Below are 99,815 nucleotides of genomic sequence, written 5' to 3' on the forward strand. Positions count from 1 at the left end.
AACGCGGCCGAGAACGCCATCCGTCCCGTGGCCCTAGGCCGTAAGAACTGGCTCTTTGCCGGAGCACCCAAGGGTGCCGACGCCAGCGCCATGCTCTTTTCCTTGGTGGAAACCGCCAAAGCCAACGAGATCGAGCCCCAAGCCTACCTGAAATTCCTTTTCGAACGATTCCCCGCCGCGCAGACCACGGAAGAAATAAAGGCACTCATGCCCCAGCACGTGGACAAATCCCTTCTCCCAAGCCTCCCCAAGCCCAAGCCGCGCAAAAAGTAAAGGCTCCTGCTTCTATCGCAGATCAGGGACGTCCGTGGAAGATGCGGTCGCCTGAGCGCTTACTGATCTGCGACAAAATTGATATTGATGTGTGGGAACTCATTCATCTGGCCAACCGCCATCCTCGTGTGAATATTCTGCAGCCAGGGGCAGGGGTTGGTGGTCACTGTATCGCGGTGGATCCATGGTTCATTGTTGACACTGCGCCCGACGAGGCTCGGATTATTCGGATGGCTCGTGAGGTGAACGACTATAAGCCGGAATGGGTCTTGGAGAAAGTCAAGGCTGCCATTGCAGAGACTTTGGCTGGCAAACCAGGCGATTGCATGGCCGATGTCAAAGTCGCTTGTCTTGGTTTGACCTTCAAACCGGATATCGATGATCTGCGCGAAAGCCCGGCCGTGGAAATCACCCGGCAGATCGCTGAACTGGGCTGTCAAGTATTAGCAGTAGAACCAAATATCGAGAGTTTGCCACAGAATCTTGCCTTGTCCAATATTGTCCTCAGGTCTCTTGAAGATGCTATTGAGTGTGCTGCAGTGCTGTGCATAATGGTCAAACATCGATCTTTTGTTGAATCCGCATGCGATATTTTGTGTCATTCATGCAAAATTAATGCTGCTGGACTTGCTGAAGAATAATTCTTATTCTAATCATTCAAAATAATGAAAATATCTCAAGTTCAATTAGCATTTTCTGCGTATTCTACAGGTAATTATGCTGAAGCTTTAAGAATTTACAGTCTGCTTGCTCAAAAGCTTGGTTTGCACCTCTTCAAAGCCAATATTGAGCTTTGCAATCGGCGGATGGGCAAAAAGTCTGACATACTACAGAACGGGATAGATGTCTGCTACACGGTCGAAATTCAGGATGCCATAATAAGCGAACATGAAGACTTTACAAGTTTTGAGTTTTTTGTGCTTGGAGAACGCTTGGTTTGTGAGTTCAATGTGTTATCAGAAAACCCGTATGCTCATAATCAGATGATTTTTGGAATTGATTTTTTGGATGCGCAAAGACGTTCATTGGAGTCAGAAAGCTATGAGTTGCTAAATTACAGCGAGTCGAAAACTTATGGAAGATATAGATATTTGTCAGCAACATGCGACGGGCTCAAGTATCTGTTTTCATTATTGATTCCAGTATGTGCGGTGCGATGTGTCGTCAAAATAGGGAACAGGAAATTTGCTAAAACTAAACTTGTAGGCAATCCCTCTTTTAATTTTTATAACGGTAAATCAGGGTGTGATATTGTTAATGTTTTGACAAGTGATTTGTGTGGTGGATGTATTGAGGATGTACATCAAGTTCTGGACTCTGTTGGTTTTAATGTCTCTTATGTCAGTGATGTGGTGAGGGCAATAATATCCTTGCCTGCAACTGAAGTTTTTTCGGCAACTGTTTTCTGGTATTTGTGGAGGCTTAGTAATGATAATTATTTATTTGAATTAGCAAGACAACGTCTTGTCTTCAATGGTAGAATGTATGAGACAAGACAATTGCTTAACGAATGGGATGCAAGCGTTAGGTATAGAAATAGTAAATATTCTTCTAGGCGAGTAGATGATGAAATTAGACTTTTAGAAAATGGAATTTCGCTTCCACAAAGAGTAAAAAAACAAGCTTATGAGCCGAGTAAAAATGTACTATATCTGCTACATAATCGTTTGCCTTATAATTCAGGAGGATATGCAACACGGACGCATGGACTGCTAACTGGTATTGAAAAAAACAGTCATTACAAAATGCAAGGTGTGTCACGCCCTGGATATCCTACAGACCATGCAAAGTATATCAGCAAGCTTCTACCCTCTCCGATACCTAGTGTCGATGTAGTTGATGGAATAGAATATTTTGCGCTGAATCAGAACGTGCGTCGCTCCTCCATGACGATTACGGAGTATGTTGAAAAATATGCTCAGGAAGTCGAGGCTTTGGCTCGAAGGAAAAAAACAGGAATTATTCACGCGGCGGCAAATTTTCCGAATGGATTAGCCGCAAGTTTGGCCGCAAGGCGTCTTGGAATAAAGTCTGTATATGAAGTGCGAGGTCTTTGGGAAATTACCCGACTTTCGCGTCAGGAAGGTTGGAATGAAACAGATCAGTTTCGTTTTATGGCAAGAATGGAAGCAGAGGCTTGTAAAGCTGCAGATGAAGTGATTACGATCACTGAGGCATTGAAGGATATGATGGTCGCACGTGGCGTTGATTCTTCTAAGATAACAGTAGTGCCGAATTGTGTGCATACCAACATTTTCTCTCCATTGGAGAAAGATCAGTCATTAGCAAAAGAGTTAGGATTAGCAGATGAAGATGTTGTCATTGGATACATAGGCTCAATGGTAAACTATGAGGGTCTTGACGACTTATTAGATACCCTCAAACTATTGCTCCTAGATGGCATCCAGAATTTTAAAGTCCTGCTGGTCGGCGATGGCTGTGTGTTGAATGACCTCCAGCATCAGGTTGTTAACCTGTGCTTGGAGAAGCATGTCATCATCACAGGTCGAGTACCGCATGACGATGTACAGCGCTATTACTCTTTGGTCGACATAACCCCCTTCCCGCGTAAACCATACTTGGTGTGTGAAGCCGTTTCTCCACTTAAGCCTTTTGAGGCCATGGCCTCCCAAAAGGCAGTCATTGTGTCAAGCTGTGCTGCCCTTACCGAAATTATTAAGGATGGATACAACGGTTTGGTTTTTGAAAAGGGAAGTGTTGCTTCCTTTAAGGATACACTGAAGAAGTTGATTGTCGACAATAATCTCAGGAAGCAGCTCGCAATTAATGGTCGTGAATGGGTGGTGCAGAAGAGAGACTGGTCAACTTCTTCAAAAAAATTAATAACAGTATACGATAGCCTTGTGTAAGGTAGGGTAGAGTGAAAAGTTTAGAGCTAATTCCTGTTCACTGTTTTTTGCACAGAATATTTCCTATTGAATTTTATGAAGACACAGAAAAACTTGTCAATGATAGAGTTTTTAAGCCTAGAAAAGACAGTGAACCACTGCTTTTAACATTTCCACTTGATTGGGAGTCTAAGGAGAGGGTTGTAGACAGAAATTGGAGGATGCAACTGCAAGGGTGGACATTTCTTCACCCAATTATGAATATATTTGATAATTATAAAAAGAAGGATGATATTCTCGATTTTTTCTTTGATGCCATAACCGATTGGTGGCGGTTTTATGGGCAGGATCCAGAGGATATAGTAACAACGAGAATGCCAAAAAGTTATGCTTGGTATGATATGTCTGTTGGTTTCAGAGCCTTGGCAATCACATTTTTTATAAATCGAATTACATGCTGGCAAATGAAGATATCTAAAGAGCGAAGTAAGTTGCTTGAAGAGGTGGCGGTTAAACATATAAGGCATTTACTTAAGCCAATAGTTTTTAGCATGAATAATCATGGATTGTTCCAAAGCCATGGATTGGTAGGCCTTCTAAAAACATCTCCTCATTTATCAGAATCTCTTGATTCAGATTTGGAATATGCAATTGGCTTGGTTGAACAGTTGATTATCTCACAGTTTAGTGATTTAGGTGTTCATCTTGAACATAGCCCTCATTATCATTTTTATGCTTTAAATACATTGCAGGCTCAAATCGACTCAGGTTGGTATCATGATCGACCGCGAATTATAACGATTGCTGCCAATGCAAATAATAACAGTAAATGGCTACTTGACCCATTTAAGAGGCCAGTATGTGTAGGTGATTCGATTCTTACCGTTCAGAAAGATATTGAGTTTCCAAACACACATCATGGAAAATATATTCATAGTAAAATTTCCCATTCTGGATACTCAGTGGTTAGGTCTGGTTGGGGAGAATGTCCCGAGATTAGTTCTATGTTATTTTTTACAGGAGCATACCATAGTAAGAGTCATAAGCACCGTGACTGTTTAAGCTTTGATTGGTTTGATCGTGGTGCACGTATAATATGTGACAGCGGAAAATATGGGTATAAAAGTGATGTTTATAGGAATTATTTTTTATCAACTCGCGCGCACAACTCCGTAGAAATTGAAGGATTTGATATTCTAACTATTAAGCCTTATGGCTCAATAGTGGAAAATCCAAAAGAAATAAAACAAGGTTTGTTTTATTTAAAAGGAACTCTTGATTATCCGGCAGTTAAGCATTGTAGAGAGATTTACTTTAAACCAGGTAATTGGGTTTTGATTAAAGATTCATTATCTTTTGCTAGAGCAAGAGGCTTTAAGCAATGGTTTCATTTAAATAAGGGGTATTGTCTCGAAAACATAATGAAGAATTTTGCTTGTTTTAGGGATGGTAATGGCACAAAATTTTTAATTGAATGCTTAGATAAAGAACTGAATGTTGAGTTGCACTATGGTGACTCTGATAATATGCAAGGTTTCATTTGTGAAAAAGACTATCAATTTATGCCATCTTTTGCCGTTGGTTTTTCCGGGCAAGGAAAGAAAAAAGAGGTATTTACAATATTGTCTTTGAGTAAGAACGCTCACGATAATGCAAAAAAATTTTTATCTAGTAATTTAAGTATTAATGTTGGCGAATCTACAGATTCTTCCAACGAGCATAAAAAAGAAATCATTCTTGGAGTAGAAAATAAATTCTTTGAAGATTGTTCGGCTATAATATGTTCTGATGTAGAGTTGTCTGGTGAAAAGACTTTCCAAGTCTTTTCTAACGATATTCTTTTTTCATTTTATGGATCTTTTAAAGAAAATTCTAAAAAAATGGCTGTATTTTTACCTGGTGCTACTAGCAGGAAGCATGGGGAATATGATTTCCAAAGATACTCTTGGGGAAGACAACTTGTGGATTTTGACTGCATTTTTTTCTCAGATCCAAGTATAAAGATTGATAATGATTTAACGCTTGGATGGTTTCAATACGCAGAAGATAACTATGGAATTGAAGCTCTGAAAAACGTTTTAGATGCATTGCTAAAAGCAAAGAAATTCAGGCAGGATGAGTTGCTAATTTTTGGCTCGTCAGGTGGTGGCTTCGTCTCTTTAAAACTTTCTGAATACTTTGATCACGCTTTAGTGGTAGCTATCAATCCTCAGTTGTATCTTTATAATTATACATATTCGTTCTATAAAAATATGTTAAAATTTTGCTACGAAGGAAGATCGCCCTCTTTCATTGAGTTGAGCTACTCTAATAGAATTTCTTTTTGTTCAAGTGCTAAGAACAGGATGAATCCTGTATTAATATTACAAAATATCGCTGATGAAAAGCATTTAAATAGGCATTTTCTTCCTCTGTCTAAAAGTTGTAACATTGAGCCCGTTGAAGTGCATAAAATGGACACAGACTTGAGAAGTAAGTCTTTGCATCTTTTTTTGTATTGTGATGATAAGCTCAAACATGCTCCACCAAATAAAGAAGATACTATTCATTATCTGAGAATGTTTTGTGAAGCTACTTTTTTTGTATAGGATCAGCATGTTGTGTGAATGTGCTGGAAATTCTGCTGCGAGGTTAGTATTGCCTCTAAACGAATTTTGTTCGCACTGATTTATGAATCAGTACTTTGCTGCATTAAAATGCAGAATAGAAAATTGATATACCTGGTGTTGATTTTTTTTTTAATTAATTTTGTTCTCTCAATTTACTTACTCGAATTGTGGAATCCTAAATGCTAAACAAAAGCACGTGCACTTTGAATGCGCTACCTCCTTTATATGAACGTGGGTTTTTTGTTTCGAACTGTAAAAATCAAGAAAACCTTCCTGATAATTTTGTACCCGTGCAAATATATATAGATGGTATCTATATATTCAGAGATAAGAAAACTGAGTGCGTTCAAGATTCGAAAAATGACTGTCATGTTGTAATATTAGGCTTCGTTGTAGACTCTCAAGACGTATCTAGCACGCCTGAATCTATTGTCACAGCGCTGCTTATAGCTTTAACACGTGGTCGCCAAGTTTTCTTGCGCGCACTGGAAAGCATTGGCGGGAGGTATGCTATTGTTGCTAGAGACTATACTGGGACTTTTATTGTCGGTGATGCGGGCGGAATAAGGTCAATTTTTTATACATTTCCGAGAGGAGAAGTTCTTGTCAGTTCACACGCTGCGCTCCTCGCGGAGATTACTGGTGTGTCGATCGTTGAGTTCGTGGACAGTCTCCAGTCATTCGGCTCTGGGTCTCGTGCGCGAAATTGGCCAGGTCGGTTTTCAAAATTTGCCGGAGTGTTTACCCTGACGCCCAATACTTTTCTTGATTTCGATGCAAAACGACCTCATCGATTCTTCACGTTGGAACCGCCGTCGGAGCGAACTGTAGAAGAGGCTTCAGATCTTGTTGCTTACTACCTAAGCACCGCAGCGAAAAACTTTGTTCGCAATTATCTTGACCACGATCGGTCTAAAGCTGTTCTGTTTCTTACGGGGGGGGTTGACAGTCGTCTAGTCCTTTCAGCTTTCCATGGGCTTGAAGACCATCTTAAGGCTTTCAGCTATGATATTAACAATGCGCATGCCAAAGATATAGAACTTGCACGGCGAATTGCTGGCGATCTTGGTATTCATCACGTTGTCGACTATGGAGATGATCGAGCGACCACTCCATTAGTTCAAATTGCAGCCAAGAACGCTTGTAATCCTTATACAGGCTCTAAGTCAGTTATTAATTTCTGTGGGGGGGGGGCTTTTTCCGATTGCGCCTTCTCAATGCGTGGCAATCTTGGTGAAATTTCGAGAGGTGTTTTTAGTGCACGTTCAGCTTTTCTTAATGACCCACCTAGATACATGGCAAGAATATGGCGCCGTGGTTCTGAGAATATCAAAATTATCTTTGATGCCTTTACGGATTACGTCTCTGCCACTGAGGTTGAAAAATCTCAGTGGCCAATCAGAATCATATATTACTGGGAGCATAGACATGCTACATGGCATGCTGCGACTATCAATGAACTTGATACATGTTTTGATACATTCAATATTATGAATAGTAGGAATATTATCGAGGCAATGTGTAGCGTACCTTTAGATGCTCAAAAGACTTCTTCTGTTCATGGGAAGGCTATAGCCAAGCTAAACCCAAAACTTTTAAACTATTCGTTAAATTATAAGGGATTTTAAAGTTAAATAGGTTTTTTATTTGCCATATGTCAGACTTAATTTATTGCATATTATTAGTTAGTTTTGAAAAATACGACAATTTTTATGAAATAAATTAAAATTTAATCGGAGGCGATGTATTTCAAATAGCCTGTAATGCCGGGTAAATGCATTTTTTCTGGTCGAAATCACTTTGAGGTTACCAATTCTGCCCAAAAAAACGGACTGTCAGCACTGCTTTCTCTGCCCAGATCTGATCGATCAGCTTGGTCCTCGAAACCAACGTTTGGGGGTTGGCCAAGGTCATCGCATGGCATATTTTCGGGGACAGCCTCAAGAATTGAGTGGTTCTAAGTTTCCCGGCAGGTCCCGTGGCTTTTTATCCTCAAGCAGTTCGATAATTTGAGCGATAAAAGCGCTGTTGGTATTTGGGTTCACTATCCAATTTCCAGATCTTCTGCTATCAGCAGCAGTTCATTTAGAATTTATCCTGTATTATCTGTGTGCCGTGAGGAGTGGAACTAAGTGAAAAGGTTAAGTCGGCGATGATGGGTAAGAATCGTTATGTGATGCTCTCTGTTGATACGGAAGCTTTGCCCAAGCGTGCTTCCGAGCAGCACGTCAAGAGGTTGATCTGGGGCGAGCATTTCAGCGGAACGGCCGGTGTTCGTGAGATGGTAGCAATTGCCCGCGAGTGTGGGGTTAAGCATGTTTTCTTCGTTGATGTCTGCGGCGCACATACTTACGAGGATGAAGTCCGGGACGTGATTCGGTGGTTTGATGCGGCGGGGCAGGATGTACAACTGCATGCTCACGCGGAGTATCTTCCCGAGGGGTTCTGGAAGTCCTTCGGTTTTAAGTATCGGCCACGTTTCATGAATCAGTACGAACGCGAAAAGGCTGAATTCATTATCCGCTATTTCAGTAAATTCATTACGGATATAACCGGCAAGCCGATTCAAGCATTTCGCGCAGGTTCTTTTCGCTGGAATGCAAATACGATTTATGCGCTCAAGGCGGCGGGTATTCCGCTTTCGTTCAATGATTCGATGAACGCATTCGTGAATGGGCAGAGTACTTATGGCGAACCGACGTTGCTTCCCTATCGCTGGTCCAACGGGGTTATCGAGGTGCCGGCGACGGAGAGGCTGTTTGACCCCGTGGTGGGGCAGAAATGGTGGGGACGCCTGCAGTTTCCAGTGTCTCATCGGTTTCGAAATCCCCCGTGGCGGATTTTGTGGCCGCAAACTTTGGGAAGGGACAGCTCTTTTCTGGTGTTGCTGCTCCATTCCTGGTCGCTATTGTATTGGGATGAGAACGGTTACGGTGTTTACCGGGACGACAAACGATTGGAAGATTATCGGAAATTGGTTCGGTGGCTGGCCAAAGATTATGACATCATCACGACAGCTGATTTTCTCGACCTGCATGCACGCGGCAAGATTGAAGTAACGCGTACTGTGGATCTTGCCTTGGCAGAATTGCAAAAGTGATCACTTTTAGACTCCAGTGATTTTAATTCCTTCCGGTCGAAATATAAGAATTCCCATCTTGGTAGGAATGATCTGCGGCGCCCATTGGCGTAATGCAAAATTTTTTCTTAACAAGGTATAAGGATTTACAAGCACAGATGTTTTTTAAAAAAGGTGAACTCTTTTTTGCGTCGGACCGATGCGTAACAATCTGGGGCATGCGCTGGTTGCTCAGGCAATTTCCCAAGGCGGCAAAGTCCGCTTATGAACCCGTCCCGAAAAGCCTCCTGTATGTTCCGGCAAGCTCCCTGCCGTATCACATCAGCGGCTACACCACGCGCACCCATGCCGTGATACGTGCCCTGCGTGATGCTGGCGCTAATGTGCATGTGCTGACTCGCCCCGGCTATCCCTGGGACAGGAGGGACCGGGTTGCAGAGCCTGGCGGAAGCGAGACCACTGTTGATGGAATCGTCTACACTCATGCTCAGCACCCCGCCAACAACCGCCACGTGTTGCAGTTTGCCGTACAGGCCTCCAAAGTCATCGCCGAAGCGGCCCAAAAAAACCGCGTGGCCGCCATCCATGCCGCCTCCAACCACACCAACGCCTTGCCCGCCTTGTTTGCCGCCCGGGAGCTGGGTATCCCGTTTCACTATGAAATGCGCGGGTTGTGGGAGCTGACGCGTGCATCGCGCATGGCGTGGTTCGAGAATACGGCGCGTTACAAGCAGGGGCTTGAGCTGGAAGCGCTGGTTGCTCGCAACGCGGACAGACTGTTCGTGATTTCCAAGGAGCTTGGCCGGTATGCACAGGAAAACTGGGGCGTGCGGCCCGAGCGCATGGCTCTGCTCCCCAACTGCGTCGATCCAGAGGCGATTCTGCCGGTTGACCCTGCCAGGGCCGAGCCGAACACGATTGGATATGCCGGGTCGATCATGCCGTACGAGGGTCTTGATACCCTGATCGAGGCCGTGGCGATGCTGGCGGACCGGGGCCTGGAGGTTCGGGTCAAGATTGTTGGCGACGGTGAGGCCAAAAGCGGTTTGGAAGAGCTTTCCAACCGACTGGGACAAAACGGACGTGTTGAATTTTTAGGGCGGGTTCATCCTGCCAGAGCTCTTGAAATCATGGAGCGTTGCGCCATTGTCTGTCTTCCGCGCAAGCCCTTTCAGGTCTGCGAGATCGTGCCGCCCATCAAGCTGGTGGAGGCCTTGGCCATGGCCAAGCCCGTCATTGTGCCGGATCTGCCCGTTTTTCGCGACGAGCTTGGAACTGATCCTGCGGGTTGGTTTTTCCGGGCCGGGGATGCGGTCAATCTGGCGGAGGCCGTTGAACAGGCGTTTAGCAACCCCGCCAGGCTGAGCGAACTTGGCGCGAAGGCCAGGGAATATGTTCTGGCACACAGAACCTGGGGTCGGTTTGTGGGGAATGTGATCAAACCGCACGAACACGATGAGGCCAGAGCATGCTCGGCCTGATCGCCCGCAAATTCAGTTCGACGTTCTACAGATACCCCCAGGCTCCGGTCGTGACCGAACGGCAGGGGGAGTTCGCCAAGCTGAAGGTGGCCCTTATCACCGACCACCTGACTGAAACCTGCCTGACCTTCGAATGCCGGATCAAGAACGTCACGCCCAGGAACTACCGCGAGGTACTGCGCACATGGCGCCCGGACATCCTGCTCGTGGAATCCGCCTTTCACGGTTCAAACGGCTGCTGGCGGTACGAGCTGGCCAAACAGTCCCGCTTGATGCGGCTCATGAAGCCTACGGCCATTTTTCGCGTGCTTGAATGCGCCCGCGCCCTTGGCATTCCCTCGGTGTTCTGGAACAAGGACGATGGCGCATATTTCGAGCATTTTATCGATATCGCCAAAGGTTTCGACCATGTGTTCACCACGGACGAGACCTGCATCCCGCGCTACCGTGCGGTTGTGCCCGCAAGCACGACAGTGAACACCCTCATGATCCCCTATCAGCCAGCCTTCCATTCTTTCGAAGGTTTTGATTTCTCGACCCGGACGGCCTGCTTCACGGGCAGCTATTACCGCAAGATCCTGAACTATCGCCGTCTCTATTTGGACATGCTCTTTCAGGCAGCGCAGGAGTCAGGGGCGTGCATAGATGTTTTCGACCGCAATCACGACCGTTTGTCCAGGCGGTTTGAATTCAGCTTTCCGGAGACGAGCGCTGTCAGAGTGCACCCTCGGGTGTCGCATTGGGAAACCGGCCGTCTGTACAAGAGCCATGCCCTGTCCATCAACGTGAACTCCGTCACGGATTCCGAAACCATGTGTTCCCGCCGCCTGCTCGAAATCCTTGCCTGCGGCGGCATCGCCATGACCAACCCCAGCAAGTGCGTGATGAAGTATTTCGCCCCGTATTGCCAGATGGTCTCAACCCCGGAGGAGGCACGGGAGGTCTTTGCCCGTCTGCACCGCGGCCCTGACAAAAGCGCTCTGGAGCGGGCGGCCGAGGGGGCGCGATATGTGCGTTCCGCCCACACGTGGGCCCATCGAGTGAAAGATATCTGTGAAGTGGCCGGAATCTGAGGGGTGTGATGCAGTTTTTCGCCTTGCTGATGGAACTTGTTTTCTATGCCTTGATCGCCTGTTTCGCGGTCTACGTGCTGCTGGAACTGCGCATGGTCAGGGTGTCCAGCAAGGCCGAGCGACGCAAGTTGGCGGAGATTTCCCTGCGTCCCGAAGGGGAGGAGGATTTTTTTCCTCGGGTGGGCGTTTTTCTGCCTGTCTGCAATGAATCTGGCGTGATCAGACGCCTCATCGATGCGGCCTGTCAGCTTAAGTATCCAGCGGGAAAACTGGAAATTGCGGTGCTGGATGATTCCTCGGACATCACCAGTGACCTGGCGAAATCCCTGGTGGAAGACTACGCCGCGCTGGGCGTGAACATCCGCTACCTGAAACGGCGCTCGCGCCGCTGCTCCAAGGCGGGCAACCTGAGCTACGGCGTGGCTCAGATCGACGCCGAATTCCTGGCCATTTTCGACGCGGATTTTGTTCCGCCGCCTGATTTTCTGCTCAAAACCATCCCCTGTTTCAAGGACCCCGATCTTGGCTTCCTGCAGACCGGCATCGACTACGAGAACCGGAACGCGTCTTTCCTGACGCAGTTCCAGGCTATGGAGATGGGGCATCAGCAGTTCATTACCGTGGGCCTGAGCGAAGAGGGCAACATGGCCTCTTTGAGCGGCAGCTCCTGCGTCTGGCGCCGGGCCTGCATGGAGGCCATGGGCGGCTGGAAGGCGGCCACGGCCACCGAGGATGTGGACATCGGCTACAAGGCTCAGCTTGGCGACTGGAAGTATGCGTACCTCAAAGACGTGGTCTCCATGTCCATCCTGCCCGAAACGGTCAGCGCCTTCCGTGTTCAGCGCGAGCGCTGGGGGCGCGGACTGATTCACAGCGCCTTCAGGCACGTGGGCAGCATGTTCAAGAAGAAAATGCCCCTGCTGAAGCGCATGCACGCCGTGTCCATGATGTTTTCGTCGCTTCTGCTGGCGTCCATCTATTGTCTGTTCCTGCTCAGTCTGCCCCTGACACTTTTCATGCAGTTCGAGGGCGTGGGCTTCGTGCTTGCGGCCCTGGCTTTTTTTGCGCTTGTGGCCGTCTGGGGTTTTGCCAACATCGTCGGATCCCCTCTTTGGGAGGATTTCGCGGGAGGCAGGGGGTTCCTGCGGACCTTTCCTTACGTTTATGTCTACGTCAGCCTTTTCCTGCCCATGGCCCTGTACTATTTCGTGGGTGGAATACGCGCCGCACGGGGGGTGTTCGAGGAATTCAACCGCACGCCCAAGTGCGAGGACGAGGACTGCTCAGAGCGCCCGAAGATTGACGCCTGGCTGTATTGGGGCGAAATTTTTTCTTTTGTCTATGCGGTTCTGACGACGGTTGCGGGCATGATCACGGGAAATGTCATTCTGCTGCCCATCAGCGTTACGGCCATTCTGGGTTTTGGGATGGTCCTGCATTGGGGCAGGCGGGACGGGAGGGCGCGAGATGGCTCGAAATGACGCGACCGCGCGGCGCATCCTGATCACGGGCGCCACGGGCGCCATCGGGACGGCTCTGGCGGAGCTTTATGCGCAAGCGGGCGTTGTCCTCTACCTGCATGGCAGAAACGTCGGGTTGCTTGAAAACGTGGCGACCTCCTGCCGGTCCGCCGGCGCCACGGTCTTCACCCATGCCTGCGACGTGCGCGACGCGGCGGCCATGCGACTCTGGGTGGAGGAAGTATCCGCAGCTGGCGCTCCTGACCTGGCGATCCTGGCGGCAGGCATGAACACCAACGTCGGCCCCGCAGGCGAGCCCGAACCCTGGGCCGAGGCCGAGGCCCTCATAGACGTCAACGTCAAGGGAACCATGGCAGTCATCGACGCCCTGTTGCCGGGCATGGTTGCGCGCGGAGCAGGGCAGATAGCAATTTTGAGTTCCCTGGCCGGGTATTTCGGCCTGCCGCTGACGCCTTCCTACAGCGCCGGCAAGGCGGCCCTGAAGGCTTACGGCGAGGCCTTGCGGGGCTGGCTCAGGCCAAGGGGTATTCGGGTCAACGTGATCATGCCGGGCTATGTCAAATCGCCCATGTGCGACCACATGCCCGGCCCAAAGCCCTTTCTCTGGCCTCCCGGAAGAGCTGCGAAGTACATCCGCCGGGGCCTGGAGCAGGACCGGGCGCGCATTAGCTTCCCCTTTCCCCTGAACTGGGGGACCTGGTGGCTGGCGGTGCTGCCCGCCGCCGTTTCGATCCGCATTGTGCGCTGGCTGGGCTATGCACGCTGAGCACGCGGTGTTTGCCCCGGTGCTGGCAGCGATCTTGGCCATGGTCGCGACCGCGGCATTGGAACTGCTGCTCAGGCCAAGGCCCTCATTCTCGCGCCCGGCCAGAGCTTGGGCCCTTCACGCGGGGGTGGTCTGCGCCATGACCGGGGTGCTGACGGCCCTGCTGGGCAACTCCTGGCTGTCTGTGGGCTGCCTAGTGGTGCTTTTCCTCATTCTTGTGCTGGTCAATAACGCCAAGGTCGCATCGCTTGGCGAGCCTTTCGTCTTTCAGGACTACGAATATTTCACGGACATGGTCCGCTACCCGAGGCTTTATATCCCCTTTTTCGGCTGGCGGAATTTTTTGGTTTCGGTGGCAGGCGGCCTTGCGCTGCTGTATTTTGCAGTCAGCGAAGTTGGTCACTTGCTTCACTATAATTGGGGAGTCGCCATTCTTGCCGGGATGGCCGCCGTGGTATTGGGCGCGGTTTGCGTGTGGGCTGCCGAAAGGCGTCCATTGCGTGTCAGCTTTGATCCGCTCGGAGACCTCAGGGTTTTGGGATTCGTAGCCAGCCTCTGGCGGTATTGGGCGTTGAGCCGTAAGTTTCCTGAGGTGTCATCGCCTTTCGAAAGCCTTGATTCCAGGCCTGTCCGGCCGCTCCGGACAACACAGAAGGCTTTGCCTCACATGGTGGCGGTCCAGAGCGAATCGTTTTTCGACCCCAGACGATTGTTTCCCGCTATTCGCCCTTCCGTGCTGGCGGAATATGACAGACTCAAGGCGCAGTCCCGGGCATGGGGAGCGCTGCGCGTTCCCGCCTGGGGCGCCAACACCGTCCGCTCGGAGTTCTCGTTTTTGTCCGGAATCGACGCCTCACTGCTGGGGGCACATCGTTTCAATCCTTACAGGGCCTTGGCGCGAGGCTGGAAGGTCGCGACGCTGGCTGCGTTTCTGCGCTCGCTCGGCTATCGTACCATTTGCATCCATCCGTATTTCAGAAGTTTTTACCTGCGCGACAAGGTTATGCCGCGCATGGGGTTTGACGCATTCCGGGGGATCGAAAGCTTCACGGGTGCCCGATGCTACGGGCCGTACATAAGCGACATGGCTGTCGCCGACATGATTCTTGAAACCCTCAAAACCGCCTCGGCGCCGACGTTCGTCTTCGCCATCACCATGGAAAATCATGGTCCGCTGCATCTGGAGACGGTCGGTCAGGCCGATGAAGCGGAGTTGTACAGTTCTGCGACGCCAGAGAACTTCGAGGATCTGACGGTGTTCCTGCGCCATGTCCGAAGCGCCGACGCCATGATCGGGACCCTCGCCGCCGGGGCGGCCGCATGCAACCGGCCCATGGAGCTGTGCTGGTACGGCGACCACGTGCCCATCATGCCGAAGGTCTATGACACCCTGGGTGCGCCCTGCGGGGATGTGGAGTACGTGTTGTGGAACGGTACCCGGGAGGGCATCGCGACGCACCAGGACGCAGGGGTGGAGCAGTTGGCCATGAAATGGCTCGCCAGTGCGGGATTGATCGGTTGAGGGCTACGAACAGCGCGACAGGAGGGGACTTTATGCCAAGGCCAGGACAGGTCTCGTCAAGGGCGTCACGGGCATCGACGATCCTTACATCCCTCCGGTGAATCCGGAGGTGACCATCGACACCACCGAGATGACGCCCGTCGAAGCCGCGCAGGTCATCCTGCTCTTTCTGGAGGAGCAGGGGTATATTCGTTGAGAGGCTTGAAAATCTGAGCGATGAACGCGTTCTTGAAATCTGAATTCGGAATTCCTCTTTCCGGGCATTATACTGTCAGAAGCGGTTCGGTTGGAAGTTGCCCTGCGACCTGTCCGAACTGACTTATTTTGGGTGTCGTACTCCCTGCTCCGGAATCAGACCAGTCGTACCACCTTTTCAAGGGCATCCAATTCTTCCATGAGGCGTCGTTTGGGCTTGTGGCGTTTGCGTAGGTCGGCCAGCAGGGCTTTCCATTCAGGCATGCGTTTTGTGGCCTGGAAAATCTTGCGCATACGGATCAGGTATTCGGCCGCCTCCTCGTAGGCCTTGGGCTTGACCTGGGCAATGAGGCTCTCGGCTTTCCTGCGCCAGCTGTCCAGGGCCACCTGCGGATGGCTTGCGGGGAAACGGCATGGGCCACGGTCAGGTCCAGGCTCATGGAGGAATACGCGTCCCGGGGGCGTTCGATGTTGAGGCGGATGGCGTCTTCAAGACGGTTTTCCTGAATGGCGATTTCGATCAGCAGGGAAAAATCGGGAAATTGTCTTCGCCAGTTTCGGTTTTTGACGAGCGGCCAGCTGACTTCGGGCTGGGGCAGGGGCCAGAGCGATGCGGTGTCCTTGCCCGGGATGTCGGGTCTGTTCCCGGTGGTCAGGTGGTCAAGCAGACACATGCGAACGGTTTCCCAGTATCCGAGCTTTTCCGTTGCCGCCCGCAATTCAGCGAATTTTCTCGCGTTGGGTTGTTCAAAGAACGTGTCGGCCAGATACCAAAATGACACGCCGCCTCCATCGTGACACCGTCTCTTCGTGTAGGGATTGAGATGTAAATCCTGATGAGGGGGTACCAGTTGCCCTGAAGAGTGTCGCAGGAAAAAGTGGTGTTGTTTCAGGCTGATCGCTGGCGTATGGCCTGTGGGATGAACCCGGTCAATAACGTCCATGACACACTCTTCCGTCAAACCATGAGCCACAAGGACGTGGCTGCGGACTTTCTTCGCAACTACCTGCCCGAAAGCGTGACCAGGCATTTGCTTCTCGACACTCTGTCCATAGGCAAGGACACCTTTGTAGGCGGGGATCAACGAGAGCATTATTCAGACATGCTTTACTCGGTTCGGCTTGCGAGCGGGAAATCTGCGTACGTGTACCTGCTTTTTGAACACAAAAGCAGTCCCGACCGTTTTGTCGCGCTGCAACTGTTGCGCTACATGCTCGAAATCTGGGAGCTTCATCGCAAGCAGAACAAGGGCGCAAAGACCTTGCCGCTCATCCTTCCCATAGTTGTCTATCACGGCAGGACCCGCAGGCAGGCCGTCAGACTTCTGGAACTCATGGACCTGCCGGATTCGGATCTTGGTCGATACGTGCCGGATTTCGATCAGGCCTTTTATGATTTTTCTCCGGACTCGGAGGAAGAGATCAAAGGGGCCATCCTCTTGCGCCTGGCGCTGACCTGCCTGAGGGCCAAGAACAATCCGACCGTTGAGCGACATGTGCGTGAGATCTTCCGGATGTTGCGCGAACTTGGAGATGACGCACCTTCGCTGCAATGGTTGACGACCATTGCAGGATACGTGTTTCAGACCATGGACATCGACCGTGACGTCATGCACACTATCGTCAGAGAAACTCTCGGACCGGGAAAGGAGGATGCAGTCATGACACTCGCGGAACGTTTACGCAGTGAAGGTCGGATGGAAGGGCGAATGCAGGGACAGACGGAAGGACGGATGGAAGGGCGGATGGAAGGACGGGTGGAAGGCGAGGTTCTGGGACGGTCCGCGGTTCTCCAGCGCCAACTCGCCAAGCGTTTCGGCCGGGGCATCCTGGACTTCCGCACCCAGGAGCGTCTGCGCACCGCCACGGCCGGTCAACTCGATCTCTGGGCCGAGCGCATCCTGGACGCAAGGACAATCGAGGATGTGTTCCGCGAATCCTGAAGAAACGGGGCTTTTCCGCGCACAACTGATTGTCATTGAATGATTTGTCTATCTCCAATCAGGATCTTTCATGACGTATTGCAGTGTACTCTGACATTGCGATCAATATTTTATTTACCCTTCATTCATCAGATTTAATCTGACTCTAGTATCTTTTAACTTTTCCGCTCGCAGTGTGAAGAATTTCTGACACAGGGATAATTTTAAGGGGAAGTTTGTACGGTTGTAAATATTTTTTGCAATGATTTATTATTAAAAATCTGTCAATTTCTTTATTTGATTTAAAGATTACTTCAGCTACAATAATATGTCCGATTCGTGATTCTGGAATTCCGTAAACTCGTGATTTTAAAATTTCTGGATGAGATTCAAGCACGGATTCAATTTCTTCTGGAAAAACTTTCAAGCCGGCCACATTTATTTGAGATGCTTTCCTTCCAACAAGCCTTAAACATTTTTTTTCTATAATTCCAAGATCTCCACTGGAAAAGAACTTGTCCTTGTCAAGGGTTGCTGGACTTCGCTGCGGATAAATATATCCAGAAAATACGGATTCACTTTTGATGCACACTTCTCCAATTTGTCCGTCAGCGACATTGTTTCCTTCTTCGTTGCAAATTCGGATATCGAATCCTGGCGCTGCTGGACCTACGGTCAATGGATTTGAATCATCTTGAGTGCTGATGCAGACGAGGCCTGCTTCGATTATTCCATAAGCTTGTCTGAGCGGATGGCCGAAACGATGTTGAAAAGAGACGGCTATGGATTCCGGGAGGGGTTGCCCTGTGGAGATTGCCCAGCGTAGGTGTGGAAGTTTTTCCATGCCTGAATCGGCGGCCAGCAGTCGAAACTGCCAAGGGCCGCCATAGAGCAGGGTTGCTTGGTGTTTCTTAGCCAATGAGACAACCGTTTCTGGTTGCGTGTCGGGAGCGAGGATAACCGCTGTCCCGGCCATGAGATAAGCAAGTATCGAAGATGCGAAATGCAAGCTTGCAGACATTGTCCATATTATTCTGTCTTCAATCCCAAGTTTAAGAGCCTTGACTACTGAATCAGTCCTTGCTTCAATACACTGATGTGAAAGGATGACGCCCTTGCTTGATCCGGTTGTTCCAGATGTTGGACGAATAAAAGCTGTTGATTCTTGTTCTGGATAAAAACATCTAGAACTGTCCAGTACTTTTGTTTCAAATTTGTTTTCGCTTCGTTCCAATACGGCATCTGCATCGCAACAACGAAGGTGGTTGTTTTTTTCCTGGTCAGACGCATTGGGAGACAGCGCAATGAGTGCATGACCTTTCAACATCACGGCTAGCGCAAGGATAATGTCGTCAATGGAGTTGGCCAAAGACATGGCAACGCGAGCGTTGCGGTTGTTCGCAAACTTCAGGGCATCGGCCTGCTTTCGGACTTCACGGTCGAGATCCGAAAAATTCAGGTATTTGGGGCCCTGAATGAGAGCGGGTTTGTTTCCGTATGTGACGGCACGGGACAGAATCGATTCAATGATGTTCATGTTGCTGCTGTAGCCTGTTTCAATACGAGCCTGCTTGATGCCGAGCGGCGTGCATCCTGCGCCGCCAGTTCTCCCGCGCGATGCCCTGTTTCAATGCAGACGCCGGCAACTCTGGCTGCTGCCTGGCCCAGGGAGGAAGAACTTAGACTCATGCCGGCCGTGTAGATTGAAGGGGAACGTGATGCCCGGAGACATTCGTCGGGTATGGCAAACCCCTTCGGATGCGGATAAATGTAGCGTGGGCCACGCAGATCGCGCCACCATTCAGCCGGCCAATAGCCTCGGATACCGGGATATGCCGTGCAGTCCTTTCGAAGCATCTCTTCATCAAGGCGCAAAAAACCGGCAAACACTCTGCCGCTTCGCAATCCCACTTTTTTTCCTGACCATTCAAGGCGCGCCGATTTGAAGGCGGCGCATGTCTGTCGTAAATCAGCGAGCATTATGCCTAGGCATTCTTGAGCATGTTCCGCCAGTCTCACAGGTTTTTCCGCATGAAATTCAGGCGGAAGATTGAGAATACCTTGGACTTCTCTGCTTTTTTTGTCCCAAGGCAGAAACGAGGGCAGGAATCTTCGACTTGCCTGGGCGAGTTGCCGCAACACCTGAAGAGAACTCCAGGCCTCGCCGTGATCAATCCCCCCAATGGAAAAACCGACACCGGGGCAGGTTGGTTCTGTGGCCGTTGTTGGCAGGTCTGCCATGCTCAGGATACTGGCCTGCCCGGTGGCGTCGATGAGAGACCGGAACACAAGATGATCGCGGGGTTGCAGACGCGTATTGAATGAGGCTTGGATCGTTGGTTGCGTCTCCAGCATCTTCGACGCTGTCTGTGAAAATTGTCCGGGATCGATAGGGAGCACATGCACCCGGCCTATACGCCGTGGTTTGTTGCCGACTGCCTGAGCCCACATCCGCGCCCTGTCCGAAACGTAGGTCGCTTTGCTCCTGTCGGGCAGGTAGAGCCCACAGATGGTGTGAAGCCCTGCATGGTCCAGGGTGCCGCCAGGTTTTGAGTGTTCGTCCACCAAGAGAACCTGCGCTCCGGCCTTGGCGGCTGCCAGGGCCGCGGAAACGCCCGAAGGACCGGCGCCAACGACAATGACGTCGGCCGTGAACGTCAAGGGCTGGCGGTTCCGATGATCCATATTTTCATCGACCATATATCATGGGCTTGCGCTTTCCGTAGCCCCGAACGTTTTTCCAGATCGGACGCTGTTGAAACAGGCCCAGCAGTTTCATGATCATGTTCAGGGACGATTTGTTCCAATCCGTTGGCGTGGACCATGTCGGGCGATGCATGGAGAGTTCGTCAATACCGGCCACTGGGGCTGGTCCCAGGTCCGGCGAACAAAAATAAAAAGGCTCCAGCAAGGTGTTTTGGGCATCAAGAAGCCCTTCATCCAGACAATATTTCCATACGCCGGTGTTTCGGTAAACACGGATTCCGATGCTTGGAAAGATTGCATTGGCGTGAACATGCTGATCAAGAAATTCCGCTGAATCCCGTATCGTGCGCCATGTTTCTCCCGGACCTCCGAAAAGAAGGTGCGCGGCAAAGGGAATGTCCGCTTTTTGTAGCGCCTTGGATGCTTTGGCAATCTCGGATAGAGAAAAATTCTTGCCCATGGATTCGAGCATGGGTTCGCTGGCTGCGTCCAACCCCAGTTCGGCGCCGATACATCCTGACGCCTTCATGGATCGTGCAAGCGTCTCGTCGAGGCCGGAGGGATTGATATATGCCTGCCAAGTGATATCAAGGTTCGCCCGGGCCAATGCGTCGCAAATGGCCAGAGCGTGTTCGCGCGGGTGGTTGAAAGCCGAATCCACAAAGTAGAAATGGCGGCATCCGGACCGGCGAATGTCCGCGATTTCCTGGACGACGCTTTGCGCGGAACGCAGGCGCATCCTGCGACCCTCAAGATGCGGGTACACGCAATATGAGCAGGTCAGGTTACACCCTCTGCGGGTTTGAATGCCTGCGAATCCTCCCCATCGCACGTAGGTTTTGAGAGGAATCTGCCTGTGCTCCTGCCTTGGCAATGCATCCAGATCGATGATGTTTTCACGGGAGCGCATTTCCCCATGGCGTCCTGCCACGCCGGGGATGTCGGCCGGGTTATTCCCTGAGAGCAAACGCTCGACTAAATCGACGCACGTGCGTTCTCCTTCTCCGACAACTCCCCATTCAAGCCCAAGAGCATTCAAAATTTCAAGCGGAGCAAGAGAAAAGGCCGCACCTCCGATGATCAGGGGCACGTTTGTGGCCTGACGGACAATGCCGACCACCTTTTTTACTTCCGGAAGAAACGATTCCGGGGATGTCATGATGCAGGAGTCCAGGTTGCGCATGGAAAACCCGATCAAATCCGGTGAAAAATTCTCAATGGTGCGATGCAAGGTGCTCTTGACGTGCAAAGCAGGTCCGAGGTCAAGCAGTCGCGCGTTGTGCTGGGCTTTGTTCAACGCACCAACTATCATGGCTGCGCCGATCGGAGCGGCTGGGTATGGCAGGCGTTGTCTATTGACGGCGATGATAAGTATATTGGCCATGTTTGATCCGAAAAGGTTACAGGGTCAGCAGGTCGTGCAGCGTGCGCTGCCCCAGTTGTGTTGGGTCCTGCCCTGTGCTGCAGATTGAAAGATGGAGTCTTGCGCCATGCCTGCATGCAAAAAAACCCAGGCCTGGCGGATGACAGATCATGGGTTGGTGGAAAACATGCTCGACTCGCGCGCCATGAAAATCAAAATCCGCGAGCGTATCAAACATGGTTCGACCCGTGTGAGCGAAAAAACAGGAGGCGATCCGCCCCTGGGTTAGATGACGCAGAAACCGGGAGCCTGCGGCGCGAGGCAGGAATCCCGACAGGTCGAGTTGCTTTTCAATGGCTTCGACATGTCCGTTTCTGAGCGCATCCATGAATTGTTCAGCCACATGACGGGCCAGTGTGTCGGGCGTTGAGTCTTCCATTTGGGCTGCTTGCGCCAGGATATAGACGATACTGATCGGATTCCCGAGAAGCGGGCTCAGGTTGCCTGGACTGCGCCGCGTTACGGTGACGGGTATCATGTAACCGGACGGATTGTTTTTGACCTCAGTGCACAGGGCGTGCGTTCGTCGTAGAGCTCCCGCAAGCAGGATGGCTGTTTCGCCGACAATGGGATGGATTCGCTTGCCCCGATCGGCGATCTCCGTGCTTTGCGCCTCGTCAAGAACAAGATGACCCACATTCAGCCGGTGATGGATGTTTGGCATTTCGGGCGCAGCCACGCCCTGCCCAATGCGCTTGAAGACTGGGTGGAGAGACCTTGTGGCCTTGAGTCGCTGCAATCCGCTGAGAGGCGAGACGGGTTTCCAGGTGGTCGCGTTCTCTTGGTGTCGTCCGGCAAGGCGAACAAGCAGGAATTCGCCGCCGCGAGCATCCATGAGCAAATGATCCCAGGTGAGGCCCAGAGTCGTCCCCTCGGGGCCTTCAATGAGATCTATCGCCAAAGGTGGATGCGCAGGTCTGGGAATGGGCGTGTTCAGGCGCCAGTTCAAAACGTCATGGGCGCGAATGTTTTGGTGCCTGCGGAATTCGGGACGTTTCCCCGATGAGTATATGACCCGTCGTGTTCGGGCCAAGCCGTCAAGAAGGGCGACTCGGCATGCGGGTTCCTCCGAGGCCCAGGCGTGGAAGCGTTCCTCGAATTGGTGCGGGTCGGGCGGGGCAGACAGATGCAGCTGGAGCTGTGCGGTGTTGCCGGGCAAACCGTGACGACGCATGTCATGATCAAGAATGTCCAGGAAATGATCCGGACCTTGAAGACGGGCAGGATTCATGGGCACTGGTTGCGATACGTGTCGATGGTCGCGGACAATGTTTCCAGGCTGTGCAGATTGATCTGGGTCAGTGCCGAGTCGGGAATGCTTGCGCCTAATTCATTTTCAGCCATGACGATGAGCTGCAGCTGGGCCAATGAATCGATGCCAAGATCTGCCAAAGTGGAAGCAGGGCTCAATTTCTCGGGCGGGACGCCGAGAAGATCCTGCATGTTTTTTTTGAGCCAGTTGAAAGTTGAGTCTGGAGAAATTTCTTCGAGCGTCATGGAACTATCCTTAATCAAGCTGTGTTCAAGAAAGAAATCATGAGGAGCGTTCAATCCCAGTCAGCATCCTTGCCCATGTCGTTGGTGGGCAGCGCGGTCCCGAAAGTCAGGGATTTGGGAATCTCGCTCGCGGACAGTCTCTGGACCAACCACGTCCGGATGTCGCGGCGAAAGGCGTCGATGCGGCTCTCATCCTTGAGGACGACAAATGCCTTGAGCCGTTGCCCTTCATCCGGGCGCATGAGACGCACCGCGCACGAGCGTACCATGGCATGGCTGCGGATGCAGTCGACCACTTTTTCCGGATACACGTTGACACCTGCCACTTGGACACATTTGTCCTGACGCTTCAGAGGCCGGAAGGTTCGGGCTGTCTCCCAATGGATGAGATCGGGCAGTTTGAAGGAGCCCGCAGTTTCTCCGTTCGGAAGTCGACGCGTGAGTGTCGCTTGATGGTCTGGCTGAATGGCCAGCGGCTCCCAAAACGGAAGCAGCGTGTAATCATGATCCGGATGGTGACGCGTACCGATGCCTCCGGTTTCCGAGGAACCATAAATTTCCGTTATGCGGCATAGTCCCAGGTTCAGCAGACTATGGATGACATCCGCCGGGCAGGGGCCCGTCGATGTCACGCCGCAGACTCCGGGCGGAAAAGTGGGGGCAAGCACTGCCAAGGATTTCCAGAACATGGGAAAGGCCACGACCAGGTCGCCAGGTCGCAATTGTTCCATCTGGTTCCGCGAAGGGACAAGGGGGAGTTCAAGGACCGGAGTTCCCAAGGCCTTGGGCAGGAGAATGGAAAAAAGGAATCCATAGATATGATGCCTGGGAACCAGAGTGACGATGCGCGTATGCTCCTTGAAAATTTCCGCCTGAGCCTGAATTTCCTGTTCCAAGAGGGCAAAAGATTGCTTGCAGGCGTTGGGCGTGCCTGTGCTGCCGGATGTCTTGAAAACAAGTTCGGCAGGATTGGCGCGCCAGAACTCGAGCGCGCATTGGGCCCACTCGTCCATGGTCGAACAACTCATGAGCTGGTCTACGGCAGTGCCTGGAATGCACAGCATTTCAGTAAAGGCGAGAGCCACGCTGCGCAGTTCGGATTCCTGCAGACCTGATTGCGATGGTTGGATCGACGCGAGAGCGTCCATGTCCAGGCTGCTGGCCAGGAGGTAATGCGCCTTGCTGGCGTGTAACCCGGAGCCGCGTATCAGACTGGCCAGTAACGCCCGCAGGTCGGGCGCGGTGAGTTCGAGGGCCGGTTTCATGCGTATTCTCCGGATGTTACGAGAATGCTGCCAGTCATGCCGAATCGATTTCTGCTCAGACAATGCACGGCAGGGCATTCATCCATGACCGGCCCCAGTCGTCCCTGCACTGCGAGCAGGGCCACGGCCGCATCGAAGGCCATACCGATGGGCATGTTGCCGTAAAGCGGGGAGAAATTATGCATCGGAGGAAGAGTGTTTCGTTGTGCGGGGCTTGCGGACCCGGAGAAAAAGATCGGGGCATCAAGACACGTTTTTGAGAGGGGCGCACTTTCGATGAAGCCGTGGCGTGCATGGTCTGGATCGGCGTGCAGGCAGAAAAAGACGGCCCCCTCTCCGGGGACAAGCCTGCGCCGTCCACCAGAACTTTCGGCAGGCAGATTTTCGGCAATTCGCCGGGCATTTATTTCGAGCAGGGCGGTATGCTCATCCACGGCTCCGAGCAGAACGCGCGTCACGCGTTTTTCAGCCAGCCACGTTTGGGCTGTCAGGGTCGCCGCCGCTACGGCCGTGTCGAGTTGACAGATACTGAAACAAGGGCCGCGCAAACTCATCATCAGCGCGATGGTGGCGGCGGGAATGTTGTGGACGGAATGCGCGAACGCCTGAGGCGAGGCCATTTCCGGGCCGAAGTCGATGATGGAGTCAAGGAAGTCGAAGGTCAGTTTGACCGGTCCGTAGCCCGTGGCCAGAACAATCCCGGTGTGTTCGAGTTCTGTGGCATCAAGCCCCGCATCTTCAAGCGCTGAATATGCAGCCAGGAGCGCCATGCGGGTGAAGTGATCGACTCTGCGCAATGCCCGGGAGGACGCACGCCGGACGAGATCGCTTGTATCGATCTTCGAGAACGCGATGGTCCGGCTTTCTTCCCGCAATATATGCAGTGCGGCCTGGGCCAGATCCTGGGGACCATTGCCCACGGCGCTTACGATGCCCATTCCTTCTACGGCCATGCGCATCAGATCGCCCTCCCTTTGCCGATGACAAGCACCGAATTGTTGCCGCCAAAGGCCAGGGATTGAGATATGGCCGCCTTTCCATGTACGGGGGTGTGCAATCGGGCAGGGCTGGCATTCAGGGTCGGATCTTCTTCGGAAAATCCCGCGCTGGCTGGAATGCCTCCAGTCGCCAGGTGGGCCATGGTGAAGATTGCCTCCATGGCTCCTGCCGCTCCAAGAGTGTGTCCGGTCATGCCTTTCGTGGAGATGAACGGAGTTTGCGGAAAAAGTTCATTGAGCACGGCAGCCTCGACAGTGTCGTTGTTAGCGGTTCCCGTGCCGTGGGCATTGATGAAGGAGATGTCCGCAGCCGCCAGACCTGCCGCGTCGAGCGCGTCCGATATGGCCAGCTTGAGTCCCACTCCCTGCGGATGCGGTGCGGTCAGGTGATGGGCGTCGGCAGCTGTACCGTAGCCGAGGATTGTCGCAAGCTCATGGCCATTTCGCTGTTCACGGCTGGCTGAGGCTTCCAGGATGACGATCCCCGCCCCCTCGCCCAGGTTCAGCCCGCTTCGTGACTTGTCGAATGGGCGGCAGGGATATTGATCCGAGATCATCAGCCGGATGAATCCATTGTAGGTCACTTCGGACATTTCATCCGCGCCGCCTGCGATAACGATATCGCATGTTCCCTGGGCTATCCAGGATGCGGCCAAGCCGATGGCGTCGGCCCCGGACGAACACGCGTTGACGACGGTCTGGACCGGGCCGGTGGTGCCCAGGGCATGGGCCAAAGCCACGGCCGGATTGGAGTTGAGATATCGGTGCACGGGTTCAAGGTCGGGTGTCTGCCCCGCTCGGGTGCCTCGATAGAAGTCCAGCAGGTTGAGAGATGCCCCCACGGAAGTACCGATACAGACTCCAACCCTGCTCGCATCAAGTTCGGAAATTGCAAGACCGGCCTGCAGGAGAGCCTCTTTTACGGCATGCAGTGCAAAATGTGCGGTCATGGACAGATCAGGACCGTTTTTTTGTTCGCAACGGCCGTGTTCAGGCACTTCGAAGACAGGGTAGGTTCTGGTGTGTCCACTTTTGAAACGTGATGGGGGGAGGGGAGCGCGTTGTCCGGCCTCCAGAGCACGCAGGATATCTTTCAGATTCGTGCCGGCGGCGCAGACGCAACCCATTCCGGTAACGCTGACAGGTTCCATGCGCAGCATGCTAACTCCGGCGCTCTGTAATGAACTCGGCCAAGGCGTTGATGGATTGGAAAGCTCTTCGGCCTTCGTCCATGTCCTTGATTTCCACCCCGTAAAGGCGTTGCACAAGAACTACGATCTCCACTGCGTCAAGGGAGTCAAGACCGAGGCCGTCGCCAAACAGCGGTGCACCGTCGTCGATATCATCCTGGACCAGGTCTTCGAGGTTGAGTTCATTTATCAGGGTCTGCTTGAGTTGTTTCTTGATATCCATGTATAAATCCTAATTTTCCCACATGTCGTAAAAGTTGAAGAATTGATAAGGGTTTGCTTTGACCATTTCTTCCAAGGCGAGCGCGAATTGCCGTGCATAAGGAAGATAATTTTCCCTGGTGCGTCCCAGGCCTCGCGGAACGCGGATAATTCGGGCGACTTCGTGTCTGGCCTGGCCGGGACCGATCCTGCTGGAAAAGAAGACGAGAATCGGAGCGCCCGTGACCGAGGCCAGCCTGTAGGCGCTGAAAGGCAGACGCACGTCGCCACCGAGAAAGGGGACACTCACCGTGTTGCGATCATTGCCGAAGGTACGGTCGCCCATGATTCCGAGAATATGCCCTTTAGCAAGCGCATCGAGCATTTCAATGCTCCCGCCCAAATACCCGCAAGGGTCGATGATGCGAAAAGGCGCGTCGGTTCCCGCGTGTTCGAAATGCTGTCGGTCAATATCGTCGGGCGCGCGGTGCATGAGCACGTGCACGGGAGTTTTGACACCATCAAGACCGGCGCTTGATGTCTGCCAGCAGCCAAAGTGTCCGGTCAGCAGGATGAGTCCGTGTCCTTCGCCGAGCAGCGTTTTGAGGGCCTGTTCATCGCCCTGGCTGGCCGTGATGGAAATTTGACCGAGAATCCCGGAGGCCGCTCGGTCGACCAGGGTGAGCCCAAAATTCCAGTTCAGCAGGAAACAATGCCGCAGTCTTTGCAGTCTTCCCGCTTTAGGAAAGCGACGCGCCAGGTAAGGCGCGGAGCGTGCCCTGGTCATGGGGCGCAGGGTGTACCAGAGCACGACAAAAAAGAGCAGGACATAGGCGGGCCTTCTGCCCAACGTCCGGAGCAGCAGGTAAAAGGTGCCGTGTTGAAGGCGTGACCCAATACTTCGGCTTGTCCAGCGTTGATGTGTCATGGTCTGACCTGCGGTTCGTTTTCTGAACGGCCGTTGAGGCCCATTGAAATCCCCTTGGCCATGACAAAGACGATACCACCGATGAGAAGCGACAGTATCGGAGCTAGCAGGAGCGATCCCAGAAGCCATTCCCAGATTCGTTGTAGTGCTTCGTAGCCAAGGGTCTGCAAGGATATTTCAGTCAGAAAACTTCCATGGCGCATGAAGTGTCCGGCTTCAATGCACAGGGCCGGCACAAATGGAGGCATGCAGAGTTGGCTGACGGCAAGACCGACAATTTTGTTCATTCGAAACCACCCGGCTACCAGGAGGATGGTAATGCTGTGCAGTCCGATAAGTGGGATGGTCCCGAGAAACATGCCCATGGCCGCAGCCATGGCCAGCTCTCTTGGCGTGGCCTCGTTGGCCAGAAGAATGCGCAGGGATTTCAGCGGATGAATGGCCGAGATGGCGCCTGTTTCGTCCTGGCTGAAGGTTCGATGCGGAATGGGTACGATGGCCCTTACGGTCAGCCTGGTATTCAGGAGGGAGAGACGCAGATTGTCCATGAAGGCTTTGAAATGCGACACCCGCTCGCCTTTGGGCGGATAATACACGGCGATATCGACCTCGGACAATCGGAAGCCGGCCCAGGCGGCACGAACCAGAATTTCGACCTCGAAGCTGTAGTGATTTTCAGTAAATCGCAGCTTTTCAAGAACGGCCAGTGGATAGGCCCGAAAACCGCTTTGCACATCGGAAATGGCGATTCCGGTCTGGACTCTGAGCCAGAAATTGGAAAATTTCCGCCCGAAGCGCGAAGAACCGGGCACATTCGCGGTATTGAAATCACGGGCCCCAACGATGACGGCATTTTCGTCCCGGGCGATGGCGTCCAGGAACAACGGCAGATCGGCCGGATCATGCTGCCCGTCCGCGTCAATGGTGATGATGTGGGACATACCCAGGGAGCGCGCCACATTCGCACCTGTTCGGATGGCCGCGCCTTTGCCACGGTTTTGCTCATGGCGGACAATCCTTACAGGCAGATCGTCCAGGGCGTGCGGCGGAATGTCGTCGCTGCCGTCATCCACGACCAGGACGTGCGCATGCCTGCTCAGCACCCCCTCCACCACGGAGCGTAGCGTCGCTCCGTGATTGTAGACCGGGATGACCACCATTACGCGATTACCCAGGGCCATGTCAGGCATATCTCGACGACCTCTTTTCGTTGGATGCGGGATAACGGATAAGAGAGTCCCAAAGAATGCCCCGGTAGCCGAATTTGCGCATGACGGCCATCTGCTCCTGCCCTTTGGAAGGAGGGAAGAGCCGATCCCGTCGACCCTTGAAGGCTTGGGTGAGATCGGCTTCAACCTGTGCGGGGTCAATGTGCGGTGAAAAATAGTAGGTGGGCTCCAAGCAGGATGCTGCCGGATCAAGAGAGCCCTCGTCGATGGCGTGCCGCACCAGTGCTGTGTTCGGGTAGATGCGGATTCCAAGGAACGCGCAGACCACGCAATGCTGCAGCCGAGCTATGTTTTCAATACCTTCCCTCACGGTCAGTTCGGTTTCTCCCGGACCACCGAAGATGATGAAGTGGGCACATGGGATCCGCTCTTCCACACACAAGGCATTGATTTTTTCAACCGTCTTGAAATCAAAACCTTTGCGCAATCCTTGCAGGGTGGCGTCCGATGCCGCGTCCGTGCCAAGCTCCATGGCCTTGAGCCCGGCTCGGCGGCAGAGGCGCAATGAGTCCTGGGTAATGCCGATTGGCTGGAAAAATCCGCTCCAGGAGATGTTCACCTCGCGCCGGATCATCTCTTCGGCCAGTTCCAACCAATGGCCCAGACCGTCGTTGAAGACCGAGTCCGTGAAAAAAAGTTCGGAAATACTGTAGTCGCGTTTCAGTCGTATGATTTCGTCAACCACGTCGCCGGGCTCTCGCGCTCGAATTTTTGTCCCTTCAAGGGCGGGGTAGGTGCAGTAGATACATCTATGCGGGCATCCGCGTTTGGTCTGGATGCTGGCTACCCCACTTTCCCGCAGATAGAAGTCCATGATCTCGGGGTAAGGCGACGCGCCGTGCATTTCCTTGTCCTGCAACCGTTTTGTTCCTTTGGTGATTCGCGGGGGGGTCTGACCCCGCGCGAGTTGTTCAAGAACAGTGCGACAGGCCTCCTCGCCTTCGCCGACAATGCCAAAGTCGGCGCCCGTGTAATCCAGGATTTGCTCAGGCATGAGCGAAAAGCCAGGGCCTCCCATCATCAGTGGAGCATCGTAAAAAGAGCGGATAAAGGCGATCAGTTCCCGCACGTCGCGTAGCGCCCAATGCGTGTGCGATGTCAGCGAGTCCACGTTGTCTACGTTGCGAAGGGAAAAACCGATGACCTGTGGACGATATTCGCTGCAGACGCTTCGGATTATCTCTTTGTTGCCGCCGAGAGCCAGGCAGTCGAGCTGACGAACGTCATGCCCGGAGGACAAAAGCGCGCTCGCAAGGACGGCCATTCCCAAGGGAAAGACAGGATACGGCTCGATTTCAGTATTCGTGGCGATGAGCAGAATCCGCATCTTTTAGAGTTCTCCCTTTTTCCACGATGTAAGGAAATTTTGATAAAATTCGGGTGGATATGTAAGGATACTTCCGTCGCTGTCCAGGAAGAGCTGCACCGTGAAGCCTGTGGTTGCCAGGGTTCCGGCCTGGTTGCGGATTTCAAATTCAAAATTGATGCGGGCGGCTTCTGCCCAGTGCAAGATGGCGGTGATCATGCAGGCTTCACCGAAACGCAGCGGCGCGATATAATCGATCCAGAGTTGTTTGATGGGCGTGATGACATTTTCCCGGTGGAAATCGAGGTAGCCGACACCGTGACGATTGCCCAAAGCCACGCGCGCGTCTTCGAAATAACTGGGATAGTGCCCGTGCCAGACAATGCCCAGCGTATCTACTTCCTGGAACCGAATGCGGCGTTCAACATCAATGCGCAACGGGGCGGGGCTGCCGGGTGCTGTTTTGAAATATGGCTTTTTCATTCCGCGAATTCCGTTGGAAGCAGTGCCAGAGCAATGGTCGCGGCCGTGTCCCCGCCAACGCTGATGATTATGGTCGCCAGAATGTTGCCGTCTTTTTTTTGGGTCTCTGCCCTGACGAGCATGAGTTCTCCTGGGTTGATTACACGTGAGAATTTAGCCTTGGCGACTTTCTGAAGCTTCATGGAATCGCCCGCTGTGAGCATGCCGGCCAGGATTTGAACGATGCCGGGCAGGATGGGGCGATCAGGAAAGTGGCCGTCAAATCCCACAAAAGTGGGCGGGAAGATGAACTCCATTGTCCGGAATCCGTGCTCATCGCTGTGGGCGGGGCGAATTGCACAGGATCGGACCTCTTGAAGAAGTCTGCTCATGATGATGTCATCCTTTGTTCGATGAGGCGCACGTCGACTGAATAGCGCCTGTGGCTGTCTTTAAATATGATGCGAGACGGTTCCTGTGTATCGGTCATGCGTTCTAAATATTGAATTTCCCAGTATTCGTCTGGACCGAGGGATCGGATCGCCGTGAGTGTTTCTTTGAGATACTCGTGCTCAATGCGTTGGCCGTCGTGAATTCCGTATATGTAAGTGGTATCTTCAATCCGGCGGAACCCGTTGCCAATTTCTGGCTGGGGGGCCAGCCAGATCCGCCGCGCGCAGAAGGCGATATGCTCCGGCAAATTGTTGATGCGGCTTAAACCCGGTGAAATGAAATGTGTTTCAACGGCTTCCTGACTGATGCTCAGATCAAAAAGCTTCATGCCAAAACCGGCCATGCCCACAAGTCGTATCGAGTCTCCGTTATGATCGAACCGCATGATTCCGCTGAAAGTCTGGTCCAAGCCGCGCCCAGGGATTCGCAGTCGCACTGAATGTCGCAGCAGTAGACCGTTTCGAGCGGGATCTCGGTATTGCGACAGGGTAGCGGCCAGAGGCGAGGTCGGCAGCTCCGATCGAGGCTGCTGATTTGCCATGCCCGCACACCCCAGGTTGACCAGAAGTACAGCGGTCACGATCCATTTCATCGCCGGTCTCCGTTCAATGCGGGTACCACCCAAAGGGCCGTGATCATTGCCGCGCCCACTCCGGTCAAGACCGTTATGCCTATGGAGTGCAACGCCGGATGCCGAGCCAGTACGAGCACCCCAAATCCGCAAAGTGTGGTCAAACCGGAAAAGAGTACGGCGCGCGCGGTCTGATGCTGCGCGGATTGTTCCGGCCGGCAAACCATGAATATTCCGTAGTCTGCTCCAAGACCGATGATGAGCGGGAGGGAGACGATGTGAAAGAGGTTCAAGGCTTGGCCGAAGCTGTACATGACCGCGAGCACCGTGGTCACGCCCATGCCTATGGGCAAAAGGGCGAGCAGCGTTTTACGCGGGTTGCGGAAAAGTATCGCATTGAGCAGCACCACACCGGCCAGGGCCGAGCCGCTGAAGCGCAAGACGTCAATACGCATTGCGTCCCCCAGCAGTTCCCGAAATCGAGACCCGGAAACGAATTGGGCTCCCAGTTCCCGCTCGGCGTAATCGCTTAGCAAAGCGGCATTTTTTGTCGTGTCCGGAAGCAGGGTGAGGGCTAGGAAGTCATCGCCATCGCGCATGGCCAGCACATCCACAAATTCCTGGATACCAAGTTCATGCAGCGACTCGCTTGAAAAAGTTTCGGGCGAGGCGCTGATGAATTCGACAAACGGGCTGAATGCGGAATGGGAAAATCCCAAGGCTTTTTGCTCGGTTTCAATAAGGGTACGTGTTGATTGTCCGTTGTCCTGCCAAAAGGCGTTCCAGCGCGAAATGTTTTGCAGTTGTGTCTGCATGGCGGGAAGAAGTGGGGCCAGGCTGATTATGGGGCTTGTGGCATTATGAGCCTGCAGAAAACTCCAAACGCGGTCGTTTTTTTCGAGAGCGCCGTCGAATGTCCGATCGCGAACGAAGATCAGGGCGAGATCACGCATGCTTCCCCAGATTGTTCTGGTGGCATCTTCTTCCGCCTGAATCTCTGTGGGAGTAAAGCTCATCTCCCGCAGGTCGCCGTTTATGCGCGTGTGCTGGCCGAACCAGATTCCGGCACTCAGGACGGCGATCCAAAGGGTTATGAGAGGCGCTACGCCAAAAGATTTACGAGTGCGGCGATGAGTGGTGGATGTCAGGCTGCCTGTCTTTGCGGTGATGAAGTGCGGCAGGATGAGCAGCGACATGAAAAAGGACGTAATAATGCCGAAAAGGGAAAAAACGGCCAGCTGACGGATGCCTGGGATGTCCGACACAAGAAGGGCGGCGAGGGCGGTGCATGAGGTCAAGGCGCCAAAGGTAATGGCAGGGGATATTTGTGTAAGCGTATGCGCGGGGGTGAGGTTTTCATCGGTGCTTGAATTCTGCAACGCAAAGTAGACGTGCAAGGCGTAGTCAACGGAGATACCCAGGAGCACGGCGCCAAATCCAAGGACAATGCCGGAAATGGAGCCGTGGACAAGAGCGGTGGCTGTCCCGGCGACACCGACCACGCAGACCGGAACCAGGAAAACATAAAGGCTTTGCCGATTGCGCATGAAAAGCAGAAAAATCAGAGCCAGCAGGATGAAGGCGGACGGCAGAATGATTGTCAGGTCATCCTTGATGGCTTGCGCGTTGGCATGGGTATGGCGGTGTCCGCCGACAAGCATGGCCTGCGCGCCTTGGGGCAGAGCTGCGACCGCTTTTTCATAGCTGCTCATGACCTTGGCCGCGCCGAGCGAGTCGGTCATCGGGATGTCCGTGTCAACCAGGATCAAGGCGTACTTGCCGTCACGGCTTACGAAATGGCCGTTTTCAATCCTTACATCGGCCAGGCGCGACGGCGCTGCCAGTTTGGGCAGAACGATATTCCGTATTCCCAGGGGATCTTGGCGGATGACGTTTTTCAGGGCCACGGCGCCAGGTGAAAGCAGGTCGCGCCTGTTTTGTTCCAGTGCGCTTTGCACATGCTCCGAGTCGGTCAATGCGTAGAGTGTTTTCGCGTCCTGTTCGTTCAGCAGGGCCGGAGCCAGAGGTAACAGCTTGGTGAGAAAAGCCAGCGAAATGTTGCTCGGGGGACCGGTCAGTATGCGAGTGAAAACGGGCTCCCGGCGCAAGGCGGTTGCCAGGGTTTCGGCGGCCTGGGCGGGATTCGCGCCGGGATGACTGACGGTAATGGTAAGTCGCTGGGCAAATGGGGCCAAGCGCAACAGGGCAAAGTCGGATGCAATTCGGCCGGAGTCGTCCGGAAGCATGGTGCTGATATCTTCACGCACAACCAGCCTTGAAACGAAGAGAGAGCAGGCGAAACAGGCAAGTACGCAGAATACCAACAGGAAACCCCGTCGAGGAGCGAGAAAAGCATAGGCGCGGCCAAACAGGTGAAACATGCGGCCTTACCTGAACATTCCGTCGTCGAGAGGGGTGTTCACTTGTGGATTTTTAAAAAGAATACGCGTGAGATCACCGCTTTGATCGTGAAGTTCCACTCTTTGGATTGTATTCGCCGACGAAGAAAATTCGATGAGAAGATGTTTTAGCACGTGTGCGGTGTCAGAACCCTTGGGAACAAGTTTCAGTAAAACAGGAGAATCCGCTTCCAACGTGATGTCGTATTCAGCGGAAAGCCAGGCAAGATCAAAGGTGGCCCAGGCCAATAATTGTCTGGCGACAACGTTCATGAGCGGGTCGTTGCGCAAGGAAAAAGACGTCCTGGTCGTTTCCGTCCAGCGCACCCCTTGATTTCCTTGCAGAGCAAAGCCTTCCGTAATGGGACTCAGGTATTCCCAGCGGAGGTTGTCAGGTTTGCGGAAAAGAAAGCGACCTTTCGAAATGATGGTTTCTTCGAAAACCGAGAGCCGATTTTCCTGTGAAAACTCGCTCGAAATACTCTCGACGGCAGTCGCCTGGGCTCGAAGTTTTTGGAGAACAGCATCAATGTCCCGGAGTTCGGCCAAAGCATGGCCGCAAAAAATGATGCCAAGACCGACGGTCAGGATGAAATGAAGAGCAAGGGTGCGGCAACGGCCCATTATTCATCTGCTCCCGGATCCTGAATTTCGGACGCAGGCACATAAAGTTTGATCTTACCCCCGGCGATAGTTTCTCCGCCACGGTTGATCGTGGCACGCACCACAGTATATCCGTCGAAGCCACCGAGTTCGATGGTTTCGATCTGCAGCAGGTCGCCAATTCTTGCATCATCCAGACATTCAAAAGCCTGAACTCCAACCAGAAAACCACTGGAAAAAAGCGCCCCTTGGCAGGCGAGTTTCCAGCCCTTCACAGCGGCAAAACTCTGGGCTGCGATTTCCACATAACACGTCCGGTCCATGCGCCCTTCGGCATCCACAAAAATATGCCCGGAAGTAAGTTGAAGTTCGCACAGCCCGCGTTCACCATCAGCTTCCAGCAGGCGGTCGATAAAGACCATCGGAAAATCATGCGGAAGGAAATGAACCGCTTTCGCAGGCAGGGATAAGGTGTTCATGATTTGTTCTCCCTAGGCATGGTACGTTTTATTGCGCCAACAGAGAGGATCGGCGGCGAGGTAGTCTCCGGTGGCCTGGTAAGCCATTCCCCGGCAGCCATAGCACTGCGCCTTCAGATCGCATTGGGCGCACGTGCCTTTGATGTTGGTGCGGATGTTGCGCAAATCATGAATGAGCGGACTTGTGCGCAGAATTTCCGAGAGAGGAGCGTGTCGGATGTTTCCTGCGGGAATGTCCACTCCCGGACAGGGGTAGATGTCTCCGGTTACGCTTACGGTGCATGAGTATTCGTGCCTGTCGCAGCAAAAGGCGGCCACGGAGGGGTGTGGCTCCCAAAAGTTACCGAACTTTTTGGCGTCGATGTCGGCAAGTGTTTCGAAGATGCGTTCAAGTTCTTCGGGGCTCAGTTCAAGATCGGGATGGCGCTTGGCTCTGCCTTGCAGAGTCAGCATCTCGAAATATGGAATTATTCCGCGCTCTCTAAGCCAGATCCACATCGCAGGCAGTTCTTCCAGATTGTGCCGACAGATCACGGTTTGTGCGCCGAGGGGCAGGTCCTTGGTGGGATATCCGGCCTCCATGAGTAGCGTAAGTCCGTTGCGTATTGCCGTGAATGCACCCTTTTGACCTGCCAGAATGTCTTGTACTTCAGGGCGAAAGCTGTTCATTTTGATTACTGGTTTGACACCTAGGCGTATAAATGTCTGCGCAGCATCTTTGGTGATGAGCATCCCGTTGGTAAATAGCTCTATTTCAACGTTTTTGGCGTGTATATAATTTAGTACGTCAAATATTCCAGGGTAGCAGAGTGGCTCTCCACCGCCAAGAACGACTATTTTTTGAGCCCCAAGTTCCACTGCCTGGTCTATGGCAGAGAGAATTTCTTCATATGAAAGCTCGTCGGTAATCGGATCTCCTGATTCTGCATAGCAATAAATACAGCGAAGATTGCACTCTCTTGAAAGTTCAAGCTCCATGGAGAGTAATCCATTTTCATTCTTGCAATTCTCAATTTCTTCTTGGCTGAAAGAGGCACCCCATCTTAGGCGAGTCATTATAGATATTGTCCTTTGATAATTTCAATATTTAATTTAAAATCGTAGATTGGTTTCGCCTATTGAATGCTTACAATTTCGCGCTGTATCGCAACGTCGAGATTTTTAACCCAGTTGTTGTATTGTCTGTGAATTGTAGATTTTTCTGGATTATATTTAAGATTACTGCTGTTATCGTAAATAATATTGTAATTTTTGTGGTTATAAATAATTTTGACCTCGGCTCTGTGGGTGCGAACATAGAGTTTCCCTGTGATCTGTCCGGCCTCTTTTTGGGACATTTTCCAGCCAAGATTTGTTCCGGCTTTGATTATGGCGTCACCAATTTTTTGCATATCTGGGTGGGCTTGGCTTGTTGTTACGATGGGCGCGTTTTCAATATTGCGAACGGGGACTGTGCGGCATCCCGAAATCAACAGCATGGCAAACGCCAGAAGCATAAGGCTCAAGATGCGCAGGAAGGCTGAATTCTTTTTCATTGTGTTTCCCTCAGGCTACAGGTTTGTGCGTATAAAGTGGAGTCATAATGCGAAAATGACTGTTCAAGCTCTTTTAAGAACATCCTTTTGACCTTTTTTCTCAGTTCTATGTGAGCTTTTTGCCCAAATTTCTCAAATTCAATTGGGTCAATGGTGGGTAGTGTTCTAATTGAGATCGGATTTGCCGTGATTAGCAATTTTCCTTTGGGTAGAAACTTTCCGGTGCCCTCGATACAAACAGGCACTATGGGATGTTTGGATTCCATGGCCAGTTTGAAGGCTCCAGAATAGAATCGGCCCAGCTGGCCATTTTTGCTGCGAGTTCCTTCAGGAAAGATTATTATCGATATTCCCTGGTTCAACTTTTCTCTGGCTTCGGAAACAAATTCTTCACAGGACATATTCTCACTGTTGATATATTTTGCTTTTCGCATGTAATGACCATAAAATGGAATTCTAAATGGCCATGATCGAACTAAAAATACTATGTCATAAATCGGAAGAGTTCCCATGCAAAAAGCATCAAAAAAAGATTGATGATTGACAAGAATAATGCTTGGTTTAGGATAATCTGTAACTTTTTTTGTATCTATTTTTACTTTTACAAACAAAGATGTCAGTATTATCCACATTCTCCCGTAAATCCATATTATACGACGAACTGCTTGTCCTTGACTGTCTTTGTTTACTGTTCGAAGTATTAAATATAAAGGTAGAGAAATTATAAATATAAGTAAATTTAATATTATAAATCCACAATAAAATCCAATATTTCTTAAAATAGATCTTAGAGTATATGGATTTTGTGACGTATCCATATACGCTCAGTTTAAGAAAGCATTTTTTTTGTCGATCACATAAGAATGCAAGTCGCTAAGCTGTCTGATCCGCAATATCTTGGGATCTTTCCCTATTTTTATTCCGAACTCTTGCTCCAAAACTATGACCATGTCGACGGCATCCAGACTGTCGAGTCCCAAATCTTCCTTGAATGAGGCCGAGGGTACCAAATCGTTCATGTCCAGTTCGAATTCTTCTGCAATTGCGGCATTGGTACGCTCAATGATTTCATCATTCGTCATTCGAAAAATCTCCTTAGCACGATAGCGCAATTTACTCCGCCCAGTGCAAAGTTGTTTTTTATGATTGTTTGTAACACCTTGTTTTCTATCTTGCGTGGCAGCGCGACGGCAGAACATTCCACGGCAGGGTTGTCAAGATTGCGGGTCGGGATGACTTGGCCGGTGCCCAACATTTTTACGCAGGCGATGAGTTCAAGCGCGCCACTGGCGGCCATGGCGTGTCCCATGTGTCCCTTCAGGCTTGAAACGGGCGTGTGCGTCCCAAAAAGATCTCCGATGGCACGGCTCTCGGCTTCGTCTCCCTGTACAGTGCCCGTGGCATGGGCGTTGACATAGTCGATCTCGGCAGCGTTGAGGCCTGCTTCCGCAAGCGCCAATTCCATGCAACGCCTAACGGGTTCAGGGTCTGGATTGGCGATGCTTGACGTGTCGGAAGTGGAAGCAAAGCCTGAAATTTCAGCCAGAATATTCGCCCCCCGAGCGTGAGCGGAATCCAAGGATTCCAGCAGGAGAAGTCCAGCGCCTTCGGAGCACACAATGCCGTCACGATCCCGGTCAAATGGTCTTGGCGTGCATTGCGGTCGGTCGTTGTATTGTGTTGAAGCCGCCTGGATGATGTCGAATGTTGCGGCTGTCAACGGATGGAATTCGTCAGCACCTCCGCAAAGCATGAGGTCTTGCTTACCCAAGGCTATCGCTTCATAACCCAGGCCCACTGCCTGACAACCGGTAGCGCAGGCGGCAGTCGGTGCAAGCGTGCGGCCAGCGATGCCAAGGGTCTGGGCAACGTTTGCCGCGCAGGAGTGTCCCATGATCTTGAAAAAGAGCATGGACTTGATGCCTTCGATGCTTCTGTCCTTCAAAAAGTTGTCAAAAAACTCTTCCATGACGTCCACGCTTCCAACCGTGGAGCCCAAAGCGATCCCCAATCGTCCTCCAGTGCGGAGATCTTGGTCAACATGGGCTTGATCCAGGGCCTCCTGCGAGGCGAGCAAAGCATACACCGACATGGGCGACATGGTGCGTCGAATTTTACGTGGGATATCCTTGATGTCCATGCCTTGAACCAGCCCGGCGACATGCGGGCCGAGTCCCTGGATTTTTTCCAGTTCGGCACTGTATCGGATGGCACTTTCTCCATCCACCAGAGCCTGGAAGAGTCGCTCGGCACCTTGTCCGAAGGGGGAGACCGCGCCCAAGCCCGTGATTACGACCCGTCTCAATTGCATGCTCTCAATTCCTTGCGAAGTTTGTTGTGGCCGATGATAAATCCGCAGGTGAGAAATGCGGAGATCACTGCCCCAAGAAGCCCAGGGGCGACAATGGATTGTCCTGCGAGCAAGAGGCCCGGAATTTTTGTGGCGGGGGCAGGATTGAACTGATTAACTGTGTGGCGAATCCCATACAGGCTGCCGGTGGGCGTGTTCATGTAGTCACGAAGCGTAAGTGGAGTCGCCCCCTCGACAAATCGAACAGATTCAAGTTCAGGAACATGTTTAAGAAGAGCGGTCCGCATATGGTCAAGGCGCTTTTGCTTGTGTTCGCGGTACTCAATGGAACGTTTCCCGAGTTTTGATGATTTCCAGGCGGCCACGTCCTGTATTGAGCCAGGCGCTATGACGACAACGCCCCGTTTTTCATTGTTTTGCCTGGTGGACGCCAGGTACCAGGGGCCCTGCTCAGGCAGACGGTCTGGTTGGAAAAAATTGTCGACATCTGTTTCCGGACATACGAAAAGATTGCTTTGCTCAAGTATTGGCAGGGGGTTTTCGGAAATTCCGAAAAGCATATAGGCAGAAGGAGTGTCGACAAGTTCGCGAAGGCGACGGGTAAATGTAGGGCGAAAGGCGCCATCCGGGACCAGTTCAAGGAGTTTGGCGGGATGAATCGTGCTCAGAATTTGGTCTGTTTCGATGACTTCGTCGTCATCAAGGATTAACCCGCATATTTTTCCTGCGGGAGTCAGTTGCACCTGTTTTGCGCCATTCCCGTAACGGACGTCTATCCTTGAATTTTCAAGAGCGGCTTCAAAAGCTCGTATTACGCTCAGACCACCACCGACGATGCCATGAACTGATTGGTAATAGGAGCCGGCGATTTTTGCATGGTCTGAAAAGGCGATTTCCTGCGGAGGTACGCCGTAAAGCAGGGCGTGTATGCCAAGAATTGATTTAAGGAGTCCGTCATTGGTCAATTCGTTGAGATAGGTTTTCAGCGTGACAGGACTTTCAAGAGTATCGACAGAAACTTTGTGCTCCAGATTCAGGAATGGTGACTGCTCGAAATTTTTGCGGACATCCGCAAGGTAAGTATGAATTGCTTTTGCTTCCCGAGGGAAATTTTCGCAAAGTCTGGCTCGAATCTGATCGTAACCGACAGGAATTTGGAATTCCATCTTATGGTTGGGATACCGCAATCTGTCGAAACAATGAGGATCGAAAGGGGCGCGCACAATGCCCTTGAGGCCAAGATATTTGAAATATACGTCCAGGATTTCACCTGGTGCAAAGCTTCCAGTATAATGCAGGCCAGTGTCGAAATAAACGCCTTGTCTAGAAAAACCACGCATCGTAGGAGATGCAGACTGAGATTTTTCTACCAAGGTGACTTTAAATCCTTGACGCGCAAGAAGCAGTGCTGCCGTCATGCCAGAAATGCCGGAGCCGATGATTACAAAATCTTGTCGCATTACGTGTAACGCAGGATGAGTGAAGAGTTGGTTCCTCCGAATCCCGCTGCGTTGCAGAGGACCATGCGGGGAGGGCGATGAATCGTTTCGGTGGCGATGTTGAGCTTTGATGTGGCTTCATCAGGCTCCTCAAAATTGATGTTCGGGGCTATGTAGCCATCCCTGGCCATGAGCGTTGAATAAACAACCTGTGATGCTCCGGACATCCAGAGTTCATGACCGGTCATGGATTTTGTCGACGTTGTCGTGGGGCGACAATCTTTAAAAACAGTAGCGATATTTTTCGCTTCGACACCATCTCCGGCAGGAGTGGAAGTCGCGTGCGCACAAATGTAATCGATGTCGCCAGGGGTAGCGCCCGCGGCTGTCAGTGCGCCATTCATGGACCGGGCCAACCCGTCGGCACTTGGAACAGAGAGGTTGCTGCCATCGGAGGAAAAGCCATAGCCGGCAAGCTCTCCAAGGATATTGGCGCCACGCGCGACAGCCATGTCCCAATTTTCCAGAAGAATGGCCGCAGCGCCTCCGCTGGGAACAAGTCCGTCGCGATTACGATCAAAGGGCCTGCTGGCGGATTCTGGCGCTGTGACGCGTGTGGAGAAAGCACCCAGGCCATCAAAACTGCAGATGGATTGCCAGTTGATCTCCTGCGCTCCGCCGCAAATCATTCGGTCTTGACGGCCAAGGGCGATCAGATCCGCGGCTTGGCCAATGGCATGGCCTGAACTGGAGCAGGCCGCGCTCAGAGTCCAACAAGCTCCCTTGGTTCCAAGGAGTGTGTTCAGGTTCATGGTAATGCAAGACGTCATGGATCTGAAGACAAGACCGCTTCCAATGAGAGCTGTTTCGCCACGTTTTTGGAGCAGTTCAACCTGCTCAAGCGCTGCGATACAGCTTGAATCGCAACCAAATATAATGCCGGTTTTCTCATTTTTGAGATCGACGGGATCCAGACCCGAAAGCCTAATTGCCTCCATCACCGCAGCATATGCCCAAACAGCAAAATCTGGCATGGTTTTTAGTTGTTTTCGATTAAGTAAATCTTTGGCGCTAAATCCTTTGATGGATCCGGTGATAGGTGAGGAGAAACCTAGTGCTGATCGTTCAGGATCTAAAGTGATTCCAGATTTTCCCAGATAAAGAGCATTGGAAACTGTTTCGTTATTATTTCCCAATGTGGAGATGATTCCAATCCCGGTAATTGCAACTTTATTCATTTTTATAAATTTAAAATCAAGGTTTTAAGTGTATATTCCGCCGTTAACGGAGATTACCTGTCCCGTTATGTAGGAAGAACCGGGAGAACAAAGAAAAGCAACAACTTCCGCGACCTCTTGAGCCGTTCCAATTCGGCCTAATGGAATTTTCTTGGATACTTCTTCAATTGGGAGTTCCTTAAGCATGTCAGTATCGATGAAGCCTGGGGAAACTGCATTGACGAGAATATTTCGTTTGGCAACTTCTACAGCAAGTGAGCGTGTTGCACCAATGAGTCCCGACTTGGCGGCAGAATAATTTACTTGCCCTGCAACTCCGGTTTCTCCAGATGTTGATGAAATATTTATTATTCGTCCTTTTCTTTTTCTGAGCATGAAGGGAAGTACTGTGCGTGTGATATTAAAAAATCCGGATAAATGTACGTTGATGACTTTGTTCCAGTCGTCTTCGTCCATCCATATAAGAAGAGAATCTTTTGTGATTCCAGCGTTGTTTACTATTGAAAATGGAGTGTCTTTCTCTAAAAGTGGCGTAAGCGTTTTCTGACATTCTTTAAAGTCACTAACATCAAATGGAACAAGTGTGCATTTCTTTCCTAATTCTTCAATTTGCCCTTGTATTCGACGAGCGTTTTCATGATCGCTTAGATAGTTAAGCCAAATGTCAAACCCTGCTTCGGCCAAACGGATAGCGACAGCTTCGCCAATTCCTTTGCTGGCGCCTGTGACAAGAGATATTCCTTGAGGATTCACGACTAGCCCTTTAAAAAATGAAAAAAGTTGCAGCTATTTATGCACAGCTAGAAATTCAAGTTCCTTTTCCGCGCTTTTTTGGTAGCTATGGAGAATGCTATCTATTGTTTCTTTCCATGCTGAGTCTGTTGCGGCCATCACTCGATTGGATGTCTGTGCCGAAATTGATTTAGTTTTGCTGTCAGTGTATGTGATGGTAATATTGGTATCAATTTCTGCTTCGATCCCTATGCTCCAAAAATCTATATCAAGCCACGACCAAAATTTATTAATTGTAACATCAATAAAAACTGTTTCTGGTGAATAGTTTGAATTAATATCGTAGATTTTGTATCCATGCTTGTTAAGTACATTTGTTAATGCATTTTTGATCAGGTTCTGAACGGAATTTGTTTCGTCTAGAAAAACATCTCCGAGGGCTTTTCCGTATCCATTTCTCTTTCTTCCAATGGCTCTGGATCGTAATTCTGAGCTATGCTTTGAAATCCCTCCTTGCCCTAATGACGGAATGTCTGGCGTGGGAGGTTTGTCCATGAACTCTCGAGCATCAGTAACTGACCTGATAATTGCGGCTCTATTAAGAGGCTTTGAAGAAATATTTTTATCTGGATCAATATTTAGTATACTTTTGTTTGTAGCGCAGGAAGAAAGGGTGAGAATAAGAAGTAAAACAAGAATGGTGTGAGATTTTTTTTAAATATTCCCATGTGTATATACGCTTTATCTTGTATTGGCTTGTTATCGAAGACATCGAAAAATATACAGAATGTTGAAAAAAATCAATATAGAAGAAGGATTGGTTAATTGTAATTATAACTATTATTTTTTCGTATTGTTAATGGAGTTTTCACGTATTTTTAATAGACTTTTTTCTAATTAATTTTTAATTAATTGTGATAATGTTTTAAACATTTATGTGTACATTTTGTTTTGTACTCTTAAAAAATAAGTACTTGTACACATGGGATAATTTAGAGAATAAAGATATAAGAATTTTTTTTTAAATCATTATTATATGGAGGAATTATGGTTCGCAATTTTGTTTTTATCTTGGTGTGTTCATGTCTACTTGCATCTGGGTGCGAATGGGCAGGAAGGTCTGTCGGCAAGGCGCAGGCCAAGATTGAAAGAAAGACTGATGCCGTCATAGATGGATACAATGAAGGCTACTCTTCAGAAAAAAATAAAAACAATATGAATAATTAGCTCCGCAGTGCATTCTTTTTTATCATAACTTCCAAATACAAGACATTTTCTTAAAGCAAGATATGGTAATTTTTGACATGAACAATTTATGTTTCTTTTATAAAAGTCAATTATTTTAAAGTGTATGACGATGCAGGAGACGAGTTCTTTTTTTGGGGATTGTCATACGTTTTTGGATTGCCAAGATAATTTGGGCTGAGTCACATTGAGCATATCGGCTTCACGGGCATAGGTAACGTCTTCAAACTGGCCTCGGGTACAGCTCGTGCCCGCCGCAGAAACAAAAAAAGCCCGGAAATCCGGGCTGTTTTTATTTGAATGGTGGGCCAACCAGGGGTCGAACTAGTGAATATTATTTTAAATTTTAGTATATTATAATCGATCAAAAATAAATACCCCTGATTAGTGCCCCACTTCCTTGAATCCGTCCCCCTGCGCAAATATTCGTTTGTGGGAAACGAGGACAGTAGGTCAAGGTTATCTCAATGGGTCGTCTCTCTGGGGCTTTCGGAGCTAAAGGCCATAAATTCGATTCTTGCATTGTGCACTCAAGAAATCAAGGGCTTGTCGGATATCCAACCGGTAAGCCCTTTTTCTTTTCCCGCACCATTTCCCGCGCGCAAATCCTCGCCCCGCAAGGTTTAGTGAGAATTCGCCTGCATGCCATTTTTTTTCGCACGCTTCCCCGCACCGCCGTTGGCCCTTTACTATGAGGATACACCGACTCCGCTCGTTTTGGCATGCCGACTCTCATTGCTTTGATCCTGCCAAGCGTTAAGATTATCCAAGGATTGAGGATTGTCCATTAGACGGACTCGGTACGTCAAAAGGTCGCCTGTGGTCTCCGTCGGAATTTTTGTATGTCTGTAAGCGCTCAGACATCCGTATCTTCCAAGACGTGCATGATCTGCGATAGTAGCAGGTGTCTTTTTTTTGCGCGGCTTGGGCTTGGAGAAAGGATTTGTAAATGTGCTGGGGTATGAGTGCCGGTCAAGGAAGGATGTCTCAAGTTTAACGTGACCTGTTTTCGAAATAGAAGGCACGTTTATTGGTATTTTATAAAAAAAAATGATACGATTAATATTTGTAAATATAAAATCAGTATTATTACTTTTATAAATTTTTGAATTACAATTGAAAAATTCTATGTATTATTTTTTTTGTATTACCTTGTACTTGATGCATCCGAAAGGATTTATTGTTATGATATTAGTCATTGGGCAAAAAATATTGCCTATTGCATTTGTGTCAATTGATTGATTATCGTTATATAAGGTTCCAAGTGAGATATGTGTTAGTTGAAATAAAACTCCATTTGTCGTAATGCATTGTACATCAATTGTTTCTATTTTAGAGAAAAATTCTAAAATGAATGGAGTGTGTATGAGTTCAACATCGAAAATTCCGAATATATTATTCAATTCATGTTCTGAATTTATATTTTGAAAACCTACTGATTTAGCCCATTCTATTGTCTTAAATAGATTCATTTCTGTAAACATTCCAAATGAGCATTTCATGTTTATTCCTTCCTATGCTTTGTGAAATCAAAAATGATTCATTTTAAGTCGAGTGTTGGATTTATTTTTCCAAGTCTGCAAGAAATATGAAAATGAGTTTTTTTGGGGGGGGTAATGTCAATCCGCAGATTGCCGACAGTCAGGTGCCCGTGAAGTTCGACAGCTATCGCATCAAAGTCGGTAAGTCCATACTGAGACAATCCAAATCATGTGCTCACGGATTATAACAGCGCTTAATAATTTGCTTTGTTATCTGCTTCGGTGCTTTGAGAAGTCAGCAGAATTTTGGGCGTGCGAACTGAAGGGCTGTCAGGGAGGTTTGTTAAGCAGTGCTTTTGCCTAAGTGTTGAGAAGGAAATGCAAGGGGTGGCGCAGACTTGAGGCTTCAATCCTCTCCTGCAGTAACTTCTGTCAGCAGGCCTCGCTTGACAAGAGCCGCTTTCACTTCCGGGCACGGCGTGTATCTTCCCTTCAGGTACAGGTCGAAGAGCAGGTCGCCTGCGGTTTTGTCTCCTGTCACGGCATTGCGTTCCAGTGTGTTCAGTTGAACGTCATTATGATCGCATGGCGTGGACGTTGGTTCAGTTGTAGTCATCTCCTCTTCCTGGTTTTCCAGGTTTTGGCCGGTCTCATGCCCCTCCCTGGTCTGATGGCACGGCACTGTGATTCCTCCCAACTTGGCCCAGTATTCGGCGCGCTCCATATCCTTGGGCACTCCATCGCTCCCCCTTGCGTACACGCTATAGAGGGCTGCAATGGCCGTCTTGTCTCCATTTCGGGCTGCGTATTCGAGCGTCGTCAGTCCATGTTCCTTGTCGAGTATACCACCGAGGACGAGGAGCATGCCGCAGGAAAACTGTCCTCCAGACGTGCCGGTACACGCTTTTGCAAGTGATTTAGCAGGTGGAATCTGGACCCCAACCTGTTGGAGTCCATTTTTTTCCGCAAAAGCCCCTACAGGAAAAGTCAGGATGAGCAGAAGCAGCAGGATGTTTCTTAAGATCGTCATGAAATTTCCCCTTGGTCTGGGCATACTGGAATGTGCTTTTTACGGAAAAGGATTCGAAGTCCAAGATAACCGGTTGGGAAGCTCGCGGCTTGATACATGGTCACGCCAGATGCGTTCACGGCGCCAGTTTCAGGTGGATGTTGGTCTGGCCGCGCAGGCTCCAGCAGTCGGTTTGGGGGTTGTAGTTACCGCCCAAGACAATAACGCTCCCAGTGTTCGCGTTGCCGTCGTCGATCATTTTGTCCAGGGCACAGCAGACACGCTTGTCCGCTTGGGTTCCACCCGGTAGATCCAACCAGTTTAGATTCTTACCCAGCATTCCACTTGAACTCATGAACACAGTCCTAGGTTGACCATATAACGACTCCCGGTCCGAGGACTCGAGGATACCGGTCACGTCGATGAGAAGATGCCAGAACGCTCCAAGTTCCTTTCCACTCAGATATCCATTTTTCGGTTCCGTGCATGCCGCAGGGCTTGCCGGGGTCGCGTCAGGGCAGCCGTCTCCCGGAAAAGCTCCATAGCGGTCATAATAGGTGTTGCTGGCTCCGATGATTTTTGAATACTGGGCGGCAAGGCTCTTGACCCGGCCCTGGTCGATGAGTTCGCGACCCTTGAAGACCATGCCGAGGATGAGGCCGATGACCACGAGCACGACGGCCAGTTCGATGAGGGTGAATCCGGTCGCTTGAGTCTTGCAGAAACGGTTTTCGGGCATGGTGCAGGGTTTCATGAGCTCCTCGGCGGGCTGGGCGCCCCGGACTGAACCCGGGGCGCCCAAAGTGTTTGAATGGAGTTAGGGCAGAACCTTGAGCAGCACGCTGGCTGTGCCTTCCTTGCTCCAGCAGTCCGCTCCAGCTTGGTAGCCATCGTTATCAGTGGACTGGGCGGCACCGCCAAAGGTATCCTCAGGACTATCTTCGCCGGCACGGATGATACCGGTGTCGGGATTGCCATCGTCGGCCACACGGTCCAGATCGCAGACCAGGCGCAAGTCAGCGGCCTCAACGTAGACCCAGGTCGCGTTGGAGTTGCCACCGACTCTCCATTCGTCACCGAGGGCGCTCTTGGTATCGGCGGTGGTCAGGATGCCCGAATTTTTGAGAAGGGTGAAGAAGGCGGCAATTTCATTGGCGTCTGAGACGATACCGTCGTACGCTCCAACACCTTTGCCAAGGCAAGCCTGGGGAGTTGTGTCAGCAGCTCCACACCCATCACCAGGATATACCCCATAACGGTCCAGATAGATGTTCGTGCCGGCGACAACCTTGTTGTAGGCGGCGTTGGCGCTCTTGACCTTGGCGCTGGCGATGAGCTCGCGGCCCTTGAAGACCATGCCGAGGATGAGGCCGATGATCACCAGCACGATGGCCATTTCGATGAGGGTAAAACCCTGCTGTCCTTTCTTTTGCATTCAGATTCTCCTTTTTTGTTATTGGTTGGTCGATAATGTTTGAGTTCTTCCGGCACGTGCGCGGCTTTCGCTGCGCTGGCCGTGCCTGCGGTTCCCGAGGTGCAGTTCGAGAAAAAATGTCCGACCGACCTGTGTTACCATGTTGAACTTGGGGCCGTTTCTCCCTGCGCGTCATGCGCGGCCAAGCGTTGACGCCTGCGGAAGAGCGGGGTCCGGTGCCTCTTTAAGTCGCGAATCACGATGGGGTCGATGCATTCATTTCTGGTCGCCTTTTCACCTCCTCTGGGATGATTTTTCCCAGATCACGTATTTTCTGATCTTGCGGAAAGTCTTCCTGCAGGCGCTTCCAGGTTTGACGGGCAGCCTCGTTTTTCTGCTGCCCGAGCAGCGCCAGCACCAGGTTGACACGGACCGTAGCGTCGGCCCGGTGATCCCGGGTCAGGTTGACGAACATTTTTTCGGCTTCGGCATGGTCACCGCGTTTCAGGGCCACAGTCCCTGCCCATTTCCGGTACAGGACACTGTCCTGCCCAGCCTCGCGCAAAAGTTTCTCCAGGAGGGGGCTCATGGCCTGCAGGTCGTCCCGAATCCAGGCCGAAGCCAGTTGCCGATCAAGCTCCATGACTACACGGTTGCGGCGCGCCCTGCGCTGAAAGAGCTCCTCCAGTTCCTTTGATGGCTGGAGCTGCTGGGCGGTATCCGGCTCCGGGGCGGGCAGCGTTTTTTGCACCGGGGGAGCTTCGTCGCGCGCGTCCAGGGACGCCGTCAGCGTCTCCAGTTTTGCGAGGGGCGTGGGCAGCGATTCCTCTTCCCAAGGGATGATCTCCACAGTGCCGGGTCCCTCAATTACTCGCGCAGTCTGCTCAATAGGCAGCCAGAGCCGGACCTCCTTCTGGGCCCAGACCACCAGGCCGTAGCCCGTCATGCAGAACACGGACAGAATCAGGAGCAAGAAGACCACCCGTTTGGACATATCGCGCCCCTGGGAGCGTCGCTGCTGCATGGCCGGGCGGAAAGCCTCTCCTGTCGCCCCGCCGGCAGTGGCCTGCTGCAGGCTCTGGTAGATGAGACTCACCCAACCACCCTGATATGCATGACAACGACCAGTTCGCGGACCTGCTCCGCATCCTCCCGATTGTTGAAGGCCCATCCCAGCCCGGGAATGTCGGCCAGTCCGGGCACGGCGCTGTCGGTTTTGCGGGCATCCTTGTAGATCAGACCGCCGAGAATGACCGTGTCCCCGGAGTGGGCGCGCACACTGGTGTTGATGTTGCGCACGTCGACCACGGGCAGAGTGACGCCAGAGCCGTCGACAAAGGTCATCCCCTGGCTGAGGTCGACCTTGCTCGTGATGGGGAAGACCTGCAGATCGATGCTGCCGTCGTTGGTGATGAAGGGGATGACGCCGAGCATGACGCCCTCGAAGGCCGAAGCCGTGGTCGTGCTGATGTTGACGACGTCGCTGTCCGTGTTGGTCTCCCGGGTGATCTCCTTGACGTAGTTCTTGGTTGTCCCCGATGTGACCAGCGCCGGCATGCCATGCCGGGTGCGCACATGCGGGTTGGAGACGACCCGCACTCCGCCGAAGGTCTGCAAAGCGTTGACCGTGGCCTGGAAGATGGTGTCCACGGTGTTGCTGACCGTCGTCAGCGTCGGGTCACCAAGGACGATGGCACTCAGCGCCGAGCCGGTGTTGCCTCGCGTGCCGAGACCCGTATCGGCGTTGGCACCGAGTCCGTAAGCATAACCCCGTCCGTCGTGGACGCGCTTCTGGACGAAGTTCCAGTCGATCCCGAGATCGAAACCGTCGCTCAGGGCCACTTCCAGGATCTGCGCGTCAATGATGACCTGGCGGCTGAGTTTTTCCCTCAATTGCGTGATCATGGCAGAGATGGTGCTCATGCGCCTGGGAGTGGTCTGTACGTATATGCTGCCGGACATGGGGTTCAGCGTGCTCGCGCCCTGCCGGCCATCGGCGCCACCGAGGATGGATTCGATGTTCTTCTGCAGGCCCGCATAGAGCGACCCGTCTTCCATCGTGAACGACTGGGAGGAGGAGAGCTGAAAGGTGCCGCTAAGGTTGTTGCCTGATCCTTCCCCGTCGGAGCTTCCGAAGATGTTTCCGCCGGACTGGGAGATAACCTGGGATTTGGCGTTCATGAACTCAAGGTTGAACGTCCTCTCCTCGAAGCGCTCCACTGTCAGCACGTTGTCCCGCACGCTCCAGTGCACGTCGTAGGCACCGAGCAGGGACCTGACCACATCCGAGGACAGGGCGTCCTGAAAGCTGATGGTGACGCGGTTGTCCAAGGAGATTTCCGGGTCGATGACCAGGTCGAGGCCGGCGTTTCGGACCACCACGAAGAGGACATCGTTGAGTGGTTCATTGCGCACGGAGATGGAGATGCGCGTCTCATCCAGGGGGTTGTAGCGGGGCAATTCGGGCACAAGGACTGGACGATCCTGTACGGTGGAGGATTCAAATTCCCGGATGCCTTCATCGCGTGTGTGCAGGAGGTCGCGCTGCTCCTGCGCCATGGCCTGTCGGAGTGCCTCGTAGTTTTTGGGGCCGTCCAGGCGTGAACGGTCTTGATTGGGTGCGCAGGAGCAGAGCATTATCAGCAACGCTGTCGCCAAGAAAACTCCTGCATTTTTGCGATTCAATGTATGCAAAATTGTGCTGTATTGAGATGAATTCATTTTATGATATTATTTGTAATAAAAATATTTATTTACTTTTATTTTTATCATTATTATTTTTTTCAAAAATGTAATTGATTTCTTGTTGATAAGAGTAGTCATTTTTTATTCCTCGATAAAATGATTATTTTTATTTTGATATAAAGAAAAGAAAATCAGATACGTAAAAAATGCGTATTTTTGTGTATATAGCTATTTCTGTACGGGTAAAATTCGTAGATTCTGATTCGGTGATGTTTTTCACAAAGGAATTCTTGGGGCGATGTTACTTTGCTGAAAGGTTGCAAAATGGTTCTGAAGCGCGGGTTTCCGAAAGTGTTCGCGCTTCAAGATGAACTGGTCGGGGTCAGTTCGTCGGATTCGGGCTTGCGAATTGACGCAGGAGTTGCATGACCTGCCCGGGTTTCACTTCCAGACTATCCAGGTCCGGGTCGAGAGTCGCACCGGCAGCTCGCTTATCCGCGCTGGCCTTTGGCCCCCCTTGGGAGGGTTTCTCGAGTCGGACCTCCAGGGGCGGCGTCCAGACCACGAGCTCCGCCTTGTCGGGTGTCAGCAGGATAACTCCATGGGCCGTTATGTCCTGGACGATGCGACCATCGGGGAGAACTTCGCCCTTGCGCACGACGCGTCCATCGATCATGGCCACGGGGGTCTGGGTGTTGTGTAGAATCATGCCCAGTCTGGTCTGGTCCCGCTGGCCTCCGCGTGTGCCCAGCAGCGTCGGATCGACCTGCCTGACAGCGGGTTTTGAAGCCTTGCCATTCGTCCAACTGGCGGCATCGAGTAGACTGGTCATAGCCTCCGGTTCCGGCAGGCTGGCGGGTTGGATGTCCTGAATCTGGGGGCGCAGGGCCCTGCCCTGATTCACCGTGTCCACGACCGACCAGGCCGCAACCACCGTGAGTGCGCAACAGACAAGAGCAAAGAGCGCCAGACGTCCTGTCAGCGAGAAGAGGTGTGGGTGCATGTCATTGTGCCGCAGTGTGTTTAAGGGTCAGGGTGAAGTAGTTTGTGTCCATATCAAGCTGAAGTTCCTGACGAACGATTTGAAAGCCAGATTGGTTCAGGCGTGACAGAAATTCGGAATACAGGGACCTGGCCTGATTGAGGCCTGCGTCAACGGTGCCCTCCAGGCCGATCATGGCTGTTTTGCCTTCATAATTGATTTCAATGGACTGGATGGTGCATGATTGCGGCCGCATCTGGCTGATCAGGTTCCACAAGTCCGCAAGTGGTGTTGCGGAGCGGGCGTTTTTGAGTGTTTGCGCCATCGACACACCCCGTTCGATGGTTTCGCGATCCTCATCGGAGAGCGTGTTTGCAGCGCCAAGTTCAGTCTGCACGGACTCCAGTTCGGCCTTTTCGAGCACCAGGCCCTGAAGCCTGGCTTCCATACGGTCGGCTAGGCCGTGTCCCCACCATCCGGCAGCGCCGGTCATCAGGGCGAGCGCCAGGGACGTAGCCCAGATCCATTTTTCCAGTGGCTGAAGCCGTGCTGCCAGGCGATCGGGGAGCGCCGTCAGCGAGGTTTTGCCGCTTGCCCGTCCGACCAGGCCTGGAAGGGCCGAATACCAGGTGGTCTCGCCGCATTGCAGCGCCGTGACCGGCATGAATTCAAAGGATTCTGCAGCGGCGGGAGGAAGCAGAGGCCGCCTGCTCCAACCTTCTATCCAGATGTTGCGTTGTATCTCAAAACCGCCATCGCGGGCGGCCTGTTTCATGTCGGCCATTACCGCGTCGACACTGATCTGGAAATCGTCCCCATGGTCCTCGCTCAAGGTGTAGCGTCTGGACCACAGCAGCCCGCCATTACGCCCGCACAGCAGTACAAGGCTTTTTGGAAGATGCAGGGTCAGGGTCGTTGTGGTGTCCTTGGGCTGGCAGTACAGCAGTCCGAAGAGAAGAGTCACGGTGTCGTGCAGCAGAAATCCGCGCGCAGAGCCCGTAAACTGGGTCTTCAACCGATTGAGATGCTGTGAAGGCATGAGCTGGTAAGTCAGCATGACCTGCCCGGGGGCGATGGCCTTGCGGACGAGCGGGTGCAGTTCCATGTCCTGGGTCAATTCTCCGTTGCGCAGCAACGTGCGTTTGGCCAGAACATGAGCGTATTTCGGGGAAGCGGATTCGACGAGGACGTTTCCGGGCCCCGGAGCTGTGAAGAAATCCACTACCAGAGTGTGCCAGTGCGACAGAACTTCGTCGGGGGACATGAGCCGGGCGCGGTTCGAGGACAGCTCGAACCTGCCTTCGCTGCACTCGAGGACAAAGGGGGAATAGCGGGGGGCTTCGTGCATGACCGGGATCCAGGCTTCCTCACGACGCTCGGAATCACTGACCGTCGTGTGCAGCGCGGAATCAAGGGTCCATTCATCCTGAACCTGCCCTTCGTCTGTGGGAAATGTCAGGGTGGTGTCCGCATATGGTGCGGCCATTTCGTTAGCGCCACTGTCTGTCTGGTTTTTGTCATCCGGTGCTTCGGTTGTGGCTTCAAGAACGAATTTTTCTGCGGTCATAGATGGTCTCATCAGCGCTGATTGCGATTCGGGGTGAGAAAGTGTCCCTGAAAATTGAGGTGATAGCGCTCCGTGTCAGCGGCGAGGGGCTGCTTTTCGGTATTTTCTCCATCAAGTGACGAGGGCCGGGGAACGTCGGCGCGGGCTACCCGCATGGAAAGGGGCTGAAACCAGTATTCCCCTGGTCTCGGCAGGGCATTGGACGCGATCAGAAGAGATTGGGCGACTTCTTCCCACGGCAGGTCCCGGGAGATGAACACCGGATAGGAATGCCAGCCCTCTGGTTCCAGCCTCACTCGTCGGCAGAGGCTTGCTATGTCGCGCCACATCTGGATTTGCGGAGCCTCCTGCCGCAGCCTGGCGATGCTTTGTTCCAGCGTGTCCAGTTCCTTGAGCACGACGGCGGTGCGGGCATGCGAGTGAGCGATGCGTCCGATGGCCTGGGCCAGAGCTATCGAGCCGACGGCCAGGGCCGAGAGGGTGAGAATTGTCATGGTCCAGCGCTGTCTGTTTGTCATTTTTTAGTTACCTATGGCTGTCATGAGGTCGTAGACGGGCATCAGCAGTCCGATCATGATGATGGCAAAGAGGCCGCCGAGTACCATCATGATCAGTGGTTCCAGGGTCTTGGAGAGCACTTGGACGAGGCCGTTGAGCTTTTCGCGGTACAGGTCGGCGACATAGGTCGCCTGGCTGTCCAGACGGCCGGTCATCTCGCCGACGGAGAGCATCCTGATGGCGAAGGGGTCGAGGGCTTGGTGCTGTTTCAGGGCCTCGGAGAGCAGGTTGCCGGCCTGGAGCGAGTTTTGCGCCCCGAGCAGGCGTTTTTTATAGATTTCGTTGCCCGTCGCCTCTGTGATCATGGTCATGGCGCGCAGGACACTGATGCTCGTGCCGAGCATGATGCCTAGATATTCAGTCGCCCTGGCCACCAGGGAGGTGTGTACAATGCGGGATATGACAGGCGCGCGCAGGCTGAGGTAGCTCAGTGCGTAGCGCACCGCGTATACCTTGCGGCGCAGGATCGAGAGAAGGATGACGAGGCCCGTGGCGAGGATGGCGACGATGCCGAACCATTCCTGGAACCAGTCGGACGCGGCGATGAGCATCCGGGTCGGCAGGGGGAGTTCGACGCCCAGGTCCTTGAACAGGCTTACCAGCTGCGGCACGACATACCAGAGCCAGAAGACGACCGCCCCGAGGACAACCACGAGCAGGATGGCCGGATACGTCATGGCGCGTTTCGTGGCGCTCACGATCTCGTGCAGATGCAGGAGATGGTCCCCGCATTTCTTGAGCATCTGGTCGAGCCTGCCGGCCTCTTCGCCAATGGCGACCATGTGCTGCACCACGAAAGGAGCCAGTCGCGGGTGCTTGATAAGCGCCTCGGAGAATGTCTGGCCCGCCTGAATATCGGCGCGGATGCAGCGCAGCGCGGCCTTGAGGTGCCTGTTGGCGGCATATTCCTGGATTTTGTCCAGCCCATCCAGAACGGTTACGCCCGCACCCAGGAGCATGCCCAGGTTGTGATAGAATTCGGCCAGTTCCAGTCTGGAGAAGGACCCAAGGCCGACCCCGAAGAACTGCGCCAGCATGTTGACTGGTCCTGGCAGCGGTCTGACTTCGAGGGCGATGCCGCCGTCATGCTCGACATAACGCACTGCCGCCGTGAGGTCGGCGATGGGCAGTTCTATGACGCCGGAGACGATCTTTCCGGTCTCCGAGATGAGCTTGTAGCGAAAGAGATGCATTGCCCGACTTCCCTTCAGCCCGACGTCGCCGAGGAATAGCGCGAGGCGCCCAGAACACGCTGTAACTCTTCGACGCTTGTCTCTCCGCTTGCCACCTTGTTTACGCCGATGTCGAACATGGTCGTGAATCCCTGCTTCAGGGCCAGTTCTTCGAGCTGGTACAAGGCCGCATCCTGTTCGATCAGGACCCGCATCTCGTGGGTGATGGTCAGAATTTCATAAAGAAGGGTGCGGCCGCGATATCCTGTTCCGCCGCATGCCGAGCAGCCCTTGGCCCTGTAAAGGGTCCGAATCCGTTTGCCCAGGTAGGCCAGGTCACTGGCCGCCGGCTCGTATTCTTCCATGCAGTTCCTGCACAGGGAGCGGGCCAGGCGCTGGCTGACGACGCTGACCAGCGATTCGGCGATGGACAGGTTGTCCAGTTCGAGTCCTTTGAGTCGCGGGATGGATCCCAGGGCCGTGTTGCTGTGCAGGGTGGAGAGCACCATGTGACCTGTGGTGGCAGCGGTGATGGCAGTCTCGGCGGTCAGTTTGTCGCGCATTTCGCCGATGAGGATGATGTCGGGGTCATGCCGCAGAAAATATCGCATCGCATTGGCGAAGTCGTATCCTGCCTCTTCGTTGACCTGCGTCTGCCTGGCCAGGGGCACGACATGTTCGATGGGGTTTTCGACCGTCAGCACGTTTTTTCCCAGCAGATCCAGCGAAGAGAGTCCGGCGACCAGGGTCGTCGATTTGCCCGAGCCTGTCGGCCCAGTCAGCAGGATGATGCCAAAAGGTTCGCGAAAGGCCGAGGCGAGTCGCTCCAGGTCTTCGGGCAGAAAACCGAGAGCCTTGAGGCTCAGGCTGCCGCGCTCCATGTGCAGCAGGCGCAGGACAATGTTTTCGCCGTACGGCGTCACCAGCGAGGAGGCGCGGATGTTTATCGTGCGGTGCAGCAGCGTCACGCTCCAGCGTCCGTCCTGCGGCAGGCGCTGCTCTGAGATGTCCATGCCGGCCGTGAGCTTGATGGTGGTCAAGGCGCGTTTGAGCGTCGGCGGAAAGAAGCGCACGCTGCGCAGGACCCCGTCCACGCGGAATGCGACATTGATGCCGTGCTCCATGGGGCGGATATGGATGTCCGAGGCGCGCTCCCGAATGGCGAGCAGAAGAAGGTACTCCACAAAGCGATCGGGCCGGGTGGTCAGGGTGGTATCGTCGGCCAGGATTCGCGCTTCACGGTCAAGCATGACTTCCACGGGATTTTCCAGGAAGAAGAAGTATTCGTAAATAGCCGAAACTATTTTTGTTTCTTCGGTCAGCACGAACTTTGGCCGTTTTCCCGTAAAGCGCAGACAGGCCTGTTCCATGGCCGTATCGGGCAGGCTTGAAGTGGCCATGGTCACGAATTGTGCATCATCGCCCAAGGGGAAGATGCGCAGGTTGAGGCATGTGCCGCGGTTGAAGCGGGCGAGCAGGGTCTGGTCCGGAGTTTCCTTTTCAAGATCGATGTGTGGGAGGCCGAGCTGGACGCTTAAGGCCCTGGTGATGTCGAATTCGGAGACGATGCCAATGCCGCTGAGCACCTGCCCGAGTTTCTGACCCGTGACGTTCTGCTCTTGCAGGGAGTATTCGATATGCCTGTCGGAGATGAGACCTTTATCTTTGAGCAGATCTCCGATGCGAATGGATTGAGTCATGATTTTGGGGTGTTGGATTGACGAAAATGGCGGAGCCAGAAGACCGTGCCCGGATCCAGGGCGCCGGTGGCGGGCAATCCTACGGAGCGCTGAAACTGACTGCAGGCATACCAGGTGGCGCTGTTGAGCTGCCCGTTGGCGGGTTTGGAAAGAAATCCCAAAGCCTTCAATCGGCTCTGGGCCTCTTCTACCAGGCGCCCAGACTCGCCGGGCGCCGGGGTTTCAACCGGATACTCCGAATGCCAGATAATCAGCCACTCTGGCGGCGTCTGCGAAAGTTTCTGCCACGGCAGGGCCCTCCAGGAGGGTGAAGACTCATTTGTGTCCGGCAGCGTATCGAGAAGGGCCACGGCGAGGCCCGGGGGCAGGTTTTGTCTCAAGGCCGTGATCTTTTTTTCGGCGATGGCCATCTTGACCCAGGGTGTCAGTGATTGGGCTTGCGGCTTGCCAAGAAAACCTTCCAGTTCAACGAGAGCGGAGGTCACGTCTGTGCGGTAAATGTTTTCTTCACCGCTTGGGGCCGCTTCGACATCCCGAATCACGTTCTGTCGGAACATCCCCGCCGGGACAATCTGTTCCATGGGTCTGCCCGTGAAGCTGAAGACGCTCAGGCCCAGAAGCGTCAGCATGACCAGGCCCGCGATGAGGGGCAGCGGTGACCGCGCGGGGTGTATGACTCCGCTCATTTCTGAGATGCCGTTCAGTTCACGGATGGCCAGGTGCATGATGCGTGGGGATATGGCCTGCCTGTTGTAGGCAAGGCAGCCGTAAAGCGCTCTCTCCATGATCAGCTTGGCCAGGCGCACGTTGCCGCGCGTGGCCCGCCAGAGCATCCAGGCGGCAAGGCCTGTCAGGCGTATCTGAGACCCGGCCTGGCTGAGCTTGAAGTTTACGTAGCCGATCAGTTCGGAGTGAGTGAACTGTGGCAGGATCTCATAAATGGCGATGCGACTCTTGAGTTGACGCATATCGTGCTGTCTGAGCCGATGGTCGAGTTCGGGCTGTGCAAAGAGGATGACTTGGACAAGCTTTTGGCCTTCGAATTCGAAATTACCGAGCATGCGTAGCGCTTCCAGGGAGTCGTCGCTCAGATTATGTGCCTCGTCCACGGCGATGACTGCAGTCTGGCCCGCCGCGTGAGTTTTCAGGAAGAAGTCATGAAGAATCTTTTGGTAATCCAGAAGCGTGAAGTGCCGTTCGCATGGCAGTCCGAAGTCGCTCGAAATTGCCCGGAACAATTCTTCCTTGGTGAACATCGTGTTGAAGATCCAGGCGAAAACGGTGTGCCGTTGTTCAAGGATGCTGAAAAGTTGCAAGGAGAGGGAAGTCTTGCCCACGCCGACCTCGCCAATAAGGACCATGAACCCTTTTCGCGTCATGACTCCATGTTCGAATTCGTCCAGAATGACGCGTGTCGCCTGAGTTTGGTAGAAACCGCTCCGGCTGGTAGCCATGGAGAACGGATTTTCCGTGATGTTGAGTTGAGAGAATGTTGTGTCATTCATAACGTGTCTTGTGCGGAGTTGGATTTTTTATTCCATGATGAGTAGTGGTTGTGGCTGAATGCGTCGCAGTTGCACATTTTACGTCGTTGGAAATATTTTAATCATAGACCTGTGTGGCCGTGGGGCAAAGCTGATTGAATACGTAAAGAATGCGTATGTTTGTGGGATTCCGTTCACGGATTATGTGCGGGCCTTTTCGGGGGCGGTCTCAAATTCAGCCTGGCCTGATCGTCGGTTACAGTGAAGGGGTAACTCCTTTGTTCTGGTCATGGCCCAACCCGGGCAATCACAAGGGTCGTGATGTCTATCTCTTTTCCGGCGGCGATGCTGTGATAGTACCATTTTTCGTCGATCATCGAATACCACAGGCTCCAGTTCAGGCTGGCATTGAGTACGTATGCAGTGCCGTCCGTCCCGGTCACGAGGAAGGTGTATCCATCAGCGGGCGTTACTTTTGTCCGGTTTCCGGCCGTGGCGTAGTATACGCCGTCATAGGCGGTCCCCCACTCAGCAGGGTCCAGCCCTATATCGGTAAAGGCGTAGTCTCCCCAGCTCCTGGGGTAGTAGCCTTTTTCGTCATGGAACTTCCGGACCAGGGCAATCATCGCCGTGGATATTTCGGCAAAGGTAGATCCGAGGCTGGTGAGAGGCGGGTCGTCCCCCGATCCGGGATGGCCTGAGAGGAGCCCATTGACAAAATCGAGGGTGGCGTAATCAATGATGTCGTCGAATGTATCGGGCGCGCCTCGTTTCTCGCGCAGGTGCCCCATGGCGATTGTATCGCCGAGATAATCGTTGCCCAGATCCGGGGCCCGGTTCTTGCCGAGGCTCGCCACCCAGAACGCGACCTTCAGATCTCGGCCCTGGTCGGGCAGCCTGAGGGTCAGCGGCGCATCGCTCTGTTTGTGGTACACAATGGGCCCGGCCAGGCGATCCAGGCGCTGGGCCATGGAATTTTCGAAGTGGTCCGCCTCTGGAAGCCGTCCGTGTGCAATCAGGTAGCCAAGGATCTCGTTTCTGGCATTGCGGACCGCCCGTTTCTCCTCGACCAGAAAGTCTTTTTTCTGGCTGGCGATGTAGCGCGGGGCGATGGTCATGATGAGCAGACTGACGATGACCAGGAGCATGGACAGTTCCACCAGCGAGAATCCGCTGCAGTCCTTGCGTTTGACCTTGCGCATGTGTCGTTTACCTGCAGGCATGGTACTTGAGCTGGTCGAGGCTCATGAATTCGACGAGGTCGTCTCCGCGTTCCGAGAGCTTGATTTCTGCGCCGATTTCGTACACTGCGTCCGCCCTGCGATTTGGACCTGGCGAGGCGATAAGGAAAACCGCTTTGGCAGACTGCCCGATTTCCAGGGTCATGTCGAAACCGCCCGCATTTTGAGAGCAGATGTCCGCGTCCATGGCGAGATACGTATACGGGCTCCCCCAGGTGTCCTGTTCGGGCAACCCGGCCTCGTCGAGGCTGGCGGGAAGCCGCCCGCGTTCACGCGCAATGTCGACGAGGGCGTGGCGCAGAGAGATAAGGGCGTCCTTGTTTTCATGCAGCTTTTCGTGACGTACGCTGTCCACCAGGGGTGGGACGAGCAGTGTGACGATGAGTCCCAGGATGACCAGTGCAATGGCCGATTCGATCAGGGTGAAGCCGTTTTTTTTCATGGCGCTGTGTTGACGAAGCGGAACCGTGCGTCGTTGACGATCACTTCCTGGGCGGGATGGCCCGTCCCTTGCGTCCATCCGAACATGACGCTGTCGAAGCGATCGTGCCATTGCCTTGGAAACTGTACGGCATCCGCCGCGTATCTCGCGGCGTTCACGGGCGTGCCGGTCAGGGACTTGCCGAGGTCCTCGCAGTCCGTGCAGTCGAACCACGCATGCACCGTATAGTCGCCATCGCCGTCCGCGCGGTCGGCGCGGGTGATCTCGACGCGGACAGGGTAGATGCGCGTGCCCCTGAATTCGAGTTTCTCGTTCAGAAGGTCGTAGTCCGGGACATCCGGGTCCGGTGGGTTCGGCTCCAGCTTGTGCTTGCAGTCGTCCTGTCCGCGCACCAGATCCGTTTTGCCTTCGTTGCTGCCCCAGTACAGGATGCCAAGGTGGTGGCAGCCGTAGCTGTTGCATTCGCCAGTGGGGTCGTTGTTGTCCTTGGTCGACGAGAAGTCGATCTCAACCCCGATCTTGGGCGGCAGGACAAACGGGGCGACACCGTCGTCAAACCCCTTGTTCCGAAAGGACGTCGACGCATAGCCGATGGCCGGGCCGTATCCTCCGCACGAATCGGGCGAGTTGCTATGGGCGCTGATGAGGGAAAATGTGAATCCGTCATCCACGGTGTTGCTGATGTTCGCTACCGAGAATTCGAAATAGGCCCTGAATTCCCCGCCAAAGGAGCAGTTCCCGTCGACACAGACGCCGTCATCTGTGGTTCCGGTGTACCATATGCAGCCGTAGCTTTGCAGGTCGGGATGACGACGTGGGACGCCCAGGGTGATCGTCTTGGCGTCCTCGTCGACGCTGGCTCCGATTTCAGGTTCGCTGGAGACGACAGAGTAATCCCCCGGGGCGGTGAAATCTTCCATTGTGATTTCAGTGCCGGCATTGTCATCGACGTGGCGCAGGGGCGTACACATGAGGGTCTTCAGATGCTGCAGAGTCACGTAATGCACGAGATCGTCGCCCTTGGCTGTTGCATTCGTCGTCATGCCAGGAAGAACTTCGGCCCGGTTATCTTGGCCGGAACTGGCGATGACGAAGGCGATGTCTTCAAGTTGTTGTTCTTCGGAGGTCGTGAAGGTGTTGGCTGTGGAATTCGCGGTGCAGATGTCGTGTTCGGAGTCTGTCACGAGGTTTGCGGCGGGGGCGTAGGCAATGGGTTGTTTCCAAGGGTCGACGGGTTTTCCCAGGGTGTCGAGATCAGGAGGAATTTGATGTTTGTTGGCCATGGCGTAGCCGATGATTTCATCGCGCACGGCCGAAAGTGTCGCCCTGGCCTCGGACATTCTGTCGCGCTGCGAGGTGGCCAGCAGGCCAGGCAGGAGAAGCGTCGCCATGAGCCCGATGATGGCCAGGACGATGGCCATTTCAATGAGGGTGAACCCGGGGTGCCGTTTCATGGACCCACCGCGTGTCTGATTGCCGTCGAGAGTTCATATGCCTTGACCACAAGGACCATGTCGTCGCGGTTGTCTGAAAAGTCCGGCGGGGAAGGCTGCGAGCCTGATGCGAGTATTTCGGCCCATGGCCCGGTGTCGAGCTTGTCATAGGTCGCGTTGGCTGCCTTCCCGTCCTTGCCGAGGCTTATCAGCGCGAATGCCACGCCGCCCTGCTCGCCGCCCTCGGCATCAGGGAGGATGATCTTTGAGTCGTTGTGGATGCTGGCGGCAGTCTGGCCGCGCGCTTCATCACTGACGACGGCGTCTCGCTCGCACAGGCCGGACCCTTCACTGTCGGCACCGACAAGCCAGCGCGGTGCGTTTCCCCATGCGTCCTTCCCGACGGCAGCACTGCAGGCCTTGAAGTCCGCCTCCCTGGGATAGTGCTCGGTAACCAGTATCGTGCGCTGGAGGCATTCTTTCATATGGCGAAGCTGGGATTTGGTCTGTCCGGCCCGTCTGGCCTCGGCAAAGCTGCTCCAGGACAGCATGGCCATACCGGCCACGAAGCCGATAACAACCAGAAGGATAGTGATCTCCAAAAGCGTAAAGCCTTTTTCTTTACACCTTGTTGGGGGGCGCTGCCCTTGTGTCCCGAAAATCATGGGCCGTTTCCTTGCGATGATACCGGCTGTTTTGTGACAGCGATTCAAATCACGTTATCCTGTACAATTTCCGGGTTCATCGACAGCAATTCCTCAAATGCTTCTACGACTTCCGGGTCAAAGGTCTTGCCCTTGTAGGAAATGAGCTCCCCCAGCGCGACGTCCCTGCCCAGCCCGGTCCTGTATGGCCGAAAGGAGGACATGGCCTCGAAAACGTCCGCCACTGCTATGATCCGGGCCTCAAGCATGATTTCATTTTTTTTGAGGCCATTGGGGTAACCGCTGCCGTCGATGCGTTCGTGGTGCTGGAGCACGATATCTGAGACAGGTGAGCAAAAGGGAATGTCGTGGATGATCTGAAATCCAGTCAGGGGATGCTGCCTGATCATGGCCAATTCTGGTTCGCTCAATCTGCCTGGTTTTGTGAGGATCTGTGACGGGATGGATATCTTGCCGATATCGTGCAATTTGGCCGCGATCTCAAGACCCAGCAGGCGTTCGGGGGCAAGGCCGAGAATTTTGCCGATCTCCCTTGACAGCCGGGCGACCCTCGCCTGGTGTCCGGCGGTGTAGGGGTCGCGAATTTCGGTCATGCGGGCCAGGGCTTCAACTGTTTTTTCCATGGTCTGTTCAAGGATGAACATGCGCTCGGCCAGCAGAGTCTCCTTTTCCTTGTGGTCGGTATCGTCGCGCATTATGCCGATCATTTTCCAGGTTCTGTCCTGGTCCCGAAAGACGTCGAGAACCTGTGTGATCCATCGCTCCGATCCGTCTGGCAGGGATATCCGGTGCGAAAATTCCTGGAACTGGCCCGTGTTTTTGCAGTTATGAATACTGTCTTCAAGCACCTGTCTGTCCTCCGGGAAGACGGTGCCGAAGAACTGGTGGATATCTCTGTTGGGACATTTTGGGGCAAAATGCATGATCCTTTCGAATCCGGCATTCCAGGTGAATGTGCCGTCGAGGATATCCCACTCCCATCTGCCCAGGGTTTCGGACCGGACCAGAAGAGCTCTCTTGGTCTGGTGCAGGCGGATTTGGCTCAGATATTGGTTGAGGACGTCAAGGAGCGTTTCGCTGTCGACGGGTTTGGTCAGGAATCGTTGGATCTGGCCGGAGTTGATGGCTTCGATGACCCTTTCCTTGCTCGCTTGCCCCGAAAGGACGAGGCGGATGATTCCAGGATAGAGTCGGTGGACGTTGTAAAGAAATTCCGAACCCGTCATGGTTGGCATCTGTTCGTCGGCAACGACGATGTCAACGTGCGTTGAAGAGAGTATTTCCAACCCCTCGGCCGCCGACGCAGCGAATAGTTTGTGGAATTTGGCCTGGTGCAATGCAAGCCTGAGACCTTCAAGCACAGATATCTCGTCATCGACGAAAAGGACACATTGTTCTCGTCTGATGGGTTCTTCCTGTCTGTACATCAAGTCAGCTTTCTTCTGTTGAAGTTGATCCATATGAATGTTGCCGTGTTCTTTATGATTTGATTTACTCATGCCAATCTCATGTGGTTCACAGGTTGTGAAGCTTTTTTGTCCAGAATGTATTTATTAATTTTCTAAGAAAATTGAGGCTGGGAGAGATGGATGATTTTGAAGGTATGGAGTGATCTTGGTGTATTGATGTTTTGTGCGTTGAGAACTGGAATGTGTAACAGTATATCGTTTTTGATGGCGAATGTTGCCGGAATATGGTTGGCACAAGGTGTACAAGGGGGAGGGGCATTATCATCTCCGGTTTGGAATAATTCGTCATGCATGACTGCACTGCAAAAAAGTCGAGAAATATCCTGAGTGTCATCCTCGCGAAAGTGTTCACGGCATGGGTCGGCGAATCATGTGTTACAGTGTTTGAAATCCATTATTTTCAGTTGTTTAAAAGAAGGGGGGCCCGGTTTTGAGAGACTGGCAGTTTTTTGGATTGCCGTCCAAGTAGCCAGAAAATTCTACATTTATGCGTAGACAATACTTCAAAATTTGGTGGCGAGACAGGGGTTAGAATACGGTATTAATGCGGTGAGTGTTCTCGCAGGCGGATGTTTGTGCTGTGTTTTGCTGGTGTTGACTTGGAATTTTAAAATTCCTTTTTTATATATAATTTTAATGTAAAAAAATTATTTATAGAGAAAAGATTTTCTTTCATCTAATTTTTCATTTGTTATTTTTTCGAAACATTTTTCTCTCCAATATTCATAATTAGGTATGCATGTTTTAATTTCTTCATTGGCATGTTTAATTTTTTTTTGATTGATATATTGGCTTATATGTACGATTTCATGATCTATTATATTTGCAGCATATAATATTTTTTTTATTGAATTTGATTCATCATTATTTGATTCAGAAAAGTGATGCGATTTTACAGCATCTATTTGCGATTTTTTAAATCCCCATAAATTCATGATATAAGCTCCAACTTCTGCGTGCGTAACGTTCAGAAAATTTTTTTCCGCTTCATAAACTGTACAATTTTCTTCGTGGACCATGTCGATGATTATTTTGAAATCTTCAGGAATGATGACTGAAAGTACCACTTTTCCAATGTCATGAAGCATTCCTGCGATGACGCAGTCATCACGAGATCTGGTTGGCAGGTTTTCTTCAGTGGCAATGAGCTTGGCAAATACGGAAACCCTTAGACAGTGATTCCAAAGCTTCGATACGGAAAAAACCGGCATGGTCTTCTGGTCAAAAATTGAGAAGAGATGTGTTGAATATACCAGGGTGCGCAAGGTCTGTGTGCCCAGTAGCTTCACAGCGTGGTCGAGTCCCGTGACTTTACCCCCCAGACCGAAAAAAGCGCAGTTTGTGACCCGCAGCACCGTGGCCGAAAGTACCATGTCCTTGTTGATTATTTCGCAGATTTGTCTCCAGGAGCTGTCGCTGTCATCCAGGGCCAGCGTCAGTTCTCTGTAGATAGCCGGGAGAGCCGGCAAGCTTTCCATGCTCGATATGACATCCTTGATTTTCGTGTTTTCAAAGGAGTCGTCCAGGTTCAAGGCGTTGCTGATCGTTGTTACAAGCTCCTGGGTGGTGCAGGGCTTGCTCAGATACTGATGCGCCAGGGAAATGTTTTGCAGTACGCAATTTTGCTCGGCATAGCCAGACAGGACGATCCTGCCCATTGACGGATGTTCGCGATTGGCCAAGGCAAGCAATTGTGCTCCGTCGATGCCCGGCATGCGCATGTCGGTGACGAGCAGGTCGAATCGCGAGATCTTCAGCATGTTTACGGCCTCCTCGCCTCCCAAGGCGAAAACCATGTCCCATTCGTCGCGCATCTCGCGCAAGCTGAGGCGAAGACTGTTCAGGACATTCTTGATGTCGTCCACGAAGAGGATTCTTTTTTTCATAGCGTGTCCATGCTTTTCGTGGTTCAGAGCAAACTGGCGTTTGTAGGAATCCGAATGAGGAAGCTTGAACCTGTTCCCGGTCTTGATTCGAAGAGAATCCTGCCGTTATGTTTGTTCACTATGGTGTCGTAAGCAATGGCGAGCCCTTGGCCGGTACCCTTGCCGATTGTTTTCGTTGTGAAGAAAAGATTGAAGATTTTGTCCTGAAGGTGCTCGGGTACGCCTACACCCGTATCCGCGATTCGGATTTCAACGCAACCTTCCGCGTTGCGTGTCGAGACGGTGATGGTTCCTGTTTCCATGGTGTCCCGCACCTTCTCCTCTATGGCATGCGCTGCGTTGATGATGACATTCAAAAAAACCTGGCTGAGATCACCCGGACTGCACATGACACAGTTTAGGTCGTTTTCGAAATCCTTGCTTAGTTTAGCTACATACTTCCATTCGTTCTGGGAGATGATCAGTGCGTTTTCAAGAAGTTCGTTGATGTCGGTCATCTTCTTTTCATCGATGCCGCAATAGGCAAATCGATTCATGGCCTTAACGATGGAAGAGATTTTGTCGATTCCGGTTTCAATTCTGCTGAACGTGGCCGGGAGTTCCCGCTGGATAAACGTGAGATCGATGTCTCGCAATACGTCCTTGAGCTGCTGGACAGCCTTCGGGGAAAAGGAGCTTTCCGACGCGCACAATCCTTCGACCGTGACGAACAAAGTCGACAGGTCATGGAAGACTTCGCGCAGGAAAGTCGTCGAGTCGCTTACGTATTGCGTAGGAGTATTGATTTCGTGAGCTATGCCTGCCGCCAACTGTCCGACTGCCTCCATTTTCGCCGTTTGGGAAAGTTGCGCCTCAAGAGTTTTGATTTCAGTGATATCCTCGCCCAGAATGATATAGCCCGCCTGCTCACGCAGATTGTCCTGAAGGGGGCTGACAGTGAGCATGAGCAAGGAGTCTCGACCGTCGGCGTTGACGTACCCGACGTTTGCGGCGCGGTAGGATTTCTGGGTCGAGAGGCATTCCACGACGCTGGTGCGGACAATGTTCCAATCCCAGGTCAGGGTCAGGTCGTAGAAGGTCTTGCCGACGGTTTCAGGGCTGTTCAGGCCAAAGGCCTTCTCCGCGGCGCTGTTCCATCTCGTGACCTGGTTCCTCTCGTCAACGGCGATAAGAATGGCCGAGATCGAGTTCTGTATTGTCTCCAGATCCCTGATGAGCTGCATCCTCCAGGTGATCTCGGATTGCAGCTTCTGATTGGCGCTGGCCAACTCATGGGTCCGCTGTTTGATGCGTATTTCAATGAGGTCGTATGATTCCAGGGCCGCATTCCGGGCCGCTATGAGCCTCTCTTCATGCAAGCTTCTGAGCTTCGCGTTGGTCAGTAGTTCGGCGAAGATCACAAGCAGTTTGAGTTCACTTTCGCTCCAGGCCTTTTCCCGAGTGATGGACGCCAAACCTATGAACCCAAAGCACGCCTTGGTATTGTAAAGAGGCACTGCAATGAGTGATTTGGTCCCAAGCCTCCCAAAGACTCTTTGCACTGGAGCGTTTCGGGGCAAGGCTTCGACGCTGGGAATGCTGAAATTTTTACGGGCGCGATGCGCTTCGACAAGGCCAGGTATCAGGCTGGTGGGTGTGCTCTGCAGCCTGCCCTTTATAGAGGGTGTGCTCGGGGTGCGCCATTCGTGAGTGAGCGACAGGGTTTCCATGCAATAGTCGTAACGGAAAAAGCAGGCTCGATCCATTTCACAGTAGCTGGCGACAAGGCCCAGGGCACCTTCGATGCCCTGCTCGAGGTCGTCTATCTCCCTGCTGACGAAGTTGATGGCGAGTTCAAGAATGGCAGTTTGAAACGCGGCCGTTTTCATGGCCAACTCCTCGGCGCGCTTGGTCTGGGTAATCTCCATGGTCAGACCGATGATTCCTTCGACACTTCCATCAAGACCCATGACCGACACCATGCGTCTGACAAAGAATTTACGCCCATCGCCCTCGCCGAGTTGCACTTCCCTCTCCACGGCCCTGCGCTCACCCTCAAAGAGGGGGCGTTCACCTTCCTCTAGAAATTCGGCCATTTTTGTAGGGAAGAGATCCCAGGAGGTTTTGCCCATAAGCTCTTCGTGCGAAAGACCGAAAAATTGGCAGGTGGCTGAATTCGCCATGATATACCGGCCTTTGTTATCTTTGCGCCAGGCGAGTCCGGGGAGGGAATTGAAGAGGACATTGAAATCATCAATGTGCTTGTGGATCTTTTCCGACGCCTGCCGCTGTTCATCCAGGCGCACTTTGAGCAACATGCGCTCAGTCTGGCCGCGCGTCAGGAGGGAGAAGGCTCCAAGGAGCATGGTGCCGATGAACGCCACGGCCAGGGCGGAAAAAAGCTCCGCAGCGCGGAGAGGTTCAGGTATTGGCGTCAGGGAAAGTAGTGAAAATGAGGTGTCGGGGATATTTATTTTCATGGCCAGGCATTTTTCCGACCAGTCGGCAGGGACGGCGCCAAGGGATTGCGGGGTTGGGATGACGGTGGGGGTAGGGTGGACACTTTTCAGCGGCTCCAAAAGAGGGGTCATGGTGCCGCACTTGCATGAGACGAGTTTTTCTTTGTCTACGATGACGTGGATGCGCTGTCTGGCAGTATTTTCCACGCTCGAAAGTTTGGACTGTATGTTTTGAATCGGAACCCTCGCCAGGAGGGTCCCGATTCTTTGTCGATTCAGTTCAACGGGTTGCGAAATGACAAAAAAAGGCGCTGCAGATTTGTCATCGACCAGAAATATTGTTTTTGGCCGTTCTTCGCAGGGACAGCCTGGAGTAGTCCAGGCGGCGGATTGAAATGCGCCACGATTATCCTCATGGCGCGTAATTTTCTGTACGACTATGTTGCCGTTCCGGTCTTTCATTGCCAAGGCGTCAATGAGCCTTTTATAGCCATCGCCGCCAGCATCAAGGACATCCGAAAAGAGCGTTTTTACCTCGGAGCCTGCCCTGACCATGCCAGACGCCGCAACTGTCGCGGGACCCTCGCCAAGGTAGTCGCGGATTTGACTGCCAAGTGCCAGAATGGCCAATTTATGCTGGCTTGCGAACAAGTTGGAGCTGATCGTGTTGGCGGCAAAATGCGTATCGTGGACAAAGTTGTCATGGGCGAGAGTTCTTCTTTCTTCTTCAGTGACCAGGATGCGCCACAAGATTGCGCAGATGGTCGTCACGATGAGCGCCACGACAGCAGCGGCATGCGCTTTGCGCCTCAATCGCGGGCTCAGGTTGAGTTCGAGCAGTTTCTTATGGTTCAAGGATGACTCTCATCTGCGGGAGCGTTATGGTTTTACGGCATGCAAAGGCGAGATGACGGCCGGAAATGTCTCGACAATGATCTCGCGCATCTGAAAACTTCGGTGCGCGAGATGGCGCGTGATCCCGGAACGATACAGGCTCCTGTTAATAGCGCTGCAGCACTGGAGTGCATCAGCTGCAGACACGGTCCCGCCCTTGTTTCTTGGCACGGTAGAGGCTTTGATCGACACGCTCCAAGAACGTTTGATAGGATTCGTTGCGTTCGTACTGTGTGACTCCGATGCTGACAGTGACTGGCGCTCCATTGCCGAGAAAATCGTTTTCCCGCATGGCATGGCAGATGCGGCTGCCCAGCATCTCGGCTTCCTGAACACTCGTCATGGGCAGGATGATCATGAATTCTTCGCCGCCCGAGCGGCAGGGCGTGTCCTCCTTGCGGCAGATGGTGCGCAGGATTTTGGCGAAGCCCTGAAGAACCAGGTCTCCCGCGTTGTGACCGAAGACGTCGTTGACGAATTTGAAGTGGTCCAGATCGGCCATCATGAGGCTCAAAGGATGACCGTGGCGCATGGACAGCGACAGGGCTTCGCGGATTCGGCCCTTGAAGAAGCGCCTGTTTCCAAGGCCTGTCAGTTCATCGGTCAGGCTCAGTTGTTTGAGTTTGGCCTCGCTGTCGGCCAATTTTCGGTTTTTTTCGGCCAGTTCGCGCTCAACCAGTTTCTGCTCGGAGATGTCGACAATGGTTCCGACAAGTCCTTGTACGCCGGTTTCCTCGTGACGGAACGCATGGCTCCAATGCAGGCAGTGGCGCGTCTGTCCGTCGGGGGCGGAGAAGGTCACCTCGTGATGTGACGCTCCAAACTCGCGGACAATCCTTTGGTACTCGGTCTTGAAATCGACATTGGGCGCTTTTGGGAGGTGTCCGAGGTCACTGGCTGCCTTGCCGACGATTTCTGCACGGCGTACTCCGAAGAAGCGTTCGTATGCACAATTTACCGAGGCGAATTTCGCGTCTGCGGATTTGACGAAGACCGGGTACGGAAACGCATCTATCATTTCGTCCAGGAAAGATATTTGATCGGTCAAAGCTTGCTTGGTAAGTTTATCTTCGTGGATGTCCGTCATGATGCCGGACATGCGCAGTGGCTTGCCAGCTTCGTCCCTGCCGGTGATTTTGCCGCAGATGCGCATCCAGCGCCATGCGTCGCTCCTGTGCCTCAATCGTACGTCGCAAGTGAAATGCGGTGTCAGGCCATGGAGATGACTTCGAAGTGCATTCGAAAAGATCCTGCGTTCTTCGGGGTGCATCATTCGTTGTGCTTGATGTAATTTGATCCGCGATGGTTTGTGGTCAGTGTGGCCGAGCAGACCCTGCCAGGTTTCGTTGACCGACATCTCCCCTTTTTGCACATTCATGTCCCAGGTGCCCGATGCGGTGCCGTGGATGACCATTTCCATTCGCTGTCGCAACTCGCGTTCCGAGGTGGCAATTTTGTGGTGCTCCAAACCGGCGTAGACTGAATTGGTGATATCCTGCAGGGAGCAGGGTTTGATCAGAAAGCGCAGGAGGTTGCCCTCGTTGACTGCTTTACTGGCGGCTTTGATATCGGCATGACCGGTCAGCATGATTCTTGCGGAGTCGGGATCGAGATCCTTGACGCGCGACAGAAAAGTGATGCCGTCCATGCCCGGCATCTTAAAGTCGGAGACGACAACGGCGAATCTTTTGCCTGCCTCCAGTGCCGGGATGATTTCGCGCGGATCCGTCGCCGTGACGATGGAAAATTTTGAATGAAGATTTGTTCTTATGGAATCAAGGACGGCCTGGTCGTCATCAACAAAAAGCGTTGTACAGGTCATTGTGGTTAGCCTTCCAGGACTTCGCCTTGGAATAAGGCCTTGCCTGGGGATCGCTGCATTCGGTCGATCGTATCGATCGGGGCTGCTGTGGATAAAGGTTTTATGTCGCCATCCCTTTTTTCAAGGAGATGACGTTTTTTGGGCAACGAAATTGCTTATTGCCTGCATTGAAACAAAACGTTTCTGAGCAATCGCAAGTTTTCTGCCTCCGGATTATTCTCGCAGTGCAAGAACATGGACCGGTTCAATAATGGATTGATTTTTGGCGATTTCAATGAGCCGTAAGATGGTCGATTCGCTCAATTCCGCACCCTTGGCCAGAAGGAGCAGTCCATCCAGGGTCTCGACGTGCCTATCCAGGATCATGGATGGCTTCAATTGCCGTATGGACATGGTTTTGCGACTGTACTCCGGCCCGGAGTAGACAGCGCCCTTGAGGGCGTCCACGAATTCCGGAGGATGTGGAGGCTCGGCCTCATGCAATGCCCTGAAAATGTCACATGGAAGATGCCCAGCGCATCTGCTTCTGTCATACTGCATGGTCATGTTCAGGATTCGCGCCTCGAGAGTCATGGACGCCGAGGGCGGCGCGTGTTGCATGGCAATGATCCGTGCCACCGTATCGAGCCTGGGTATTCTTTCGATGAGCATGGCACCGATGCGGGGATGGTCATGAAAGAGAGCCGTTTCTTCCGGGTTGAGGCTTTTTCCCTTGTTGATCTTTTCGATGATTTCGCTGCGAAGGCCCAGGCAGCCCAGATGGGAGAGCATGGTTGCCAATTCCAGTTCCAGCGGAGCCAAAACGCATAGCAGTTTAGCCATGCGCACGACGATTTTACGGACCCGCTCTGCACGTTCGAAGGCCTGAGGATTTGCCAGGCCCAGTGCCTCGGAGAGCACGCGGATCGTGCCGCGCAGAGTGCTCTGGAGCACCTCCCGCTCGGCTGCGGTTTTGAAATGCAGCCGTATCCCCGCCTTGATGGCTTCGGTCAGGTCCTTCAGGGTGCAGGGCTTCTGCAGGAAGCGGAAGATCTGGCCCTGGTTCACGGCCCTGGTGGCCATGTCGGTGTTGGCCTGGCCCGTGAGCAGGATGCGCACAGTGCCCGGCGCCATGTCCCGGACCCGTGATAGAAAAGTTATGCCGTCCATGCCCGGCATCTTGAAGTCGGAGACGATGACTGCAAAATTGGATCCGCCCTGGATTTTGTCCAGGGCTTCGCTTGGATCCGTGGTGGTCGTAATGGAGAACGAGTCGTGCAAATTGCATTTGAGGGCCTTTAGCGCCTTGTCCTCGTCATCAACGAGCAAGACGCTTGCGGCAGCATGGTCCGGTGACTTTTCCATCGTCGATTTTGTTCCGCCAGCGCGGTTATGCGGTCCTAGAGAACCGGGAGCTTGATGTTGACGGAAGTCATTTCGCACGCGAACTGCTTGTAAGTTCGTTCCTCGTAGACGCTTCCTCCCAGTTCGCCAAGGATGAGACGTATCGAATGGGATGACAGCCATCTTGTCATCTTGAGGTTTTCCAAAGAGCTTCCCTCGCACATGAATTCGTCTTCGAGATTGGACGACGGGAATACGCCTGTGATTTTGATGTGTATTTCCTTGTCCATAGTGACGTTCAGTTTTATTTGGGAGTATTTTTCCGCATTCTCAACGGCTTCGCGGAGTGCGGTGTCGATGACGATGGTAAATAAAATGGAGTCACAGAGTAGAAAAAAATCGAAAATAACGCCGTTTTGAAGATCGTTGAATTCTGTTGTTAGCTGCAATTTCTTGCTTTCTATTCGTTCTTTATGTCGAAATTTTATTGTTTCGACAATATTTATGAGATCGACGTTGTCTCTCATTTTTTTGTATGTTTTATTCTCTATCATGGATACGATTGTAGATATATCTTTCTCATTAATAGATGCATTATATATTTTGCAAGCGTCGTTGAGACTTGCAAGTAAATCATTTTTTTTGCAAGGCTTTTCTATTAGCCTGTATATAATGTCGTTATTAAAAGCATATAGTGATGTTTTCAAGTCTGCATATCCTGTCATCAAAATTCGTATTGATTCAGGAGTAATTTTTTTAGCGTATTTAAGAAAGTCAATTCCATTCATTTCATCCATGCGCATATCGGAAACAATTACAGCATACGGCTTTTCGAGGCGCAACTTTCCTAAGGCTGTTTGCGGATTTGAAGCGATGGATATTTCAAATTCATCCTTGTAGCATTTAGAGAAGGCTTCAAGAAGTCGCTTTTCATCGTCAACAAGCAGGACGCGTCTGTTCATTGCAATACTCCTTGGATATTGTTCTGACACAATGTGCGCCAGTCAGTTATCATCTGTTGATGCTGTTCAGGGACGTTGCCCGTGAAAGCCAGGGTGTGTCGTTTGAATCGGTTCTGGATATGAACGAGTTCGTGGTCCAGGCTGTCCGCGACGTAGAGGACCATCTGAGGGGTGACGGCCTGTGACTCCATCACACTTTCGTCGTGATGGGAGCGCAGGATGGTGATCTGGTCATGGCTGAAGCCCCAACGGGCCAGAAGGTAGGCACCGACTTCGGCGTGGGAAGCCCCCATAATGCATCTTTCGGCGACGTCGATGGTGCAGTTTTCCTTTTGGACCATGGATATCACTTCCGAAAATTGATGCTTCATCTTTGAAGCAAAGATGAACTTTCCTATGTCGTGGAACATGGAGGCGATGACGCAGTCGTTGCAGCTCGTCTCGGGCAGATTGGAATTGGCTGCGATGAGTTTAGCGAGGCGCGCCACGCGGAGGCTGTGCTCCCAGAGCATCTTGATGGATATTTCGGAGTTGTCGAATTCCTTCAATTTATCGAAGAGATGCGAAGATTTGATGATGTTGAGCAGGGTCTGGGGTCCGAGCATCCGGACCGCATGCTCGATGTCCTTGACCTGTTTCGGAAAATTAAAAAAAGTACAGTTGATGATGCGGATGATGCTTGCGGCCAGGGCAACGTCCTGAGAGATGATCTTGCTGATGGTTCTGGAAGTGGCGTTGTCGTTCTCCAGTTCCCTTATGAGGCTCTCATACACGGCAGAGCTGCTTGGTATCGTTTCAATTTCGGCGATGATGTTCTTGATTTCGGCGCTCAGGATGATGTCGTTGGTACGCAACGTGTTGCGGATCGCGGCAATGAGGTCCTGGGTCTTGCAGGGTTTGCTCAAGTACTCGTTGGCCAACTGGATGTTTTTGATGACTGTTTCCTTGTCCGAGTATCCCGAGAGGATGATCTTGTCGACATCTGGTTTGCGCTTCTGGATGTTTCTAAGGACGTGGGTGCCGTCCATGTTGGGCATGCGCATGTCCGTGACCACTACATCGGGCCAGATCCTGTCGAACATGTCGAGTCCTTCGGCACCGCTGGGCGCGAAACTCATGTCCCACTCATTTTGCATGGAGCGCAAACTCAACCTGAGGCTTTCCAGAATGTTCTTATGATCGTCGATAAACAGAATCTTTGCTTTCATTCAAACCGACCGTTCAATGTATTCAAGGAGTTGTGCTGCTGAGCAGGTCTTCGTCACATTTGCCGACTTCGGCGGTGTGCCACCATCACGTCCATGCGGTGATGTCACGTGGGCATGGACAGATGTTCAGTTCATCATTGATTGCCTTATTACCGCATAATCACTAGAAAACGATGATTATTTTTACGTAAAAACTACGGAATACTCTATCCTGCTCTGGTGAAATTCGTAAATCATGGTAACTGCCGCGCACAGATTCAAGAGCTCAAATCATTTTGTGACATAATTTTTTAGAATGTGTCATTTTCAGGGCAGAGCGAGAGGAGAAAACTCTCTGGTGTCTGTGCTGCGTATTATTCGGTGAAGAAACTTTCAGTCGCGCCTTGTCAGACCTTCCCGATGCCCCTGCCAGGGAGATGAACATGAGTTGCTGTACTTGATTGTTTAAAATCGAAGTGGTCTGTGATCACTCAGTATTTGCAGTTCGCTGGTGCATGAGCAATATTTTACGTAAAATGCAAGAATAATTTTTTTGTTTTTCGCGGAAAATATAATTTGTATGACATGAGATTTCCGAATAATTTAGGGGAAAAGGCTTGTAGTACATACTTTTAGTTGTGGTAACTCTTATTATCAGTTCAAAAAAAGTTGCATAATTGTATCTGCATGCAGGTACAATATAGTTGGAAATGAAAAAAAGGAAAAAGAGCGGATGAGCTGAGTTTCATACTCGTAACCGCGTGGTCGGTTTGGGTATGCGACACGGTAAAAAGGTTGCGATCGACCCTGGAAGTCATTCCTGCGAACATGTGCCCAGCATGGGTAGACGGGTCATGTCGGGCAACGGCGCGAAATTTTTTTTTATGCGGTTAGAAAGGCATGGATCCCCTTTTTCAAGGGGATGAAGGCTTTTTGCGGTGCTTCTTTCTTCAAAGGGGATGACGGCATTGTGCGGTGTTTCCTTCTCCAAGAGGATGAAGGCATTATGCGGTGATTCCTCCTTCGAGGGGATTGCAACTTTTTGCAGGCGAATCTTGAAATGAGAATTTTTCAGCATGTGATGTCGTTTGTTTGATTCATTCAAAATTTGATATTTGATAAATATATTTAGATAGTTATATATTTGTCAGAACGCTTGGAGGCCTTTTTGTGACAGACAAGATACTCATAGTTGACGACGATCCGCATATTCTCGAGGGGATGCGGGCCTTGCTGGCCAATTATTTCCATGTGCGAACGGCCCATGGGCCCGAACAGGGCCTTCAGGATTTGCGATCGAGCGGGCCGTACGCCGTCGTGGTTTCCGACCTGAAAATGCCGGGAATGAGCGGAATCGACTTTTTAGCGAGAGTGAGAGAGGTGTCCCAGCAAACGGTGAGAGTCATGCTGACCGGATATGCCGATGTGGAAACCGCGGTCGCCGCGGTCAACAGGGGAGAGGTCTTTCGTTTCCATACCAAGCCATGTCCCACGGATGTGCTCCGCCAGACGCTCACGGACGCATTGTCCAAGTTCAGGACCGAGAGCCTCATGCACCAGGAATCGCTGCAGGGCTCGGCGGAGGCGAGACGTGCCTTGTCTGATGACGACGCGATGCCCGGAGTTTCGGTTCCGGTGCCTGGGATGCCGCTCATGGTGCTGCTGACGGGCAAGGAGTTGCGGGTGGCGGAATTGATCCGGATGGACGCTTCGTCCAAAGAGATCGCCAAGGTCATGAACATTTCCCCCCGGACCGTGGAGGCCCACCGGGAGAACATCCGCAAGAAGCTTGGACTGGCCAATGTAAAGATCAATCTACAGAGTTATCTGAAGTCGATCATGTGACGTTGCCGGCGGCGGTTGTCACGCCAGGGGATGGCGCTGCCGGGACTCAAGCATGCACAAAGGCCCTGCTTGCGCATGTCCGTGCTCGTCATCGTAAGCGGCATCGACCGCCTCTTTTTTTGGGTTCACACCATGGGCGTGCATCCGTAGCGTCGCAATTCCTGTCTGAGTTCCTCGTTTTTCGACCGCTGCCATTCGATTTCCTTCTTCAGCCTTTCGATGGCGGAGTCGTCGCTTTCCTCGTCGCATAGCTGCATGCATTCCTCGCCGCCGCCTACAAAGGTCTCCTTCCAGAAGAGGAGGCGCCCGACCGTCACCCCGTATTCATGGCTCAGAGCTTCGAGGCTTTCACCTCCGAGTATCCGCAAGGCGGCCTCGGTTTTGTGTTTTGTCTGATATGATTTGGCTTTTTTTCGGCCCAAAGTGTCGGTTTCCAGAGGGGCGTACGGAACTTTGGAAGACGCGTGATTCTTTTTCAAGTCCGTTTTTTCGATTTTCATGAGTCATACCTCCTTACTGCCTGCGTTGTTGATTAATGGTGTCCCGGACCAGAGCCGGGGTGTCACGGCGCGTTGAATTCGAAAAAAGAGGGACACTGAAAGGCCTGTTGCGCGATGTCCTGCGCAGGCCATGCAATGTCCGCCGGTGTCATCCCGTCGCCACCAGGAGCATGGCCCGTTTCTTGGCCGCCCACATGGGCTCGAACTCGTCCCTTGGGATGGCCTTGACGCCAAAGAGCGGGTCCATGACCCAGATCGTCGTGCGCGATACGGCGAAGACCGTCACGAAATGGCTGAATTTCGGGACGAAACGTTCAGTCACGTATTCGAAGAACCGTCCGTAGAGGGGGATCTTGCGCATGAAGTTGAATATGTAATGGTTATATTCCATTTCAAGGGGGACGATGATGGGTCGCCCATTCATGATCTGCAGTTCCAGAAATTCCGTTCCGCCTGTCAGGGCATAGGCCTGTTTGTTTCGGCCCGTGGCGATGTCCTTGAGCTCACCGACCCTGTAGCCGGTCTTCGTGTTTTCCGGCGGCGAGTGCCGAAGCAGATCCGCCTGGCTGACCGGGTCGTCCCAGTAGGCCAGAACGCTGACCAGGCAGGCCAGGCCGCAGGAGTAGTCATTGTGCTGCGCGACGAAGGCGACCGTCACGTAGGTCGTCTCCTCCAGCAGGCCCGTGGAGGTCAGCTGTACGATATTGTCGATGTTCGAGGGCATGCAGCCTGCCAGCACCAGGGCCAGGAGCCACTTGATGAGGCCATTTGCCCTGCGGCGCGGCCTGGCGTCAGGCGGCTTCACATAGGCCTCCGGGAGTGCGCCAGTCCTGCTTCAAGAAGCGGGGCGATGTCTGTGTGGTCCTGAAAGGCCAGTCCGGCGCGTTTTCCGCAGACCCAGACGGAGTGACAGGTCGTGACGTCAAGGAGTGTCCTGCCGTCCGGGGCGGTCAGGGTCAGAGTCAGGATCGCCCCGTTCCGGGCAGCCTCTTTGAGGCCTTTCACGCTGCTCTGCTGGGCCTTGGAGATATCGATCTGCAGGCCCCCGGCGCAGACATCGACGGGAGTCGCCGTGATGGGCGCGAAAGGGCCTTTCAAGGTTGCGACAAAGTGGTGGGGCATGGCGTTTCGCGCTGAGGTTCTGCGTTCGGTTCCGCGGCGCATGATCCGGTCAAGGAGTTTGAGCCGGCAGCACGCGCAGCGCATGAGCCAGATCACGGTCAGGATCAGTCCAAGGCCTACCGCCACGGCGGTAAGCTGAATCCACAGCGCCACCCGCGCCTGATTCTCGGAGTACGATTCGCCGCAGACGTTGCAGGCCGGGTGCTCCTGCTCCATGACCTGGCAGGCGATGGTCTGGTCTTCCTGCAGGGGGATGCGGGGGGCATGGTCGGCCATGGCGGCCTGGGGCGCCAGCAGGAGGCAGGCGAGCAGGATCGGGTACAGCATTCTCATGACGGCGCTCTCAAGGCTTGGTGGTCTGGGCCTGCACCGGTGGATCGCCTGGCGCGGCGGGTCCCGGTGACTTGCGCGCCCTGATCGACCGGCGTCCGCGGTTGCGGACCGGCGTTTGAGGTCGGCCAATATCACGGCTGGGCCAGGGATTCCACGCTTCAGGGGCTGCACTGGGATTCTTTCCGTAATAATTTGTCTATGGTTCGAGCTAACGGGTGATGTAGTAATGTTGTTATGAACTATATCGAGCCCGGTTTGGCCGTCATAAGCAGGTACATAAAAGGATTGAGTCCCGTCCCCCCGATCTTCGGGCGCGCCCTGAAGCAGTCTGAAACCGTGGGGCCGTTCGATGGCCTTGGGTTGGAGGACCGCGATGGGGCGGCAATGCCGCACGTGCAGCAGGTGCGGGACAGGGCCTGCGTCATCGGGGCGGGTGGCATGATCGGCAGTGGGCTCATGCGCGCCCTGGCGGACAGCTGTTGCGGGGACATCGTCGGGACGGTCTGCAACGAAGCCCCGTACTTCGGGCCCATGGAAGGTGTACGTCTTGAACGTCTGGATCTGCGCGACAAGGTTGCGGTGCGGGGCTTTTTTCTTGCGGAGCGCCCCGCCAGGGTCTTTCTGGCCGCGACCAGCATGTGCGGCGCAGAGGCCGCCGAGAGATCGCCGGCCACGTACCTGCAAGAGCAGTTGGAGATTCAGACCGTCCTCATTCAGGCGGCCTTCGAGGCAGGCGTGCGGCGACTGCTGTTTGTGGGCTCTGCGCGGCTTCGCCCCCAAAACGCCCCGAGAATCCTGGAGGGGCCGGATATGCTGGCCGATGCTGGAAACCCCTGCGATGAGATCTTCGCATTAGCCAGGATCGTCGGCCTCAAGATGTGCCAGTACTACAACCGCCAATACGGGACGCGATTCATGGGCGTCCTGCCAACGAGCGTCTATGGCCCGGGCGACAATTTTCGTCCCTGCATGTCACGGGTGCTGCCCGGCATGCTCCAGCGCCTGCACGAGGCCAAACATGCTCGCCTGCAGAGCGTGAGGCTCAGCGGGCGCTGTTTCGCAGGCAATGATCTGCTGCACGTGGACGACATGGCCCAGGCATGCGTGTTTCTCATGAACCTGCCGGACGAAGAGCTGCGCCGGGAACTGCTTCGTGCGCCGGGGGCCTGCTTCATCACTGCCGGGAGCGGACGGGTGACCACTGTTATGGAGTTGGCCGAGATCGCTGCCAGGGTCGTCGGCTTCGACGGACGCCTGGTCTTCGACGCACCACGGGGAGACGGCTCGTCGTGCGGGGCCGTCGATGTCTCGCGCCTTGAAAGTCTGGGCTGGAAAGCCCGCATCGGCCTGGAGGAAGGCGTCCGGGAGACCTACGAATGGTACCGCCACAACACCGCACACGCCTTCTGGTACTGAGTGCGCCTGCACGCTTCTTCCCCGCAAGAAAGGCATGGATCCCCTTCTTCATGGGGATGACGACACTATGCGGTGCTTCCTCCTTCGAGGGGATGACGGCTCTTTTGCATTGCTTCCCTCTTCAAGGGCACGCCGTCTTATGCAGAGTCATCAGCAAGCATGATTGTCCTGACATGTCGTACGTAATAAATACGTAATTTAATTTGTTTCCAGTTTCGTTGCATTTTAATATCTGAAAGACATTATCAGGCAACTTCTCATGATTCTTACCATGGATTGTGAATATGATCTTTTATCTTTCATTGTTCTTCTTTTTTTATGTGTCGATCATCGTCTGGTTTGTTTATGAGTGGAAGCATGTGCCCATGCTGTCCGAGAGGTGCCCTGTGTGCGACGCGCTTGGCGATGTGCACAACGGGGATATCTTTAAATGCACCGAGTGCAGGTATGTTTGGGGATTGTGAGGTTGCGCCGGACTCCATTTTTTTAAGGGGCCGGGAGGGGAGTTATGAAAACATTACTCGAAGCCGGTGATGCGCGTTACGTCGATATCCGAATTTCCATGAGCGACGCGCAAAGGGAGATCGTTTCCGTCACCCCTGCCGGAAGGGCTCCGGCAGGGGCTGATGGGGCGACTGTGGTTCGTGACGGCGGGTTGGCGGATATCCTTTATCCGCAAGGCGGACGTCAGACCCCGGCGCCTGGCCGCACCGCACCGGACCTTTCGGGCGGCAAGGGTGCCGAGCCGCCGGACTTCGAGCAGGTTTTCACGCGGGCGCAGGAGCAGTTGCGCGATATGGAGCGCACGCTGCGCGAGCCGGCCCGCGTGGTCATCACCCTGGGCGGCCCCGCCCGCACGGCAGTGCCCCCGGGCCCGGCCAGCGAGGTGGCCGCGCCCTATCGCAGCCCGCTGCGTACCGCGGGCATGGCCGCAACCAGCTACGCCGGCCCAGGCCGGGGCGCGCGGTCCGCGATCATCGACATCAAGATATAGTCTTGCGGGCGCGGCAGGCCGGCCTCGGCCATGCCGCCGACCCGGATTGACCACCGTACGCATCCCAATCCCCGACCCCCTGATTATTACCGCATTCTTTACGTATTCGTTTTGCTTTCAATTATCATTGCAGGGAGTGTAGGAGAATACGCTGTAACGCCGATCCTCCCCTTTCCGGATGTTTTACCGGTGGGGCGGTGCAGCGGATATGCGGGCCACGGCATGAAGCCGATCGTGAAAACCCGATACGTTCTCAGTTGACTGTTGAATAAATATGAATTTCCAGGCTGTGCAAAAATGGTGAGATGCGAGGAACAAGGAAAATACAGGCTCGATGCGTATACGACATACGAGAGAGTGTGGATTTTCTGAAGTGACGAAGCAGATCGCCGTTTCGGGACAGCCTGTCAGGGGCACATGAAGACCATTCTCGTCACCGGCGGAGCCGGATACATCGGAAGCCACACCTGCGTGCGCCTGCTGGAGAGCGGGTACGACGTGATCATCATGGACAGCCTGGCCAACAGCCACAGCCTGGTCATGGACCGGCTGGCCGCCATCACGGGCCGGGAGCCGCTCTTCGTGGAGACCGACCTGCGCGACACCGAGATATTGAACGGCGTCTTCGCCCACATCCCCATCGACGCCGTGATCCATTTCTGCGGCCTCAAGGCCGTGGGCGAGTCCGTGGCCAGGCCGCTGGACTACTACGAGGTCAACGTCGGTTCGACCCTGGCCCTGTGCCGGGCCATGCAGGAGCACGGGGTGCGGGACCTTGTCTTCAGCTCCTCGGCCACGGTCTACGGGGCCGCCGAGGAGATGCCCATCCCCGAGACGGCCCCCCTGGGCGAGGTGACCAACCCCTACGGCCGCACCAAGCTCATGATCGAGCAGATTTTTTCCGACCTGCACGCCTCAAGCCCCGACTGGAACCTGGTCATGCTGCGCTACTTCAACCCGGTGGGCGCGCACCCCTGCGGCCTCATCGGCGAAGACCCGCTGGACACACCAAACAATCTCTTCCCCTACATCACCCAGGTGGCGGCGGGCCGCCTGCCCGAGCTTTCGGTCTACGGCGGCGACTACCCGACCCCGGACGGCACAGGCGTGCGCGACTACATCCACGTCATGGACCTGGCCGAGGGCCATCTGCGCGCCCTGGAGCACCTGGACGCAAAGCCCGGCTTTGATGTCTTCAACCTTGGCACGGGCCGGGGCTGCTCGGTGCTGGAGGCCGTGCGCACCTTCGAGGCCGTGAACGGCGTCCCGGTGCCGCACCGCATCACCGCGCGCCGGCCCGGCGACGTGGCGGTCTGCTATGCGGACGCGGGCAAGGCGCGGCAGGTGCTGGGGTGGGAGGCGAGGCTCGGCATCGAGGACATGGTGCGGGACGCCTGGAACTGGCAGTGCGGGAACCCGAATGGATATCGTGGTGTCATGGTCCCGATGGACTGGCGGAAAGTTGAAATGGAAGTGGAACAGCGCAGGTAGTGAAGCCTGATTCTGATGCACGGCTGGGAATTTGCCCTGGACATGGATTTGAGAGTGGCGGGGCGCGGTGAAGATTTGATGCAAGGAAACATTTCACGGACGGGAAGATTTTCATGGGTTCTGAAACTGTCGCGGTTGTCGGGCTTGGTTATGTCGGATTGCCTCTGGCCATCGAGTTTGGAAAGCATGTCCGCACCATCGGCTTCGACCTCTCGGAGCGCAAGGTTGCCGATTACAGGGCCCACCGGGACCCGATGGGCGAAGTGGATGCGCAAGGGTTCGCCGCGTCCGTCCATTTCGACCCGACCACGGACCCGGCCCGCCTGCGCGAGGCCGACTACGTCATCGTGGCCGTGCCCACGCCCATCGGCCGCGACCGGCGGCCAGACCTCACCCCGGTGGAGAAGGCCGCGCAGACCGTAGGCCGCAACTTAAAGCCTGGCGCCGTCGTGATCTTCGAGTCCACGGTCTACCCCGGCGTGACCGAGGAGGTCTGCGTGCCCATCCTGGAGCGCGAGAGCGGCCTGGTCTGGAAAACGGGCTTCTTTGTCGGCTACTCCCCGGAGCGCATCAATCCGGGCGACAAGGAGCACACGGTCACCAGAATCACCAAGGTCGTGTCCGGCGACACCCCGGAGACCCTCGAAAAGGTTTCCCGCCTCTACGCCTCCATCATCACCGCCGGCGTCCACCCCACGGCCACCATCAAGGAGGCCGAAGCCGCCAAGGTCATCGAGAACACCCAGCGCGACCTGAACATCGCCCTCATGAACGAACTGGCCATCATCTTCGACCGGTTGGGCATAGACACTCAAAACGTCCTCAAGGCGGCCGGCACCAAATGGAATTTTCTCCCCTTCCGCCCGGGCCTGGTGGGCGGCCACTGCATAGGAGTGGACCCCTACTACCTGACCTACCGCGCCGAAATGGCGGGCTACAACCCCCAGGTCATCCTGGCGGGCCGCCGCATCAACGACAACATGGGCAAGTTCATCGCCGAAAAGACCGTGAAGCTCATGATCGCGGCGGACCAGAACATCAAGGGCGCCAAAGTCGGCGTCCTCGGCCTGACCTTCAAGGAAGACTGCCCGGACCTGCGCAATTCCAAGGTCGTGGACATCATCGCCGAGCTTGAGAGCTACGGCGTGACCGTGCTGGTGCACGACCCGATCGCGGACCCGGCCGAGGCCAGGGAGCATTACGGGATCGAGCTGGTCGGGATGGATGAGATGAAGGGGTTGTCGGCGGTGGTGCTGGCTGTGGCGCATGAGGAGTATCGGGGGATGGATGTGGGGGTGTTTGGGGGGATGCTGGGGGCGAAGTGTTGTTTGGTGGATGTGAAGGGGATGGTGGATGTTGGGGCGGCGGCTGAGGGGCAAGGAGTGGGTATGTGGAGACTGTGATACCACGTGTAGCTAATATAAAAATACATATTTTTATTAAAAATATAATTTATATTATGAGTTTTGACTAAGCAAATATTATAAAATTGAAGTTAAATGATGTTACTAAATAATTTTAATCTATTTATAAAAAAAAAATGGAATAGCAATAGCAATTCTGGATCTATATTTCGCAATATGATAATGTTAGCTTCAGGAACTGCAGGAGCTAATATAATTTCTATAGGTATAATGCCCATTATTACAAGAATTTATACGCCTGAAGATTTTGGAGTTTTATCAATATTTATAACTTTGTCATCAATTTTAGTTCCATTTAGTACGTTTTTATATACAATGGCTATTCCACTTCCAAAAAAAGATAGAACTGCTTTTAATATATTAGTTTTTTGTACAATTCTTACACTGCTTATGCCATTAATGATAACTTTATTATGTATAATATTAATTTTTTACATTTCAGAATATGATAATTTACAGTATTTACATGATTATTGGTGGTTAATCCCTTTTTTTGTTACTGGAGGAAGCCTTTACGAAATTTTAAGTAATTGGGCTATCAGAAAAAATGCATTTAGGCATTTAGCTGGAACAAAGTTATGGCAAGCGACTATAGCAGCTGTTATCAAAGTTTTTTTGGGTTTTTTGGGACTAAATACTCTTGGTTTACTTATAGGCCAAATATTTTCCCAAGCTGGGGGGGTGCTCACACTATTTAAAGTATTTTTTCAAGATTTTAAAACATATTGGAAGCATGTTTCGGTAGATCGTATAAAGTTCTTGCTTTTACATTACGCTGATTATCCTAAGTATCGTCTTCCATCGCAGTTTATTATGTTGATTAATGCAAAGTCTCCTGTATTGTTTTGGGCTTGGAATTTTGGTCCCGAGTCTACTGGACAATTTAGTTTGTCAATGATGATTTTGTTGCTGCCGTTAACATTGATTAGTCAAAGTACCAGTCAAGCATATTATGCAGAAATTGCTAAAATAAAAAATAAAAATAATGAATTAATAACACTAATAACTAAAAGCATAACTAAAAAATTATTTATAATTTCTATTATACCTTTTATTATAATTTTTTGTTGTGGCTCATGGATTTTTGAAATTTTTTTTGGAAAAGATTGGATATTAGCAGGAGTTTATTCAAGCATATTATCAATAAATCTTTTAACAATGTTTATTATTAACCCTATAATCAATGTTTTAAATATAATTAACAATCAAAAATACTATTTAAAAATTAATATTATGCGTTTTTTCTGGATGCTATTAGTTTTTTTAATTTCATATATTTCTGACGCTAATGATTGCATAACATTAGGAATCTATAGTTTTGCGATGTCTTTTCATAGGATATATGTATATATTAAAATTATGCACATTATCAATTCATATTCATTTTCTAGGTAACATACATGCTAAAAAAAATACTTAAACATGCTTCTCAAGGTACTCTTCTTAAATCTGTAGTCGCGTACTTGATTATCAAGACGGATGAAGTTCTATTTGTTAATAATGTTTCTTTTGAAATTTATTATGATATTCAAAAAAAATTTAATTTTCCAATACAAAAATTACAGTTTTATAATGCTAATAGATATTTTCCTGATTTGAAAAATCCAAAATCTTTTAACGAAAAGTGTTGTTATTCTAAATTACTATGTAAAAATGATTTACTTGTTACTATCACAGATAAGCATGAAGTGAGAGACTATGTGTTAGAAAAAATTAAAGAAAATATATTGATTCCACAAATATGTGTAGCAAAAAATTTTGATGATATAAATTTTGATATTTTGCCACAAAGGTTTGTACTAAAAACTAACTTTTCTTCAGGGCAGAACATAATAGTAAAAAATAAAAACATATTAAATATTGAAAAAACAAAAAAAATTGTTAATAAATGGATGAAAAATAGATATAGGGTTCAAGAGTTAATCTGGTTTCCGCAATGTATTGATAGAAAGATAATTATAGAAGAGTTTATATGTGATGAAAGTGGTGATATTCCAGTTGACTATAAGTTTTATGTTTTTAATGGGGTTGTTAGGTTTATAAATGTTATATCTGATCGTTTTAAAATTAAGAAAATGTCATTTTACGATCGTAATTGGAATTTTTTGACATTAAATAAAAACAATATTCAGTCTGATAGTAGTATGGAAAAACCTATTTTATTAGGGAAAATGATACACATAGCTGAAAAATTAGGAAAAGATTTTAATTTTATTCGTGTAGATTTGTATAACGTTAATAGTAAAATTTATTTTGGTGAATTAACGCCATATCCAGGTGATGGTAGGTCTAAGTTTGATCCAATTTTTTATGATTATGAATTTGGAAAATACTGGGATATAAATTTATCTCATAAAATGGAAAAATTATAAATCTAATGCAAAAAAAAAAAATTTATATAATTTAACAACATTGAATATTGGTGGTGTAGCAAATTATTTTAAATTATGCACATCTGTGTATGATTTAAGAATTGCTATATCGTGGTCTAACAAAATGAAAATTCCTTGGTTTATAATAGGGAATGGTTCTAATATTTTGTTCTCAGATGATGGCTTTCACGGTTTAGTCATCAAACTTGTTGGTAACTTTATGAGGGTTAATATAAACAATAACTCTATAATAGCAGGTTCAGGTGTGCTTTTGCCAAGTTTAAGTAGGCACTGTCTCGCCAATTGTTGGAGTGGGTTTGAATTTATGTGCGGGATACCTGGGACGATTGGTGGCGCGGTACGCATGAATGCTGGAACTAAGCAAGGCGAAATCAAAGATCACTTTGTTTCGGCTACGGTCTTAACCCATGATGGGGCGATCAAAAACTTAAGCAAAGAAGATATGCAATTTTCTTATCGTCATTCAATACTTGCAAAAACTCGAGATATTCTTCTTTCGGCTACTTTCGCAAAACATAAAGTGGCACCGAAAGAAGATATTCAAAAGACTATAAAGGAAATCATTGCATCAAGAAGACAGAAGCAACCCCGGATCAAGAGAAATTGTGGATCTGTTTTTAAAAGCCCTCCGGGAAACAAGCCAGCCGGTTGGTATATTGAACAGGTGGGTCTCAAAGGGTTCCGTGTCGGTGATGCTATGATTTCATATGAACATGCTAACTGGATCGTGAATCTTGGAAATGCTAAAGCATATGATGTGAAGTCAATTATTTCTTATGTCGAATATATAGTATTACAGAAATTTAATGTGTGTTTAGAGCGTGAAGTTTTATATATTCCTGAAGATTTATAAATTAAAAGGGTTTAAAATGAATGAAGCAAATTTTAAAAAAAAATTAATGTTGAAAATTCAAGGTGGTCAAGCACCTAATGGTACTGTCAAGGTTAGTGGCGCTAAAAACGCTGCAACTAAATTGATGGCAGCTGCTATGCTTACTAGTGACATTGTAACTCTTTATAATTTTCCTACTGAACTAATTGATGTTAGATATAAAGCTGATTTTATGAGTAAGATTGGAGTAAATTTGTCTTTTGACGATATTTCGTCTGTTGTCACTATTAATTCAAATAATATATGTATTCCAAATTTAGATAATTACGAATATCCTATACGTACGACATATCTTTTAGTTGCTGCCCAATTAAATAAAAACGGATTGGCTAGGATTCCGTATCCTGGTGGGTGTCGTATAGGTGATCGTAAGTATGATTTGCATGTGATGATTTGGGAGAAAATGGGTTGCAAAGTATCAGAAAAAAACGATTATATTGAAATAAATGGTCAATTAAAACCAGCGGAAATATGTTTTCCGATGGCTACGATCGGAGGAACAGAGAATGCTTTGATTTGTGCTGCAGGTATAGATGGAACTACATTTATACGAAATGCGTACGTATCCCCCGAAGTATATTGTTTAATCGAATTCTTGCGAAGTATTGGAGCGGATATTAGCACTGCAGGAAATAGTTTTATAAGTGTTACAGGGTGTAAAAAACTTAGAGGGTCTTCATTTAAAATTATTCCAGATCGGATTGAAGCCCTGACTTGGATTATTTTTGGAGTTCTTTCGCAAGGTAAAATTATTGTTGAAAATGTTCCATTTGACATTATGGAAGCTCCTTTGCTGCATCTTAAAGAAGCTGGTATAGATATTTTTCAAAATTCAACAGATGTGTATGTTAATAATAATTGTTTAAAAAACAAAAAAATCCAGCCATTTGAAATTGCTTGTGGGACATACCCTGGTGTGATTTCTGATATGCAACCTTTTTATACTATTTTAGGATTAAAAGCCCATGGAATTAGTCGTATTTATGATTACAGATACCCTGATAGAACTTCATATTTATCAGAACTAGAGAAATTTTGTCCCGATGCATTAAAATGGGAATCTGGAAAAATTACGATAAATGGTCCAAGTAAGTTTATTCCTGCAAATGCTGTTTCGACAGATTTAAGAGGGAGTATGAGTTTAGTCATGGCTGCGCTTCTCGCAGATGGTAATTCAACGATTATAGATGTAGAATTAGCACTTCGCGGTTACAACAGGCTTCTTGAAAAGTTACAAGGACTGGAATTGAGATGCAAAATTGATTATTGTTGATCATATATAGTTAAACTAATTTTTTCGTGGTTTTTGTTCGTAAATCAAGACAGAAGTGGCCTCGGAAATTTGCACAAGCCTTTAGGTGGAAACTCTGCTAGTCCCGCCCCCTCAAACGCAAATGATTAGGGAGCTGAGAATGACGAAGTAGACGAGACGGAAGCATTCAGCCGAGTTCAAGGCCAAGGTGGCCCTGGACGCAATGGCCGGCGACAATACCCTTGCCGAACTTGCGCATCGGTTTGAGGTGCATCCGAACCAGATCACAGAATGGAAACGGCAACTCAGCGAGCGGGCTGCCGATGTCTTCGGCAAACCATCCGTCAGCGAACCAGAGGTTGATCTGAAGATTCTCCACGCCAAGATCGGTCAACTGACGCTGGAGAACGATTTTTTAGAAAGCGCACTCAGCAATGTGGGATTGCTGAGCGCAAAGCGATGATCGACCGCGAACACAAAGTATCAATCACGAGACAGGCCGAACTGGTCGGAATAAGCCGCGGCAGCGTCTATTACCAGCCCCGGACGGTGAGTTCCGCCGATCTGGCACTCATGCGCCGCATTGACGAGTTGCATTTTGAGTTCCCGTTCATGGGCGCCCGAGCGCTCCGGGACCAATTGGTTCGAGCCGGATTCCGCATAGGCCGCAAGCATGTCGGCTCGTTGATGACGCGCATGGGGATAGCCGCGCTGTACCGCAAGCCCGGCACCAGCAAGAAGCATCCTGGGCACAAGGTATGCCCCTATTTGCTTCGGGGTCTGCTCATTGAAAGAAGCAACCATGTGTGGGCCCTGGACACGACCTACATTCCGATGGCCAAGGTTTTTGTATACCTGACCGCGGTTGTGGATTGGGCCAGCCGCAAAGTTCTGGCGTCGAAGGTCGCGATCACGCTGGAGGTGTGCCATGCCGTCGATGAACTCCAGGATGCTTTCAACCGTTATGGCACGCCGGAAATCGTAAACACGGATCAAGGCAGTCAGGTTACGGCTGTCGAGTTCGTAACAGTCGTCCGGGATCGCGGTTGAAGACTGAGCATGGACGGTCGTGGGGCCTGGCGAGATAACGTGGTTGTCGAGCGCCTCTGGAAGACAGTGAAGTATGAGCGGGCCTATCTCCACTCCTACGACACGGTGAGCGATGCCCGGCGGTCGATCATGGAATATATGGATTGGTACAACAAGGAGCGGCCACATTCACGGTTGGGCAGAAAAACCCCTGACGAGGTTTATGCCGAACGGATGCCACAGGTAAAAATGGCGATGTAAGAAAGGCTGAGATTTCACCTAAAAATTAGGCGAATCTGTTCAAACAAACTGATCCACTTCTAATCTCGATAGATTTCTGTTTCTACAATTTCATTAGTAATTTCAAAAGCCGAGTTAATTTATGAAAATCTGTTTTATTTTGGGAGAAATTGGCTACGGTGGTCATGCAAGATCTGCAATTTCAATAGCTATTGCTCTAATAAATAAAGGTCATGACGTTTTTTTTGTCGGAGGTAATAGCGGAGGAGAATTTTTATTAAAAGATAATGGTTTAAAATATAATATTTTCGATACAGGTTATAAAAAAAATTATATAGTTAAATTTGGTTTAAAATATAAAATACATAAAATACTTTATAAATTGAATCCAGATATAATACATGCATTTGATTTTTCAGGACTTTATCTGTCTGAGAGTTACGCGCGAAAATACGGAAAAAAAATATTATATACAATTTGTGGTGGGCCTGTGCCCCAAAAATTTATACCTTCGATGAAACCTATAATAGTTTTTAGCAAAGAATTATATGAAGGAATATATTCGTTGCATGAAGTTGATAAAGAAAAACTACTGATCAATGCTCAAAGAATATCCTTTGATGCGCTTCAAAATAGTAAATTCGATATTTATAAATGGTCTGAAAAAGATAAAATAAATTTTAACATCCCAATAGTTTTGTGCATTAGTCGTATAGCGAACTTGAAAATAAATTCTTTAAAAGAAGTTATTAATTGTATTGATATCGTGCTATTGTCAAAAAAAGTAAATTTGTTGATTATAGGAAGTATTGATGATTCTCATGCCTTTGCAGTTATAAATGAATTAGCTAAAAAAGTGAATGAAAAACACAAATTTAATTATGTAACAGTGACTAATATCGGCTCTGAGTACGCTTCAAAATTTTTAAGTATAGCAGATATTTTAGTTGGAGTAGGAAGGTCTGCGTTTGAAGGTATGTTTTTAGGAGTTCCGACACTCGTTTTAGGTGAATATGGATTTTCTAGTGTTGCAAAGAGCGCAACATTTGATCGTTTAATGGCATATAACTTTTCAGGGAGAGATGTTCTTAATCGTAAGAAAATTGAAATTAATCATATGGCTATAGAATTATTGCATATTTTGAATGATAATGAATATAAAAATCGTATTTCTGAAGAATCAAAAACATGGGTTCGAGATAATTTAGATGTAAATAAAGGATGTGAATTTTACGAAAGTATATATAATAAAGATTTTCCATACTTTGAAGTGCCAAAACGATTAATTTTTTTTAAATATTGTATATATTCTTTTTTTAGACAAATATATAAAGAGATTGCTCCATATAGTATTCAGAATAAAATTAATTATTTTAGATTTAACAAATAAAAAAAATAAGTTGTTTAATTAATAATTAGGTCTTTCCGTAGTTCAGGTGCTTGTACCCTTGGCTGAACCACGGTCTCGCTTCACATTGCTTGTGGAGCGCTGGATCATAGATGTGCTCACGGAGTGCGAGGCAGTGGATGGCTCTCGGCGTTTGCTGAGACTCACATTGGATGATGTTTGGGGAGTAATGGAGTGGGTTGTACGACGAGGCCTTTCACGCAAAGGGCCCTTCCGATTCACTATCTTGGAAAGGACGAGAAGGCATTCCGCAAGGGCACTCCTAGATGACCATCGTCTGCGATCTTATGCGCAGCACGGTCGAGCATGTTTTCGTAGAGCGGAAGAAGAGCAGCCTAGAGGAATATTACCGCAGGCTCTCTCCAGGCCAAATGGATGCCTCCGAGCAATCGCAATGGATATGTGGGGGCCATATTTCACGGCGACCATGGCGCATGTGTCGGATGCCGGAGCCAAAATCGTCCACGACAGATTTCATGTCATGAAACACGTGAACGAAACCGTGGATAAAGTGCGCAAGCAAGAACATAAGGCCCTGATGGCTCAGGGCGACGAAACCCTCAAAGGGACTAAGTACCTTTGGCTGTTTCGGGCCGAGAACTTGCCTGCCAAGCATCAGTCGACATTCGACGCCCTCAAGACCAGCACTCTCAAGATTGCCAAAGCGTGGGCCATGAAAGAGAACTTGCAGTCATTGTGGGGCTATATGTCTCCTGGATGGGGACGTACATTCTTCAAGCGTTGGATAAAATGGATTGATCGTTGCGGATTGGAAGCTATGAAGCAGGTGGAACAGTTACTTTCGGGGCATCTTGAAAATATCCCGACTTTCTGACGGCACTAACTTGGGGACGTTTACATCTGCCTGCACTGATATAATTTTCTAAAGTTCATCAGTGTAGTGTTTTTTTTAGACTTTTAATCATGGATACGTTTGAATTTTTAGTAATCTCAAGTTATTTTTGTGCTTACAATCTAATATAATGATAAATTAAAGGTATTTTACAATGCATGATAAAGTCACTTGTGGCGAGTGGCATATTTTTTTTATGTCATTTTTAGTGTACTATATTTTCATTTTTATCGCATTTTTTACAAATATTTCAGTATTTAATGTTTTAGGCGCTATTTTATTTTTATTTATTTATTTAGTTTTGAATTTTAATTTTATGTTTAGTCTTAAAATAGACAAAACAATAATAATTTGCTTTTGTATTTTTTTTAATTGTATTTTTGCTTTTTTTTATAATTTTGATAAAATTCAATTTTTATATGTAATTAAGTTCTTTTATATTTTTTTTGTATATATTTTTGTTTTATCAAGTAACATTGTGCCAATCAATAAAAGTATTATTAAATATAAGTTTAGCGCATTGTTTATAATTTTTTTTATAGTTTCATTTTTATTTGGTAATATTGTTCAAGATGGATCTATAAGTCGAATTTCTGGAGTAATGGCTAATCCAAATAACTTATCCTTAATGGCTTTTGTTTTGATTTTTTTGATAAATGATGAAAAAGATAGTTTTCTTTTTAAACTAATTAATTACTTTGTATTTGTAGTTATTATATTGTTTGCATCTACATCTGGAGCAATAATTGCAATTATTATTGGCTTAATGTTTAAATATAAAAATAAATTTAAAGAGATTATGACAGCTTTGTCTTTATTGGCTTTTATTGGATTTTTTTTAATAAATTATATGCCTTCTTTGTTTAGAATAAAAAAACAATTTTCCGCTATACTGTCAGTTGATTTAGTAAATATAATTACCGGTAATATTCAATATGGTCGTCTTTTATCGATTTATGGTGCAGAATCACTTTCTGCTTTATGGAGGATCGCACATTGGTTTAAAGGCATGTCGATTTTTTTTAGCGGTTCTTTTTTTGAAATTTTGTTTGGTTTTGGTATAGGATCTACATCCATTCTGATGGGGACTTTACCCCATAATGACTTCCTCCGAATTTTGATAGACCAGGGCATAGTTGGTTTTTGTCTTTTTATTTATTTTATAATGCTAGTTTATTCGCGTACTCCACATGAATATAGATATATTTTTATTTCGCTTTGTGTATTTTTCTTTACTGAAAACAATATAGACAACTTGTTTTTTATGACAATTTTTATGTTTTTTTGTGGATCGATTCAAATTAAATTCTCTAATTTTAAAATTGGGCAAATTTATAATTTTTAATCTATATGTGTTTTTTTAAAAATTTAGTATCTATAAATTATGAAAATAGCTATTTGTAACAACTTTTTTTACATGCGTGGTGGTTCTGAGCGTGTAATGCTTGATGAATCTGAATGTCTTACGGAGATTGAACATGAAGTTGTACATTTCTCTAGGCAAAATTCAAATAATTATGCAAGCTCTTACTCTCATTTTTTTCCTTCAAATATTAATTATAGCGATCTTAACGTTTTTAAAAAAATTCAATCTGCTATTAATATAGTATATTCAAGACAATCTAAAAATTATTTTAATTCGTTTGTTAATATCACAAAGCCAAATATAATTCATGGTCATAATATTTATTCAGGACTTACGTATTCAATTGTTGACGTAGCAAAAAAATATAATATTCCGTTTGTTTTAACATTACATGATCTTAAATTGGCATGTCCTTCATATCTAATGTTGAATAATGGCAAAGTTTGTGAGCGATGCTTGTCTGGTAATTACTGGAATTGTACTATTTATCAATGTCACAAAAAAAATACTATAGCTTCTTTTATTGTTACGATTGAAGCTTATTTCAACAAGCTTTTTAGAAAATACGAATGGATTGATTCTTTTATTTGTCCAAGTCGTTTTCTGATTGAGAAGGTTAGCTCGGCAGGTTTTTTGCGTGATAAGCTCGTATATCTTCCAAATGCTTTAAATCCCCAAGCATACGTCCCAAGTTATGGTGCTGGAGAGTATGCATTATTTGTTGGTCGTCTTTCTCATGAAAAAGGCCTCATAACTCTCCTCAAGGCTTTTCAAGACATTGCTATGCCACTAAAAATTGCAGGAACAGGGCCGCTTGACGAGCAAGCGCGATCCTTTGTTCGCGATAATAACTTATCACACATTGGGTTTGAAGGTTATTGTAGCGGAGATAATTTAAGCAACCTCTATAAAAATGCAGCTTTCATTGTTGTTCCTTCTGAATGTTATGAAAATGCACCCATGTGTATTCTTGAGTCTTTTGCTTACGGAAAGCCTGTTATCGGGGCAAATATTGGAGGCATTCCTGAGTTGGTGATAGACGGAGATACCGGTCTCTTGTTCGAATCTGGTTCGCATGAATCACTTAGATCGGCTGTTACTTCCCTTTGGGGTCAAACTGCTCGGATTGACAAGATGGGACATGCTGCAAGAAATAGAATTGAAAATGAATTTTCATCTGCAAGGCATGTTCAAAAATTAATTGATATTTATGAAAGTGCAATATTTAAAAAGCGTTAATTTTTAATATCCGGGGTCACTGTGGAAGCTTCCGTAATTGTATCCTATCGCTGTCCTATGCGTTGCAAAATGTGCAATATTTGGAGTAATCCATCTTCCAAAGATAGAGAATTCAGGCCTGAATTGCTTAACAAACTTCCGAGGGTAAATCTTGTAAATGTAACTGGTGGCGAACCTCTGGTTCGTGAAGATCTGCCGGAAATTATCAGAATCCTGTTCACCAAGACGGACCGTGTAGTCATATCCTCGAGCGGGTTTTACGAAGAGCGCATATTCAAGCTTGCTGAAACATTTCCCAACCTTGGCTTCCGAATCAGCATTGAAGGGCTTTCTCGAAAGAATGATGAGCTTCGCGGAATAGAAGGTGGATTTGATCGGGGGCTTCGTGTTCTTCTTGGTCTTAGGAAGATGGGCGTGAAGGATATCGGCTTTGGAATTACCGTATCCAATAACAACTCCAAGGACATGCTGTGGCTCTATGAGCTTGGTAAGAATTTGAAAATGGAGTTCGCGACAGCCTCTTTTCATAATTCATTTTATTTTCATAAAGATGACAATGTCGTTACAAATCTTGAAGAAGTCAGTGCAGATTTTGAAGATCTGGCTAATAGACTGATGCGTGAAAATCGCCCCAAATCATGGTTTAGAGCGTTGTTCAATATTGGTTTAATTAACTATATTCATGGAAATAGACGCATGTTGCCATGCGAGGCTGGTTCTGCCAATTTTTTTATTGATCCGTACGGCGAAGTGCTCCCATGTAATGGGATGGAAGAAAAATACTGGTTTCAAAGTATGGGTAATCTTCATGATGTAGATGATTTTATGGAGATATGGGATAGTGAACGAGCCAAAGAGGTCAGGGCTAAAGTTGCTAAGTGCCCCAAGAATTGTTGGATGATTGGGTCTGCGTCTCCAGTCATGAAAAAGTATGTAAAGAAGATCTTGCCCTGGGTGGTCAAGAACAAGCTTAAAGTGCTGGCAGGTGGTCGAGTCGATGGATCGTGTTGCCCCCATTTTGATGTTGGTCAAGATCCCGATCAAGGGCGATCAATTAGATAGTAGTGATGGTAGTTCACGGTTCTTGTATATTAAGTTATGATCATTCTGTATATAGATTTAGAAATATTGATAAGCAAGATAGAGGTATTTGTCGCCTTAAGAAAATTTGTTTTGTTGGAGTAAATGCTGTGATTCTTAAAAATGTAACAGTTGGAAAGAATCTATTGTTGCAGCTGTATCTGTTGTATTATCTAATGTTCCAGATAATTGCGTTGTCGTAGGAAATCCAGCCAAAATTATATCCACATTTCATGATAATGGTTTAAATTAATTTTTTCTGAGCAATCTAGATGTATTTGGATCTCTGAGGCAAATATGAGGATGATATAATCGATTTTGTTTTCACGTAGGAGTTTCGAAATTTTTCTGTCAAATGAGTCAATTAATTAAAATAATAGGGGACATCGGCTCTTGATTTTCTGTAAAGCTTTACTCTCTGCTTCATAGTCGAACGCAACCAGGATCGTGGCTTGATCCGTCGTTGCTTCTTCGGTCATCCGCCCTACATTTTCCTTCTCTCCATTCCAATACAGGCACGAATGCGCATTTCGCATGAGGGTCATGTTTCTCTGCGCGGTCATATTGATGCCAGACAGCATCTGCTAGTTTTAGTTCGCTCAGACTCGGCATATCGTCTTTCACTCAAGTAAAATTTACGCAATCCACCCCCCCGTCTCTATTCTCTACGTGCTTTCTATGTATTCATCAGAATTCACACCCATCCCTTTTTTAAGGTAAGATAATAAAATCAAATCATGTGATTGCATAGTTTGGTTTTGATGGCTTCTTATTAATTATATCTGATTCTTTTGATATGTTAATATAAATTTAAGTGTATCTAATGTGAGCAATTTTTATAAATGCGGATATTAAAATTTATTTATTAGTTCGCTTAATAAATTATTTAATAACGATTAAAAGTGCAAATTCATGTTTATGAAGATATTTTAAAAATATAATAAGCATTATGAATTTATAACTTATCATTAACATGGAGCTTATGCTTTGATTAATAATTCGAATAAGCTGAAGATTGCATTTTTAGTTGTCAAGAATATAGCCCGTGGAGGTGGAATTGAAAAATACACCTTGGAGTTGGGGAGGCGCTTGGTTGCTCGTGGGCATCAAGTGATGGTTTTCTCAATGGGACATTACGGCGAGGTTGCTCCTGAGTACGCTGGGATGCAGGTTGTAAAGGTCCCGTGCTTGAGGCATTCAACTATAGAAAAGCTCTCTTCATCGGCGTCTGCTGTATTTCAGCTTATCTTCAAGGGCGAGAAATTCGACATAATCCATTTGCACAGTGTGGCCGCCGGGGCATTTGCGCCCTTGATCCGCCTCGGTTCAATGGGAAGATGTATCTTGCAGATGCACGGCATAGAATGGCAGCGCACTCGCTGGAGTTCGTTTGGCAAGAACATGCTGAAGATGTTCGAATGGCTGTCCCTGAAGGGTGCCCATGCCAAAACGGCAGTATCCAAAACGCAATGCAATTTTTTTCAGGCCCAAAAAGGCATGGATATGCGTTATATCCCAACCGGGGCCGAGATTAAGGAACTTTTGCCTGCCAAAGAGATTCTCGAGATGGGCTTGGAGACGGGTAAGTATATCCTCTTTGCGTCTCGTTTAGTCCGCGAAAAAGGAGCTCATTATCTTATCCCTGCTTTTCAGCAACTCGATACCGATTTCAAGTTGGTCATCGCTGGAGACGCCAAAGGTGAAGAGGGGTACAAGCGCGAACTCCGAGATTTGGCTGGCAGTGACCCCCGCATCATCTTCCCCGGATTTGTCGAAGGCCAGGCGCTGGGTGAGTTGTTCAGTAATGCCGCCGTTTATGTCCAACCTTCTGAGATCGAGGGCCTTTCAATCGCTCTGCTTGAAGCCATGAGTTATGGGAACTGCTGCCTCGTCAGCGATATCCCCGAAAACAAAGAGGCAATCGGCGATGCTGGTTTCACTTTCCAAAATATGAATGTCATCGATCTTCGGGACCAACTAGCCACGCTGATGAGTACACCTGATCTGAGAGTCGCAGTCGGCAAGCAGGCCCGTGAAAGAGTTTTGAATTGCTATAATTGGGATAAAATAGTTGATGATTTTGAATGCTTTTATATTGAACAAGCAAAAGTCAAAACATATTAGCCTTTTTAAATATTATTTTTAGTGATGATCTACTGCTGTCTCAGTAATTTGATTTTTATTTTGACGTTGAAGGTGTAATGGCTACTGTCACTCAAATCCGTGGAGCGCTCCTTGAAGAGGCTGTTTTATTCCTCCTTAGCCGAGTTGGATATCGAATTGTATATTATCCAGCCGATTCAATAGATCCTTCCGATATAAAAAATGGACGTTCTGGCCTTGAGTTGGAGGGGCGAGGTACCTGGCATCAAATTGATGCAATTGCCGAGCAATACTATACGCCTGCTTTCATGTATCCTCTTCGGCTTCTCGTTGAGGCAAAGTTTTATGCCCACAGCCCTGTTGGTTTAAATGTAGTTCGTAACTCAGTTGGCGTACTCAAAGATATATCTGAGAATTGTTTTTCAAAACATCGATTCCGTGGAGCCCTCAGTACCGTTAGATTCAACTACCAATCTGCTGTCTTCGGCGTTTCTGGGTTTACCAAACCCGCCGTAGAATACGCCGTTGCGCATCAAATATTTTTGATCGAATACAAAAATATTCCTGTAATTCAACCATTAGTCGACGCCATTCGGGATTTCGATGAGGGATGCTTAACTATACAAGGTATAAATAGCATTTCTGAAGTTCGAAAAATTCTGAGAGAAGCACTTAATATGGGATATTACTCTGTTGATTTGCATCGGTTTCTGAAAATTAAAGGGATCGAAATTGTTGATAAAAGGGTTAGAAGAGCAGTTCACAATATCAGAGGGTCGTACTTCGGAATGTTGCAGGGGAGATGGCCTATGCATCTTCTCACATCCCAGCCTCTCGCGGAAGATGCATTTACTTCCGATATCGTTAAGTGTCGATTGATTGGCGAACGTAACGGACACTGGTGTTTCACACCCGTAGACGTAGATCAAAACGATCCGGGATGGTTTGAGTTGCAATTTTTCTTGCCAGTTGAGCTTGCAAAAATTGTTGGCCAGCACTGGGGTGACTCACAGATGGTTGCAAATACTAAAGAACAATATTTTTCATTTATAACAATTACAGGAAAAATCGGAAATACATGGAGAAGCGTACGCCTTGAGTTGGATCAAAATTGGTTGAGACGGTATATAGAACAGGTAGTCAACTAGTATATAGGGTCTTTGTAAAAAATTTTCGATTTGTTATAAATTTGTTATTAAGGCTAGAATTAATATTAGATGAACATGGTTTAGGGATGACGACAGCGCAAATTCTAATAACAATACTCTCTTCGTTAATTTCTGGAATGGTTGCTGTAATTGTTTCGACAGTTTTTTATGTTTTTCATGAGCTCCGTAAAGATAAGCTTGAAACACTGAGAAGATTTGTGGGCAATCGTTATGATATACGTGGTGATGAATTCTCACGTGCGCTCAATGAAGTATTTGTAGTATTCGAAAAGTCTCCAAAAGTGATCGCTGCTCTATCTGAATATCACAAAAAAATTATAACACGACAAAATTCAGAAGATGAGTTGATAAAGTTGTTTAAGGCGATGTGTAATGATGTTAATCTAGGATATAGTGATTTTAATGACTCATTCTTTCTGCCCCCATTTAATACTCGATCAAATTGCTCCATGTCTAAAAACTTTGTGAAATCTTCATGTAACAAAAATAATCAAGATGTTCTAAATTTCGATATTTAAAGAGGATTTATGGAGAATAATTATTTTAATACTATTTTTATAGCCAAAGGTATCGGTATAGTTCTTGTCGTAATTGGTCATTGGAAAAGGCAGGGGGTCAGGTCTCGTTTTGACTTATCTTGGCAAATCTTTTAGCCATTCTCCATGTCACGCCCCTTACGCATCGAGTACCCCGGCGCCTGGTATCACATCATGAACCGTGGCCGCAGGCGGGAGAATATCTTTCTGAATTCCTCGGACTACCAGGCATTTGTCGATCTGCTGGCTAACGTCTCGGACATGTTCAAGGCGCAGGTCGCCGCCTTCGCGCTGATGTCCAATCATTACCATCTGCTCTTGTGCACGCCTGAGGGCAACATCAACCGCATCATGCGCCACGTCGGCGGCGTGTACACTCAAGGCTTCAACCGTCGGCACGGGCATGACGGCCAGCTTTTCCGCGGGCGCTACAAGGCTATTCTGGTTGATGAGGAAGAGTATCTCTCGGGCCTTGTCCGCTACATCCACCACAACCCCCTCAAGGCCGGCTTGGTCGCGAACCTCGACGAACACGCCTGGACCAGCCATCACGCCTATCTTTCGGACAGCAGCATCTGGAACTGGATGCACCGTGCGCCAGTCCTGAAGCGTTTTTCCGATGACCTGGACGAGGCCCGCAAGGGGTATCTGCGGTTCATGGCCGAGGAGGACGACGAAAGGGTGGAGCAGGCGTTCTCGATGAGGAATCTGCCGTCCATTCTAGGCGGGCTGGACTTCGTGAAGAAGATCAAGGGACGGTTCTTCACGGAGAAGCGGCATCGCGAGGTTCCGACAGCCAGGGTGCTGGCGCCGTCGATTCAGGAAGTCACGGAGGTTGTGGCGGCGTATTACGGCGTGGACGAGGCGTCGCTGTTCCTGATGCGCCGGGGCGTGACCAACGAGCCCCGGGATCTGGCCATCCATCTGACACGCACGCTCTGCGGAACGCCCTTGCAGAAGATTGCCGACCGCTTTTCCATCGGCAGCTACAGTTCGGTCAGCACCGTCCTGACCAGGGTTGGCCGGCGCCTGGCCCGGGAACCGGAGTTCAGGACAAGGTTTGATGAGGTGCGGGGCGGGTTTGGGGCTGGGTCGGCTGGGTCTTTGAGACCAAGAGTAGACAGAAATAATTGATTTTTTCTTTCAAAAGGGCTGTTTTCGGGTCTTAGAGCGACTTTTTTCTTTCAAAATTCTTTTTTTATGGCTCAACTATATGAAATATAGCGATTAAACTTGTCACGCAGCCAGTCAGTATGCCGATTGGGCAAATCGGAGTGTTTGTACGTACTCGGTCGCTACGCCACGCGCGCGCATGTCTTTCATTCCGGCGAAATTTACGTAATCCACTCCTGCGCTTTTTTTCTCTATGTAATTTCTCCGCATTCACCGCAGTTCACGGCCATCCCGTCCCTAATGTAAGATCACAAATTCCTGTCACGCGGTCGCACAGTTTTGTCCGGAGACGATGCCGCTCTTGGGCAGGGCAGCGGCTTCCCTCGACACGTTTTCTTTTCCCATCAAAGGTAACGGGCCATTCCTATGAACACTGATCTCGCCAAGCATTTCCAAAACGCATTCCAGGAACGATTCGGCAACGATTTTGTCGACGTTCAACTGCGCGGCCTGCCGCATGAAATTCACGGCTCCGTCCGCATGAAAAACCTCTGCCCCGAAATGCAGCGTTTGGCGCAATCGATGGAGGCGGAGTTTGCTGAAATGGATATGGCGCTCACCCTAAATATCATCAAAGCCTAGGCGGCCGTTGAAAAATCCGTTCTGGACTGCGTTGCTCTCTCGATTTCCAAAGGCTCATGTAGACGGCTACACTTCACCTTTGAAAATCGGTTCGCGCCTTG

The 99,815-nt window shown here is 50.5% G+C and carries 88 protein-coding genes and 3 pseudogenes; 36 read left to right on the forward strand and 55 right to left on the reverse strand.

The window, feature by feature from the left end; genetic code table 11:
* From BMZ40_RS11090 to BMZ40_RS11140, 13 genes and pseudogenes are all read left to right on the forward strand, one after another.
* Nucleotides 1-273, forward strand: a 273-nt coding sequence (locus tag BMZ40_RS11090) for a transposase domain-containing protein (RefSeq protein ID WP_143075601.1), incomplete at its 5' end; no start/stop codon positions are given.
* Between the two features lie 41 nt (nucleotides 274-314).
* The gene (locus tag BMZ40_RS11095; protein ID WP_092375440.1) at nucleotides 315-914 is read left to right on the forward strand and encodes a UDP binding domain-containing protein; all 600 of its coding nucleotides are present in this window, start codon (nucleotides 315-317) and stop codon (nucleotides 912-914) included.
* A gap of 24 nt (nucleotides 915-938) precedes the next feature.
* Nucleotides 939-3,143, forward strand: a complete 2,205-nt coding sequence (locus tag BMZ40_RS11100; protein WP_092375444.1) for a glycosyltransferase — start codon at nucleotides 939-941, stop codon at nucleotides 3,141-3,143.
* Between the two features lie 11 nt (nucleotides 3,144-3,154).
* Entirely contained in the window at nucleotides 3,155-5,710 is a 2,556-nt protein-coding gene (locus BMZ40_RS11105; protein ID WP_143075602.1) for a heparinase II/III domain-containing protein, read from the forward strand.
* A 200-nt stretch (nucleotides 5,711-5,910) separates the two neighbouring features.
* Nucleotides 5,911-7,359, forward strand: a complete 1,449-nt coding sequence (locus BMZ40_RS19210) for an asparagine synthase-related protein (RefSeq protein ID WP_143075603.1) — start codon at nucleotides 5,911-5,913, stop codon at nucleotides 7,357-7,359.
* A gap of 184 nt (nucleotides 7,360-7,543) precedes the next feature.
* Nucleotides 7,544-7,814 (forward strand): annotated as a pseudogene (locus BMZ40_RS19910) (IS5/IS1182 family transposase); the annotation flags it as partial.
* Between the two features lie 39 nt (nucleotides 7,815-7,853).
* Complete coding sequence (locus BMZ40_RS11110; protein WP_218143765.1) at nucleotides 7,854-8,831, forward strand: polysaccharide deacetylase family protein; 978 nt, start codon at nucleotides 7,854-7,856, stop codon at nucleotides 8,829-8,831.
* A 137-nt stretch (nucleotides 8,832-8,968) separates the two neighbouring features.
* A complete protein-coding gene (locus tag BMZ40_RS11115) occupies nucleotides 8,969-10,291 on the forward strand; it encodes a glycosyltransferase family 4 protein (RefSeq protein WP_092375453.1) in 1,323 nt (440 codons plus the stop codon).
* Nucleotides 10,279-11,364, forward strand: a complete 1,086-nt coding sequence (locus BMZ40_RS11120; RefSeq protein WP_092375456.1) for a CgeB family protein — start codon at nucleotides 10,279-10,281, stop codon at nucleotides 11,362-11,364. The genes BMZ40_RS11115 and BMZ40_RS11120 overlap by 13 nt, the downstream gene beginning before the upstream one ends.
* 8 nt (nucleotides 11,365-11,372) lie before the next feature.
* The gene (locus tag BMZ40_RS11125) at nucleotides 11,373-12,845 is read left to right on the forward strand and encodes a glycosyltransferase (RefSeq protein WP_092375461.1); all 1,473 of its coding nucleotides are present in this window, start codon (nucleotides 11,373-11,375) and stop codon (nucleotides 12,843-12,845) included.
* A complete protein-coding gene (locus BMZ40_RS11130) occupies nucleotides 12,832-13,611 on the forward strand; it encodes an SDR family NAD(P)-dependent oxidoreductase (protein WP_092375464.1) in 780 nt (259 codons plus the stop codon). Before BMZ40_RS11125 ends, BMZ40_RS11130 begins: the two co-directional genes overlap by 14 nt.
* Nucleotides 13,601-15,133 (forward strand): LTA synthase family protein, encoded by a 1,533-nt coding sequence (locus BMZ40_RS11135; RefSeq protein ID WP_245751095.1) that lies wholly within the window; start codon nucleotides 13,601-13,603, stop codon nucleotides 15,131-15,133. The genes BMZ40_RS11130 and BMZ40_RS11135 overlap by 11 nt, the downstream gene beginning before the upstream one ends.
* A gap of 7 nt (nucleotides 15,134-15,140) precedes the next feature.
* Nucleotides 15,141-15,329: pseudogene (locus tag BMZ40_RS11140) on the forward strand (adenylyl-sulfate kinase); the annotation flags it as partial.
* Nucleotides 15,330-15,627: 298 nt separating this feature from the next.
* Here BMZ40_RS11140 and BMZ40_RS19215 read toward each other — a convergent pair.
* Nucleotides 15,628-16,110 carry a hypothetical protein gene (locus tag BMZ40_RS19215; RefSeq protein WP_143075604.1) on the reverse strand — a complete coding sequence of 161 codons (483 nt, stop codon included), beginning with the start codon at nucleotides 16,108-16,110 and terminating at the stop codon, nucleotides 15,628-15,630.
* 138 nt (nucleotides 16,111-16,248) lie between these two features.
* Between BMZ40_RS19215 and BMZ40_RS11155 the strand changes: the two genes are divergently transcribed.
* On the forward strand, nucleotides 16,249-17,271 hold the full coding sequence (locus BMZ40_RS11155; RefSeq protein ID WP_177193122.1) for an Rpn family recombination-promoting nuclease/putative transposase: 1,023 nt from the start codon (nucleotides 16,249-16,251) through the stop codon (nucleotides 17,269-17,271).
* Between the two features lie 145 nt (nucleotides 17,272-17,416).
* On the opposite strand, the gene BMZ40_RS11160 is transcribed toward BMZ40_RS11155, so the two are convergent.
* Genes BMZ40_RS11160 through BMZ40_RS11290 form a run of 27 tightly spaced genes read right to left on the reverse strand, consistent with a single transcriptional unit; the run spans nucleotide 17,417 to nucleotide 42,770 of the window.
* Nucleotides 17,417-18,787, reverse strand: coding sequence for a class I adenylate-forming enzyme family protein (locus BMZ40_RS11160; protein WP_092375473.1), 1,371 nt, complete (start codon nucleotides 18,785-18,787; stop codon nucleotides 17,417-17,419).
* On the reverse strand, nucleotides 18,784-19,935 hold the full coding sequence (locus BMZ40_RS11165) for an FAD-dependent oxidoreductase (RefSeq protein ID WP_177193123.1): 1,152 nt from the start codon (nucleotides 19,933-19,935) through the stop codon (nucleotides 18,784-18,786). Before BMZ40_RS11165 ends, BMZ40_RS11160 begins: the two co-directional genes overlap by 4 nt.
* Nucleotides 19,936-19,939: 4 nt before the next feature.
* Nucleotides 19,940-21,340 (reverse strand): B12-binding domain-containing radical SAM protein, encoded by a 1,401-nt coding sequence (locus BMZ40_RS11170; RefSeq protein ID WP_092375479.1) that lies wholly within the window; start codon nucleotides 21,338-21,340, stop codon nucleotides 19,940-19,942.
* A gap of 16 nt (nucleotides 21,341-21,356) precedes the next feature.
* On the reverse strand, nucleotides 21,357-22,610 hold the full coding sequence (locus BMZ40_RS11175; RefSeq protein WP_143075606.1) for a hypothetical protein: 1,254 nt from the start codon (nucleotides 22,608-22,610) through the stop codon (nucleotides 21,357-21,359).
* A complete protein-coding gene (locus tag BMZ40_RS11180; protein WP_092375485.1) occupies nucleotides 22,607-22,876 on the reverse strand; it encodes an acyl carrier protein in 270 nt (89 codons plus the stop codon). Before BMZ40_RS11180 ends, BMZ40_RS11175 begins: the two co-directional genes overlap by 4 nt.
* 50 nt (nucleotides 22,877-22,926) lie before the next feature.
* Nucleotides 22,927-24,141 (reverse strand): AMP-binding protein, encoded by a 1,215-nt coding sequence (locus BMZ40_RS11185; protein WP_177193124.1) that lies wholly within the window; start codon nucleotides 24,139-24,141, stop codon nucleotides 22,927-22,929.
* The gene (locus BMZ40_RS11190) at nucleotides 24,138-25,094 is read right to left on the reverse strand and encodes a beta-ketoacyl synthase N-terminal-like domain-containing protein (protein ID WP_177193125.1); all 957 of its coding nucleotides are present in this window, start codon (nucleotides 25,092-25,094) and stop codon (nucleotides 24,138-24,140) included. Before BMZ40_RS11190 ends, BMZ40_RS11185 begins: the two co-directional genes overlap by 4 nt.
* A 5-nt stretch (nucleotides 25,095-25,099) precedes the next feature.
* Nucleotides 25,100-26,299, reverse strand: coding sequence for a beta-ketoacyl-[acyl-carrier-protein] synthase family protein (locus tag BMZ40_RS11195; RefSeq protein WP_245751096.1), 1,200 nt, complete (start codon nucleotides 26,297-26,299; stop codon nucleotides 25,100-25,102).
* 1 nt (nucleotide 26,300) lies between these two features.
* Nucleotides 26,301-26,552 carry a phosphopantetheine-binding protein gene (locus tag BMZ40_RS11200; RefSeq protein WP_092375497.1) on the reverse strand — a complete coding sequence of 84 codons (252 nt, stop codon included), beginning with the start codon at nucleotides 26,550-26,552 and terminating at the stop codon, nucleotides 26,301-26,303.
* Between the two features lie 9 nt (nucleotides 26,553-26,561).
* The gene (locus tag BMZ40_RS11205) at nucleotides 26,562-27,458 is read right to left on the reverse strand and encodes a lysophospholipid acyltransferase family protein (RefSeq protein WP_092375500.1); all 897 of its coding nucleotides are present in this window, start codon (nucleotides 27,456-27,458) and stop codon (nucleotides 26,562-26,564) included.
* Nucleotides 27,455-28,648, reverse strand: a complete 1,194-nt coding sequence (locus BMZ40_RS11210) for a DUF2062 domain-containing protein (protein ID WP_092375503.1) — start codon at nucleotides 28,646-28,648, stop codon at nucleotides 27,455-27,457. The genes BMZ40_RS11205 and BMZ40_RS11210 overlap by 4 nt, the downstream gene beginning before the upstream one ends.
* On the reverse strand, nucleotides 28,641-30,014 hold the full coding sequence (locus tag BMZ40_RS11215) for a lipid biosynthesis B12-binding/radical SAM protein (RefSeq protein ID WP_092375506.1): 1,374 nt from the start codon (nucleotides 30,012-30,014) through the stop codon (nucleotides 28,641-28,643). Before BMZ40_RS11215 ends, BMZ40_RS11210 begins: the two co-directional genes overlap by 8 nt.
* A gap of 3 nt (nucleotides 30,015-30,017) precedes the next feature.
* The gene (locus BMZ40_RS11220) at nucleotides 30,018-30,476 is read right to left on the reverse strand and encodes an acyl-CoA thioesterase (protein ID WP_092375507.1); all 459 of its coding nucleotides are present in this window, start codon (nucleotides 30,474-30,476) and stop codon (nucleotides 30,018-30,020) included.
* The gene (locus BMZ40_RS11225; protein ID WP_143075607.1) at nucleotides 30,473-30,847 is read right to left on the reverse strand and encodes an ApeI family dehydratase; all 375 of its coding nucleotides are present in this window, start codon (nucleotides 30,845-30,847) and stop codon (nucleotides 30,473-30,475) included. The genes BMZ40_RS11220 and BMZ40_RS11225 overlap by 4 nt, the downstream gene beginning before the upstream one ends.
* Nucleotides 30,844-31,500: a DUF3261 domain-containing protein gene (locus BMZ40_RS11230; RefSeq protein ID WP_092375513.1), complete on the reverse strand. Its 657-nt coding sequence runs from the start codon at nucleotides 31,498-31,500 to the stop codon at nucleotides 30,844-30,846. The genes BMZ40_RS11225 and BMZ40_RS11230 overlap by 4 nt, the downstream gene beginning before the upstream one ends.
* Nucleotides 31,497-33,860, reverse strand: a complete 2,364-nt coding sequence (locus BMZ40_RS11235) for an MMPL family transporter (RefSeq protein ID WP_092375515.1) — start codon at nucleotides 33,858-33,860, stop codon at nucleotides 31,497-31,499. Before BMZ40_RS11235 ends, BMZ40_RS11230 begins: the two co-directional genes overlap by 4 nt.
* Before the next feature lie 6 nt (nucleotides 33,861-33,866).
* Nucleotides 33,867-34,502: a LolA family protein gene (locus tag BMZ40_RS11240; RefSeq protein WP_092375518.1), complete on the reverse strand. Its 636-nt coding sequence runs from the start codon at nucleotides 34,500-34,502 to the stop codon at nucleotides 33,867-33,869.
* The gene (locus tag BMZ40_RS11245; RefSeq protein WP_092375521.1) at nucleotides 34,502-34,960 is read right to left on the reverse strand and encodes a hotdog family protein; all 459 of its coding nucleotides are present in this window, start codon (nucleotides 34,958-34,960) and stop codon (nucleotides 34,502-34,504) included. The genes BMZ40_RS11240 and BMZ40_RS11245 overlap by 1 nt, the downstream gene beginning before the upstream one ends.
* A 12-nt stretch (nucleotides 34,961-34,972) precedes the next feature.
* Nucleotides 34,973-36,016 (reverse strand): radical SAM/SPASM domain-containing protein, encoded by a 1,044-nt coding sequence (locus BMZ40_RS11250; protein WP_092375524.1) that lies wholly within the window; start codon nucleotides 36,014-36,016, stop codon nucleotides 34,973-34,975.
* Nucleotides 36,017-36,075: 59 nt separating this feature from the next.
* On the reverse strand, nucleotides 36,076-36,495 hold the full coding sequence (locus BMZ40_RS11255; protein ID WP_092375526.1) for a hypothetical protein: 420 nt from the start codon (nucleotides 36,493-36,495) through the stop codon (nucleotides 36,076-36,078).
* Nucleotides 36,492-37,313 (reverse strand): lysophospholipid acyltransferase family protein, encoded by an 822-nt coding sequence (locus tag BMZ40_RS11260; RefSeq protein WP_092375529.1) that lies wholly within the window; start codon nucleotides 37,311-37,313, stop codon nucleotides 36,492-36,494. Before BMZ40_RS11260 ends, BMZ40_RS11255 begins: the two co-directional genes overlap by 4 nt.
* A 6-nt stretch (nucleotides 37,314-37,319) precedes the next feature.
* Nucleotides 37,320-37,577, reverse strand: coding sequence for an acyl carrier protein (locus BMZ40_RS11265; RefSeq protein WP_092375532.1), 258 nt, complete (start codon nucleotides 37,575-37,577; stop codon nucleotides 37,320-37,322).
* A complete protein-coding gene (locus BMZ40_RS11270) occupies nucleotides 37,574-38,806 on the reverse strand; it encodes a beta-ketoacyl-[acyl-carrier-protein] synthase family protein (RefSeq protein ID WP_092375534.1) in 1,233 nt (410 codons plus the stop codon). The genes BMZ40_RS11265 and BMZ40_RS11270 overlap by 4 nt, the downstream gene beginning before the upstream one ends.
* Entirely contained in the window at nucleotides 38,797-40,266 is a 1,470-nt protein-coding gene (locus BMZ40_RS11275; RefSeq protein ID WP_092375537.1) for a phytoene desaturase family protein, read from the reverse strand. The genes BMZ40_RS11270 and BMZ40_RS11275 overlap by 10 nt, the downstream gene beginning before the upstream one ends.
* The gene (locus tag BMZ40_RS11280) at nucleotides 40,266-41,483 is read right to left on the reverse strand and encodes a beta-ketoacyl-[acyl-carrier-protein] synthase family protein (RefSeq protein ID WP_092375540.1); all 1,218 of its coding nucleotides are present in this window, start codon (nucleotides 41,481-41,483) and stop codon (nucleotides 40,266-40,268) included. The genes BMZ40_RS11275 and BMZ40_RS11280 overlap by 1 nt, the downstream gene beginning before the upstream one ends.
* 24 nt (nucleotides 41,484-41,507) lie before the next feature.
* Nucleotides 41,508-42,236: a 3-oxoacyl-ACP reductase FabG gene (gene fabG, locus BMZ40_RS11285; RefSeq protein WP_092375543.1), complete on the reverse strand. Its 729-nt coding sequence runs from the start codon at nucleotides 42,234-42,236 to the stop codon at nucleotides 41,508-41,510.
* 33 nt (nucleotides 42,237-42,269) lie between these two features.
* Nucleotides 42,270-42,770 carry a YajG family lipoprotein gene (locus tag BMZ40_RS11290; protein ID WP_092375546.1) on the reverse strand — a complete coding sequence of 167 codons (501 nt, stop codon included), beginning with the start codon at nucleotides 42,768-42,770 and terminating at the stop codon, nucleotides 42,270-42,272.
* A gap of 492 nt (nucleotides 42,771-43,262) precedes the next feature.
* Between BMZ40_RS11290 and BMZ40_RS19220 the strand changes: the two genes are divergently transcribed.
* The gene (locus BMZ40_RS19220; RefSeq protein WP_143075608.1) at nucleotides 43,263-43,442 is read left to right on the forward strand and encodes a hypothetical protein; all 180 of its coding nucleotides are present in this window, start codon (nucleotides 43,263-43,265) and stop codon (nucleotides 43,440-43,442) included.
* 1,151 nt (nucleotides 43,443-44,593) lie between these two features.
* Here the strand turns inward: BMZ40_RS19220 and BMZ40_RS19225 are convergent.
* The 19 genes from BMZ40_RS19225 to BMZ40_RS11380 form a co-directional block, all read right to left on the reverse strand.
* Entirely contained in the window at nucleotides 44,594-44,962 is a 369-nt protein-coding gene (locus tag BMZ40_RS19225; protein WP_143075609.1) for a hypothetical protein, read from the reverse strand.
* 385 nt (nucleotides 44,963-45,347) lie between these two features.
* Nucleotides 45,348-45,971, reverse strand: a complete 624-nt coding sequence (locus tag BMZ40_RS11295) for an SEL1-like repeat protein (protein ID WP_092375549.1) — start codon at nucleotides 45,969-45,971, stop codon at nucleotides 45,348-45,350.
* A gap of 115 nt (nucleotides 45,972-46,086) precedes the next feature.
* Nucleotides 46,087-46,704 (reverse strand): type II secretion system protein, encoded by a 618-nt coding sequence (locus tag BMZ40_RS11300; protein WP_092375552.1) that lies wholly within the window; start codon nucleotides 46,702-46,704, stop codon nucleotides 46,087-46,089.
* Between the two features lie 63 nt (nucleotides 46,705-46,767).
* A complete protein-coding gene (locus tag BMZ40_RS11305) occupies nucleotides 46,768-47,385 on the reverse strand; it encodes a prepilin-type N-terminal cleavage/methylation domain-containing protein (RefSeq protein ID WP_092375555.1) in 618 nt (205 codons plus the stop codon).
* Nucleotides 47,386-47,620: 235 nt separating this feature from the next.
* A complete protein-coding gene (locus BMZ40_RS11310) occupies nucleotides 47,621-48,460 on the reverse strand; it encodes a tetratricopeptide repeat protein (protein WP_092375558.1) in 840 nt (279 codons plus the stop codon).
* Complete coding sequence (locus BMZ40_RS11315) at nucleotides 48,457-50,022, reverse strand: pilus (MSHA type) biogenesis protein MshL (RefSeq protein WP_177193126.1); 1,566 nt, start codon at nucleotides 50,020-50,022, stop codon at nucleotides 48,457-48,459. The genes BMZ40_RS11310 and BMZ40_RS11315 overlap by 4 nt, the downstream gene beginning before the upstream one ends.
* 409 nt (nucleotides 50,023-50,431) lie before the next feature.
* A complete protein-coding gene (locus tag BMZ40_RS11320) occupies nucleotides 50,432-51,052 on the reverse strand; it encodes a hypothetical protein (RefSeq protein ID WP_092375564.1) in 621 nt (206 codons plus the stop codon).
* A gap of 1 nt (nucleotide 51,053) precedes the next feature.
* Nucleotides 51,054-52,598, reverse strand: coding sequence for a hypothetical protein (locus BMZ40_RS11325; RefSeq protein WP_092375567.1), 1,545 nt, complete (start codon nucleotides 52,596-52,598; stop codon nucleotides 51,054-51,056).
* 11 nt (nucleotides 52,599-52,609) lie between these two features.
* On the reverse strand, nucleotides 52,610-53,116 hold the full coding sequence (locus BMZ40_RS11330; protein WP_092375570.1) for a hypothetical protein: 507 nt from the start codon (nucleotides 53,114-53,116) through the stop codon (nucleotides 52,610-52,612).
* 3 nt (nucleotides 53,117-53,119) lie between these two features.
* Complete coding sequence (locus tag BMZ40_RS11335; protein ID WP_092375573.1) at nucleotides 53,120-54,349, reverse strand: type II secretion system F family protein; 1,230 nt, start codon at nucleotides 54,347-54,349, stop codon at nucleotides 53,120-53,122.
* A gap of 14 nt (nucleotides 54,350-54,363) precedes the next feature.
* Nucleotides 54,364-56,028 carry a GspE/PulE family protein gene (locus tag BMZ40_RS11340; RefSeq protein WP_092375576.1) on the reverse strand — a complete coding sequence of 555 codons (1,665 nt, stop codon included), beginning with the start codon at nucleotides 56,026-56,028 and terminating at the stop codon, nucleotides 54,364-54,366.
* Entirely contained in the window at nucleotides 56,025-57,533 is a 1,509-nt protein-coding gene (locus BMZ40_RS11345) for an ExeA family protein (RefSeq protein WP_092375580.1), read from the reverse strand. The genes BMZ40_RS11340 and BMZ40_RS11345 overlap by 4 nt, the downstream gene beginning before the upstream one ends.
* Nucleotides 57,534-57,799: 266 nt before the next feature.
* Nucleotides 57,800-58,714 carry a type II secretion system protein gene (locus tag BMZ40_RS11350; protein ID WP_092375584.1) on the reverse strand — a complete coding sequence of 305 codons (915 nt, stop codon included), beginning with the start codon at nucleotides 58,712-58,714 and terminating at the stop codon, nucleotides 57,800-57,802.
* 7 nt (nucleotides 58,715-58,721) lie between these two features.
* Nucleotides 58,722-59,195: a type II secretion system protein gene (locus BMZ40_RS19590; protein ID WP_177193127.1), complete on the reverse strand. Its 474-nt coding sequence runs from the start codon at nucleotides 59,193-59,195 to the stop codon at nucleotides 58,722-58,724.
* A complete protein-coding gene (locus BMZ40_RS11360; protein WP_092375587.1) occupies nucleotides 59,192-60,649 on the reverse strand; it encodes a type II secretion system protein in 1,458 nt (485 codons plus the stop codon). Before BMZ40_RS11360 ends, BMZ40_RS19590 begins: the two co-directional genes overlap by 4 nt.
* Nucleotides 60,646-61,293: a type II secretion system protein gene (locus tag BMZ40_RS11365; protein WP_092375590.1), complete on the reverse strand. Its 648-nt coding sequence runs from the start codon at nucleotides 61,291-61,293 to the stop codon at nucleotides 60,646-60,648. Before BMZ40_RS11365 ends, BMZ40_RS11360 begins: the two co-directional genes overlap by 4 nt.
* Before the next feature lie 44 nt (nucleotides 61,294-61,337).
* Nucleotides 61,338-62,720: an HD domain-containing phosphohydrolase gene (locus BMZ40_RS11370; protein ID WP_177193128.1), complete on the reverse strand. Its 1,383-nt coding sequence runs from the start codon at nucleotides 62,718-62,720 to the stop codon at nucleotides 61,338-61,340.
* Nucleotides 62,721-63,409: 689 nt separating this feature from the next.
* Complete coding sequence (locus tag BMZ40_RS11375) at nucleotides 63,410-64,648, reverse strand: response regulator (protein ID WP_092375597.1); 1,239 nt, start codon at nucleotides 64,646-64,648, stop codon at nucleotides 63,410-63,412.
* 23 nt (nucleotides 64,649-64,671) lie between these two features.
* The gene (locus tag BMZ40_RS11380; protein ID WP_177193129.1) at nucleotides 64,672-67,218 is read right to left on the reverse strand and encodes a PAS domain S-box protein; all 2,547 of its coding nucleotides are present in this window, start codon (nucleotides 67,216-67,218) and stop codon (nucleotides 64,672-64,674) included.
* Nucleotides 67,219-67,353: 135 nt separating this feature from the next.
* Here BMZ40_RS11380 and BMZ40_RS19595 point away from each other — a divergent pair, with 135 nt between their 5' ends.
* Nucleotides 67,354-67,947, forward strand: coding sequence for a hypothetical protein (locus BMZ40_RS19595; protein ID WP_177193130.1), 594 nt, complete (start codon nucleotides 67,354-67,356; stop codon nucleotides 67,945-67,947).
* Between the two features lie 166 nt (nucleotides 67,948-68,113).
* Here the strand turns inward: BMZ40_RS19595 and BMZ40_RS11385 are convergent, their stop codons facing one another.
* The 5 genes from BMZ40_RS11385 to BMZ40_RS11405 all read right to left on the reverse strand — a co-directional run bounded on the left by BMZ40_RS11385 (nucleotide 68,114) and on the right by BMZ40_RS11405 (nucleotide 74,352).
* Nucleotides 68,114-69,802, reverse strand: a complete 1,689-nt coding sequence (locus BMZ40_RS11385) for a diguanylate cyclase (RefSeq protein WP_092375605.1) — start codon at nucleotides 69,800-69,802, stop codon at nucleotides 68,114-68,116.
* Between the two features lie 213 nt (nucleotides 69,803-70,015).
* Nucleotides 70,016-71,146 carry a response regulator gene (locus BMZ40_RS11390; protein WP_177193131.1) on the reverse strand — a complete coding sequence of 377 codons (1,131 nt, stop codon included), beginning with the start codon at nucleotides 71,144-71,146 and terminating at the stop codon, nucleotides 70,016-70,018.
* 35 nt (nucleotides 71,147-71,181) lie between these two features.
* Nucleotides 71,182-72,087: a response regulator gene (locus BMZ40_RS11395; protein WP_092375610.1), complete on the reverse strand. Its 906-nt coding sequence runs from the start codon at nucleotides 72,085-72,087 to the stop codon at nucleotides 71,182-71,184.
* On the reverse strand, nucleotides 72,084-73,295 hold the full coding sequence (locus tag BMZ40_RS11400; protein ID WP_092375613.1) for a response regulator: 1,212 nt from the start codon (nucleotides 73,293-73,295) through the stop codon (nucleotides 72,084-72,086). Before BMZ40_RS11400 ends, BMZ40_RS11395 begins: the two co-directional genes overlap by 4 nt.
* A 793-nt stretch (nucleotides 73,296-74,088) precedes the next feature.
* The gene (locus BMZ40_RS11405; RefSeq protein ID WP_092375616.1) at nucleotides 74,089-74,352 is read right to left on the reverse strand and encodes a hypothetical protein; all 264 of its coding nucleotides are present in this window, start codon (nucleotides 74,350-74,352) and stop codon (nucleotides 74,089-74,091) included.
* 92 nt (nucleotides 74,353-74,444) lie between these two features.
* Here BMZ40_RS11405 and BMZ40_RS11410 point away from each other — a divergent pair, with 92 nt between their 5' ends.
* Nucleotides 74,445-75,119, forward strand: a complete 675-nt coding sequence (locus BMZ40_RS11410) for a response regulator (protein WP_092375619.1) — start codon at nucleotides 74,445-74,447, stop codon at nucleotides 75,117-75,119.
* Nucleotides 75,120-75,244: 125 nt separating this feature from the next.
* On the opposite strand, the gene BMZ40_RS11415 is transcribed toward BMZ40_RS11410, so the two are convergent.
* The 3 genes from BMZ40_RS11415 to BMZ40_RS11425 form a co-directional block, all read right to left on the reverse strand.
* A complete protein-coding gene (locus tag BMZ40_RS11415) occupies nucleotides 75,245-75,619 on the reverse strand; it encodes a hypothetical protein (protein ID WP_092375622.1) in 375 nt (124 codons plus the stop codon).
* Nucleotides 75,620-75,767: 148 nt separating this feature from the next.
* Nucleotides 75,768-76,424 carry a cysteine peptidase family C39 domain-containing protein gene (locus BMZ40_RS11420; protein ID WP_092375625.1) on the reverse strand — a complete coding sequence of 219 codons (657 nt, stop codon included), beginning with the start codon at nucleotides 76,422-76,424 and terminating at the stop codon, nucleotides 75,768-75,770.
* The gene (locus BMZ40_RS11425; protein ID WP_143075611.1) at nucleotides 76,421-77,074 is read right to left on the reverse strand and encodes a hypothetical protein; all 654 of its coding nucleotides are present in this window, start codon (nucleotides 77,072-77,074) and stop codon (nucleotides 76,421-76,423) included. The genes BMZ40_RS11420 and BMZ40_RS11425 overlap by 4 nt, the downstream gene beginning before the upstream one ends.
* A gap of 234 nt (nucleotides 77,075-77,308) precedes the next feature.
* Between BMZ40_RS11425 and BMZ40_RS11430 the strand changes: the two genes are divergently transcribed.
* From BMZ40_RS11430 to BMZ40_RS11520, 19 genes and pseudogenes are all read left to right on the forward strand, one after another.
* Nucleotides 77,309-78,490, forward strand: a complete 1,182-nt coding sequence (locus BMZ40_RS11430; protein WP_092375629.1) for an NAD-dependent epimerase/dehydratase family protein — start codon at nucleotides 77,309-77,311, stop codon at nucleotides 78,488-78,490.
* A gap of 508 nt (nucleotides 78,491-78,998) precedes the next feature.
* A complete protein-coding gene (locus BMZ40_RS11440) occupies nucleotides 78,999-79,484 on the forward strand; it encodes a hypothetical protein (RefSeq protein WP_092375635.1) in 486 nt (161 codons plus the stop codon).
* Between the two features lie 417 nt (nucleotides 79,485-79,901).
* Nucleotides 79,902-80,975, forward strand: coding sequence for a UDP-glucose 4-epimerase GalE (galE, locus tag BMZ40_RS11445; RefSeq protein WP_092375637.1), 1,074 nt, complete (start codon nucleotides 79,902-79,904; stop codon nucleotides 80,973-80,975).
* A gap of 113 nt (nucleotides 80,976-81,088) precedes the next feature.
* Nucleotides 81,089-82,378 carry a nucleotide sugar dehydrogenase gene (locus tag BMZ40_RS11450; protein ID WP_092375639.1) on the forward strand — a complete coding sequence of 430 codons (1,290 nt, stop codon included), beginning with the start codon at nucleotides 81,089-81,091 and terminating at the stop codon, nucleotides 82,376-82,378.
* 177 nt (nucleotides 82,379-82,555) lie between these two features.
* A complete protein-coding gene (locus tag BMZ40_RS11455) occupies nucleotides 82,556-83,794 on the forward strand; it encodes a lipopolysaccharide biosynthesis protein (protein ID WP_177193132.1) in 1,239 nt (412 codons plus the stop codon).
* Between the two features lie 5 nt (nucleotides 83,795-83,799).
* A complete protein-coding gene (locus BMZ40_RS11460; RefSeq protein ID WP_092375647.1) occupies nucleotides 83,800-84,771 on the forward strand; it encodes an ATP-grasp fold amidoligase family protein in 972 nt (323 codons plus the stop codon).
* On the forward strand, nucleotides 84,752-85,645 hold the full coding sequence (gene murB, locus BMZ40_RS11465; protein ID WP_281243788.1) for a UDP-N-acetylmuramate dehydrogenase: 894 nt from the start codon (nucleotides 84,752-84,754) through the stop codon (nucleotides 85,643-85,645). Before BMZ40_RS11460 ends, murB begins: the two co-directional genes overlap by 20 nt.
* Before the next feature lie 16 nt (nucleotides 85,646-85,661).
* The gene (locus BMZ40_RS11470; protein ID WP_092375653.1) at nucleotides 85,662-86,957 is read left to right on the forward strand and encodes a UDP-N-acetylglucosamine 1-carboxyvinyltransferase; all 1,296 of its coding nucleotides are present in this window, start codon (nucleotides 85,662-85,664) and stop codon (nucleotides 86,955-86,957) included.
* A 187-nt stretch (nucleotides 86,958-87,144) separates the two neighbouring features.
* A pseudogene (locus BMZ40_RS11475) lies at nucleotides 87,145-88,226 on the forward strand (IS3 family transposase).
* A gap of 121 nt (nucleotides 88,227-88,347) precedes the next feature.
* A complete protein-coding gene (locus BMZ40_RS19230; RefSeq protein WP_143075612.1) occupies nucleotides 88,348-89,595 on the forward strand; it encodes a glycosyltransferase in 1,248 nt (415 codons plus the stop codon).
* A gap of 187 nt (nucleotides 89,596-89,782) precedes the next feature.
* Nucleotides 89,783-90,448, forward strand: coding sequence for a transposase (locus BMZ40_RS19600; RefSeq protein WP_092375656.1), 666 nt, complete (start codon nucleotides 89,783-89,785; stop codon nucleotides 90,446-90,448).
* Nucleotides 90,449-90,620: 172 nt separating this feature from the next.
* Entirely contained in the window at nucleotides 90,621-91,811 is a 1,191-nt protein-coding gene (locus BMZ40_RS11485) for a hypothetical protein (protein ID WP_092375659.1), read from the forward strand.
* A 72-nt stretch (nucleotides 91,812-91,883) separates the two neighbouring features.
* Nucleotides 91,884-93,071 carry a glycosyltransferase family 4 protein gene (locus tag BMZ40_RS11490; RefSeq protein WP_281243789.1) on the forward strand — a complete coding sequence of 396 codons (1,188 nt, stop codon included), beginning with the start codon at nucleotides 91,884-91,886 and terminating at the stop codon, nucleotides 93,069-93,071.
* A 21-nt stretch (nucleotides 93,072-93,092) separates the two neighbouring features.
* Nucleotides 93,093-94,133: a radical SAM protein gene (locus tag BMZ40_RS11495; protein WP_092375665.1), complete on the forward strand. Its 1,041-nt coding sequence runs from the start codon at nucleotides 93,093-93,095 to the stop codon at nucleotides 94,131-94,133.
* 1,005 nt (nucleotides 94,134-95,138) lie between these two features.
* Nucleotides 95,139-96,275, forward strand: a complete 1,137-nt coding sequence (locus tag BMZ40_RS11505) for a glycosyltransferase family 4 protein (protein WP_092375670.1) — start codon at nucleotides 95,139-95,141, stop codon at nucleotides 96,273-96,275.
* A 77-nt stretch (nucleotides 96,276-96,352) separates the two neighbouring features.
* Entirely contained in the window at nucleotides 96,353-97,402 is a 1,050-nt protein-coding gene (locus BMZ40_RS11510) for a hypothetical protein (RefSeq protein WP_092375673.1), read from the forward strand.
* An 86-nt stretch (nucleotides 97,403-97,488) separates the two neighbouring features.
* Nucleotides 97,489-97,941, forward strand: a complete 453-nt coding sequence (locus BMZ40_RS19235; protein ID WP_143075614.1) for a DUF6680 family protein — start codon at nucleotides 97,489-97,491, stop codon at nucleotides 97,939-97,941.
* 144 nt (nucleotides 97,942-98,085) lie between these two features.
* The gene (locus BMZ40_RS11515) at nucleotides 98,086-99,093 is read left to right on the forward strand and encodes a transposase (RefSeq protein ID WP_092375676.1); all 1,008 of its coding nucleotides are present in this window, start codon (nucleotides 98,086-98,088) and stop codon (nucleotides 99,091-99,093) included.
* Between the two features lie 405 nt (nucleotides 99,094-99,498).
* Nucleotides 99,499-99,714 carry a hypothetical protein gene (locus BMZ40_RS11520; protein WP_092375679.1) on the forward strand — a complete coding sequence of 72 codons (216 nt, stop codon included), beginning with the start codon at nucleotides 99,499-99,501 and terminating at the stop codon, nucleotides 99,712-99,714.
* Nucleotides 99,715-99,815 lie beyond the last annotated feature (101 nt).

Origin of the sequence: Desulfomicrobium apsheronum (assembly GCF_900114115.1) — a bacterium.
Taxonomy (GTDB): Bacteria; Desulfobacterota; Desulfovibrionia; order Desulfovibrionales; family Desulfomicrobiaceae; genus Desulfomicrobium; species Desulfomicrobium apsheronum.

Bases quoted from the DNA above. Each gene is read 5' to 3' on its own strand.
- BMZ40_RS11095 (WP_092375440.1), top strand. From the start codon at position 315: ATGCGGTCGCCTGAGCGCTTACTGATCTGCGACAAAATTGATATTGAT.
- BMZ40_RS11100 (WP_092375444.1), top strand. From the start codon at position 939: ATGAAAATATCTCAAGTTCAATTAGCATTTTCTGCGTATTCTACAGGT.
- BMZ40_RS19210 (WP_143075603.1), top strand. From the start codon at position 5,911: ATGCTAAACAAAAGCACGTGCACTTTGAATGCGCTACCTCCTTTATAT.
- BMZ40_RS11115 (WP_092375453.1), top strand. From the start codon at position 8,969: ATGTTTTTTAAAAAAGGTGAACTCTTTTTTGCGTCGGACCGATGCGTA.
- BMZ40_RS11120 (WP_092375456.1), top strand. From the start codon at position 10,279: ATGCTCGGCCTGATCGCCCGCAAATTCAGTTCGACGTTCTACAGATAC.
- BMZ40_RS11125 (WP_092375461.1), top strand. From the start codon at position 11,373: ATGCAGTTTTTCGCCTTGCTGATGGAACTTGTTTTCTATGCCTTGATC.
- BMZ40_RS11130 (WP_092375464.1), top strand. From the start codon at position 12,832: ATGGCTCGAAATGACGCGACCGCGCGGCGCATCCTGATCACGGGCGCC.
- BMZ40_RS11135 (WP_245751095.1), top strand. From the start codon at position 13,601: ATGCACGCTGAGCACGCGGTGTTTGCCCCGGTGCTGGCAGCGATCTTG.
- BMZ40_RS11155 (WP_177193122.1), top strand. From the start codon at position 16,249: ATGAACCCGGTCAATAACGTCCATGACACACTCTTCCGTCAAACCATG.
- BMZ40_RS11160 (WP_092375473.1), bottom strand. From the start codon at position 18,787: ATGAACATCATTGAATCGATTCTGTCCCGTGCCGTCACATACGGAAAC.
- BMZ40_RS11165 (WP_177193123.1), bottom strand. From the start codon at position 19,935: ATGGATCATCGGAACCGCCAGCCCTTGACGTTCACGGCCGACGTCATT.
- BMZ40_RS11170 (WP_092375479.1), bottom strand. From the start codon at position 21,340: ATGGCCAATATACTTATCATCGCCGTCAATAGACAACGCCTGCCATAC.
- BMZ40_RS11175 (WP_143075606.1), bottom strand. From the start codon at position 22,610: ATGAATCCTGCCCGTCTTCAAGGTCCGGATCATTTCCTGGACATTCTT.
- BMZ40_RS11180 (WP_092375485.1), bottom strand. From the start codon at position 22,876: ATGACGCTCGAAGAAATTTCTCCAGACTCAACTTTCAACTGGCTCAAA.
- BMZ40_RS11185 (WP_177193124.1), bottom strand. From the start codon at position 24,141: ATGAAACCGGCCCTCGAACTCACCGCGCCCGACCTGCGGGCGTTACTG.
- BMZ40_RS11190 (WP_177193125.1), bottom strand. From the start codon at position 25,094: ATGGCCGTAGAAGGAATGGGCATCGTAAGCGCCGTGGGCAATGGTCCC.
- BMZ40_RS11195 (WP_245751096.1), bottom strand. From the start codon at position 26,299: ATGCTGCGCATGGAACCTGTCAGCGTTACCGGAATGGGTTGCGTCTGC.
- BMZ40_RS11200 (WP_092375497.1), bottom strand. From the start codon at position 26,552: ATGGATATCAAGAAACAACTCAAGCAGACCCTGATAAATGAACTCAAC.
- BMZ40_RS11205 (WP_092375500.1), bottom strand. From the start codon at position 27,458: ATGACACATCAACGCTGGACAAGCCGAAGTATTGGGTCACGCCTTCAA.
- BMZ40_RS11210 (WP_092375503.1), bottom strand. From the start codon at position 28,648: ATGCCTGACATGGCCCTGGGTAATCGCGTAATGGTGGTCATCCCGGTC.
- BMZ40_RS11215 (WP_092375506.1), bottom strand. From the start codon at position 30,014: ATGCGGATTCTGCTCATCGCCACGAATACTGAAATCGAGCCGTATCCT.
- BMZ40_RS11220 (WP_092375507.1), bottom strand. From the start codon at position 30,476: ATGAAAAAGCCATATTTCAAAACAGCACCCGGCAGCCCCGCCCCGTTG.
- BMZ40_RS11225 (WP_143075607.1), bottom strand. From the start codon at position 30,847: ATGAGCAGACTTCTTCAAGAGGTCCGATCCTGTGCAATTCGCCCCGCC.
- BMZ40_RS11230 (WP_092375513.1), bottom strand. From the start codon at position 31,500: ATGAAATGGATCGTGACCGCTGTACTTCTGGTCAACCTGGGGTGTGCG.
- BMZ40_RS11235 (WP_092375515.1), bottom strand. From the start codon at position 33,860: ATGTTTCACCTGTTTGGCCGCGCCTATGCTTTTCTCGCTCCTCGACGG.
- BMZ40_RS11240 (WP_092375518.1), bottom strand. From the start codon at position 34,502: ATGGGCCGTTGCCGCACCCTTGCTCTTCATTTCATCCTGACCGTCGGT.
- BMZ40_RS11245 (WP_092375521.1), bottom strand. From the start codon at position 34,960: ATGAACACCTTATCCCTGCCTGCGAAAGCGGTTCATTTCCTTCCGCAT.
- BMZ40_RS11250 (WP_092375524.1), bottom strand. From the start codon at position 36,016: ATGACTCGCCTAAGATGGGGTGCCTCTTTCAGCCAAGAAGAAATTGAG.
- BMZ40_RS11255 (WP_092375526.1), bottom strand. From the start codon at position 36,495: ATGAAAAAGAATTCAGCCTTCCTGCGCATCTTGAGCCTTATGCTTCTG.
- BMZ40_RS11260 (WP_092375529.1), bottom strand. From the start codon at position 37,313: ATGGATACGTCACAAAATCCATATACTCTAAGATCTATTTTAAGAAAT.
- BMZ40_RS11265 (WP_092375532.1), bottom strand. From the start codon at position 37,577: ATGACGAATGATGAAATCATTGAGCGTACCAATGCCGCAATTGCAGAA.
- BMZ40_RS11270 (WP_092375534.1), bottom strand. From the start codon at position 38,806: ATGCAATTGAGACGGGTCGTAATCACGGGCTTGGGCGCGGTCTCCCCC.
- BMZ40_RS11275 (WP_092375537.1), bottom strand. From the start codon at position 40,266: ATGCGACAAGATTTTGTAATCATCGGCTCCGGCATTTCTGGCATGACG.
- BMZ40_RS11280 (WP_092375540.1), bottom strand. From the start codon at position 41,483: ATGAATAAAGTTGCAATTACCGGGATTGGAATCATCTCCACATTGGGA.
- BMZ40_RS11290 (WP_092375546.1), bottom strand. From the start codon at position 42,770: ATGGACAAACCTCCCACGCCAGACATTCCGTCATTAGGGCAAGGAGGG.
- BMZ40_RS19220 (WP_143075608.1), top strand. From the start codon at position 43,263: ATGGTTCGCAATTTTGTTTTTATCTTGGTGTGTTCATGTCTACTTGCA.
- BMZ40_RS19225 (WP_143075609.1), bottom strand. From the start codon at position 44,962: ATGAAATGCTCATTTGGAATGTTTACAGAAATGAATCTATTTAAGACA.
- BMZ40_RS11295 (WP_092375549.1), bottom strand. From the start codon at position 45,971: ATGACGATCTTAAGAAACATCCTGCTGCTTCTGCTCATCCTGACTTTT.
- BMZ40_RS11300 (WP_092375552.1), bottom strand. From the start codon at position 46,704: ATGAAACCCTGCACCATGCCCGAAAACCGTTTCTGCAAGACTCAAGCG.
- BMZ40_RS11305 (WP_092375555.1), bottom strand. From the start codon at position 47,385: ATGCAAAAGAAAGGACAGCAGGGTTTTACCCTCATCGAAATGGCCATC.
- BMZ40_RS11320 (WP_092375564.1), bottom strand. From the start codon at position 51,052: ATGCACCCACACCTCTTCTCGCTGACAGGACGTCTGGCGCTCTTTGCT.
- BMZ40_RS11325 (WP_092375567.1), bottom strand. From the start codon at position 52,598: ATGACCGCAGAAAAATTCGTTCTTGAAGCCACAACCGAAGCACCGGAT.
- BMZ40_RS11330 (WP_092375570.1), bottom strand. From the start codon at position 53,116: ATGACAAACAGACAGCGCTGGACCATGACAATTCTCACCCTCTCGGCC.
- BMZ40_RS11335 (WP_092375573.1), bottom strand. From the start codon at position 54,349: ATGCATCTCTTTCGCTACAAGCTCATCTCGGAGACCGGAAAGATCGTC.
- BMZ40_RS11340 (WP_092375576.1), bottom strand. From the start codon at position 56,028: ATGACTCAATCCATTCGCATCGGAGATCTGCTCAAAGATAAAGGTCTC.
- BMZ40_RS11345 (WP_092375580.1), bottom strand. From the start codon at position 57,533: ATGAATGACACAACATTCTCTCAACTCAACATCACGGAAAATCCGTTC.
- BMZ40_RS11350 (WP_092375584.1), bottom strand. From the start codon at position 58,714: ATGCGCAAGGTCAAACGCAAGGACTGCAGCGGATTCTCGCTGGTGGAA.
- BMZ40_RS19590 (WP_177193127.1), bottom strand. From the start codon at position 59,195: ATGAAAAAAAACGGCTTCACCCTGATCGAATCGGCCATTGCACTGGTC.
- BMZ40_RS11360 (WP_092375587.1), bottom strand. From the start codon at position 60,649: ATGAAACGGCACCCCGGGTTCACCCTCATTGAAATGGCCATCGTCCTG.
- BMZ40_RS11365 (WP_092375590.1), bottom strand. From the start codon at position 61,293: ATGATTTTCGGGACACAAGGGCAGCGCCCCCCAACAAGGTGTAAAGAA.
- BMZ40_RS11370 (WP_177193128.1), bottom strand. From the start codon at position 62,720: ATGTACAGACAGGAAGAACCCATCAGACGAGAACAATGTGTCCTTTTC.
- BMZ40_RS11375 (WP_092375597.1), bottom strand. From the start codon at position 64,648: ATGAAAAAAAGAATCCTCTTCGTGGACGACATCAAGAATGTCCTGAAC.
- BMZ40_RS11380 (WP_177193129.1), bottom strand. From the start codon at position 67,218: ATGACCCCTCTTTTGGAGCCGCTGAAAAGTGTCCACCCTACCCCCACC.
- BMZ40_RS11385 (WP_092375605.1), bottom strand. From the start codon at position 69,802: ATGACCTGTACAACGCTTTTTGTTGATGACGACCAGGCCGTCCTTGAT.
- BMZ40_RS11390 (WP_177193131.1), bottom strand. From the start codon at position 71,146: ATGGAAAAGTCACCGGACCATGCTGCCGCAAGCGTCTTGCTCGTTGAT.
- BMZ40_RS11395 (WP_092375610.1), bottom strand. From the start codon at position 72,087: ATGAACAGACGCGTCCTGCTTGTTGACGATGAAAAGCGACTTCTTGAA.
- BMZ40_RS11400 (WP_092375613.1), bottom strand. From the start codon at position 73,295: ATGAAAGCAAAGATTCTGTTTATCGACGATCATAAGAACATTCTGGAA.
- BMZ40_RS11405 (WP_092375616.1), bottom strand. From the start codon at position 74,352: ATGCTGAAAAATTCTCATTTCAAGATTCGCCTGCAAAAAGTTGCAATC.
- BMZ40_RS11415 (WP_092375622.1), bottom strand. From the start codon at position 75,619: ATGAAAATCGAAAAAACGGACTTGAAAAAGAATCACGCGTCTTCCAAA.
- BMZ40_RS11425 (WP_143075611.1), bottom strand. From the start codon at position 77,074: ATGAGAATGCTGTACCCGATCCTGCTCGCCTGCCTCCTGCTGGCGCCC.
- BMZ40_RS11430 (WP_092375629.1), top strand. From the start codon at position 77,309: ATGAACTATATCGAGCCCGGTTTGGCCGTCATAAGCAGGTACATAAAA.
- BMZ40_RS11440 (WP_092375635.1), top strand. From the start codon at position 78,999: ATGAAAACATTACTCGAAGCCGGTGATGCGCGTTACGTCGATATCCGA.
- galE (WP_092375637.1), top strand. From the start codon at position 79,902: ATGAAGACCATTCTCGTCACCGGCGGAGCCGGATACATCGGAAGCCAC.
- BMZ40_RS11450 (WP_092375639.1), top strand. From the start codon at position 81,089: ATGGGTTCTGAAACTGTCGCGGTTGTCGGGCTTGGTTATGTCGGATTG.
- BMZ40_RS11455 (WP_177193132.1), top strand. From the start codon at position 82,556: ATGATAATGTTAGCTTCAGGAACTGCAGGAGCTAATATAATTTCTATA.
- BMZ40_RS11460 (WP_092375647.1), top strand. From the start codon at position 83,800: ATGCTAAAAAAAATACTTAAACATGCTTCTCAAGGTACTCTTCTTAAA.
- BMZ40_RS11470 (WP_092375653.1), top strand. From the start codon at position 85,662: ATGAATGAAGCAAATTTTAAAAAAAAATTAATGTTGAAAATTCAAGGT.
- BMZ40_RS19230 (WP_143075612.1), top strand. From the start codon at position 88,348: ATGAAAATCTGTTTTATTTTGGGAGAAATTGGCTACGGTGGTCATGCA.
- BMZ40_RS19600 (WP_092375656.1), top strand. From the start codon at position 89,783: ATGGAGTGGGTTGTACGACGAGGCCTTTCACGCAAAGGGCCCTTCCGA.
- BMZ40_RS11485 (WP_092375659.1), top strand. From the start codon at position 90,621: ATGCATGATAAAGTCACTTGTGGCGAGTGGCATATTTTTTTTATGTCA.
- BMZ40_RS11490 (WP_281243789.1), top strand. From the start codon at position 91,884: ATGCGTGGTGGTTCTGAGCGTGTAATGCTTGATGAATCTGAATGTCTT.
- BMZ40_RS11510 (WP_092375673.1), top strand. From the start codon at position 96,353: ATGGCTACTGTCACTCAAATCCGTGGAGCGCTCCTTGAAGAGGCTGTT.
- BMZ40_RS19235 (WP_143075614.1), top strand. From the start codon at position 97,489: ATGACGACAGCGCAAATTCTAATAACAATACTCTCTTCGTTAATTTCT.
- BMZ40_RS11515 (WP_092375676.1), top strand. From the start codon at position 98,086: ATGTCACGCCCCTTACGCATCGAGTACCCCGGCGCCTGGTATCACATC.
- BMZ40_RS11520 (WP_092375679.1), top strand. From the start codon at position 99,499: ATGAACACTGATCTCGCCAAGCATTTCCAAAACGCATTCCAGGAACGA.